At 67.2% G+C, this 113552-nt stretch carries 104 protein-coding genes and 1 pseudogene (2 of these 105 running past the window's edge); 57 read left to right on the forward strand and 48 right to left on the reverse strand.

Annotation, left to right across the window (positions count from 1 at the left end):
* The 3 genes from JL11_RS08600 to JL11_RS08610 all read right to left on the reverse strand — a co-directional run.
* A protein-coding gene (locus JL11_RS08600; protein ID WP_054765310.1) for a lytic transglycosylase domain-containing protein crosses the window boundary here: on the reverse strand, positions 1-147 show its 5' end (the start). The gene continues 468 nt to the left of window position 1, outside the view; the window shows 147 of its 615 coding nt (coding positions 1-147); the start codon lies at positions 145-147; its stop codon lies beyond the left edge, outside the window.
* 76 nt (positions 148-223) lie between these two features.
* On the reverse strand, positions 224-487 hold the full coding sequence (locus JL11_RS08605) for a helix-turn-helix domain-containing protein (RefSeq protein ID WP_054765311.1): 264 nt from the start codon (positions 485-487) through the stop codon (positions 224-226).
* An 82-nt stretch (positions 488-569) separates the two neighbouring features.
* Entirely contained in the window at positions 570-1064 is a 495-nt protein-coding gene (locus JL11_RS08610) for an XRE family transcriptional regulator (protein ID WP_197273291.1), read from the reverse strand.
* Positions 1065-1285: 221 nt separating this feature from the next.
* On the opposite strand from JL11_RS08610, the gene JL11_RS08615 reads away from it, so the two are divergent.
* The 5 genes from JL11_RS08615 (at position 1286) to JL11_RS08625 (ending at position 4743) form a co-directional block, all read left to right on the forward strand.
* Positions 1286-1864, forward strand: coding sequence for a GntR family transcriptional regulator (locus JL11_RS08615; protein ID WP_054765312.1), 579 nt, complete (start codon positions 1286-1288; stop codon positions 1862-1864).
* A gap of 69 nt (positions 1865-1933) precedes the next feature.
* A complete protein-coding gene (locus JL11_RS18080) occupies positions 1934-2059 on the forward strand; it encodes a hypothetical protein (protein ID WP_256375774.1) in 126 nt (41 codons plus the stop codon).
* Positions 2060-2151: 92 nt separating this feature from the next.
* On the forward strand, positions 2152-2277 hold the full coding sequence (locus JL11_RS18085) for a hypothetical protein (protein WP_256371839.1): 126 nt from the start codon (positions 2152-2154) through the stop codon (positions 2275-2277).
* 92 nt (positions 2278-2369) lie between these two features.
* Complete coding sequence (locus tag JL11_RS08620) at positions 2370-3026, forward strand: lasso peptide biosynthesis B2 protein (protein ID WP_054765313.1); 657 nt, start codon at positions 2370-2372, stop codon at positions 3024-3026.
* A 1-nt stretch (position 3027) separates the two neighbouring features.
* A complete protein-coding gene (locus tag JL11_RS08625) occupies positions 3028-4743 on the forward strand; it encodes an asparagine synthase-related protein (RefSeq protein WP_054765314.1) in 1716 nt (571 codons plus the stop codon).
* Here the strand turns inward: JL11_RS08625 and JL11_RS08630 are convergent.
* From JL11_RS08630 to JL11_RS08645, 4 genes are all read right to left on the reverse strand, one after another.
* The gene (locus JL11_RS08630) at positions 4676-7051 is read right to left on the reverse strand and encodes a S9 family peptidase (protein ID WP_125900825.1); all 2376 of its coding nucleotides are present in this window, start codon (positions 7049-7051) and stop codon (positions 4676-4678) included. The genes JL11_RS08625 and JL11_RS08630 overlap by 68 nt on opposite strands.
* Positions 7052-7063: 12 nt before the next feature.
* Positions 7064-10015, reverse strand: coding sequence for a TonB-dependent receptor (locus JL11_RS08635; RefSeq protein WP_082382648.1), 2952 nt, complete (start codon positions 10013-10015; stop codon positions 7064-7066).
* 91 nt (positions 10016-10106) lie between these two features.
* Positions 10107-11090 carry a FecR family protein gene (locus JL11_RS08640; protein WP_224761368.1) on the reverse strand — a complete coding sequence of 328 codons (984 nt, stop codon included), beginning with the start codon at positions 11088-11090 and terminating at the stop codon, positions 10107-10109.
* Between the two features lie 10 nt (positions 11091-11100).
* Positions 11101-11589 carry an RNA polymerase sigma factor gene (locus JL11_RS08645; protein ID WP_054765318.1) on the reverse strand — a complete coding sequence of 163 codons (489 nt, stop codon included), beginning with the start codon at positions 11587-11589 and terminating at the stop codon, positions 11101-11103.
* 483 nt (positions 11590-12072) lie between these two features.
* Here JL11_RS08645 and JL11_RS08650 point away from each other — a divergent pair, with 483 nt between their 5' ends.
* Positions 12073-12315, forward strand: coding sequence for a helix-turn-helix domain-containing protein (locus JL11_RS08650; RefSeq protein WP_082382649.1), 243 nt, complete (start codon positions 12073-12075; stop codon positions 12313-12315).
* 532 nt (positions 12316-12847) lie between these two features.
* Here the strand turns inward: JL11_RS08650 and JL11_RS08655 are convergent.
* Positions 12848-13078: a hypothetical protein gene (locus tag JL11_RS08655; protein WP_054765319.1), complete on the reverse strand. Its 231-nt coding sequence runs from the start codon at positions 13076-13078 to the stop codon at positions 12848-12850.
* 437 nt (positions 13079-13515) lie between these two features.
* On the opposite strand from JL11_RS08655, the gene copC reads away from it, so the two are divergent.
* Together copC and copD are read left to right on the forward strand one after the other, a co-directional pair.
* Positions 13516-13878, forward strand: coding sequence for a copper homeostasis periplasmic binding protein CopC (gene copC / locus JL11_RS08665; RefSeq protein ID WP_054765321.1), 363 nt, complete (start codon positions 13516-13518; stop codon positions 13876-13878).
* Between the two features lie 4 nt (positions 13879-13882).
* Positions 13883-14803 (forward strand): copper homeostasis membrane protein CopD, encoded by a 921-nt coding sequence (copD, locus tag JL11_RS08670; protein WP_054765322.1) that lies wholly within the window; start codon positions 13883-13885, stop codon positions 14801-14803.
* Between the two features lie 29 nt (positions 14804-14832).
* Here copD and JL11_RS08675 read toward each other — a convergent pair whose 3' ends face one another.
* The 3 genes from JL11_RS08675 to JL11_RS08685 form a co-directional block, all read right to left on the reverse strand.
* Complete coding sequence (locus tag JL11_RS08675; RefSeq protein WP_054765323.1) at positions 14833-15969, reverse strand: acyltransferase family protein; 1137 nt, start codon at positions 15967-15969, stop codon at positions 14833-14835.
* Between the two features lie 149 nt (positions 15970-16118).
* Positions 16119-17198: a PepSY-associated TM helix domain-containing protein gene (locus JL11_RS08680; protein ID WP_054765324.1), complete on the reverse strand. Its 1080-nt coding sequence runs from the start codon at positions 17196-17198 to the stop codon at positions 16119-16121.
* Between the two features lie 7 nt (positions 17199-17205).
* Positions 17206-19338: a TonB-dependent receptor gene (locus JL11_RS08685; protein ID WP_054765325.1), complete on the reverse strand. Its 2133-nt coding sequence runs from the start codon at positions 19336-19338 to the stop codon at positions 17206-17208.
* A 159-nt stretch (positions 19339-19497) separates the two neighbouring features.
* Between JL11_RS08685 and JL11_RS17690 the strand changes: the two genes are divergently transcribed.
* The gene (locus tag JL11_RS17690) at positions 19498-19887 is read left to right on the forward strand and encodes a toxin-antitoxin system, antitoxin component (RefSeq protein ID WP_191555437.1); all 390 of its coding nucleotides are present in this window, start codon (positions 19498-19500) and stop codon (positions 19885-19887) included.
* On the opposite strand, the gene JL11_RS08695 is transcribed toward JL11_RS17690, so the two are convergent.
* Positions 19850-21010 carry an acyltransferase family protein gene (locus JL11_RS08695; protein WP_054765326.1) on the reverse strand — a complete coding sequence of 387 codons (1161 nt, stop codon included), beginning with the start codon at positions 21008-21010 and terminating at the stop codon, positions 19850-19852. The genes JL11_RS17690 and JL11_RS08695 overlap by 38 nt on opposite strands.
* A gap of 283 nt (positions 21011-21293) precedes the next feature.
* Positions 21294-21569: a metal-sensitive transcriptional regulator gene (locus tag JL11_RS08700; RefSeq protein ID WP_054765327.1), complete on the reverse strand. Its 276-nt coding sequence runs from the start codon at positions 21567-21569 to the stop codon at positions 21294-21296.
* A gap of 108 nt (positions 21570-21677) precedes the next feature.
* Between JL11_RS08700 and JL11_RS08705 the strand changes: the two genes are divergently transcribed.
* From JL11_RS08705 to JL11_RS08730, 6 genes are all read left to right on the forward strand, one after another.
* The gene (locus tag JL11_RS08705) at positions 21678-24026 is read left to right on the forward strand and encodes a heavy metal translocating P-type ATPase (RefSeq protein WP_054766888.1); all 2349 of its coding nucleotides are present in this window, start codon (positions 21678-21680) and stop codon (positions 24024-24026) included.
* Positions 24027-24303: 277 nt separating this feature from the next.
* Positions 24304-24984 (forward strand): DUF305 domain-containing protein, encoded by a 681-nt coding sequence (locus JL11_RS08710; RefSeq protein WP_054765328.1) that lies wholly within the window; start codon positions 24304-24306, stop codon positions 24982-24984.
* A gap of 49 nt (positions 24985-25033) precedes the next feature.
* Positions 25034-25525 (forward strand): DUF305 domain-containing protein, encoded by a 492-nt coding sequence (locus JL11_RS08715; RefSeq protein ID WP_224761373.1) that lies wholly within the window; start codon positions 25034-25036, stop codon positions 25523-25525.
* Between the two features lie 137 nt (positions 25526-25662).
* Positions 25663-27465 (forward strand): copper resistance system multicopper oxidase, encoded by a 1803-nt coding sequence (locus tag JL11_RS08720; protein ID WP_054765329.1) that lies wholly within the window; start codon positions 25663-25665, stop codon positions 27463-27465.
* Positions 27462-28985, forward strand: a complete 1524-nt coding sequence (locus JL11_RS17200) for a copper resistance protein B (RefSeq protein ID WP_224761375.1) — start codon at positions 27462-27464, stop codon at positions 28983-28985. The genes JL11_RS08720 and JL11_RS17200 overlap by 4 nt, the downstream gene beginning before the upstream one ends.
* Before the next feature lie 139 nt (positions 28986-29124).
* Entirely contained in the window at positions 29125-29862 is a 738-nt protein-coding gene (locus JL11_RS08730; protein WP_174086266.1) for an HAD family hydrolase, read from the forward strand.
* A 160-nt stretch (positions 29863-30022) separates the two neighbouring features.
* Here JL11_RS08730 and JL11_RS08735 read toward each other — a convergent pair whose 3' ends face one another.
* The 5 genes from JL11_RS08735 to JL11_RS08755 form a co-directional block, all read right to left on the reverse strand.
* On the reverse strand, positions 30023-30433 hold the full coding sequence (locus tag JL11_RS08735) for a copper resistance CopC family protein (protein ID WP_054765331.1): 411 nt from the start codon (positions 30431-30433) through the stop codon (positions 30023-30025).
* Positions 30434-30458: 25 nt separating this feature from the next.
* Positions 30459-30794 (reverse strand): hypothetical protein, encoded by a 336-nt coding sequence (locus JL11_RS08740; protein ID WP_054765332.1) that lies wholly within the window; start codon positions 30792-30794, stop codon positions 30459-30461.
* A gap of 108 nt (positions 30795-30902) precedes the next feature.
* Positions 30903-31481, reverse strand: a complete 579-nt coding sequence (locus tag JL11_RS08745; protein ID WP_054765333.1) for an RNA polymerase sigma factor — start codon at positions 31479-31481, stop codon at positions 30903-30905.
* Positions 31482-31489: 8 nt separating this feature from the next.
* The gene (locus tag JL11_RS08750) at positions 31490-31927 is read right to left on the reverse strand and encodes a Spy/CpxP family protein refolding chaperone (RefSeq protein ID WP_054765334.1); all 438 of its coding nucleotides are present in this window, start codon (positions 31925-31927) and stop codon (positions 31490-31492) included.
* Positions 31927-32208: a hypothetical protein gene (locus JL11_RS08755; RefSeq protein WP_066551049.1), complete on the reverse strand. Its 282-nt coding sequence runs from the start codon at positions 32206-32208 to the stop codon at positions 31927-31929. The genes JL11_RS08750 and JL11_RS08755 overlap by 1 nt, the downstream gene beginning before the upstream one ends.
* Positions 32209-32376: 168 nt before the next feature.
* On the opposite strand from JL11_RS08755, the gene JL11_RS17695 reads away from it, so the two are divergent.
* The 4 genes from JL11_RS17695 to JL11_RS08775 all read left to right on the forward strand — a co-directional run bounded on the left by JL11_RS17695 (position 32377) and on the right by JL11_RS08775 (position 34799).
* Positions 32377-32976: a DUF2231 domain-containing protein gene (locus JL11_RS17695; protein WP_191555438.1), complete on the forward strand. Its 600-nt coding sequence runs from the start codon at positions 32377-32379 to the stop codon at positions 32974-32976.
* A gap of 89 nt (positions 32977-33065) precedes the next feature.
* Positions 33066-33533 carry a YybH family protein gene (locus JL11_RS17700; RefSeq protein WP_054765336.1) on the forward strand — a complete coding sequence of 156 codons (468 nt, stop codon included), beginning with the start codon at positions 33066-33068 and terminating at the stop codon, positions 33531-33533.
* A gap of 50 nt (positions 33534-33583) precedes the next feature.
* Positions 33584-34057: a DUF411 domain-containing protein gene (locus JL11_RS08770; RefSeq protein ID WP_082382653.1), complete on the forward strand. Its 474-nt coding sequence runs from the start codon at positions 33584-33586 to the stop codon at positions 34055-34057.
* Between the two features lie 13 nt (positions 34058-34070).
* Positions 34071-34799 carry a PepSY domain-containing protein gene (locus tag JL11_RS08775; RefSeq protein ID WP_054765338.1) on the forward strand — a complete coding sequence of 243 codons (729 nt, stop codon included), beginning with the start codon at positions 34071-34073 and terminating at the stop codon, positions 34797-34799.
* 30 nt (positions 34800-34829) lie between these two features.
* Here the strand turns inward: JL11_RS08775 and JL11_RS08780 are convergent, their stop codons facing one another.
* The gene (locus JL11_RS08780) at positions 34830-36101 is read right to left on the reverse strand and encodes a hypothetical protein (protein WP_054765339.1); all 1272 of its coding nucleotides are present in this window, start codon (positions 36099-36101) and stop codon (positions 34830-34832) included.
* A 122-nt stretch (positions 36102-36223) separates the two neighbouring features.
* On the opposite strand from JL11_RS08780, the gene JL11_RS08785 reads away from it, so the two are divergent.
* The 5 genes from JL11_RS08785 (at position 36224) to JL11_RS08805 (ending at position 42938) form a co-directional block, all read left to right on the forward strand.
* Positions 36224-36673: a hypothetical protein gene (locus JL11_RS08785; RefSeq protein ID WP_224761380.1), complete on the forward strand. Its 450-nt coding sequence runs from the start codon at positions 36224-36226 to the stop codon at positions 36671-36673.
* Positions 36674-36914: 241 nt separating this feature from the next.
* A complete protein-coding gene (locus tag JL11_RS08790) occupies positions 36915-38117 on the forward strand; it encodes a TolC family protein (protein WP_224761382.1) in 1203 nt (400 codons plus the stop codon).
* Positions 38114-39415, forward strand: a complete 1302-nt coding sequence (locus JL11_RS08795; RefSeq protein WP_082382655.1) for an efflux RND transporter periplasmic adaptor subunit — start codon at positions 38114-38116, stop codon at positions 39413-39415. Before JL11_RS08790 ends, JL11_RS08795 begins: the two co-directional genes overlap by 4 nt.
* Positions 39412-42561: an efflux RND transporter permease subunit gene (locus JL11_RS08800; RefSeq protein WP_054765340.1), complete on the forward strand. Its 3150-nt coding sequence runs from the start codon at positions 39412-39414 to the stop codon at positions 42559-42561. The genes JL11_RS08795 and JL11_RS08800 overlap by 4 nt, the downstream gene beginning before the upstream one ends.
* Positions 42558-42938, forward strand: a complete 381-nt coding sequence (locus JL11_RS08805; RefSeq protein ID WP_054765341.1) for a copper-binding protein — start codon at positions 42558-42560, stop codon at positions 42936-42938. Before JL11_RS08800 ends, JL11_RS08805 begins: the two co-directional genes overlap by 4 nt.
* Positions 42939-43003: 65 nt before the next feature.
* Here the strand turns inward: JL11_RS08805 and JL11_RS08810 are convergent, their stop codons facing one another.
* Entirely contained in the window at positions 43004-43417 is a 414-nt protein-coding gene (locus JL11_RS08810; RefSeq protein ID WP_054765342.1) for a hypothetical protein, read from the reverse strand.
* A 145-nt stretch (positions 43418-43562) separates the two neighbouring features.
* Positions 43563-44045, reverse strand: a complete 483-nt coding sequence (locus JL11_RS18235) for an isoprenylcysteine carboxylmethyltransferase family protein (protein WP_082382656.1) — start codon at positions 44043-44045, stop codon at positions 43563-43565.
* A gap of 394 nt (positions 44046-44439) precedes the next feature.
* Between JL11_RS18235 and JL11_RS17495 the strand changes: the two are divergent.
* The 6 genes and pseudogenes from JL11_RS17495 to JL11_RS08835 all read left to right on the forward strand — a co-directional run.
* A pseudogene (locus JL11_RS17495) lies at positions 44440-44559 on the forward strand (IS5/IS1182 family transposase); the annotation flags it as partial.
* A gap of 205 nt (positions 44560-44764) precedes the next feature.
* A complete protein-coding gene (locus JL11_RS17220; protein WP_182713699.1) occupies positions 44765-45310 on the forward strand; it encodes an RNA polymerase sigma factor in 546 nt (181 codons plus the stop codon).
* Positions 45288-46232 (forward strand): FecR family protein, encoded by a 945-nt coding sequence (locus tag JL11_RS08820; protein ID WP_054765344.1) that lies wholly within the window; start codon positions 45288-45290, stop codon positions 46230-46232. The genes JL11_RS17220 and JL11_RS08820 overlap by 23 nt, the downstream gene beginning before the upstream one ends.
* A 95-nt stretch (positions 46233-46327) precedes the next feature.
* Positions 46328-49618 (forward strand): TonB-dependent receptor, encoded by a 3291-nt coding sequence (locus JL11_RS08825; RefSeq protein ID WP_054765345.1) that lies wholly within the window; start codon positions 46328-46330, stop codon positions 49616-49618.
* Between the two features lie 53 nt (positions 49619-49671).
* Positions 49672-50964, forward strand: coding sequence for a dicarboxylate/amino acid:cation symporter (locus JL11_RS08830; protein ID WP_197273293.1), 1293 nt, complete (start codon positions 49672-49674; stop codon positions 50962-50964).
* Positions 50961-51926: a dienelactone hydrolase family protein gene (locus tag JL11_RS08835; protein ID WP_054765346.1), complete on the forward strand. Its 966-nt coding sequence runs from the start codon at positions 50961-50963 to the stop codon at positions 51924-51926. The genes JL11_RS08830 and JL11_RS08835 overlap by 4 nt, the downstream gene beginning before the upstream one ends.
* Before the next feature lie 54 nt (positions 51927-51980).
* On the opposite strand, the gene JL11_RS08840 is transcribed toward JL11_RS08835, so the two are convergent.
* Together JL11_RS08840 and JL11_RS08845 are read right to left on the reverse strand one after the other, a co-directional pair.
* Positions 51981-54686 carry a M14 family metallopeptidase gene (locus JL11_RS08840; RefSeq protein WP_054765347.1) on the reverse strand — a complete coding sequence of 902 codons (2706 nt, stop codon included), beginning with the start codon at positions 54684-54686 and terminating at the stop codon, positions 51981-51983.
* A gap of 496 nt (positions 54687-55182) precedes the next feature.
* Positions 55183-56481 (reverse strand): MFS transporter, encoded by a 1299-nt coding sequence (locus JL11_RS08845; protein WP_054765348.1) that lies wholly within the window; start codon positions 56479-56481, stop codon positions 55183-55185.
* 68 nt (positions 56482-56549) lie between these two features.
* Between JL11_RS08845 and JL11_RS17225 the strand changes: the two genes are divergently transcribed.
* A complete protein-coding gene (locus JL11_RS17225) occupies positions 56550-56792 on the forward strand; it encodes a TonB-dependent receptor plug domain-containing protein (RefSeq protein WP_152949854.1) in 243 nt (80 codons plus the stop codon).
* Here the strand turns inward: JL11_RS17225 and JL11_RS08850 are convergent.
* A complete protein-coding gene (locus tag JL11_RS08850) occupies positions 56774-58348 on the reverse strand; it encodes a sodium/sugar symporter (protein WP_054765349.1) in 1575 nt (524 codons plus the stop codon). The genes JL11_RS17225 and JL11_RS08850 overlap by 19 nt on opposite strands.
* A gap of 130 nt (positions 58349-58478) precedes the next feature.
* On the opposite strand from JL11_RS08850, the gene JL11_RS08855 reads away from it, so the two are divergent.
* From JL11_RS08855 to JL11_RS17705, 5 genes are all read left to right on the forward strand, one after another.
* Positions 58479-58664 (forward strand): hypothetical protein, encoded by a 186-nt coding sequence (locus JL11_RS08855; protein ID WP_054765350.1) that lies wholly within the window; start codon positions 58479-58481, stop codon positions 58662-58664.
* A gap of 106 nt (positions 58665-58770) precedes the next feature.
* A complete protein-coding gene (locus JL11_RS08860) occupies positions 58771-61701 on the forward strand; it encodes a TonB-dependent receptor (protein WP_054765351.1) in 2931 nt (976 codons plus the stop codon).
* A gap of 64 nt (positions 61702-61765) precedes the next feature.
* The gene (locus JL11_RS08865) at positions 61766-63055 is read left to right on the forward strand and encodes a purple acid phosphatase family protein (RefSeq protein WP_054765352.1); all 1290 of its coding nucleotides are present in this window, start codon (positions 61766-61768) and stop codon (positions 63053-63055) included.
* On the forward strand, positions 63055-63930 hold the full coding sequence (locus JL11_RS08870) for a glycerophosphodiester phosphodiesterase family protein (protein ID WP_054765353.1): 876 nt from the start codon (positions 63055-63057) through the stop codon (positions 63928-63930). The genes JL11_RS08865 and JL11_RS08870 overlap by 1 nt, the downstream gene beginning before the upstream one ends.
* A 146-nt stretch (positions 63931-64076) precedes the next feature.
* Complete coding sequence (locus tag JL11_RS17705) at positions 64077-64334, forward strand: phospholipase domain-containing protein (protein ID WP_183215984.1); 258 nt, start codon at positions 64077-64079, stop codon at positions 64332-64334.
* Here the strand turns inward: JL11_RS17705 and JL11_RS08880 are convergent.
* The 3 genes from JL11_RS08880 to JL11_RS08890 all read right to left on the reverse strand — a co-directional run bounded on the left by JL11_RS08880 (position 64318) and on the right by JL11_RS08890 (position 68970).
* Positions 64318-67329, reverse strand: coding sequence for a TonB-dependent receptor (locus JL11_RS08880; RefSeq protein ID WP_054765355.1), 3012 nt, complete (start codon positions 67327-67329; stop codon positions 64318-64320). The two genes, JL11_RS17705 and JL11_RS08880, sit on opposite strands and share 17 nt — an antisense overlap.
* 157 nt (positions 67330-67486) lie before the next feature.
* A complete protein-coding gene (locus JL11_RS08885; RefSeq protein ID WP_054765356.1) occupies positions 67487-68470 on the reverse strand; it encodes a FecR family protein in 984 nt (327 codons plus the stop codon).
* A complete protein-coding gene (locus JL11_RS08890) occupies positions 68467-68970 on the reverse strand; it encodes a sigma-70 family RNA polymerase sigma factor (protein WP_054765357.1) in 504 nt (167 codons plus the stop codon). Before JL11_RS08890 ends, JL11_RS08885 begins: the two co-directional genes overlap by 4 nt.
* Before the next feature lie 245 nt (positions 68971-69215).
* On the opposite strand from JL11_RS08890, the gene JL11_RS08895 reads away from it, so the two are divergent.
* Entirely contained in the window at positions 69216-70721 is a 1506-nt protein-coding gene (locus tag JL11_RS08895) for a tryptophan halogenase family protein (RefSeq protein WP_054765358.1), read from the forward strand.
* On the opposite strand, the gene JL11_RS08900 is transcribed toward JL11_RS08895, so the two are convergent.
* From JL11_RS08900 to JL11_RS08915, 4 genes are all read right to left on the reverse strand, one after another.
* Positions 70685-72226 (reverse strand): PepSY-associated TM helix domain-containing protein, encoded by a 1542-nt coding sequence (locus JL11_RS08900; protein WP_082382661.1) that lies wholly within the window; start codon positions 72224-72226, stop codon positions 70685-70687. The genes JL11_RS08895 and JL11_RS08900 overlap by 37 nt on opposite strands.
* Positions 72227-72228: 2 nt before the next feature.
* Positions 72229-72804, reverse strand: a complete 576-nt coding sequence (locus tag JL11_RS08905; RefSeq protein WP_231681245.1) for a DUF2207 domain-containing protein — start codon at positions 72802-72804, stop codon at positions 72229-72231.
* Positions 72801-75083 carry a TonB-dependent receptor gene (locus tag JL11_RS08910; RefSeq protein ID WP_054765359.1) on the reverse strand — a complete coding sequence of 761 codons (2283 nt, stop codon included), beginning with the start codon at positions 75081-75083 and terminating at the stop codon, positions 72801-72803. Before JL11_RS08910 ends, JL11_RS08905 begins: the two co-directional genes overlap by 4 nt.
* Before the next feature lie 112 nt (positions 75084-75195).
* Entirely contained in the window at positions 75196-77811 is a 2616-nt protein-coding gene (locus JL11_RS08915) for a PAS domain-containing protein (RefSeq protein WP_231681246.1), read from the reverse strand.
* A 243-nt stretch (positions 77812-78054) separates the two neighbouring features.
* Here JL11_RS08915 and JL11_RS08920 point away from each other — a divergent pair, with 243 nt between their 5' ends.
* The 3 genes from JL11_RS08920 to JL11_RS08930 are packed head-to-tail and all read left to right on the forward strand — an operon-like array spanning position 78055 to position 79447.
* Positions 78055-78447 carry an NADH:ubiquinone oxidoreductase subunit NDUFA12 gene (locus JL11_RS08920; protein WP_054766897.1) on the forward strand — a complete coding sequence of 131 codons (393 nt, stop codon included), beginning with the start codon at positions 78055-78057 and terminating at the stop codon, positions 78445-78447.
* Positions 78444-79106: a DUF2155 domain-containing protein gene (locus JL11_RS08925; protein ID WP_054765361.1), complete on the forward strand. Its 663-nt coding sequence runs from the start codon at positions 78444-78446 to the stop codon at positions 79104-79106. The genes JL11_RS08920 and JL11_RS08925 overlap by 4 nt, the downstream gene beginning before the upstream one ends.
* 17 nt (positions 79107-79123) lie before the next feature.
* On the forward strand, positions 79124-79447 hold the full coding sequence (locus JL11_RS08930) for an EF-hand domain-containing protein (protein ID WP_054765362.1): 324 nt from the start codon (positions 79124-79126) through the stop codon (positions 79445-79447).
* Between the two features lie 55 nt (positions 79448-79502).
* Here JL11_RS08930 and lepB read toward each other — a convergent pair whose 3' ends face one another.
* From lepB to aroQ, 5 genes are all read right to left on the reverse strand, one after another.
* On the reverse strand, positions 79503-80273 hold the full coding sequence (gene lepB, locus JL11_RS08935) for a signal peptidase I (RefSeq protein WP_054765363.1): 771 nt from the start codon (positions 80271-80273) through the stop codon (positions 79503-79505).
* 84 nt (positions 80274-80357) lie between these two features.
* A complete protein-coding gene (aat, locus tag JL11_RS08940) occupies positions 80358-81044 on the reverse strand; it encodes a leucyl/phenylalanyl-tRNA--protein transferase (protein ID WP_082382787.1) in 687 nt (228 codons plus the stop codon).
* Positions 81041-82393: an acetyl-CoA carboxylase biotin carboxylase subunit gene (gene accC / locus JL11_RS08945; protein WP_054765364.1), complete on the reverse strand. Its 1353-nt coding sequence runs from the start codon at positions 82391-82393 to the stop codon at positions 81041-81043. Before accC ends, aat begins: the two co-directional genes overlap by 4 nt.
* A 9-nt stretch (positions 82394-82402) precedes the next feature.
* Positions 82403-82894 (reverse strand): acetyl-CoA carboxylase biotin carboxyl carrier protein, encoded by a 492-nt coding sequence (gene accB / locus JL11_RS08950; RefSeq protein WP_054765365.1) that lies wholly within the window; start codon positions 82892-82894, stop codon positions 82403-82405.
* A 47-nt stretch (positions 82895-82941) separates the two neighbouring features.
* Positions 82942-83388 (reverse strand): type II 3-dehydroquinate dehydratase, encoded by a 447-nt coding sequence (gene aroQ, locus JL11_RS08955; RefSeq protein WP_054765366.1) that lies wholly within the window; start codon positions 83386-83388, stop codon positions 82942-82944.
* 370 nt (positions 83389-83758) lie between these two features.
* Between aroQ and thiS the strand changes: the two genes are divergently transcribed.
* Positions 83759-83956, forward strand: coding sequence for a sulfur carrier protein ThiS (gene thiS / locus JL11_RS08960; RefSeq protein ID WP_054766899.1), 198 nt, complete (start codon positions 83759-83761; stop codon positions 83954-83956).
* Here the strand turns inward: thiS and JL11_RS08965 are convergent, their stop codons facing one another.
* The gene (locus tag JL11_RS08965) at positions 83957-84334 is read right to left on the reverse strand and encodes a type II toxin-antitoxin system VapC family toxin (protein ID WP_231681248.1); all 378 of its coding nucleotides are present in this window, start codon (positions 84332-84334) and stop codon (positions 83957-83959) included.
* Between the two features lie 5 nt (positions 84335-84339).
* Positions 84340-84609 carry a type II toxin-antitoxin system Phd/YefM family antitoxin gene (locus tag JL11_RS08970; protein ID WP_054765368.1) on the reverse strand — a complete coding sequence of 90 codons (270 nt, stop codon included), beginning with the start codon at positions 84607-84609 and terminating at the stop codon, positions 84340-84342.
* A gap of 115 nt (positions 84610-84724) precedes the next feature.
* Between JL11_RS08970 and JL11_RS08975 the strand changes: the two genes are divergently transcribed.
* Together JL11_RS08975 and queF are read left to right on the forward strand one after the other, a co-directional pair.
* The gene (locus JL11_RS08975; RefSeq protein WP_054765369.1) at positions 84725-85507 is read left to right on the forward strand and encodes a HisA/HisF-related TIM barrel protein; all 783 of its coding nucleotides are present in this window, start codon (positions 84725-84727) and stop codon (positions 85505-85507) included.
* An 8-nt stretch (positions 85508-85515) separates the two neighbouring features.
* Positions 85516-85977: a preQ(1) synthase gene (queF, locus tag JL11_RS08980; RefSeq protein WP_054765370.1), complete on the forward strand. Its 462-nt coding sequence runs from the start codon at positions 85516-85518 to the stop codon at positions 85975-85977.
* Between the two features lie 27 nt (positions 85978-86004).
* On the opposite strand, the gene JL11_RS08985 is transcribed toward queF, so the two are convergent.
* Positions 86005-87990: a TonB-dependent receptor plug domain-containing protein gene (locus tag JL11_RS08985; RefSeq protein ID WP_054765371.1), complete on the reverse strand. Its 1986-nt coding sequence runs from the start codon at positions 87988-87990 to the stop codon at positions 86005-86007.
* A gap of 249 nt (positions 87991-88239) precedes the next feature.
* Between JL11_RS08985 and JL11_RS17500 the strand changes: the two genes are divergently transcribed.
* The gene (locus tag JL11_RS17500; RefSeq protein ID WP_152949872.1) at positions 88240-88422 is read left to right on the forward strand and encodes a hypothetical protein; all 183 of its coding nucleotides are present in this window, start codon (positions 88240-88242) and stop codon (positions 88420-88422) included.
* A 91-nt stretch (positions 88423-88513) separates the two neighbouring features.
* Positions 88514-89386, forward strand: coding sequence for a DUF817 domain-containing protein (locus JL11_RS08995; protein ID WP_082382662.1), 873 nt, complete (start codon positions 88514-88516; stop codon positions 89384-89386).
* Here the strand turns inward: JL11_RS08995 and JL11_RS09000 are convergent.
* Together JL11_RS09000 and JL11_RS09005 are read right to left on the reverse strand one after the other, a co-directional pair.
* Complete coding sequence (locus JL11_RS09000) at positions 89366-90130, reverse strand: EAL domain-containing protein (RefSeq protein WP_054765373.1); 765 nt, start codon at positions 90128-90130, stop codon at positions 89366-89368. The genes JL11_RS08995 and JL11_RS09000 overlap by 21 nt on opposite strands.
* Positions 90131-90199: 69 nt before the next feature.
* Positions 90200-90808: a nitroreductase family protein gene (locus JL11_RS09005; RefSeq protein ID WP_054765374.1), complete on the reverse strand. Its 609-nt coding sequence runs from the start codon at positions 90806-90808 to the stop codon at positions 90200-90202.
* A gap of 45 nt (positions 90809-90853) precedes the next feature.
* Here JL11_RS09005 and JL11_RS09010 point away from each other — a divergent pair, with 45 nt between their 5' ends.
* From JL11_RS09010 to JL11_RS09025, 4 genes are all read left to right on the forward strand, one after another.
* Complete coding sequence (locus tag JL11_RS09010; RefSeq protein ID WP_054765375.1) at positions 90854-91480, forward strand: NUDIX domain-containing protein; 627 nt, start codon at positions 90854-90856, stop codon at positions 91478-91480.
* A 20-nt stretch (positions 91481-91500) separates the two neighbouring features.
* Positions 91501-92322, forward strand: coding sequence for a serine O-acetyltransferase (gene cysE, locus JL11_RS09015; RefSeq protein ID WP_054766901.1), 822 nt, complete (start codon positions 91501-91503; stop codon positions 92320-92322).
* A 239-nt stretch (positions 92323-92561) separates the two neighbouring features.
* Positions 92562-92771, forward strand: a complete 210-nt coding sequence (locus tag JL11_RS09020; RefSeq protein ID WP_054765376.1) for a DUF3126 family protein — start codon at positions 92562-92564, stop codon at positions 92769-92771.
* A 241-nt stretch (positions 92772-93012) separates the two neighbouring features.
* The gene (locus JL11_RS09025; protein ID WP_054765377.1) at positions 93013-95502 is read left to right on the forward strand and encodes a glycoside hydrolase family 3 protein; all 2490 of its coding nucleotides are present in this window, start codon (positions 93013-93015) and stop codon (positions 95500-95502) included.
* 29 nt (positions 95503-95531) lie between these two features.
* Here the strand turns inward: JL11_RS09025 and JL11_RS09030 are convergent, their stop codons facing one another.
* Entirely contained in the window at positions 95532-96332 is an 801-nt protein-coding gene (locus JL11_RS09030; protein ID WP_054765378.1) for a DUF4198 domain-containing protein, read from the reverse strand.
* Between the two features lie 137 nt (positions 96333-96469).
* Here JL11_RS09030 and JL11_RS09035 point away from each other — a divergent pair, with 137 nt between their 5' ends.
* Positions 96470-97276 carry a hypothetical protein gene (locus tag JL11_RS09035; protein ID WP_054765379.1) on the forward strand — a complete coding sequence of 269 codons (807 nt, stop codon included), beginning with the start codon at positions 96470-96472 and terminating at the stop codon, positions 97274-97276.
* A 30-nt stretch (positions 97277-97306) separates the two neighbouring features.
* Here JL11_RS09035 and uvrA read toward each other — a convergent pair whose 3' ends face one another.
* Both uvrA and JL11_RS09045 read right to left on the reverse strand, forming a co-directional pair.
* Positions 97307-100255: an excinuclease ABC subunit UvrA gene (gene uvrA / locus JL11_RS09040; RefSeq protein ID WP_082382663.1), complete on the reverse strand. Its 2949-nt coding sequence runs from the start codon at positions 100253-100255 to the stop codon at positions 97307-97309.
* A gap of 129 nt (positions 100256-100384) precedes the next feature.
* On the reverse strand, positions 100385-100879 hold the full coding sequence (locus JL11_RS09045) for a group III truncated hemoglobin (RefSeq protein ID WP_054765380.1): 495 nt from the start codon (positions 100877-100879) through the stop codon (positions 100385-100387).
* A 232-nt stretch (positions 100880-101111) separates the two neighbouring features.
* Between JL11_RS09045 and JL11_RS09050 the strand changes: the two genes are divergently transcribed.
* Positions 101112-102737 (forward strand): ABC-F family ATP-binding cassette domain-containing protein, encoded by a 1626-nt coding sequence (locus JL11_RS09050; RefSeq protein WP_054765381.1) that lies wholly within the window; start codon positions 101112-101114, stop codon positions 102735-102737.
* Here the strand turns inward: JL11_RS09050 and JL11_RS09055 are convergent.
* Entirely contained in the window at positions 102712-103161 is a 450-nt protein-coding gene (locus JL11_RS09055; protein WP_054765382.1) for a tRNA (cytidine(34)-2'-O)-methyltransferase, read from the reverse strand. The genes JL11_RS09050 and JL11_RS09055 overlap by 26 nt on opposite strands.
* A gap of 193 nt (positions 103162-103354) precedes the next feature.
* Between JL11_RS09055 and petA the strand changes: the two genes are divergently transcribed.
* From petA to JL11_RS09080, 5 genes are all read left to right on the forward strand, one after another.
* Entirely contained in the window at positions 103355-103891 is a 537-nt protein-coding gene (gene petA / locus JL11_RS09060; RefSeq protein ID WP_054765383.1) for a ubiquinol-cytochrome c reductase iron-sulfur subunit, read from the forward strand.
* Positions 103892-103908: 17 nt separating this feature from the next.
* Complete coding sequence (locus JL11_RS09065; RefSeq protein WP_054765384.1) at positions 103909-105237, forward strand: cytochrome b; 1329 nt, start codon at positions 103909-103911, stop codon at positions 105235-105237.
* Between the two features lie 32 nt (positions 105238-105269).
* Positions 105270-106115, forward strand: coding sequence for a cytochrome c1 (locus tag JL11_RS09070; RefSeq protein WP_054766902.1), 846 nt, complete (start codon positions 105270-105272; stop codon positions 106113-106115).
* Positions 106116-106266: 151 nt separating this feature from the next.
* The gene (locus JL11_RS09075) at positions 106267-107934 is read left to right on the forward strand and encodes a M28 family metallopeptidase (RefSeq protein ID WP_054765385.1); all 1668 of its coding nucleotides are present in this window, start codon (positions 106267-106269) and stop codon (positions 107932-107934) included.
* 40 nt (positions 107935-107974) lie between these two features.
* A complete protein-coding gene (locus tag JL11_RS09080; RefSeq protein WP_054765386.1) occupies positions 107975-109630 on the forward strand; it encodes a M28 family peptidase in 1656 nt (551 codons plus the stop codon).
* A 27-nt stretch (positions 109631-109657) separates the two neighbouring features.
* Here JL11_RS09080 and JL11_RS09085 read toward each other — a convergent pair whose 3' ends face one another.
* Entirely contained in the window at positions 109658-110644 is a 987-nt protein-coding gene (locus JL11_RS09085) for a DUF6607 family protein (protein WP_054765387.1), read from the reverse strand.
* Positions 110645-110679: 35 nt separating this feature from the next.
* Complete coding sequence (locus JL11_RS09090) at positions 110680-112887, reverse strand: TonB-dependent hemoglobin/transferrin/lactoferrin family receptor (protein WP_054765388.1); 2208 nt, start codon at positions 112885-112887, stop codon at positions 110680-110682.
* Positions 112888-112995: 108 nt separating this feature from the next.
* On the opposite strand from JL11_RS09090, the gene JL11_RS09095 reads away from it, so the two are divergent.
* Positions 112996-113538 (forward strand): hypothetical protein, encoded by a 543-nt coding sequence (locus JL11_RS09095; protein ID WP_156314184.1) that lies wholly within the window; start codon positions 112996-112998, stop codon positions 113536-113538.
* 9 nt (positions 113539-113547) lie between these two features.
* On the opposite strand, the gene ychF is transcribed toward JL11_RS09095, so the two are convergent.
* Positions 113548-113552 carry the 3' end of a redox-regulated ATPase YchF gene (gene ychF / locus JL11_RS09100; RefSeq protein WP_054765390.1) on the reverse strand. Its footprint extends 1090 nt past the window's final position, so the window shows 5 of its 1095 coding nt (coding positions 1091-1095); its start codon lies beyond the right edge, outside the window — the gene reads right to left on this strand; the stop codon is at positions 113548-113550.

The raw sequence follows: 113552 nt of genomic DNA on the forward strand, positions 1-113552 counted from the left end.
CGTCCGCGCCGGCCGGGGGCCGCGGTTGACCCCGATGGCGTTCGGATTGAAGCGGCTTTCCGCATAGGCGACGGCCGCCAGGGTTTCGGGGGCCACCTGCGGGGCGCAGGCTTGGGACAGGCTGAGGATGAGGGCGAGGTCCAGCAAGGGAGGCTCCATCGTGAGCCCCGAGCAAAGCCGATGAGTGCCGGCCGCCGCGACCCGCGACCCTCCCGCCGGGCGTTTACGGTAGGAAGGGCCGGGGTTCCGGCGGTCGCTGAACCGCAGCGAGGCGGGCGACGGCCTGGACGCGGGTGCGGACGCCTAGGACGCGACAGGCGGCCATGAGATGCTCGTCGACCGTTCGGGGCGACAGGCCGAGCCGATCGCCGATCCTGGCGGAGGTCAGACCCAGAGCCGCCAGATCCAGACATTCCCGTTGGCGATCCGAAAGACGGTCGCAAGGTGAGGCGGAGACGGCGACGGGATAGGGCGTGAGGACTTTCATCCCCGAATCCAACCGCGCAATGGGTCCCGCGCGCCATTCCGCGAGTGTCGGACCGCAAGTCTACGACCGTGGAGAGGGTCCGCTACGCGCCGTCGCCGGTCCCATCCTCACCGGCAGGGGCCATCAACCGTCCCCGACGCTGTTCAAGCCAGGCCTCGGCTTCGGCGTCGCGCCTGACGGACTGATCGGCGAGGTCCTTCAGAGTTTTGGTGAAGGCGTTAATGATGGTGCGGGCGTCCAGATCGGCGATGGCGTCTCCGGCCTCTTCGTCGAACTCCTGCAGCGCCACGGCGAGGATGGTCGCTAATTTGTTGTCGGCGCACCGCAAGGCGAAAGCGGGCGACCCGAGGGCGAGGGCGGCGAGAATCCCATGCGGATCGCTGTCGGTGACCTCGGCGAAACGATGAATGCGCTCGAGGTTGATCCGACCGGCCCCGGACTCGAAATGCTCATAGGACCGCAACGCCATGTTCATGCCCTGGGCGATGTCCACGGCCCGCATCCGCCGATGAGACCGGATCAGCCGCAGGCTAGAGGAGAGCACCGCGTTCGCCGTCTGGGTGTGTCTGGCGTCCATGTCTCCAGTTACTCCCTCGCCTCCGGCGCCCCACGACCACGAAGCGAGTGCACCCCTACTGGTTGAAAAATGCCTCAGCGACGCGTCAAATGAAAGCCTAGAAAGATCAACAGCATAAAAGCTGCGGGTACCATGCAAGTTTCTTGCGGACATCAGTATAGGAAGCGCGTGTCTCGATCGCCCCGAAGCTTGCCGGTCGTCGATCTGCGTCACGGAGCGATATGGAGGCGGCCGTGAGACAGCGCGATCCTTTTGGCATGGCGCTGGCCAGTCTGCGCGCCGCGCTCGAGGAGGGTCTGGCCCCCGGCCAGCATCTGTCCGTGGTCGATATCGCCGCCTCGCTCGGCCTGAGCACGAGCCCGGTGCGCGAGGCCCTGTCCCGTCTGTGCGGCGAAGGCCTCATCGAGGAGCGCCGCGGTCTGGGCTATTTCACCCGCGCCGCGCCTCTCGAGGATGTTTTGGGCCTGCTTGATCTCGAGGCCGCCCATGTCCGTCTCGCGGCCCTTTGCGCGCCGGTCGCCCAGCCCCGGGACGGTTCGGACGCGGCGGTCGAGGCGTGGATCGACGACTTGATCGACGCGTGTGAGAACCAGCCCTTGATCGAAAGCCTCGTTCGCGTGCGCCGTCGCCTGTCGCCGCTCAGACGCCTCAACGGCCCGACCCACGCGGCCGCGGGTCCCGCGCCGGCCAGCGAGATCGAGGCCTACTACGCGCGCTGGCGGATCGCAGCGATGGGGCTTGCCTCGCGCGTCCGACGGATCGACCCAGATCAGTCGAAGTATACGCGAAATATAGTTTGAATCGATTTGCTTTCCGGCGCTGATGGTTCGTCGTCGACGTTTTGTCGACCTTCAAAACAGGAGACGACCATGACCAAGAGCACCTCGCGCCTCGTGCGCCTCGGGTCCGCCCGCACCATGACCCGTGCGGTCTCGCGCGGCGAATTCGACGAGCTGAATCCGGTGCTGAAGTACACCATTCCGCCCAGCGAATGACCGGACGGGCCGCTTCGGCGGCCCGGACGTCCGGGCCCGGCCTCGCCCCGGACGCCGCGACCAGAGGCCATCCTGACACAGGAGAGGGATCCATGAAGATCCAGAACGAGACGCGCGTCCTGCGTCTGGGGGCCGCCCGTCGGCTGACCCGGGCGATCCTGATGGGACCGTTCACCGAACTGAACCCGGCCCGTCACTGGACGATGCCGCCGGAATGAACCCAAGGGGGCCGCCCGGTTCCGGACGGCCCCGCCGGGTCCCGCCGGCGGGCGTACCAGCCAGGTTCAGCTGTAACAGGGAGAAGTCAGGAATGGCCGAAGCGCTTCGCTCCGAGGACGGTCACTGCGGCTGGCTCGCAGAGGGCATACACGCAGTTCGCGTCGGCGACGATCTGGTGCTGCTTGATCTCGCCGCAGACGACTATCTGTGCCTGACGGAGTGCGGCGATCTCCGGATCGAGGGACGGCGGGCTCTGGGATCGATGAACGATCTTCTTCGCCTGGCCGCCGAGGAATTGCTGCATCCCACGTCAGCGCTGGACGATCGCACCCCGCCGCCGGCCCTGCCGTCGGCGCGCCTTCCGCCCGCGCCACCGATCCGGCCGACGCTTCGAGATCTCATTACCTTCGGCGTCATCTGGGTCGATGCGGTGCGGCGTCGGCCGACGCTTCTGGACCTCAGCCGGCGATACGCCCGGCGTCGTGGTCGCCGGTCTGATCCCGAGGCGCTCGCCGCGCGGGTCGAGGTGTTCCGCCAGTTGCTGCCGCTGGTGCCCTGGACCGGCGCCTGCCTGCTCCAGGCGGAACTGCTGCTGCGCTTCGTCAACGCCGCGGATTTGGACGCGGACTGGGTCTTCGGGGTTCGCACCTTCCCCTTTCTCGCCCATTGCTGGCTCCAGAGCGGCGACCGGTGCGTCAGCGAGGCCCCGGAAACCCTGACCGTCTATCGGCCGATCCTGGTGATCTGAGGTGGGGGCGGATTGTGCGATTATTCTCGTCGGCGACAACCCGGCCGCGCTCGACGGCCTGGTCGCGCCCGTTCGACAGCGTCTGAGCCGGGCCGGCTGGTCGCGCAAATCACATGACCCCTTCATTCAGGTGTTCGCCCCGACCGGCGGACGGCTCGAGGTCGCCCGCGGGCTCGACGGGCACGGCGTGATGATCGGCGAGATCTACGACCGCGAGGGCCAGGTGCTGTCGCCGCGGGCGCGGGGCGCCCTGGGATGCCGGCGGCTGGACGCGGCGCAGGCTCGCGCGGTCTGTTCGGACCACTGGGGGCGATACCTTCTGGTCCGGCGGGTCGAGGGCGACGTCGCCGTGCTCCGTGACCCGTCGGGCGCTCTGGACTGCGTCGCCTGGCGCAAGGCCGGCGTGACCCTGATCTCGACGAGCGCGGCGGCGGTCATCGATCCCTGGCTGCCCGATGGGATCGCGCTGGACTGGGACGCGGTCGCCGCCCTTGTGGGCCGGCCCGGCGAGCACAGACATCGACTGGCCCTGACCGGATTGCAAGCCGTCGCCGGCGGCGAGCTGCGGGTGATCGCGGAGGGCGTCAACCGGGCGCAGCAGATCTGGCGGCCCGCCGAGGTGTATCGGGGCCGGGCCTCGCGTCCGGCACCCGATCTACGAGAGGCGGTGGAACGGTCGGTACGGGCGCTGGCGGGCGACAGGCGCTGGATCGCCGAGGTCAGCGGCGGATTGGATTCCGCCATCGTGGCGGGCGTCCTGACCGTCGATCAGCGCCGAAGGGTCGCCGCCTGGGTCAACCACTACGTCGACCAGCCGGAGGGCGACGAGCGGGATTACGCCCGGGCGGTCGCGGGACGGCACGGCTTTACGCTGACGGAAGTCCGTCGCGACGGCATCAGGCTCGACGCCGTCCGTCTGGCCGCGTGCGCCGAGACCTTCCGGCCGGCGGCAAACGACATCGATCCCGACTACAACGACGACATCGCGGACCGGATCGAGGCGACGGGCGGCTGGGGCTCGTTCACGGGGCAGGGCGGCGACGCGGTCTTCTTCCAGATGCCCAGCCTGCTCATCGGGCTGGACGAGATCTGGGAGCGGCGAGGTCGCGCGCGGTTGACGGTCCTGCATCGGCTCTCGCGCTGGCTGCGGCGCCCCCTGTGGCCGACGGCGCTGGCCCGGGACTGGCGCGAGGAGGTCCGCCAGCGCGCCGGCTGGGACCACCCTTGGCTCTACGATCTGAAGGGCGTCCCGCCGGCCAAGGCCTTGCAGATGTCCGCCCTGGCCTTCTGCCAGACCTTTCAGGGACCGGCGGTGCGCAGCCGCCTCGGTCCCTGCGTCAATCCACTGCTCAGCCAGCCGGTGGTGGAGGCGGGGCTGGCCCTGTCGGCGGTCGATCTGACCTGGGGCGGACGCGACCGCGCCGCCGCGCGCGCCGCCTTCGCGGACGTCCTGCCGCCGTCGATCCTGGATCGCCGCTCCAAGGGCGAACTGGGCGCCTATTATGGCGGCGCGGTCGCCGCGCATCTGGACTTCTTGCGCGACTATCTGCTCGGCGGCGCGCTGGCGGAGGCGGGGTTGATCGATCCCACCCTAGAGGATCGCCTCACCCGGGACGCCCTGCTCTGGCGCGGCGGGCATTCCCAACTGCTCAGTCTGGCGCTGACGGAGGCCTGGGTGCGTCGCTGGCGGGAACGGCTGGACCGCCGGATCCCCTGAGATGCCGGTCGAACCAGTCGCGCACTTGATCGTAGTAGAGCCGGATATTCCCCGGGCTTTGAACGCCGTGGTCCTCGCCGATCAGGAGGGTGATGGCGACGGGGCGGTTTAGACGGTGCAGGGCGCCGTAGAGCTGTTCCGACTGGCCGAGCATCAGGTCGTACTCTCCCACCACCAGAAGGGTCGGCGCGGTGATGCGGTCCGCCTGTTCGAACGGACTGTTGCGCCGATACCGGTCGGGGGCGCGCCAGTAGGCGTCGCGCATCTCGGCCTGGCCGGATTCCAGCCAGCGGGCCCCGGCCGTCGCGGCGAGCGCATGCCCGCCCTCCAGCCGCAGGGTCGAACCAACGTCCCCGATGACCGTCGAAAAATTCATCGGCCCGTTCAGCGCCACCACGGCGTCGAAGCGGGGCGACTGGGCTGCGCTCATCACGGCGGACCATGCGCCGAAGCTCCAGCCCCACAGGCCGATGCGGTCCGCATCGACCAGCCCTTCCGCCGCCGCGGCGTCGACGACCGACAGGATGCGCTGGGCGAGGCCGTCAGCCGGTTCCGGGGTCGCGGGAAGGTCCGGGATGAGGATGGCGTAGCCCGCGGCGACCATCAGCTGCGGCGCCAGCGACAGGCTGGTGGACTCCCGCCGCATCCACCACGGTGGGGCGGGGTAGGCCTCGCCCTGGTAGGGCACCACAATCACGGGCGGCGCCGCTGTCGGGTTCGACGGCGGATAGAGCCAACCGCCGGCGCCGCCGACGCCGGTGATCCGTCTGGGCGCCGCGACCGAGATCTCGTCGAGTTCGGGGTTCAGCCGCCAGACCACCTCCCGGCGAGGACCGCGCTGCAGGCGCAGCATATCGGGTTCCGCCTCAGAGACGCTCCGGTCGAGGCTGATCTCCCGGCTCCAGCTGATCGCACCCCCGGGGGTAGCCGCGACGCATCGAGACTCGGGCTCGGGATCGGCCCAGACCTGGCACAGTCGCCCATCGGGACGCGCGGCCACGGCGAAGGCCGCCTTCATTGGACCGCTCTGCGCCCGCAGTCCGAACGGACCTCGTGGGTTCACCGCCGACATGGCGGCCCCGAGATCGGCGCGCTCGCCGTCTGCACCCAGGCGGATGATGCGACCGCCGCTGGTGAACAGAACCGAGGACCGACCCTCGGCGACGAGCCGGGCGTCCGGAGACAGACTAACGAGCGGCGGGGCGTCGGCTCTGGCGACGAACCAGCCCTCGCGGGCTCCGGAGCGGCCCTTGAAGATCGGGGTCTCGCCCAGCCAGCCGCCCTCGGCCGTCGCCATGCCTTGGAAGTCGATCGGCGTGGTCGGGTGCGCCCCGGCCGGGGTGACGTCCCGCGCCGCGCCATCCGGAGCGACGGTCAGGATCCGGGCCGGTGCTTCGCCAATGGCCGCCACGAGAAGCGCGTGGGAGGCTGGCGACCAGGCGAGCAGGCTCGTCGAGATGTTGCCGGCCTCGGGCGGCCGGACGGCGGCCCCGGTGATCAGATCGACGATCCCCAGCCCCCGGGCGCGGCGCACCTCGCTCGCGGTGTCGGCGGAGGGCGGCGGCAGGAGGGGACCATCCAGGAGCAGCGCGGCGTATCGTCCGTCCGGGGAGGCCTCGAGGTCGAGGAAGGGGCCGTCGGCGATCGCGGCGGCCTCTCCAGTGACGGCGTCGATCCGCCAGAGGCGTCGCGCTGGCAAGGCTTCCGGTGGGCCGTCCCCTCCCACCGTGATCGCGGCCGGCGACCCGGCCGTCGCCGCCGCCCTCAGCGCCAGCAGGCGCGCTTGCTCGGCGCGGGGCCCGGCGAGTCTTGGAGGAAGGGCCCCGTCCGGCATGCCCAGCACGACGAGGGCGTCGTCGGAGAGCCATTCCAGGGACCGGCCCCAAAGGCCGAGCTCCGGCGCCACCTCGGTCCAGACCACATGTCCGGTCGCCATCTCGACGATCCCGAGCCGCCATTCGTCGTTCCGAAGCCGGGACACGGCCAGACGCCGACCGCTGGGTGAGAAGGCGCCGACAGAATAGCCGGCGCTTTCTTCCATCACCAGGAGCGGGCGCGGACGGTCGGGGGCGTCGAGGTCGATGCGGTAGAGCCGGGCGTACCGGTTGGCGCCTTCGGCCTCCAGATCATGGCGGGGGAGGTCGCCTCGGGCGCGCCGTTCCTCGAAGACGGCGACCGCGCCGGACGGATCGATCGCGACCCGTCCGAAGCTCTCCAGCCCCAGAATGACATCCACCGTGAGCGGCTCTTGCCGGGCCAACGCCGGGCACGCCGTCGCGAGCAGGCCCGCGAGGACGAGAACGACCATGCGCATGGTCGATCACCAGCGCTTGACGAGCTGAAGTGAGACCTGCCGGCCCAGCACATTGGTGTTGGCGGCGTCGTAGCCGATTCCCGCCGGTGCATCGTAGAAGGGCGGCTCCTCATTGGTCAGGTTGAGCACATTGAGAGTGAGCGAAAGACCTTCGCCCCATCCGCCCTGAAGGTCGTAGCGGACCTGGCCGTCCAGAGTGATCCACTCGTCGATCCCGCGTCCGTTGACCCGATCGCGTCCTCCGCTGACGTGGTTGAGGGCGCCGCCAAGGGTGAGCGGACCCCGCAGCCACTGGGCCCCGAAGCGCCCCCGCCACCGCGCCGGAAAGTTCGGGGCGCCGAGCAGGTCCTCGGTCGGGGACGCAGCGGTGACCGCCCGATCGTTGGTCAGCAGATGGGTCACGCTCGCGTCGAGCGAGATGTCGTCCGACCCCAGGGCGAAGTGATAGCGGGTCGAAAGATCGAGCCCCTCGACCTCCACGGCCGAGGCGTTGACGTAGCGGTTGTCGATGACGGCGCCGTAGGCGGTCGCCGGGAAGACGTTCGGATTGAAATTGCCCGGGTGGCTGAGCAGGGACTGGACATAGGCCCGGTCGTCCGCGTTGGAGCCGGGGCTCACATAACGGATGAACGGCGCCAGGGTCGGGTCGTTGAGGGCGTTGATCAGGTTCTCCGCGACCGGGGTCGCTATCCGGTCCTCGAAAGTCGTCCGGAACCAGCCGGCCTCGATCCGCAGCCCTTCGACGGCGGCGGGCGTCCAGACGAAGCCCGCGGTCCACGACTCCGCGGTTTCCGGGATGAGATCCGGGTTGCCTCCGTATTGGACGATGCTGATGACATTGGCGCCGGCGCGGTCCAGGAACACCGGGCCGATCCGGTAGGCGCTGTTCAACTCCCTCAGCGACGGGGCGCGGAACGAGGTGCCGTAGCTGGCGCGCAGGAGCAGATCGGGCTTCGGGTTGTAGAGGATGCCGACCTTGGGATTGCTGGTCTGGCCGATCCCCTCATGGTCTTCGATACGACCGGCGAGTGACAGCTCCAGCCGTTCGAGACCGGGCCGGGCGTTGTCGGGACCCACGAGCGGGGCGCGCAGTTCGACGAAGGCGGCCGAGACGTCGCGGTCGAACGCCGTCGGGGGGGCGACGCGCGGCGCCGCGCCGGAGATGAAATTCTCGCCGGAGGTTTCGAAGCGCTCCTGGCGATAATCGACACCGACGGCCATGCGCAGGTCGCCGCCCGGCAGGGCGAAGAGGACTCCGTCGGCCTTGAGATTGAAGGAGCCGACCGTGCTGATGTTCTCGGACCGGAGGTAGCCGGACCCGATAAAGGTCAACAGGGCCGGGCTATGGGCGGCGGGATCGCCATAGGGATTGAAATAGCCGTCGACCGCCGGGTTGAAGGGTGTCGACGGATTGTTCGGCGTGGCGCCGAGCGCCTCGTCGAGCCGGGTCGTCTGCACTCGGTTCGAGGCCGTGAGCCCGGTGGTCTCGCGACCGCCGCTCAGATAGGCCGCGAGGTTCCATCCGGCGAGTTCGCCCGTGATCCCGACGGCGCCGCCGACGCTGCGTGAGAAGCCTTCGTCACGGCCTGGCCCCAGGTCGTTGGTGAAGGAATAGGCGATCTCCTGGTAAGGCTCGCCCGCCACCGGCACGAAGAAGGGATTGTCCGGCGTCACGAACAGGATTCCAATGTCGGCCACCGAGTCCTGGCTGTAAGACCGGTCGGTGTAGCGAAGGTCGCCGTCCAGACTGAAGCCGCCCGGAAGGTCCTGCCGACCCGCCACGAACAGGCTGTGCCGGCGCTGGTGCGGCAGGCTCCAAAGACCCTCCATCTGATTGGTCAGGTTGACTTCGCCAGGGCGAAAGTCTCCGGGCGTTAGGCCCACGCCGTTCTGGTTGCGAGGGACGGCGTAGACCGGTTCATAGGATCCGCTGACCGGATCGAACGCCATCAGGTTGCCCGGGGCCGCATAGGTGAAGCGCCAGTCCGAGCCGCCCAGCGGGCGCAGGTCCGCATTCGCGGTTGCGCGACGGTCGGCGGCGCGCAACTCGCCGCGGTCGTGGAATTCGTAAGCGGCGATGAGGCCGCCGCTGGACCAGTTGAAACCGCCGCTATGGGACAGGAGCGTCTCCTCGGCCCCGCCGTCGCTGGTGCCGCCGACGCGCAGCCGGGTTTCCGCGCCGTCGAAGCGGGACTTCAGGATGATGTTGACGACGCCGCCGACCGCGTCAGCCCCATAGAGGGCGGACGCGCCGTCGAGCAGCACGTCCGCCCGGGCGATGGCGCTGCTGGGAAGATTGGAGATGTCCGAGAAGTCGCCGGCGCTGCCCGTGCCCGCGATCCGCCGACCGTTGACCAGCACCAGCGTTGCATCCGCCCCGAGACCCCGCAGGTTCACCCCGGTCGCATAGGCCGAGTTGCGGCTCGTGCGATCCGCACCCGTCCCGGCCGACCCCTCATAGGCCGCCCCGGTGAAGTTCTGCGGCAGGGCGGCGAGAGTTTCCGCGACTGTTGCGCGGCCTTGCCGGGCGATGTCGTCCTGGGTGATCACGGTGACCGGCGACGGACTGTCCGCGCCCCGAAGATAGGTCCCCGTGACCACGACTTCCTCAAGCTGGGTGGCCTGCGGTTCGGCTTCGGCGCGGGCCGAGGGATCAACGAGCACAAAGACCGTCGGACGGCTCTGGCGATAGGTCAGGCCCGTCCCGCGCAGGAGCTCCGCGAGCGCGGCCTCAGGGGTGTATTCGCCGGTGAGGGCGCGGGCCTGTCGGCCGGCCACCAGCGCGCTGGGATAGAGGATCTGAAGTCCGCTCTGCTGGGCGAACACAGGCAGGCTGCGCTCGAGCGGACCGGCGCCGATGCTGAAAGTCCGGACGGCCTCGGTCGATTGCGCGATGACCGGCGTCGCGACACCCAGCATGAGCGCGGCGAGCGCGGTTGAAGTGAACCTGTAACCCATGATTTCCCCCTCGTTTCTACCCCCGGCTTTGCGGGGCGTGGAGGAGACGTTGGGTCGCGGGGCGTCCCCTAAGTCCGGGCGCAGATTATTTTCATGCCGGCCCGGAGAGGACCAGATGGCCGTCGGCCGCCGTGGCGGCTTCCAGATGATAGAGGTCGCGCAGGGCGGCGACGAAGCCGTCGACGTCCCCGGCGTTGAAAACGCCGCTGACCCGGATCGACGAGATGCGTTCGTCGCGAAGCTCGATCGGTTTGGCGGTGTAGCGGTTCACCTCCGTCACCGCCGCGGCGATCGGCGTGTTCTCGAAGGTGAGCCGGCCGACGGTCCAACTGGTTTCGGCCGGGACATTGACCGCGATGACCCGGGGCGTCGGACCCGAGGTCGTGACCTGCTGGCCGGGAGCCAGGGTCCATTGGGCCGTCGGCGAAGACGGCTTGTGAACGTCGACGCGCCCTTCGACCAGGACGACACGCGCCCCGGAGCCGGATCGCCGAACGTCAAACCGCGTGCCGACGGCGGTGACCTCCGTGTCGCCCGCCTGGACAAGGAAAGGCCGCTCGGTGTCGCCCTCGACCTCGAACATGGCGCGTCCTGCAGCGAGCGTGACCACGCGACGGTCGTCGGTGAAGCGAACGGTGACCCGGGAGTCCGTGTCGAGGACGATGCGGGAGCCGTCTTCCAGCCGCACGGTGCGTTGCTCGCCGATGGCCGTAGCATAGGCGTCTGGCCGCTGCAGGGACCACCAGGTCAGGCTTCCGGCTCCAATCACAAGCGCCAGGGCGCCCGCGACGCCGAGCGGGATCAGACGGCCGGCGTCGCGCATCCGACGCCGCGGGCGCGCCCTTTCAATCCGACCCAGGGCCTCGTCGGCGAGCCCCGCGATCGCCGGGCTTTGCGCCAGCGTTCCTGCCGCGTCCCACATGGCTTCGAGACGGCTGAAAGCGCGGGCGTTCTCCGGGTCTCGCCGCCATTCGCTGAAAGCCCTGATGTCGGCGGTCGTGACCTTGCGCTGGTTCAACTTGCTGAACCAGTCGGCGGTTTCCTTACGCCTGATGTCGGCTTCAGCCTCGATCATCATCCGTTGCCTACAGGTCCAGCCGAGACGCGCAGTACTCGAGCGCCCTCGACATTCGCCATTCCACCGTTTTCACGCTGATCTCGAGCGACACGGCAATCTCGGGATAAGTCATACCGCCAAAGCGGTTCAAGACGAAGACGTCGCGGTAGAGTTGCGGCATGGACCTGATAACCTGCTCGAGAAGGACTTGGTCGAACTGCGGCGCGGCCTCGGCCTCGGCAGGTCTTTGGAGCGCTTGGCTCTGGCGGCGGCGGCCCTCTCGTCGGCTTTCATCGCGGACCAGGTTGAGGGCGATCCGAAGCAGGAACGCCTTTGGATGTCGGATGTCCGACAGGGCGTAAGGCGCCGCTCGGAGATAGGTCTCCTGAACGACATCCGCCGCAGCGTCGGCCCCGATGTGAGAGCGCAACCGGCGATCTAGCCAGACGGCGTAGCGCCGGTAGAGACGGTTGATCCCGTCCTGCGCCTCCGCCACTAGCGGCTTCGTATCGGTCACCACGGATCTCCGACCCCTCGACGAGAGGGACGGGAATCCCGGCGTGGCCGCGCGATTCTGGGCAGGCGCGCGGACGCGCGCCCTCAGAAGGCGGCAACCGGCTCACGCGCAGAGCGGAAGCCGTCGATGATTGATATCGCACAGGGGATTCCAGGCCCCTGCCGACGCGAAGGTCGGCTTGGTCAGCATGAATCAAACGGAATCCCGAAGCAAGCGGGAGGGGTCGGGCGTTGGAATCCTCTGCGATCGAGGCCCGTTAATTCAGCGGACAGCGCCGCCTCCGTCAGCGACGAACCCCGGCTCCTGCTGCGCGCCTATTTCGCGGCGCCCGACGCCTCCGTCGTAGGCCCAGCCTGTCTGCGGTTCAACCGGCGGGAGGGCCGCCAGACCGCAAGAAACCTGCGGGCGACCCGCAATTCATCGACGTTGCCCGCGTCCGAACTAGCCGTGTACGGAAGAAGTCGGACAACCGGTGGTGTAGTAATGGAAGCTGTCTCCGAAGATCCGGACCGTGGATCGCCCGCTGTCACCCTGAGCCCGCGCGAACAGGAATGCCTGCAATGGGTCTGTCGCGGAAAGAGCTCGTCCGACATCGGGGTCATTCTGTCCCTGTCGCCCCGCACCGTGGACAGTTATCTCGAGAAGGTCTGTTCGAAACTCCGGGTCCGCACCCGGATCGAGGCGGTCGCGTCAGGGGTGCGGCGCGGTCTGATCGACCCCGGATGAGGGAGGGGGCGGGCCAGGAACTTCTGTGATGAAGCCCGGCGTTTCACCGTCGATCGCCGCCGACACTCTCGCGTCCCCTGGCTCTCGATCGGCGGCTATCGATCCCGGAACCCGCCGCGCTTGATCCTATACCGCTTCCACGCACTTCGCGAGCAGCCTTGACCGGATGACCTTGAGGGGAAAAACACCCAGATGCCCAAGTACGCGCCCCTCGCCACATTCCTTCGCCGGCAAAAGCAGACGACTGTGACGCTGACGTTTCGGGACATCGAACGGATCGTCGGCGCCCTTCTCCGAAAGCCGCAACCGCCGACGGCTGGTGGCGCGAGGGCCCGTCGGGGCCGTCGGCGCCTCAGCACATTGCCTTGGCAGAGGCAGGGTTCGTCGCTGAGCCGCAGGTACGCGGCGAAGTCGTGCGTTTCGTGGGGTCGCCTCAAAGTCGCGTCGTGCTGACGGATGTCGAGCCGAATCCGAAAGTGCTCGGTGATCGTACGGCTCCGGGTGACTCAGGAGACGACCGGCGCCGCTTGCGTCAATGAGGGTCGGCGGGGCCCTGAAGCGCCGGCGCGTCTGACGGAGCTGCCGTCGGCGCCGGCTGGACCGGTTCCGCCGGAGCTTGATCGGACTTCATCTTGTCGCAACAACTCATGGCGGCATTGGCCGCCATCTCCGTGCAGCACTCATCAGCTTGAGCGGCCAGGGCCGCTCCCGCGCTCAGAGCCAGGATCGCGCCGGCTGCGGCCAGCAGGTTGGAAACTCTCATTCGTTCCTTCCTAATCAACCATAAACCTGACCGAGCCAGTAGTCGTATGACCATTCAGACGCTCTGCGGCCCAAACCGCGGTATAGGTTCCTGAGGCGAGGCGCGGAAGCGCGGTGCTGGCTGTGGCTGCGGGCGGAACCAAACGACCGTTGACGACCACCGGGCCTGGCCTTGAGCGGTGAGGGTCACCGTCTTCAGCATCATGGGATGGACCATCGGGGCGTCGTTCACCCGGGTGACTTCCACCCGCTCGTAGTGTCCGAAGCGGATCGGCTCGAAACTGTATCTGAGCGGCACTAAACACTCGGACGTCTCGGACAGGAGGTGTCTCAGGTCGGGATGAAGCAGCTGCGGCTTTGTGTGATCTTGAATAATCGAGGGGAAGATTTCCAAGGCGCGTAAGTGACAGTAGGGGCGTCCCTTCCAAGGAGTTTGAGTTGACCCGTTTCAAGATCGCATCACTCGCCGCGACCGTCGCGGCGCTTTCCCTGGTCGCCGGTCAGGCGGACGCGCACGCGCGTCTCGTGAGCGCCACGCCGGCCGCCGGCGCCGCGGTCGCGGCGCCGCGCACCATCAGTCTGACCTTCAGCGAGCGCGTGGCTCCGGCCTTCTCGGGGTTCGACCTCGTCAACGCCGCGGGCGCGACCATTCGTGTCCAGACGCGGGTGTCCGAGGACGGCAAGACGATCTCGGGCGCTCCGGCGAGGCCGTTGGCGACCGGGGCCTATGTGGTCAACTGGCGGGTGGCGTCTCCGGACGGGCACCGGATGACGGGGTCCACCAACTTCTCGGTCCGCTGATCAGATGGAGACAACGGTCGTCCTGCTGAGGCTGGGGCAGTACATCGGCGCCGTCCTGCTGTTTGGCGTCCCCCTGTTCTTCGCGTTCAGGATGCCCATGTCGGACGCGGCCGCCGAGAGGTGGCCGCGAACGACGCTACTGGTCGCCGCCGTGGCGACCGTCTTGGCTGCTCTCGCCAACCTAGTGGTCCAGACCGCCGTGATGGCGGGATCGCTGACCGATGCGCTGAAGCCGGAGTCGCTGTCCTACGTGGCCTTCGGCACGGGCTTGGGCGTCGGCTTCCTGGTTCGCGCGGCGATGGCTCTTCTGGCCGCCGTGCTGCTGCTCAGCCCGAAACCGGGACGCGGCGGCTGGATCGCGCTGACTGTCGTCGGCGCCGTGTTGAGCGCCAGCCTGGCCTGGACCGGTCACGGCGCGGCGACGGAAGGGGCGGGCCGCTGGCCGCATCTGATCGCCGATGTCGTTCACGCGCTCGCCGCCGGACTCTGGCTCGGCAGTCTGGTCGCGCTGTTCCTGATGCTGCGTACCCGCCACGGGCACGCGGCGGGCGCGTCGGTGACGCACGCCGCCCTGGAGGGGTTCTCCGGTCTGGGAACGCTCGCCGTCGTCCTGCTGACGATCACGGGTCTGGTGAACAGCGCCTATCTCATCGGACTCAGCCGGCTCGGGAGCCTGTTGACGACGCCCTACGGCGTTCTTCTGGTCCTGAAACTCGTCCTGTTCGCCGGCATGCTGGCCCTCGCGGCGTCGAACCGCTTCGTCCTGACCCCGCATCTCGGATCGGCGCTTGAGGATGAGCAGGCCCGTCCGCTCGCCTTGCGCCGCCTGCGGCGCAGCCTGGCTTTAGAGACCGTGCTGGCCGCCATGTTGCTTCTGATCGTGGCGATCATGGGCACCCAGGCGCCCCCCGCCGCCATGATGTGAACCTCGCCGAGGTTGTGCGAAGGACCGGCCTATAGCGCGGGAACGGGCGACTTGGCCGCGGCGGAGGTCGATCGCGTCTCCGAGTTCGGACGATTGAACCAGACCTGCGTCGGCCGGTCGAAGCCGTAGCGGAAGACGGCGGCGCCGCCGAAAGCCGCGGCCAGGCCGACCGCCCAGGCGGTCCATTGCACTAACGGACTCCAACTCCGCCAATCGACGGCCTCGAGCCCGCCGAACCACACGATCCGGGCCACTTCGTTGGTCAGGAAGATCGCGAACGCCATCAGGGCGAGGTGCTCGACCAGCCTGGACGGGCGCCGGACCGGCAAGGCCCCGGTGGCGAAGATGATGACGGTCAGGAGGCCGAGGGTCGCCAGATTATTGGGTCCCAGAGCCTGCAGACCCGCCACAGCCACCAGGGCGAAACCACCTAGACCGGCCGCCAGTCGGGGCGGACAGTAGACGTGCCGCGCAAACAGAGCCACGGCGACGCCGAGGGCGAACAGCGGAAAGGCCCGCAGGAAGCCGAGCCGCAATGGCATCTCGTAGATCGGCAAACCGAAGGCGGCGTGGGCGGCCAGGTTGGCGGCGAGCAGCCCGCCGACCCCGAAAGCGAGGATCAGCCATGGGGACAGGCCGCGCGCCGCGCGAGCGAGGAAGGGCAGGCTGACGTAACAGCCCAGAAGCGCCGAGAGCGTCCAGGTCGGCGCGTTCCATCCCTCTCCGCCGGGCACCCCATAGGCCTGCACCAGGAAGAGCTGGGCGGGAAACCGGGACCAGTCGAACCATTCCGGGTGGCTGGGTGTCTGGCCCAGGATCGCCGCCGCCAGTACCAGCCCCGCCAGGGCGAGGCTGACGGTCATGTGGGCCGGAACCACCCTGAGAAAGCGCTGACGGTAGAAGACGGAAAGCGGAATTCGCCTGTCCGCGAGCCGCTCGCCGTAGACGCGGGCGAGAACGTAGCCGGAGTCGATGATGAAGAAGTCGGTCAGCAGATATCCGCGGTCGAAGACCGGATGGAACAGCGGCAAGGGGACCGGAGCGGCCTCGCGGAAGTGATAGAGGACGATCATCGCCCCTACGACGAAACGCAGAAGATCGAGCCAGCCGCCGCGCGCGATCGGCGGCGGGCATCGGCGCTCAGGGTGTGCTGGATCTTCCGTCATCCAGCCATCATCCCCTACAGGCGCCAAGGAAGGCTTGCCCGACACGGTGAACGAGGCCTTGCCGCCGGTGGTCCCGCATAGGGGTTCGCGCGGGGCCGTGTGAGTGCATCAGGCCTGGAGTGGCGACCGGCGGAGGGTAGGGCCGTGGATCAGGCAGACCCTTCCGCTCCCTCGCGCGCTTGTCCTCGGCGGGTCGGTTTCGACCGAGGCGAGCGCCGTCGGGGTTTTCCCAGGAATGCCCAGGCGCCGACCAGCCCCAACGCCGCCATGGCGACGCCGCTGAGCGCCGTCACCGCGTCATAGAGCCAGCCGCCGACCGAACTGGCGTGCAGGGGGTAGAAGGCATTGTAGGCCCGCACGCCGCTCGGCAGGGCGTTGGCGTCGGAGGTCGCCACCGCCCGGCTGGTGGCCGGATCGATGGTCACGGTCGTGCGGCCGTTGGGGTGCCACTCGCCGGGCTGCTTCAGACGGATCGTGGCGGGCCTGCCCGGCGCGGCGGGGCGGACGGCCATGCGCGGGGTCGCTTCAGGGAAGCGGGCCTGGGCTTCCGTCAGCGCGCGAGCCCAGTCGACGTCTCCCGTCCCGACCACCGGCGCCGGCGGCGCCGGGACGGCCCCCAGCAGGGCTTGGGTCGTGCCGTGAAAGACGATGGCCCCTCCGGTGAGGCTGAAGACGACCAGCGGGATGGCGAAGATCAGGCCGAGATTACGATGGCTGCCGATCAGTTCGCGCCGGGCCCCCGAGCGGGGCCAGACCCGCCAGCCGGTGGCGCGCCAGGCGGGAATCCAGACGATCAGGCCGGTCAGGATCATCAGCGCGAGGGCCAGGCCGGCGCCGCCGGCGACCAGCTTGCCGGTGTGACCGGCCAGCAGCTCGTGGTGCAGGTCGAAGATCCAGGTCTCGGCTCGCGCCGCGCCGCGCCAGCTGTCCACCACCTTGCCGTCGGCGTCGGCGTAGCCGAAATCGTCGTCGGCCAGGTAGAGCCGGTGAACGCCGACCGCCCCGCCCGGCAGGACCACCGAGGTGAGGCGGGGCTCGGCCGCCTCGAGCCGGTTGAGCGCCGCACCCAGACGGGCGGCATCGAGATCGATCTCGGCGCGCGCGGCGGGGACGGTGGCGCGGATCCAGTCGTCCTCGAACACCAGCAACGATCCCGTAAGGCCGAACAACACGGCCAGGATCGAGAGGGCGGTCCCGGCCCAGGCGTGGAACGTGCGGATCGCGCCCATCACCGGCTCAGAAACTCTGGGTCAGGGTCAGGGTGGCCGTGCGCCCGCGACCGGCGAAATAGCGAAGGTTGTCGGTCGGGCCCTGAGTGTCGGAGAAATAGGAAATGTACTGCTCGTCTAGCAGATTCTGAACCCCCAGCGACACCGCGCCGAAACCGGTCTCGTAGAGGGCCACGGCGTCGAACACGGCATAACCCTCGAAGCCGTTCGCCGCGGGCTCGCCGTCGAAGTCGCGCGCGAGGAAGGTCTGGGCCTGAAGGCGCAGGGCGATCGGGCCTGTCTCGTACTCGCCCCACAGCAGCAGGCGGTCCGGCGAGATGTTGGCCCCGTTCAGGTCGCGGTCCAGGTCGCCGTCGCCGTCGCTGTCGCTCTGGCCGTCGAGCGCGGCGTAGCTGCCGCCAAGGGTCAGGGCGTCCGTGGCGCGCCTTAGACCCTTCAGCTCCAGTCCATCAATCCGCGTGGGCTGCCGCTGCACCTCGAAGATGCCCGAGGGCAGGCGGTTCAGCAGCGAGCCGCGTTCGGCCTCGGACCGGAACACGGCGGCGGACAGCTCGACGCGCGCACCGCGGTATTCCACCCCGACCTCGGTGTTGTCCGACACGACCGGTTCGACGTTGAGGAAGGTGTCGACGTCCTGGTTTGGACGGTTGATGCCGCGCAGCACCCGACCGACGTCCGGCATGGTGAAACCCTGGGCGAAGGAGCCGTGGACGAGGAGAGCCGGCGTCACCTCGAAGGCGGCGCCGACGTTGAACAGGGTCTCCTCGAAGCCCGGCTCGCCGCCCGCCACCGTCTGAGGGCCGTAGGCGTACAGGGTCTGGAAGTCGTCGACCTTAAGCTTCGCCGATTCGTGCCGCACGCCCGCCGACAGGCTGAGGCGGTCGGCCAGGACCGACTGATTCAGCTGCAGGAAGGGCGACAGGCTCTCGTAGGCCGTCTCGGGCACCCAGTTGCGCCCGGTCAGGATCAGTTCCTGATAGGTCCGGTCGCGCAGGCCGTCGAGGCCGACCAGTGCCTTCAGGCCCGTCAGGCCGGGAACCTGGCCCTGCCAGTCGATCTTGAAGCCCAGTTTTTCCGAATTGTTGGCCGACTGGTCGAACAGGGTCCCGACCGGGGCGATGCGGGGATCCTGGAAGTCGGGGAAGCTGCCGCCGCCGAATACGCCCTGGTAATCGTGGGCGAAGACCTGGGCCCGCAGGACGCCGCCGAACAGGTCGCGGTCGGTGTAGCTCAGAGCCGCCGATGTCACGGCATTTGACGGCTGCCTACCCGGTGCCGCGCCGCGCACGGCCGTGGTCGGGACGCCCGTCGCCCGGTCGCCCGCCACGGTCACATAGTCGCCGTCGCCTTCCAGATCGAACCGGTTGACCCAACCCTCCAGCCGGCGATCGCCGTCTAGATCCCAGCCGCCGCGCGCGAACAGCGAGAGGACCTGCGAGTCCTGCACCTCGCCCTGGGCGCCGTCGAAGCCGATGCGGCGGCCGTCGGCGTCGTAATAGGCCCCGCGGGTTTCGAAGACGGCGCCCAGGGTCAGGTCCAAGGCGCCGAAGTCACGTCCGCCGATGGCGGCGATCTTGGCGCCGACGCCGTCGCCCTGCAGCTCATCGTCGGTTGTGATCTGGGCCATCATCCGGCCCGTCAGGCCTTCGCCCTCGGCCGGCGTGCGGGCGGTGACGTAGTTGACCACGCCGCCGGTGGCCCCGACGCCCTGGATGGCGTTGGAGCCGAAGATGACCTCGACCCGGTCGATGAAGAAGGGATCGATGGTGTAGCCGTCGCGGCTGTCGTCGCGCAGCGGCGTCGACTGCGGCACGCCGTCGACCAGATAGAGCGGCGAACGCCCGCGCAGCGTCTCGCCGAAGCCCGACAGCTTCTGCCGCGTCGGCGAGAAGGAGGGCACCAGGGCCGCCACCGTGTCGACGGCCGAGGCGGCCAGCGCCGTCTGCTGGGCGATGGCCTCGGCGTCGATGAGCTCGACCGTGGCGGCGATCGCGGAACGGGGGGCTTCGATCCGGGAGGCGGTGACTACCACCTGATCCAGAAGCGTCGTGTCCGGGGTGGGGTCCTCCTGAGCCGCCGCGGGAAGCGCGGCCAGCAGCAGCGGCAGAAGGGCGCCGGTGGCGAGGAGACGAGGGGACATGGAGCACTTCAGTGGGAACGACATAGAGGGCGTCTGACCACAGGCCTTCTTGCGAGTCAATCGCACTCGCATCTAGCCAGCCTGGCGTTGGCTTCTTCGTGGCTATCACAGGGGCCGAGCAGCGCTTGACCTGCGGGGCGGCGAGAGGAAAAGAGGTTGATGGCCAAATACGCGCCTCTCGCAACCTATCTGCGGCGTCAAAGGCGGACCGAAGTGGTGCTGACGTTCCGCGATATCGAACGCATCATCAGCGGCCTTTTTCCGAAGGCTGCGGCGACGGAGGGCTGGTGGAAACCTGAGCGCGGCGCGCCCGCGACGCCACAGCATCTCGCCCTGGCGGACGCCGGCTTCGTGGCCGAGCCGCATCTCCGAACGGAGACGGTGCGGTTTATCCGCGACGGAGGTCCTCGCGACGGGTCGATCGGAGGTCGGGATCGGCCGGTTCTCGACGACGGCGGTGTCATCGCCAACGAGCGGACGGCCGTCGCGAAGAGCGAAGAGACCGGTCGGCTCAGCGGTCGCCAGGCTCACGGAGCGCCGGCGGGCTGAGCGCGGCCGGGGCGAGCTCGTCGCGACGCCTGTCGAACCGGCGCCTTATCCAGGTTCGGCCGGGCTTTTCGACGAGCAGATGCAGCGCCGCCGCGATCAGGGCCGTGGCGATGAACAATCCGATCAGTTCGACCGGCGTGATGCGGAAGGTGCTGTCGACGCCGCGCAGTTCGGCCACGACGCCCTTCCAGGCCACGATCACCGGCATGTGCACCAGATAGAGGGCGAAGGACGCTTCTCCGGCGAAGACAAGGCCCGGGGCGGCGAGGGGGCCCTCGCAATCCGCCCGCGCGAGCAGGGACCAAGTCAGAATCACGGGGGCGGCGAGGGCGACGATGATGCGATCGTCCAGTGATAGCTGCATCGCGCCCAGCAGCAGGACGGTCGTGGACAGGGCGGCCGCGGCGGCCACGGGCGGGCTCCAGCGCCAGCGATGGCCCAGCCCGTAAAGCGCCATGCCGACCAGGAATTCCGGGGCGATCCGGAGAATGCCGAGCGAGTCCTCGGCTCGCGGAAGAACCTTGCCGAACGCCTGGACGTAGAAGGCGTCGAGGACGACGAACGCCGCGGCCCCGATCCCCAGCAGCACCCAGGGCCGCGTCCGCAGACGCAGGGCCAGCCAGGCGTAGGCGGGGAACAGCAGATAGGCGAACCATTCCGCCGACAGCGACCAGCTCGGCCCGCTCCAGTTCAATTCCGCATCGGTCGGAAACCAGGCCTGGATGAGAAACAGCGTCTGGAAGAAGGCCAGCAGCCCATAGCCCTCGCCGTCGAAGCGAACGCCCGCGGCGGTCGCGCCCAGCACCATGATCAAGGCGCCCGTCAGAACCGCGACGTGCAAGGGGTAAAGCCGCGCCAGCCGGGCGACGATGAAACGCCGGTAGCTGAAACCGCCGCTTGCGAAGGCCGGGCCGTAGACGTGGGCCAGGATGAAGCCCGACAGCATGAAGAAGGCGTCCACCGCCAGCCGGCTGCGCTCGATAATCGGGCTGAAGCCCAAGGCCGGATCCCATTGGAGCTGATAGTGAAACAGCACCACCCCCACGGCGAGGAAGGCGCGCAGACTGGTCAGAGCCCTGAGATCGGCGGGGTAGCCGTCTCGGGTCGGCGGTACGGATGTCATTCGCGATGGCCCCCCAAGGGCGGCGGATCAGCACCGCCGCCATATTGAGATACGCATCGGGCGGAAACATCCCTCATGCGCGACGCCAGACGGGGCCGGCCGGTCATACGGGACGTCCAAGTCTGGCTCGGGGCTCGGAATGCCCTCGGCCGGTTTGCCAGCCTGGACCGCTGCGCTCTAGGTGAGGCCGCCCCCCAAGACATGTCATGTCCCTCAGCCGGACGAGAGGATGTCCAGGCCGACCGCCTGGCCTGGCGACCGAACGCCGGAAGTCCGTCCCTGACTAGCGGGAAGCGCGGCCGAGAAGTTCGATCAGTTCGGTCGCCTTGGCCTTGCGGTCGGCGACATCGTCACCCGCGATCGCGCCCATGACGCAGTGATCCATGTGGTCCTTCAAGACCTCGCTCTCGACGCGCGCCAGCGCCGCCCGCACGGCCTGGAGCTGGGTCAGGATGTCGATGCAGTAGCGGTCCTCCTCGACCATTCTGGAAAGGCCACGCACCTGCCCCTCGATCCGGTTCAGGCGGTTCAACACCTTCGGCTTGACCTCGATCTGCATCCTATTCCTCGTTCCGATCGTTCGATCCTAGCTCACCGCCACGCCTTGCGCGATACCCATGCGGGGTATATCTTTAGCGGTGAAGTCGTCCGAGGAGCCGCCATGGCCATGTCTTCCCCCTCCCAGCCGGCCGGCCGCGGCTGCTGTTCGAACATGGCGCCTCAGGCCGAAGGGCGGGCAGTCGATCCGGTGTGCGGCATGACCGTCGATCCGGCGACCGCGGCGCATCGGACCGCCCACGAGGGGCAGGCGTATTTCTTCTGTTCGGCGGGCTGCCGGACCAAATTCATGGCCGACCCGGCTCGTTACCTCGGCGAGCGGCCTGAACCGGCTCCCGTCACGCCCGGTGCGATCTACACCTGTCCGATGCATCCGGAGGTGCGCCAGGAGGGACCCGGCTCCTGTCCGATCTGCGGCATGGCGCTGGAGCCGGAGACGGTCACCGCGGAGGCGCCGGTCAATCACGAACTGATCGACTTCACCCGCCGCCTTTGGATCGGCGCGGTTCTGACGCTGCCGGTCTTCGCGCTCGAAATGGGCGGCCATCTGACCGGGCTGGCGATGCGGATTCCGGGCCAGACCTCCAACTGGATCCAGTTCGCCCTGGCGACGCCGGTCGTCCTGTGGGCCGGCTGGCCGTTCTTTCAGCGGGGCTGGGCGTCCCTCCGCAAACGCAGCCTCAACATGTTCACCCTGATCGCCATCGGCGTCGGCGCGGCCTGGATCTACAGCGTGGTCGCGGTGCTGGCGCCGCATCTGTTCCCGGCGGCGGTCCGGCGGATGGACGGCAGCGCGCCGGTCTATTTCGAGGCGGCGGCCATCATCACCGTCCTGGTGCTGGTCGGCCAGATCCTGGAGCTTCGGGCGCGCGAGCAGACGTCAGGGGCCATCCGCGCGCTGCTCGACCTCGCCCCTAAGACCGCCCGGCGGGTTCGCGACGACGGCGGGGACGAGGACGTCACCCTCGACCTGGTCGCGGTCGGAGACCGGCTGCGCGTCCGTCCCGGCGAGAAGGTGGCGGTCGACGGCGAGATTCTGGATGGGCGGGTGACCCTCGACGAGTCCCTCGTGACGGGGGAGTCGATGCCGGTGACCCGGGACATCGGCGACAGGGTCGTCGCCGGATCGCTCAACAAGACGGGATCGTTCGTGATGCGGGCCGACAAGGTCGGCGCCGACACCCTGCTGGCCCAGATCGTCCAGATGGTCGCCCAGGCCCAGCGCAGCCGCGCCCCGATCCAGCGGTTAGCCGACAAAGTCTCGGGCTGGTTCGTCCCTACGGTGATCGGCATCGCGGTTCTGGCCGCGGTCGTGTGGGGGCTCGCCGGCCCCGAACCGCGGCTTTCCTACGCGCTCGTCGCGGCGGTTTCGGTCCTGATCATCGCCTGTCCCTGCGCCCTGGGGCTCGCCACGCCCATCTCCATCATGGTCGGGGTGGGGCGCGGAGCCCACGCCGGAGTGCTGATCAAGAACGCCGAGGCGCTGGAGCGCTTCGAAAAGGTCGACACCCTAGTGCTCGACAAGACCGGCACCCTGACGGAGGGGCGCCCCTCGGTGACGGCCGTCCGGCCAGCCGATGGGTTCGACGAGGCCGAGCTTCTGAGACTTTCCGCCAGTCTTGAGCGGAGCAGCGAGCATCCGCTGGCGGACGCCGTCGTTCGGGCGGCGAGCGACCAAAATCTGGTTCTGTCCGAGGCGTCGGACTTCGACAGCCCCGTCGGGCGCGGCGTCACCGGGGTCGTCGACGGCCGCCGCGTGGCGCTCGGCAACAGCCGTTATCTGGCCGAGATCGGCGTCGACGTGGGGACGCTGGAGGTCGAGGCCGAAGCGCTTCGCCAGGAGGGCGCCACCGCCATCTTCGTGGCCGTGGACGGGGCTGCGGCCGGCGTGCTGGGCATCGCCGATCCGGTCAAGGCGACCACCGCCGAGGCCATCCGCGATCTGAAGGCGTCGGGGCTGCGTCTGGTGATGATGACCGGCGACAACCGCACGACGGCCGAGGCGGTGGCGCGCCGGCTCGGCATAGACGACGTCCAGGCCGAGGTCCTGCCTCAGGACAAGGCGGCGGTCGTCGAGCGGCTGAGAGCGGAGGGTCGGATCGTCGCCATGGCCGGCGACGGTGTGAACGACGCCCCGGCCCTGGCCGCCGCCGACGTGGGGGTGGCCATGGGGGCCGGGTCGGACGTGGCGATCGAAAGCGCCGGCGTCACCCTGCTGGGAGGCGATCTCCAGGGCCTCGTCCGGGCGCGCAAACTGTCCCGGGCGGTGATGAGCAACATCCGTCAGAACCTGGTCTTCGCCTTCGGTTACAACACCCTCGGCATTCCGATCGCGGCGGGACTGCTCTACCCGGTCTTCGGCCTTCTGTTGTCGCCGGCCCTGGCGGCGTTGGCGATGGCCCTGTCCTCCGTCAGTGTTATCGCCAACGCGCTGCGGCTCCGGGCCGTCCGACTCTGATGGATGTCCCCTGGCCAGAAAGCCGTCGCAGACGAGAGCCGCGGGGGGGGGGTGCCAATACGCATTCCGGCGACCGATCCCTCGCCTGATCCAACGGCGTTCGGGAATATTTAATCACGGCGGAACCGTGGCGCCGGGGCTGGATTACGCTGGACGATGTCCGGCGTGGGCAGTCGGGGCAAGGGACCAAACTCGCACCCGCCGCAGCGTTGTCGGACGCATCGTTCGTCTGGCCGTCCGGCGATCCGCCGGCGACCCCCTCAAGCGGAGACGCCCTATGCTCATCCCGACTTTCACCCGCACGTCTCTCCTGGTCGCCGGCTGTTCCGCTCTCGTTCTGGCGGCCTGCAGCCCGTCGGCGGAACCGCCGGCGAACACGGAGGCCGAAGCCTCGGCTCAGACGCAGGAGCCGATGGCCATGGCGCAGACTCCGTTCTCCGCCGCCGAGGCCAAGATGCACGAGGCCATGATGTCCGCCATGGGCGCGGATGCGGGCGAGACATGGGCCCGCAAGATGATCCCTCACCACCAGGGCGCGCTGGACATGTCCGAGATCGTGCTGAGGGACACACAGGACGCGGATATCCGTCGCATGGCCCAGAAGACCATCGAGATGCAGCCCGGCGACATCGCCGAGCTGCGGCGCTGGCTTGAAACGAACGTGGGCGCCGCCGCCGGCGCGGCGGCTCCAGGCGGAAGCGCGGAAAATCCATACGCGACGGCCGAGGCCGAGATGAAGGACGCCATGATGGCCGCGACCGGGGCCGACACGGACCAGACCTGGGCTCGCAAGATGATCGCGCATCACCAGGGCGCCCTCGACATGGCCCAGGTGGTGTTGCGCGAAAGTCAGGACGCCGACATCCGGCGCATGGCGCAGAAAACGATCGAGATGCAGACCGCCGACATCGCCGAGTTGCGCGCCTGGCTGGACTCCCATCCGGCCGGCGCTGCCTGATTGGCGATCGGAATGTGATTGAAGAGCGTTGTCGCGAAAGGACCGATCCATGGAAAAGATGAAGACGATGGACTCAAAGATGAAGACGATGGACTCGATGAAGGGGAGCTACCGTTCCTTCGGCGTCGAGCTCATCGTGGATTTCATCATCATGTACCTGGTGATGTACACGATGATCGCGTCCCTCAATCACTTCTATTTCAACCTCAACAACGTCTACATGACGCTGATGATGGTGTCGCCGATGGCCATCCTCATGCTGATCTTTATGCGATCGATGTATCCGTCGAAACGGACCAACCTTCTGATCGGCGGAGCCGCCGCCCTGGTGTTCGCGGTGAGCTTTTACGGCATGCGGACCCAGGCGGCGGTGGGCGACACCGAGTTCTTGAAATCGATGATCCCGCACCATTCCGGCGCCATCCTGATGTGTCAGCAGGCCTCGCTGACGGATCCGGAAGTGCTGGGTCTGTGCGAGGAGATCGTCAGCTCCCAGGAGAGGGAGATCGCCCAGATGAAAGCCATCCTGGCGAGGCGCTGATCCAGCGCTAGGCGACGGGAGTTTCCGGCCCGGTCGGCTCTGCGGCAGCGTGTCGCGAGGGCCGACCGGGTCGCCTGCGTAAAACCATATAGATCGTCGCCTCGCCGAGGCGCGGTTCTGACTTTGAGGAGTATCTTATGAAGCTGGATCGTCGACTGCTGCTGCGCGGCGCCGTCGCGGGCGGCGGTCTCGCCGCCTTGCAGGGCCTGATGCCCGCCTGGGCGCAGACGGGCTCGCCGGGGCTGCGGTCGGACCTGCCTACCCTGACTGGGCCGAATATCGATCTGACCATCGGTCAGACGCCCTTCACCGTGAACGGGCGCACCGCGACGGCCACGACCATCAACGGCGTGCTGCCGGCGCCGGTGTTGCGGCTGCGCGAAGGCCAGAACGTCCGTCTGGCGGTGACGAACACCCTGGACGAAGACACCTCGATCCACTGGCATGGGATTCTTCTACCCTTCCAGATGGACGGGGTGCCCGGGATCAGCTTCCCAGGCATCAAGCCGCGCGAGACCTTCGTCTACGAGTTTCCGATCAGGCAGTCCGGCACCTTCTGGTATCACAGCCACTCCGGCCTGCAGGAGGCGCTCGGCCACTACGGGCCGATCGTCATCGATCCGGCCGGCGCCGATCCGGTCGCCTACGACCGCGAGCATGTGCTGGTCCTGTCGGACTGGAGTTTCATGCATCCGCACGAAATCCTCGACAAGCTGAAGAAGAGCCCCGGCTACTTCAACCGGCAGCGCACGACCCTGGCGGGCCTCTTCTCCGGCGAGGACCGCATGAGCCTGGAGGAACGGCGCATGTGGGGCCAGATGCGGATGGACCCGCGCGACATCCTCGACGTCAGCGGATCGACCTACACCTATCTGATCAACGGCCATGGGCCGCAGGAGAACTGGACCGGCCTGTTCCGGCCCGGCGAGCGGGTGCGGCTGCGCATCATCAACGCCTCGGCCATGTCCATCTTCAACGTTCGCATCCCGGGCTTGCCGATGACCGTGGTGCAGGCCGACGGCGAGAACGTGCGCCCGGTCGAGACGGACGAGTTCCAGATTTCAGTCGCCGAGACCTACGACGTCATCGTCCAGCCGACCGAGGACCGGGCCTACACCATCGTGTCGGAAGCCATTGACCGTTCCGGCATGGGGCGGGCGACCCTTGCTCCGCGCCTGGGCATGACCGCCGAGGTCCCTCCCCTGCGCGAGGTCCCGAACCTCACCATGCGCGACATGGGCATGGGCGGAATGGATCACGGTTCGATGGACGGCATGTCCGGAATGGATCATGGCGCGATGACCGGCATGGATCATGGAGCCTCGACGCAAGGCGGGGCTCCGATGGGAGACATGGGCGGCATGTCCATGAGCGGAATGAACATGCGCGACCCTGAAAACGCTCCGCCAGACATGGCGGTTGGCGTCGGCGTAGACGCCATCGCCATGGATCCGGCCAATCGCCTGGGTGAACGGCCGATGGGGCTGGAAGACGTCCCGCACCGGGTGCTGGTCTATACCGACTTGGTGTCGCTAGTCCCCAACAGGGACCAGCGCCCCCCGTCGCGCACGATGGAAATCCACCTGACCGGTAATATGGAGCGGTTCATGTGGGGCTTCGACGGCCGCAAGTTCAGTGAGTTGGTCGAGCCCATCCGTTTCGAGCGCAATGAGCGAGTGCGGGTGACCCTCGTCAACGACACCATGATGGCTCACCCAATCCACCTGCATGGCCACTTCTTTGAGTTGGTCACGGGCGGACCGGCCGGGCATCAGCCGCTCAAGCATACCGTCAACGTCGCCCCCGGCGGCAAGGTGACCTTCGATCTAACCGCCGACGCACCGGGCGACTGGGCCTTCCACTGCCACATGCTGATGCACATGCACGCGGGCATGTTCAACGTCGTCACCGTCCGCCCGATGTCAGGAGCCTCGTCATGATCCGTCGGTCCGTGGGTCTCGTCCCTCTGCTCCTCGCGGCCTCGGCCGGCCCGGTGTTCGCCCAGAGCCACGCCGGGCACGGCGCGGCGGCTAACGCCGTCCAGACCGCCGTCCAGCTGCCCGCCGGTTGCGTCCGGCGCGGCGCGCCGACGGCGGATCCGTCCCGCGTCGGAACGCCCGGGGCGCCGGTCTGCCCGACCGGCGCCGTGCCCGAGCGCGCGCCGGCGTCGGCGGATCCCCACGCCGGGCACGACATGTCGACGATGGGCCAGACCGCGCCCGCGCCGGCCATGCCGGCGGGACATGACATGTCGACCATGCAGAGCGGCCAACAGCCGGCCGCCGCCGGTCAGCCGGATCCCCACGCCGGGCACGACATGTCGACGATGCGGCAGACCGCGCCCGCGCCGGCCACGCCGGCGGGCCACGACATGTCGACCATGCAGAGCGGCCAGCGGCCGGCCGCCGCCGGTCAGCCGGATCCCCACGCCGGACATGACATGTCGACGATGGGCCAGACCGCGCCGGCGCCGGCCATGCCGGCGGGACATGACATGTCGACCATGCAGAGCGGCCAACAGCCGGCCACCGCCGCTCAGCCGGATCCCCACGCCGGGCACGACATGTCGACGATGCGGCAGACCGCGCCCGCGTCGGCCATGCCGGCGGGACATGACATGTCGACCATGGGGCAGATGCCCCCGGGTCATGACATGTCGGCCATGGCGATGCCGCCCGACGTGCCGACCAGCGCGGACAACCCGGGACGCCCTCCGGAAATGCCCCTTCCGCCCGGGGCGACCAGCGGCCCCGCTCACGCCGCCGATACCCTGTTCGATCCCGCGGAGATGGCGGCGGCCCGCGAACAGCTTCGCGTCGAGAATGGCGACGTGCGGACCACCGCGGTGATCATTGACCAGCTCGAAGCGAGTTTCGGAGACGGCGAAGAAGGCTACGCGCTGGACGCGCAGGGCTGGACCGGCGGCGACATCAACCGCTTCTGGTGGAAGTCGGAAGTCGAGGGCGACTTCGACGGCGAGGTCGAGGAAGCCGAGATCCAGGCCCTTTACAGCCGGGCGTTCCGGCCCTTCTTCGACTTCCAGACGGGTCTGCGACAGACCTACCGTCCGGAGGGCGATCGAACCGATCTGGTCGTGGGCGTTCAGGGCCTCGCGCCCTACTGGTTCGAGGTCGATGCGGCGGCCTTCCTCTCCAACAAGGGTGAACTCACGGCGAGGGCGGAGGCCGAATACGATCAGCGGATCACCAACCGCTGGATCGTGCAGCCTCGCGCTGAAGTCGTGCTGTCGGCCGAGGACATCCCCGAGCTCCGGATTGGATCCGGCCTGACGTCGCTCCAGATCGGGGCTCGGCTGCGGTACGAATTCCACAAGGAGTTCGCCCCCTATGTCGGCCTGGAATGGACCAAGAGCTTCGGGAATACGGCGGACTTCCTCGAAGCCGATGGGCGAAGCTCGGAAGACACGCGCCTCGTCGTCGGCATCCGGACGTGGTTCTAGCGAAGGTCGGCGGCGGCGGGCCTCGTCTGATCCTTGGCCCCGATAGGCGGTCGCGGATCGTCGCCGAGGCGCGGCGTCCCCGGTCTCGGCGGCTGGAAAGGACGGGGAGGTCTCGGTGAGGCCGCGGCCCCTCTCGGCCGTGGTCATCGACCTCGACGACACCCTACTCTCGGCCTACCGCCGGCCGGATCTGGCCTGGCGGAGCGTCTGCTTGACGATGCAAGCCGAGTTGGGCGGCCTCGCCCCGGATGTCGCGGCGCAGGCGCTGACGCGGGCCGGGCAGGCGTTCTGGCGCGACCCGCGGTGTCATGAGTTGGGTCGCGCCGACCCACAACACGCGCGGCGCCTCATCGCGACAGTGGCCTTCGAGACCCTGCTTCGGGAAGGCCATCCCGCACCGGCTTCCGAAACGGTCTCGAGCCTCGCCGACGCCTTCAGCCGGCGGCGGGACGAAGAGATGCGGCTCGAGGCGGGGGCTGAGGCCCTGCTGCTCGACTTGCGCGACGCGGGCTATCGCCTCGCGCTTCTCACCAACGGCGCCGGACCGTTGCAGCGCGCCAAGATCGAACGGTTCGGTCTCGAACCGTATTTCGATCACATTCAGATCGAGGGCGAAGTCGGCGTGGGAAAGCCCTTTCCCGACGCGTTCAGGCGTGCGTTCGCCGCCCTGGCCGTCGAGGCCCCCGAGGTCTGCGTGATCGGCGACAGCCTCGAATGGGACATCCGTCCGGCCAAGGCTCTGGGCTGTCGGACCGTGCTGTATGATCCGGAACGGGCCCTTGAGGCCGAACCCCGTCACGGGGACGCCGACGTGGTGGTCGGGACCTTGACGGGCCTGGCGCGTTGTCTGCCTGCGCTTCACACTCAGCGTGAATGAAGGGTTCGGCGTGCGGGATACCGCCGCGTCGCTTTTAAGCCGCCCGCGATCGAGGTGCGCCAGATCGACGATCCGATCGCGCAAGAAAAGCGCCGCGCGGCGAGCCGCGCGGCGTTCCCCACCTCGGTTTCGGCCCCTCAGGAGGCGGGAGGCCGCCTCCTCAGTGAACCATGAAACGGACAACGCCGTTCATCTGATGGCCGTCGGCGCCCTTCGCGGTCCAGGCGGCGGCGTAGGAGCCGGGCGCGAGGGCCGGAAGCGGCGCGCTGACCGTGACCGCGGGGGCGGTCTCCGCTGACACGGCCACATCGACCGCCTGGTTCGACGGTCCGCCGGTCAGACGAAGGGACGTCAGGACCATGGCGTGCGGGAAAGTCGCCGAGAAGGTGGTTGGGGCGGAGGACAGCATGGCGTTGTCCGCCGGAGTGGTCGCCACGCCATTGGCCGGCGCCTGCATGGCGGCGTGGTCCTGCGCCGACATGCCGGCATGCGACTGGCTCTGGGCCTGGGCGGCCGACAGAGGAGCCAGGGCCGCGAGGGCGGCGAGAGGGGCGAGTATTGAACGGTTCATCGAAAACTCCTGGACTTCAAGCGAACTACTGTTTGGGCGGCATGGTCATGCCGTCCATCTTCGACATGTCATGGCCGGCCATCGGATCGGCAGGCGGCGGTGTCGGCTCTGGCGCGGGCGCGGGCCGGGGGGCCGGGCGGGGCGCCGATGCCTTGGGAGGCGCGGCCGGGGTTGATGCGGCAGGGGCGGGCGTGGCGGCCTGCGGCGGCGTCGACTCGGGGGTTGCGGCCGGCACGGCTTCCATCGGAGCCATCGCTGAAGCGTCCGGCGTCGGCTCGGCGTCCACCGGTTGAGGCTCGGCGGCGGGCTGGCAGGCGCCCAGGGTGACCGCCGCGGCCGCGGCGAGGATCGGCAATCTCATGTGGCAAGCTCCTGATAAGAGGGCGACGGTCAGGTATTTCCATCGACGCCTTCATACTGGTTTACGCGGGCGAGCGCCGCAGCCCTCGCCGTCCGGCCTTCATCCGCGTCATTTCGGAGCCGGCGGGACGTCGCCCGCGCCGCCCAGGACATCGAACAGCTTGCGACGGGCGCGCGCCACGCGCGTCTCCACCGTCTTGACGGTCACGCCGAGAATTTCGGCCGCTTCCGCCTGGCTGCGCCCCTCGATCGCGGTGAGCAGCAGCGGGGCCTTGAGATGCGGCGGCAAAAGGCTGATCGCCTCGTTCAGACGGGCGAGTCGGTCGCCGGCCTCCATCCGTTCATCCGCCGGCTCGTCGCCGTTCGCCACGGCCAAGGCTTCCGGCGATGCCAGATCGACGTCGCCCCGGATCAGGCGTCGGACGAACCGGCGGCGGCTCCAGTCCCGGCATTTGTTGAGCGCTATGGTCCGGATCCAGGCTTCGAAGGGCCGGGTCGGGTCATAGCGGCGGATGTTGATCCACGCCGCCGCATAGGTCTCCTGCAACAGATCCCACGCATCCTGTTCGTCGCCGACATAGCGCCGGACGAAGCGGAACAGGGCCGTCTTGGTCTGCTGCATCAGCGCGCCGAAGGCCGCCCGATCGCCGCCGGCGGCGCGCGCTGACAGGTTCGCTGGACTCTCCACCCGGAACGCTAGCCTTCGTCGGGCGCGAGAGCCGCCACGATGCGGTCGTCGAAGACCTCGGCCTGGGCAGGGGTCAGCACCGACCGCATCTCGAAGACGTGGGCTATCGTCTCCTTCTGAAGGGCGCCCATGGCGACGTGGAAATGGTCGACCGCGGCCTGAACCGGGGGACCGTCGCCGTCGCTCTGTTCGATCGCGCGCGCCAGCTCGAGGTTGGCCGCGCGGACATCGGCTTCGAGCGCGGGCCGACGCGCTGCGAACCGGGCCTCGACCGCCTCGATGCGCGTCAACTGGTCAGGCGACAGCTTGAGATCGTGGTGCACGATGTCGTGCAGGGACGGCGGCTCGCGCCGGCTCAGCACCCAGCTGGCGCTGATCCAGGTGCCCGCGCCGCTGGCGACGGCCGCCAGCACGGCCGTCAGGACGATCGCGCGCCAGCCGCGCATCACCGCCCGGTTTCCAGTCTCACCAGAGGCGACAGGCCCGCATCGACCGTGAAGATGGCCATCTCTCCCGGCGGGCTCGGCGCGGCGGCCGCGCCGACGCCGCCCGCCGTCAGACCGGTGGCGAGGGCCACGGCGACCGCGCCGAGACGGACCTGCGTGGCCAGTCTTTCGCCGCGAAGCGTCTCGACCCGGCTCCAGACCAGCGGTTCGAGCCCGTCGAGCGACCGGCCGATGGGCGTCATCGCGGACTCGGCCAGAATGTCATCCAGTTTAAGCGACATCGAACACTCTCCTTGCGCCCCTACATCCTACTACGGCCAAGACCGTGACATCCCTCGGGCGAGGGGGCGGACCTCGCGCTGCGTAGATAGCAGAAGGGACAGGAGTGGAGAGGGTTTATGACATCACGCGGATTTTTCCCGGCATTGGGACTCGCGCTCGCCTTGTCGGTGAGCGCGCCCGCGATCGCGCACGAGGATCATGACGCCCCGGCGGTTCGCGGCCAGAGCGCCGCATCGACCGCCGAGGGGCCGCAATCGGACATGACGGCCATGCCCGGCATGGCGGCCGACATGGACCACGGGGCCATGATGGCGGACGAGGGTCCGAAACCCATGCCGCAGCGCCTGTACCGCTGGCTCGGCGCCATGCACCCGGCCGCGGTGCATTTTCCGATCGCCCTGTTCCTCGTCGCCGCCCTCCTCGAGATCGCCGCCCTGACCCTCCGGCGTCCGGTCCTGACCCAGGGCACGCGCGTCATCATCGCCTTGGCGGCCATCTCCGCGGTCGGCGCAGTGGCATTGGGCTGGTTCGCCATGGGGATGCCGGGACGGGACGACGCGACCCACGCCTCTCACAGATGGCTCGGCACTTCGATCGCCGCGCTGGGCCTCCTCAGCTGGTGGGCGAAGGAGCACTGGGTCCGCCGGCCGGGGCCCGGGCGCGAGAGAGTCTACATCGGCCTGTTGACGCTCACCGCCGTCGCCGTCGTGATCAACGGCCTCTTGGGCGGCATGCTGACCCACGGCGTGAGACATCTGATGTTCTGAAGGCCGCGCCGTCGTTCAACCTTCTCGTTTTTTCACCCACGCCCGTCCGACACACCTTTCGCGGCCGGCAAACAGGAGCCTCGCCCACGATGTTTCGTTCAACCTTCGCCGGACTGGCGGTCGCCGCTCTCCTCGCCACCGCCTCGCAGGCCCAGACCGCGGACGAACAACAGGTCCGCGCCGTGGTCACCGCCTACAAGACCGCCATCGAGCGGATGGATGTGTCGCAGACGCCGGCCCTGTTCTGGTCCGACTCCGAAATCTTCGAGAACGGCGGCGTGGAGGGATCGTTCGCCTACTATCTGGAGCACCATCTGGGTCCTGAGTTCGCCGATCTCGCTGGGTTCGACTTCCGCGACCACGACATGAAGATCGAGGTCGATGGCGATACGGCCTTCGTAAGCGAGACCTACACCTACCACATCACCTTCAAGGACGGCGCGCGAGCTCCCATAGAACGCCGCGGCGCCGCGACCAGCGTCCTGCGCAAGCGAGGTGACGAGTGGAGGTTCGACATCTATCATTCCTCGGCGCGGCCTTTCCGTCCGGCGGCCTGAGCGCGACCGCGACGGTCAGCGCCGTTTGCACATCGTTTTCTTGAGGTCTCATGGGGTCCCAGTCCATTCCACTCTCACGCCGCAGTCTCATCGCCATGGGAACGGGCGCCCTGGCGGTCGCGGCCTGCGCCCCGGTCGGTCGCGCGTCGAACGAGCTCGCCGTCTACAAGACGCCGACCTGCGCCTGTTGCACGGCCTGGGTGGATCACATGCGCGCCGCGGGCTTCGAGGCGCGGATCAGCGAGCTTCCCAGTCTCCGCTCGATCCGCAGCACCCAAGGCGTGCCCGAAGCCCTCGCGTCCTGTCACACCGCCCTGATCGGGGGCTATGTTCTGGAGGGCCATGTGCCGGCCGAGGACGTGAGACGGCTTCTGGCCGAGCGTCCCAAGGCCGTGGGCCTGGCGGTTCCGGCGATGCCCCTGGGGTCGCCGGGCATGGAGACGCCGGACGGCCAGCGCGAGCCCTATGAGACCCTGCTGATCCTCGAGGGCGGCGGCACACGCGTCTTCGCGCGTCACGGCTAGTCGGGTTCGTTCCATGAAGGTTCTCAGGCTGTCGACCCAGCTTCACAAATGGGTCGCCCTCGTGGTGGGGCTGCAGGTTCTGTTCTGGGTCGGCGGCGGTCTGGTCATGACCGTCATTCCGATCGAGACGGTGCGTAGCGAACATCGCGCGGCCGAACTCAAGCCGGCTCTGCTTGAGGTTGGAGCTCTTCCGACCCTCGCCGTCGTGGCCCGTCGCGCGGGCGTGGCCCCTGTCGAGGCGGAGCTGCGCACGACGCCGCGCGGACCCGCCTGGACTTTGAAACCGGCGGACGGAGAGCCCGTCGTCGTGTCCGCCGTCACGGGCCTTCCGTTCGGGCCGATGTCCGCTGGCGAGGCCTCGGCGTTCGCCCGGACGGGCTACAAGGGCGAGGCGAAGGTGTCCGACGCCGTGCTGCTGGCCATGGCGCCTCAGGAAACCGGCCGGACAGGACCGCTCTGGAGGGTCGATTTCGCCGACCGCGAACGGACGACCTTCTATCTGTCGCCGGCCACCGGAGAGGTCGTGACGCGCCGCTCGGGCGTCTGGCGGTTCTATGACTTCTTCTGGCGGCTCCACATCATGGACTGGAAGACCGGCGAGAACTTCAACCATCCGCTGATCATCATCACGACCTTCCTCACCCTGAGCATCGTGATCACCGGGATCATCCTGCTATGGATCCGCCTGGCGCGTGATCTGAAGGCTTTCCGGGCGTCTCGGCGGACGGGCGGTTCGAGTTGATGCGGGTTGCGCCCGGGCGCGGGCGGGTGGTCAGGTCAGGCGGTGAGAGATTTCGGTCAGGCCTCGCAGGTCGGAGCCGAAGCGCGCGATCGATCCCCGGTGCCGGTCCAACTCCCCATAGGGCAGATATCGGACGTCCAGGTCCGAGATCCGGCTGAAAGCCGGCCGCTGGAGCTGGGCCCGGACATCGCCTTCCCGGCTGTCCGGCGCCACCAGAAAGAGACCGGCGGACGTGTGGAGTTCACCCGAGAGCGCCAGATCCAGCATGCGCACCACGCCGGAATAGATGGTGGTGGAGTGCTCGACTTCGAAGGCCGCCGCTACGCGATCCGGCGAGGCATCGAGCCAGAGGACGTCGATCAGACGGATCGACTCGGCGCCAGCGCCGTTCGCCAGCGCCGTCGGAAGTTGATCGAGACAGCCCTCGCCGAGACGCGCGCCGTCATGGAGCCGGCTCCGGTCGTTGGCGGCGATCCAGACCCGATAGCCGAGCGCGCGTCCCAGATCACGAAGCCAGGCCTGGATTTCCGTGTGCGTGCGATCCGTCTCGCGTTGCTGCGCCGTCGCCTTCTCGAACTTCAGGGCTTCCGCGCGGGCTTGGGCGAGCCGTTCTTCCCACCCCTGGCGCGAGAGCGCGTCACCGGCGGGGGGCGGCGCCGGATACCGCCCTGACCCGACATCGAACAGGAATCCCGCGAGGGCGCCCAGATCGTTCGACAGAAGGTCACGATATCGGGCGTTCAGCGCCAGGAGGCCCTCCCGCATGGCCAGATAATGTTCCCAGCTGCCGAGCTTCACCTTCGAGCCGGTGATCGCGTTGTAACCGTTGACGATGGCGGTGTTGAACGGGGGCGCATGCGTGGGGTGCAGGAAATAGATCAGGTTGGCGACGGCCGGCCCGAGGCCCTTGATCTTGAGTTGATCGATCGTGCGGATGCCGGAGAGAATCTCGTCGGCTGTGGAACAGCCGCTGCAATGATGCAGCAGGCGGCCGAAGGCGCGCTGGTTCGCCGGGTTCTCGTAGATGTCGGGGATCCTCAACTTGGGCTTCCACAGAAAGGCGTGGTCGGCGCCCTTGAAGATCTGTCGCTGCTCGGCGACGGAATGGACGATGGTCTCCAGGGACGAGCCGCGATAGGCGACACCGAAGCGGCCCGTCTCGATCTCCTCGACTACCTGGCCGATGCCCCGGCGGATCGACCGGAAATTCTTCAGCCGTTCATCCCACAGGAACCAGGTCTGGTAGGTCGCCGAGGGATCGTTACGCCATTGCGCGATGAGGTCTCGAAGTCTGTCCGGCACGCCATCCTCTCAGATCCTGAATCTTCCCTCCCAGCGTAAGCGGGTCTGCGCTGAAGCGCCACTGGAGCGGCTCTTCTGCGGTCGATCATGCTCCCGACGGACGGCGATGAAGGGCGTTCGTCATGGTCGCGACTGAAGCGGACGGCGCGCGCCGTCCGGCGCGGTCGCGTCTTGACTCGAAGGGCCTCGAAGCGCCTATCTCGGCCGCCATGTGGAATATTGTCCGCGTCCTTCTGTTCGCCCTCGCGGTGGCCGGGTTCATCGGCCAGTCGTCGGCGCACGCCACTCCGGTTCAGGTGTTCGAGGCGACGGCGGCAATGCCGGAGGCGGACTGCGCCGAGATGATGGACATGGCGGACGAAGCCGTCGACGACGCCGAAGGCCCGTGCAGCAAGATGACGCCGGATTGCATCGCCAAGATGGGCTGCGCCGCCGTCGCCTCGCCGATGCCGCCCGCGCCGGCGATCGAGCATCCGCTCGGGTCGGGGGCGAAATCGTTCGCCGAGGTCGATGTCGCGCTGGAAGGCGCGGGTCCGCTTCCACTGAAGAGTCCGCCCAAACCGCTGTCGTAGACTGCTTTCGCTGATCGGAAAGCCGCGCACCGCTTCGCGGCGTCCGCCGATCGACTGAGGTCTGCGCCTGCGTCACGCCGCGAGGTGGACGCGGCGGTTATCGAGAATTCTCATGATCATTCGCTTCGGCACGGCGGCCTCTGTCGTGCGCCGTCTTTCGGCCGTTCCCTTGCCGCGACGCGTGCGGCGGCCTTGCTGGTTGGGCGCCGTTCACCGGCCGTGGCCACTGTCGGCAGTCCTCGTGGTGGCACTCTGGACCGCGCCGGCCCGCGCCGATCCTCAGACCTTCGACGAGGCTCTGGCCCGCGCCGCCAGCGATGCGCCGCGCCTGAGAGCCAGCGCTCTGGGCGTCGACGCGGCTCGGGCCGCCGCGCCCGCCGCCGGGCGTCTGCCGGATCCGCGTCTCAAATTCGGCCTCGACGGTTTTCCGGTGACTGGGCCGTTGGCGGGCCAGTTCGGCGAGGACGATTTCACCGCCCTGCGGATCGGGGTCGAGCAGGATCTGCCGAGCCGGGCGCGCCGCCGGGCGGAGCGGGACCTGGCCGAGGCCGCCGTCGGCGTCGCCGTGGCGGATGAGGCCACCGCCCTGCGGGAGGTTCGGATCGCGGCCGGCGTGGCCTGGATCGACCTCTACTACGCGGACCGCAAGCTGGCGGTCGTCGATCAGATTCTGGCGACCCTGCAACCCCTCTGGGAGGCGGCCCCGTCCGGCGTGGCCTCGGGCTCCGAACGGCCGGCCGCCGCCCTGATCCCGATCCAGCTGAAGGCGGCCCTGGACGACCGCCGGAGCCGGCTCCTCGCGGATCGGGACGCGGCCCGGGCCGAGCTGACCCGCTGGACCGGCGATCCGGCGGCGAGCACGCAGGGAGAGCCGCCCCGGGCGGGACTCGATCCCACGCGTCTGCGAGCGGGACTCGAGGATTTGCCGGCGCTCCGGGCCTACGCCGCCGAGCGACGTCGCGCCGACGCCGAACTGGATCTGGCGCGCGCCGGCCGCCGGCCGGACTGGTCGGTGGAGGCCAGCTATCAACGTCGCGATCCCCGGTTCGGAGACATGGTGTCCGTGGGCGCCAGCGTCAGTCTGCCGCTTTTTCAGAGAGAACGTCAGGAATCCTTGATCGCCGCCCGGGCGGCCGACGCGCTGAGAGTGAGCTCGGAGCGCGATGCGACGCGGCGACGCCTGGAAGCCGATCTGCGGCGCGCCCTGGCCCGGCAGGCGACCGATCAGGACCTGTGGATCCGGGCGCGGGACGTGGTGCTGCCCGCTGTGGTGCAGCAATCAGACCTGGAGACGGCGGCCTATGCCGCCGGCCGCATCGGGATCGGCGACATCATCCGTGCTTTCACCGCCGTGGCGGAGGCCCGGCTCGACGTGCTGGACAAGGAAGCGGCGGCGGTTCGGGGCGCCGTCGAGATCAGCCTGACCTATGGGGGTGACAGATGACCGGATTTGGCGACAAGCGTCTGGCGATGGCGGCCGCGGCGCTCCTGCTGGTCGCCATCGGGGCCGGCGCGGGCGTCCTGATCTCCCAGCGGACGGGAAGCGGGGCGAATGACGCCGCTACGGAGCGGAAGGTGCTCTACTGGTACGATCCAATGGTCCCGAACGAACGGTATCCGGGGCCAGGCAAGTCGTCCATGAACATGGACACCATCCCGAAATACGCGGACGAGGTGGGTTCGGGGGCTGGCGTCCGCATCGATCCGTCGCTGACCCAGAACCTGGGCGCCCGGTTCGCCTTCGTGCGTCGCGGCGTGCTGGAGGCCGATGCCGAGGCCACCGCCGTCATCGACTTCAACCAGCGCGACATCGCCGTGGTCCAGGCGCGCGCGGACGGATTCGTGCGAAGGGTCTACGATCGGGCGCCGGGCGATGTGATCGCCGCCGGCGCGCCCCTGGTGGACCTGCTCATCCCGTCCTGGGGCGGCGCCCAGGCCGAATATCTGGCGGTGCGACGCACCGGCGATACGTCCCTGATCCGCGCGGCGCGGCAGCGACTGGTCCTGTTGGGCATGTCCGAGGCGTTGATCGCCGCGATCGAGCGCAGCGGGCGGGCGCGAAACACCATCACGATCACGGCGCCCGCCGGCGGCGTGGTCAAGACCTTGGGCGTGCGTTCGGGCATGAGCGTGGCTCAGGGCGCGACCTTGGCCGAAATCAACGGCCTGACGACCGTCTGGCTCAACGCCGCCATTCCGGAGGCGTTGGCGGGCCAGCTGCGGGTCGGGCAATCCGTCGCGGTCACCCTGGCCGCATTCCCGGGCGAGCGCTTCACCGGCCGCCTGACCGCCCTGTTGCCGGAGCTCGTCGGCGATAGCCGTACGGTCACCGCGCGAATAGAAATGGACAGTCGGGGAGGGCGTCTCAGGCCCGGCATGTTCGGCCGCATCACCTTCGGCGGCGGTTCGACCTCGGCTCTGCTCGTGCCGACCGAGGCGGTGATCCGGACCGGCGAGCGTGACCTCGTCATGCTCGCCCTCCCGGAAGGCCGCTTTCAGGCGGCGGAGGTCCGCATCGGACGGGAAGCCGGCGGCCGGACCGAGGTTCTCGCCGGCCTCAGGGAGGGCGAACGGATCGTCGCGTCGGGCCAGTTCCTGATCGACTCCGAAGCCAATATGTCGGGGGTCGCGGCCCGGCCGATCGGGGAGGTCGAACGGGCCGCCGCCGCGCCGTTGGCCGAAGGCCGGTCGGTCGCCGGCGGGCCGGCGGCGTCCGCTGCGCGCGCGAGGCCCGCGCAATGATCACTGCCGTCATTCGCGCCTCGGTCAAGGGGCGTTTCCTCGTCCTGATGGCCGCCTTCGCCCTGCTCGCGGCCGGCCTGTGGGCGGTGCGAAGCACGCCGGTCGACGCCCTGCCGGACCTGTCGGATGTGCAGGTCATCATCCGCACCAACTTCCCGGGCCAGGCGCCCCAGATCGTCGAGAACCAGGTCACCTATCCGCTGGCGACGACCATGCTGTCGGTGCCCGGCGCGCGGACGGTGCGGGGCTACTCCTTTTTCGGGGACAGCTTCGTCTATGTGCTTTTCGAGGACGGGACCGATCTCTACTGGGCCCGGTCCCGGGTGCTGGAATATCTGAACCAGGTTCAAGCGCGGCTTCCGGCCACGGTCCAACCGGCGCTGGGTCCCGACGCCACCGGCGTGGGATGGGTCTATGAGTACGCCCTGGTCGATCGGACCGGCCGCCACGATCTGGCGCAGTTGCGCAGCCTGCAGGACTGGTTTCTCCGCTACGAGCTGAAGACCGTGCCGGGCGTGGCGGAGGTCGCCAGCCTGGGCGGCATGGTGCGGCAGTATCAGGTGGTGCTCGACCCCGTCCGGCTCGCCGCGTACGGCGTGACCCATCAGGCCGCGGTGGAGGCCATCCAGCGCGCCAACGGCGAAACGGGCGGGTCCGTGCTGGAGCTTGCCGAGGCCGAGTATATGGTGCGCGCCAACGGCTATCTGACCGAGCTGGAGGACTTCCGGGCCATACCGCTCCGCACCGCGGCCGGCGGGGTTCCGATCCGGCTCGGCGATGTCGCCACGGTTCAGATCGGTCCGGAGATGCGGCGCGGGATCGCCGAATTGAACGGGCAGGGCGAGGTCGCCGGCGGCGTCGTCATCCTCCGGTCCGGCGGGAACGCGCGGTCAACGATCGCCGCCGTCGCCGAGAAGCTCGAGACGCTCAAGGCCGGACTGCCCCCGGGCGTCGAGGTCGTGACCACCTACGACAGGTCCCGGCTCATCGATCGGGCGATCGAGAACCTGAGCGGCAAGCTGATCGAGGAATTCCTCATCGTCGCCCTGGTCTGCGGCCTGTTCCTCTGGCACGCGCGATCCGCGCTTGTCGCCATCCTGACACTGCCGCTCGGCGTGCTGGCGGCCTTCCTGGTCATGAATGTGCAGGGGGTGAACGCCAACATCATGTCGCTGGGCGGGATCGCCATCGCCATCGGGGCCATGGTCGATGCGGCGGTGGTCATGATCGAGAACGCCCATAAGCACATCGAGCGATGGGAGCACGATCATCCTGACGACAGGCTGGACGGCGAAACCCGCTGGGCCGTGATCACCGAGGCCGCCGTCGAGGTCGGGCCTGCGCTGTTCCTCAGCCTGGTGATCATCACCCTGTCGTTCATCCCCGTGTTCAGCCTGCAGGCGCAGGAAGGCCGGTTGTTCGCGCCTCTGGCCTTCACCAAGAGCTATGCGATGGCGGCGGCCGCGATCCTGTCGATCACCCTCGTCCCCGTGCTGATGGGCTATCTGATCCGCGGGCGGATACCGGCGGAGCGGAGCAATCCGATCAATCGCTGGCTGACACATGCCTATTGCGGACCTTTGGACTGGGTGCTCAGATATCCGAAGCGGACCCTGCTGATCGCCCTCGCGGCCTTCACGACCACGGCCTGGCCGTTGAGTCAGCTGGGCGGCGAGTTCATGCCGGCGATGGATGAAGGCGACCTGCTCTACATGCCGTCCGCACAGCCCGGCCTGTCCGCCGCCGAGGCCGCGGAACTGCTGCAGCAGACGGACCGCATGATCCGCACGGTGCCGGAAGTGGCGACCGTGTTCGGCAAGGCGGGCCGGGCGGAAACCGCGACGGATCCGGCTCCGCTGGAAATGTTTGAGACCACCATTCAGTTCAAACCGCGCGATGAATGGCGCCACGGCATGACTCCGGAGAAGCTGGTCGAGGAGCTCGACCGCGCGGTTCAGGTGCCGGGATTGTCCAACGTCTGGGTTCCGCCCATCCGCAATCGCATCGACATGCTGGCGACGGGCATCAAGAGCCCGGTCGGCGTCAAGGTGTCCGGCGCTGACCTCGGTCAGATCGACCGCATCGCCGCCGAGGTCGAAGAGATCGCCCGATCCGTGCCAGGCGTGAGCTCGGCGCTGGCCGAGCGGCTGACGGGCGGCCGTTACATCGATATCGACATCGACCGCGACGCGGCGGGCCGGTACGGGCTCAACATCGCCGATGTGCAGTCGATCGTCTCCGGCGCGATCGGCGGCGAGACCATCGGCCAGACCGTGGAGGGCGTGGCGCGCTATCCCATCAGCGTGCGCTATCCGCGCGAGTTGAGGGACAGCGTGGAGCAGCTGCGAGCCCTGCCGATCCTGACGCCTTCAGGCCAGCAGATCACCCTGGGCACCGTCGCCGATCTGCGGGTCGCCGACGGGCCGCCGATGCTGAAGTCCGAGAACGGCCGGCCGACCACCTGGGTCTATGTCGACGTGCGGGGACGCGACCTGGCCTCGGTCGTCGCGGATCTGCGTCGAGCGGTGGCCAGCGATGTCACCCTCACGCCTGGCGTGAGCATCGCCTACTCGGGCCAGTTCGAATATCTCGAACGGGCGACCGCGCGGCTCAGGATCGTTGTCCCGGCCACGCTGGCGATCATCTTCATCCTGCTCTACCTGACCTTCGGGCGCTTCGACGAAGCCCTGCTGATCATGGCCACCCTGCCGTTCGCCCTGACCGGGGGGATCTGGCTGCTCTATCTACTCGGCTTTCACCAGTCCGTCGCCACCGGCGTCGGCTTCATCGCCCTGGCCGGCCTCTCGGCCGAGTTCGGCGTGGTGATGCTGATCTATCTGAAGCACGCATTGAAGGATCGCGGAGCCGACCCCGATCGCGGACAGGTCGAAGACGCCGTTCGCGAAGGCGCCCTGCTGCGGGTCCGGCCCAAGGCCATGACGGTCGCCGTTGTCCTCGCGGGCCTGTTTCCGATTCTGATCGGCCACGGCGCGGGCTCGGAAGTAATGAGCCGGATCGCCGCGCCGGTGATCGGAGGCATGATCACCGCGCCTTTGCTCTCGATGCTCGTTATCCCGGCGGGCTATCTTCTCCTCAGGCGCCGCAAGGCCCGTTCGACCCTCTCAACCCAAGGAGCGACTCCATGACTCGAACCTTTATCGCACTCGCCGGCGCGGTCATGATGCTATCGGCCTGCGGCCAACCCGCAGACCCGGCCGCCGAACCGGACGCTGCCGCTCCCGTCGACACGGCTTCCGCGGCCGGCGCGACGGACACGGCGACATCCCCTGCTGCGGGCTCCAGATCCGGCAGCGGCGCGGGCGTGGTCACCGCCGTGGATGCGGCGGCCGGCACCGTGACGATCAATCACGAGGCTATTCCGGCGGTCGGCTGGCCAGCGATGACGATGAGCTTCACGGCAGACCCCGCCGTGGTACAGCAAGCCGCTGTCGGGGATCGCGTCGAGTTCGACCTGACCGTTCAGGGCAACGCGGGTGAAGTCACCGCCATTCGCCCGGAATAGCCGGACTCGCCTTCACCGTTCGTGCGGGGCGTTGTCAGCGCACGCACGGTGAAGGCGGTGCTCCATCAACGGCTCGACGGAGTGATCGTGCCAGCCGCCTCCCGGCACGCCTCTTCGCAGCGGCGGCAGGCCTCGGCGCAGATGCGGCAATGTTCATGCATGTCCGCGTGCTTGTCGCACTCCGCGGCGCAGGCCGCGCAGATGTCGGCGCAAACCTCGAGCTGGCCCTTGATGACCGCCTCGTTGCTCCCCGTGCGGCGCGCGCCGACCGCGCCGGCGGCCGCGCAGACGTCGGCGCAGTCGAGGTTGAGCCGAATGCATTGTACGAGATCGGCGACCATGGCTTCGCCGAGACAGGCGTCGGCGCAGATGCGGCAGGTCGCGGCGCACGCGTAGGCCGCCTCGACGGCGCGGATCAGCGCGTCGTTGGTCGAGCCTTTGACGTGAGGATGGGCGCTGATCATGGACTGGATATGCATGGGATTCTCCGATGGCGGACTCGGTCAACCCGCCGGAACGGCCGCCGTTCCCCGGTGATCGCGTGCGCCGTGAAACGTGAACAGCGTGCCTCCCCGGACGCACAGCTAGGCTGGGATCACGCTGTCCGGTCATGCTCCTGAGGGCCTATCTGCGGTCGGCAAGCGCCCCATCCTCCACCCGAATACGCCACGCCAGAAGCATGGCGTTAGCGATGGTCCATGCGAGGGCGATCCAGATTTGGCCGAACGCGAGCGGCAGGACGAGGATTTCGAGGGACGCGATCACATATTTTGGGTGACGAGTGAACCGGTAGGGGCCGCGTCTTGGAACTGCAGCGCGATCACGATGGTCACGGCGAGGCCGGCGCAGAATTGGCGGAGCAGTCGCGTCAATACAGGTTTCCTGACCTTCGACCCATACTGGGTGACCCGGACTCGCGCAACGACTCGATCGTCGCACGGGTTTGAAGGCCGTCAGGCTTCCTTGAGCCGACGGGTCACGCCAGCCGCTGCGACCGCCTCCGGAGCGGGTTGTAGATCCAGCCTGTTCGTCAGATCGTTCGGTTGTGGTATCCCGTGTCAGCGAGGTATATCGGCTCGCTTCTCTCGCAAACCAAGCTTTCGGCATTGTCAATACATCTCGAAAGATGTCGTGATCACGCGCTTTTTACATCAGACTATTTCTTCATTGTTTTCAACATTCCTCGATCTATTCGGACTGCGACACGGCGCTGTTGACGCCCATTGGCATAAAGCCCATATGGATCAAATCATTACCAGCGTTCGTGTAATCGAGTGGGAGTGAGAGGCGGCGGGCATGCGGGTGCGACCTCTGGCGAAGGTGGGGGTTGCTGACAGGGCGACATTAGCGCTCTGGCTCGGCCAATGCGATCCTGTAGGACTACGGCGGTAGATTTGCAGGACGTATGCTCAGCCTATGCTCTTGAGTTGCGCCAGTTGTTGGCGCTCGATCCGCACTTGCCCACCCGTGCCCCGGTCGAAATCGCTGCGATCGGGACATCCGCCTCAAGCACTTCCGCCGCGTCGCAACCCGCTTCGACAAGCTGGCAAGAGACATCCTCGCCGCCGTCCTGCTGACCTCGACCCGCCTCTGGCTCAGGGCTTATGAGTCCAGAACCTAGGCGAACGGAGCGTCGACGGTCGTTTTTATCGACCGTCGACGCCGGCTTTGTAACAACTGCGCGACAGCGCCCGAAAAAAGGAGGGCATCCTCCCGGTGCGGGTGATTTCAGAGATCGCGGGCTTGCTGCCTTGTGAAGGCGCGTGCCAGTCTCTGTGGCCATGGGGGTTTCAGAAGACACAGCGCGTTGGCTTGCGCGAAGCGTGATGCCGCATGAGCCTGCGCTGCGCGCATGGTTGCGCCGGGCGGCATCGCCAGCCGACGTTGATGATATCGTGCAGGAAACCTACGCGAAACTGATCGGTGTCGCGGATGTCGGATCCATCCTTAACGTGCGCGCTTATCTTTTTCGCACGGCCCGGTCTGCTGCAGTCGATCGCTTAAGACGGAAGAGCGTGGTGCCGCTCGACGCCGTCGCAGATATTGACAGACTTCAGGTGGCGGCAGATGCGGTGACGCCAGAAGACGAAGTCGCGGGCCGAAACGAACTTCGGCTTCTCGCGAAAATGATTGACCGCCTTCCCGATAAGACACGCCGCATCTTCATTCTCAGTCGGGTCCAAGGACGCTCTCAAAAAGAGATTGCGCGGGAGACGGGATTCCCGGAAAGCACCGTCGAAAAGCACATAGCCAAGGCCTTTGTCCTCTTGATGGCCGCATACGCCGATGGAGGATATGATGCTCCAGATGCGTCTAGGTTGCGAAACGTGCGGATCGGACGAAGGGCGGATGGCAGAGACGGAAACGGCTGAAGAGATCGATCGCCGCGCCGCCCTGTGGGCCGCGCGGCTTGATCGTGGGCCGTTTTCACCGGCGCATCAGCGGGAATTCGACGCCTGGGCGGGAGAGGACCCACGTCGCCTGGGCGCGTTCGCCCGCGCCCGCGCCATAGCGGTTCATACCAGACAAGCGGCGGCCTTGGCAGGCGGACCCGTCGTCGAACAACCGATGGTCGCGCGACGCTCTCTGCTGGCGGCGGGCGTCGCTGTGGCGATGTTGAGCGGAACGGGTCTGGCCGCCGCCTACTGGCGGCGGTCTCAACGTCTCGACACGCAGCGCGGCGAGATTCGCTCGGTAACGCTGGATGACGGCAGCGTCGTCACGCTCAACACCCTGTCGCAGGTCAGCGTCCGCTATACGCGATCTGTGCGGGAAGTCGTCCTCATGTACGGCGAAGCCCTGTTCGAGGTGGCCGTCGATCCCGTGCGGCCGTTCGTCATGCGGGCTGCGGGCGCGGTGCTGACCACCTATGACGGCGCATTCCTGCTGAAGCGGCTGAATCAGGCGCCGCTCGAGATCGTCGCCTTGGCGGGATCGGTCCATATGCGGGTCGGGCGGGACAGGGCGCACATCCTGACCGCCAACCAGCTGATCAGCCTGGCCGGCGGCGAAGCGACCAGCCCTCGTTTCGTCGATGCGCCCCAAACCGGGCGGCTTCTCGCCTGGCGTGACGGAAAGATCGAGTTCCACAACGACAGCCTCGAACAGGCGGCCGCCGAGTTCGCGCGTTTCAGCGACGTTCCGATCCTGCTGGCGGATCGGGACGTGGCCGAAATGAAGATCACCGGCCTGTTCGAAGCGAACGATCCTGCGGCCTTCGCCCGGGCGGCGGCGCGCAGTCTGAACCTCCGCGCGGAAATCAGCTCGACCCGGATTCAGCTTCTTCACGGTTAAATATTTTCCGGACGCTGGAGGATTTCTGATCCCTGAACCGTCTTGTCTATGTCCGGTGCGCCGGGGGAACATAGACAGACGGATCGGGGGATCTCATGGTGTCGTGGAAGAGTTGGCTGGCGGCGGGCGTCGCCGGCGGGGTGCTTGTCATGGCCGCCCATGGGGCAGCTGCTCAGGTGAGGCAGTTCAATGTGGCGGCCCAGCCGCTCGCTCAAGCCATTCCTGACTTGGCGCGTCAGGCGGGCGTGACGATTTCAGCGCCCACAGGCCACCTCACGGGCCGCGTCGGACCCGCCGTCTCGGGGCAGATGGACGTCGAAGACGCGCTCAGCCGCCTGCTTGAAGGCACCGACCTCTACGTCGCCTCGCATGAGGGATCGACCATCATCCTGCAAAAGCGAACGCACGGCGACGGACGCGCAGCCGAGGTCGAAGAGGTCGTGGTCGTCGGTAGCCGGATCAGGGGGACACGCATAAACGAAGCCCTGCCGGTCACCGTCGTCGATCAGTCTGATCTGGATGCGATCGGCGCCGCAGACGGCGACGATCTTTACCGCTCCATCGCACAGATGGGCGACGTCGGTTTCAATGAGGCGGACAGCGACAACGGCGGGATCAACAATGCGCGGGGCGATGTGGCTTCGATCGATCTGCGTTCGATCGGCACGGGCAATACGCTGGTACTGCTGAACGGCCGGCGATTGGTGCCTCACCCCGGTACGCAGATTGAAGGCTATGTGCCGGTTCAGACGGTCAACACCAACGCCATCCCGACATTCGGCCTGCGTCGGGTCGAGGTTCTCGCGGACGGCGCTGCGGCGCTTTACGGCACCGACGCGGTGGCCGGCGTCGTCAACAACGTCCTGCGCGACAACTTCGAAGGCTTCACGGTCCAGGCCGCCATGGGGCACGACGAAGGGGGAATGGAGGAATATTCCTTCGATTTTCAGGCTGGCAAGGACTTCAACAACGGCAAGACCAACGTCTCAATCATGGGCGGCTACCTGACCCGGGATCCGCTCTACATCTGGGAACGCGACTATGCGACGGTCGCGGGACGGGTGGCCGCCTTCAACGGCCGCGCCTCTGGCCTCGACTATGGGACCTACAGCACGATCACGGCCTGGGCTGAGGGCATCAAGCTGGATCCGACGACCTACAAGAACGCGGGAACCACCACGCGCGTCAACGGAACGACCCTGACATCTACCGCCGGCACCTTCCACGTTCAGCCCAGCACCAACGCCGGCTGCATCGCCGGCGCCTATACGACGGGGACCTGTTTCGACAACTCAACCCTGTCGACGACGAGCGAGGACAACAATCTCCGATATGATCTGGACTCTATGCGGACCATCAGTTCGGCGGTGGACCGCGCCAATCTGTTCACCTTCATCAACCACGAGTTCGATAACGGCGTCGAGTTCTTCGGAGAGCTGAGCTACTACTGGGGCGAGACTTGGTCGCAGCGCCAGCAGGACACGCCGCTGGACACGCAGCGCGTCCTCATGTCGCCGACCGCCTACTGGAATCCTTTCGGCGCCACGGGCGTGACGGCTCGGCTGAGCGGATTGTCCGGGGTGCCGACAACGGGTTCAGCGATCCAGATTCAGGACTACCGTTTCGCCGATCTCGGCTATCGGGAGGTCGAGGTCGAAAACGTCACCACCCGATATCTGGGCGGTCTGCGCGGCGAACGCTTCGGCTTCGATTGGGAAAGCGCCTTGCTCTACAGCAAGGCCGAAACGACCGACGAAATGGACGGGGTCAGCATGACCTTGCTCCAGGACGCGATCAATAGGACGACGCCTGACGCCTATAATCCCTTTGTGGGCGGCGATCTGAACAGTCCCCGGAACGGCGCGACGGGTTTGAATAACCAGGAGACGATCGACAGTTTCATGGTCAAGGTCTACCGCTATGCCGAGACCGAGCTCATGCAGTGGGACTTCAAGGTCTCCAAGGGCGACTTCTATCCGGTGCCGGCTGGACATGTGGGCCTGGCGGCGGGGGTAGAAGCGCGTCGCGAAACCTTCGCTGAAGATCGCGACCCGCGTCTGGACGGAACGATCACCTTTACGGACCTGGCAGGCGTCGTATCCCAGAGCGACGTGATGGGCGTGTCCTACACCCCGGACAGCTCGGGCGCCCGCAACGTCTACTCGGCCTTCCTCGAACTGGCCGTACCGGTCGTTTCGCCCGAGATGAACATCCCGCTGGTGCAGTCGATCGACCTCCAGATTGCGGGTCGCGTGGAGAACTACACCCTGTTCGGAACGGTCGGGGCCCCGAAGATCGCGCTGGCCTATCGCCCGACGCCTTGGCTGATGTTCCGCAGCGCCTGGTCGGAAGGCTTCCGGGCGCCCAACCTGCTGCAACTCCACCAGCCGGATTTCGAACGCTCCAACAGCCGGCGTGATTACGCCGCCTGTGCGGTGCAACTCGCTATCGGCGCAATCCCGACGCTGACGACCAGCAACGACTACTGCACCAGCGAAGATCGGATCGAAAAACGGTCGGGGAACACGGACCTCAAGGCGGAGACCTCCGAGAACCTCAGCCTGGGCCTGGTGTTCGAACCCGAACTCTGGTCCGACCGGTTCGGCGACCTGACGCTGACCGTCGATTACTGGAAGATCCGGCAGGAGGATCTGGTCGGAATTTTCGGCGGTACGAACCAACTGATCAGGGACTACTACCTGCGTCAGATCGGTAGTTCGAACCCCAATGTGGTTCGCGATACGCCCAACGCCCAGCAGATCGCCGATGCGGCCGCAGCGGGCCTCGCGCCCGTCGGCGACCTCTTGTACATCACCGACGAGTACATGAACCTGCAGCCGCGCGAGTCTGAAGGCCTCGATTTCCGCCTCTTCTACACGCTGCGCGACACCCCGGTCGGCGACTGGCGGCTCAGCCTCAACGCCAGCCAGAAGCTGAAACTGTATCAGGAGGCCAGCGAACAGCATCAGATCCTGCTGGACGCCCTGGCCGACGGCACGATCGCGGGCGTGACGGTCGGCGGCGTGGAAGACCTGATCGGACAGAACGGCCGGCCGGAATGGAAGTTCACCGCGTCCCTGACGTGGGACCTGGGGCAGTGGACCTCAGGCTGGTACACCAGCTACGTCTCCGACTTCGTCGACACCAGCGCCACCTATGTGGATACCGACGACTATTGGGTGGTGGACGAGTGGCTGACCCACAACCTCTATGTCCAATACGAATTCGACAAGGGCGGCCCGCTGGACGGCGCCCGGGTCCGGATCGGCGCGCGCAATCTGTTCGACGAGGACCCGCCGCTGGCCGACGACCGGTTCGGCTACAACGGCAGCGTCCATTCCAACCGCGGCCGCTGGTGGTACGCCAGCATCCGCAAGTCCTTCTAATGGCGACGCCCGGGCGAGGCTGAGGCCTCGTCCGGGCCTCTCTGGAAATCGACATGTCCTCCCTTGCGCCTTCGGCGGGCTTGGCCCGACCGGTGCGGATCGTCACGCGCCTATGGTTCGCCACGCCGCTGTGGCGACGGATCCTGCTGGGTCTGGGGCTGGGCGTGCTCGCGGGCCTGGTGCTCGGAGAACGCGCCCAGGATCTGAAATGGATCGGCGACCTCTTCGTTCGGCTGATCCGCATGTTGGTGACCCCGCTGGTGTTCGTGACCGTCGCCGCCGGCGTGTCGGCCATGTCCGACCCGGCGCGTCTCGGAGCGGTCGGTCTCAAGACCATGGTTCTCTACTTCGGCTTGATGCTGGTGGGCGCCGCCGTCGGTCTGGGCCTGGGCGCGCTGATCCAGCCGGGCGCCGACGTCGATCTAGCGGGCGTCGCGCCCGCGCCTCTGGCCGACGCACAGGATCTCGCCGCCGTCCTCGCCGACATTGTGCCTTTGAACCCTATCGCGGCCATGGCCGAGGGCGACATTCTCGCCGTCATCTTCTTCGCCTTGTTGATCGGCGCCGCTCTGTTGGTGACGGGCGAGGACGGACGCCCCTTGCAGAAAGTTCTGGAGTCCGGATCGGCCGTGCTTCTGCGCGTCGTCCTGTTCGTAATGGAGCTGGCGCCGTTCGGCGTCTTCGCCCTCATCGCCTGGGTGATGGGAACCAGCGGGCCGTCGGCCTTCGTCAGCGTCCTGCGGCTGTCTTGCTGTGTTGTTGTCGGCGCGGCGTTTCAGACCTTCATCGTTCACGGCGCCGTACTGCGTCTTCTGGCGCGAACGCCGGTTCTGCCCTTCTATCGCGACATCGTAGACGCGGTGGCGGTGGCCTTTTCGACCTCGTCCAGCGCCGCGACCCTGCCTGTGGCGCTGCGGGTGGCCCAGAGAAATCTCGGCGTCAGCCCGGCGATCGCCTCGACGGTCTTGCCGCTCGGAGTGACCCTGAGCATGGACGGCACCGCCCTCTACGTCGGCCTCTTGGCCGCCTTTTCCGCCCAGGTTTTCGGCGTGGCCCTGGGGCCAGCCGACTATCTCGCCATAATGGCGGTCACCGCCATGGTGGCCCTGGGCGCCGCGCCCGTGCCTTCGGCCTCCCTGTTTCTGCTGGCGGCAGTGCTTTCAGTCATCGGTCTGGGGCCGGAGCAGACGGCCTTGATCGTCGGCTTCATCCTGCCCTTCGATCGGCCCCTGGACATGATCCGCACCGTGCCGAACTGCACCAGCGACCTGGCCGTCGCCGTCGCCGTCGCGCGGATGGAGGGCGAACTGGATTTCACAGCCTACAAGGAGAGACCGCTCGAATGACCCGTCCTCAACGCCATCTCTCGGCGCTCCTCGCCGCCCTTCTGGCCGCGGCGCCGGCCGTCCAGGCGCAGGAGCAGCCGCAAGCCCCGCTGAAATCTGATGCAGTTCACCACACGGTGATATCGAACACCGCCGTCCGGCAGGACTCGGCCACGGCTGAACAGCGGCTCGGCGAGCGGGTCGTGTTTCGCAGCATGGACGAGCCGCGAACCGAACTGGTCGGCTATCTGTTCCGGCCCGAGGGACCAACGCCCGAATCCGGCGCGCCGGCGGTCGTCCTGCTGCACGGCAGGGGCGGGGTCTATTCGTCCCTGGCCGACGGGGTCTATGAGGCGCGGAACCTGACGCTGCGACTCAAATTCTGGGCCGCGTACTGGACCGACCGGGGGTACTACGCCCTTGTCGTCGACAGTTTCGGGCCGCGAGGCTATCCGACCGGTTTCGCGGCCGGGACCTACAGTTCGCGACCGCCAGAGATCAACGAAGTGACGATCCGCCCCCTGGACGCCTATGGCGCGCTGCGGTTCCTGCGCAGCCTGGAGGGGGTGGCGGATGACCGGATCGGCCTGATGGGCTTCTCCAACGGCGCCAGCACTGTCCTTTCGGCCTTGGCTGACGACAAGCCCGGCGACATGCGGCGGATCGGCTTCCGGGCGGGTCTCGCCCTCTATCCGGGCTGCGGCCTCCAGGGACGGTTCCGGCGGGAGTACAAGACCTATGCGCCGGTCGAGGTCTTCATGGGAACGGCCGACCAGGAGGTGTCGCCCGAAAGCTGCCGGACCCTGGTTGATCGCGCTCAAGCGGCGGGCGCTTCAGTGAACCTGACCCTCTATCCGGATGCGGCCCACGGATTCGACGATCCCAGCCGCAGCCGCCAGGCGGTCGCCGCCAACGCAGCCGCGACTGAGGATCTTCGCGGCCGCGTCGACCGCTTCTTCGAAGTTCAGCTGGCGCCCCGCTGACTCCGGGGCCAGGCGAGAGGGGCGTCGGCGTCAGGCCGACGCCCCTTTTCCGATTCAGGAGCCCGCCGCTGTCGCCGGGCCGTAGAACAGGGCGTTGAACAACAGCCGCACCGAGGCCCGGGCCTGCGCGCGATTGATCACGTCCGGCCCCAGGATGATCAGCCGACCCTGCCCCATAGGCGCATCGACCACGGCGGCGGCGCCGGCCAGTTTCTCGGGCCCTATGGCCCAGCCGCTCGACACCACAGGGGTCGCTGGGTAACGGGCGGCGATCCGGGCGCCGTCGCGCACGGTGAAGGCCGCGTTTTCGTCGAAGAAGACATCCAGTCGCGCCGGCAGGCCGTAGGCCAGGGGCTCGGCCGGATCGACGTCCATCGCCAGCAAGGCGCCGGGGATGAAGAAGTCGGTGGAGGGCAGGGGCCTGTCCGCGTTCGAGAGCACGTCCTCGATCGGCGCCCCCAGGGCCAGGGCCAGTTTATGGGCCGATCCTGCGGTCACGATCGTGCCCCCGGCCTCAGCGAAGCGGGTCAGTTGCGGCAGGGTCTTCTCTCGCGTCACGGCGCCCAGCCAGGACCGATAGGCTTCGGGAATCGTCTCGGGATCCGGCTGTCCGCGCCCGCTCCCGTTGGGGAAGTCGCCGGGCAGCAGATCAGGCGCGAACACCAGGACGTCGAAATCCCTGTTCAGGTCACCTGCGTCGAGACGCTGGGGGTAAACGACCTCTAAGGGGAACTCGAACTGCTCCAGCAGCCAACGGGTCCAGCCTGCGGACATGGAGCCGCCGTAGCGATCCACCAGACCGATCCGCACCGGCTTCAGCGCCATGGCGTCGCCCGCCGGCGCGCGCGACACCGCCTCGGCGTTCAGGCCCAGCTCGGCGACCGCCTGTTCGACCAGGACGCGCGACGTCTCGCTTTCCGGAATCCACAGGGCGCCGGGCGCCAGGGTGCGCGCGCCGAGACGAACCTCGGTCTTCTGCCAGAACACCGGCTGCCCCGCCTTCAGCAGACGGTTGCTCAGGATGAAGCTGTTGATCGCTGCATGATCGACGACGAAGCCCGCGTCTCCCCGTCCGCGAATCTTACCGGCGGGCACGGCGATCAGGTCCGGCACGCGCTCCAGCGGCGCCTCGAACGGATCGAGAATCCGGTCGAACCTCACCCCCATCTGCAGCGCCAGCGTATAGCCGGTCGCGTCATAGGGCAGGACGGGGGGACCGTCGGGATATCGCAGGTCGTGCGGATGATCCTGCGGTTCGAACATGTCCAGCACATGCGGCCGATAGGCCTGGTTCGTCCGCACGATGAAGGATCCCGCCGGATAGGAGGTTCCGGCGATGGAGAAGGCGCGGGTCGCGCAATCCACGTCCACGCCGGTCTTGATCAGGCTGTTGAGGAAGGCGATCGCCGTCGGCAGATCGGCCTGGTCTGCCGGGATGACATAGGCGCGCGGATCGCGCAGCGCCGGATCACGCAGCACCTTGTCGTAAAGGGCGGGATCGGCGGTGCGGCCGGTCTGGCCCGCAGCCGCCTTCAGGGCGTCGATCCGCGACGGCGTGACGCGCCAGGTGTCGGTCTCGCCCCGCGCGATGGCGTTCGCCCCCATACGCCAGATGTTGAACAACAGCCGGTCGCGATTGCGCGAGGCATAGTCCAGCACCGCCCGATTGATCGACAGCGAATAGTCGATCGACTGCCGGAACCGCCAGGTCTGCGGCGCGATCGGGGCCGGCAGATCGTTCCGCGGCAACTGGTTGTCCGGAACCAGGGCGATGCGGCTCGGCGTCGGGTGCCCGGTGATCTCCGTCAACAGGCCGATGGCGTTATGAAAATAGGTGATCGACCGCTCCATCCCGTTGTTCCAGGTCGAATAGGGGGCGCCGCTGCGCATGGTCGCGCCGGGCTTTCCCTCGGCGACCAGCCGGTTGTGCATGGCGGCGGCGACTTCCGACAGGGTGGTCATCGCCAAGGGGTCGTAGTTGTAGTTGAAGGGATCCCGGAACGGCGGCATGAACACGACCGTCCCGGCCGGCGCCGGCTGATGGTGGTTGTAGACGATCTGAGGGAACCACTCCCGGAACAGCATCCGGTTGACGTTGGTCGTCTCCGTCATCGCCGACAGATAATAGTCGCGATTGTTGTCGTGGCCGACGTAGGCCTGATAGAGGCGCGGCAGGCTGGCGAACTCCCGCTTCTCCGGGTCCTCCTCCCGCATGTACCAGTCCGCCACCAGATCCCAGCCGTCCGGATTCAGTGGCGCGAACAGGATGATGACGTCGTCCAGCACCCGCAGGGCCTCGGGATCCTGAGCCGTCACCCATTCATGGATGCCGGCGATCAGGGCCTGGGGCGGCACGGTCTCGGTCGCATGCAGGCCGCCGTCGATCCAGACCACGGCCTTGCCCTCGGCCGCCAGGGCGCGCGCCTCGGCTTCGTCCACGCCTTCGGCCTTGGCCAGACGGCGGGCGATGTCGCGATAATGATCCAGGCGGGCGATGTTCGCCGGAGACGAGACGGCGGCCACATACTGCGTCCGCCCCTCGGTCGTCTTGCCGACCTCCATCAGCTTCATGCGGTCGGACTGGGCCGCAAGCGTGTGGAGATAGGCTTCGAACTGCCGATAGTTGATCAGCTGATAATCGTCGCCGACGTCATGTCCAAACGCCGCATTCGGGGAGGTGATATGGTCCGTGTGAGCGGCTGCCGGTCCCCCAAGCAGCGCGCTCGCGATTACAATCGCCGCCAGAATTCGGTTTAACATCTTCTATCTCCGTTCCCGTCCATTGATTTGGACGCACGGCGACCCGGGTTTCCTCCAACATGGCAACGCAGGCGCTCTAGGAAACGCATCGCACAAACGGGACCATGTCGGAGCTTGTCTCCTGGCAGGGCCGTCGGGTTTTCTAGATCCAGGGTCGGCAATCGCACTCCTTTAGCTGGGACCCGCAGACGCTAGCTCGCTTGGGTGATCGACGCCATCGGTGGTGTTCACGACGCCGCCATAAGAGTGGCCCACCAGAATAACGTCGCCCTATTCCGGTCCTGCGCGAGGTCGATGGAACCTCCTTGGTCGCTACGCCCGACCACGAGCCGGCCGCCATTATCGCCTATGTGGAGTGACTTGGGCGCCGACCGGCCGTCAAGCCGACGGCGCCCGACTGAGCCTTTGATCTGTGTCAGGCCGGCTGTCGGATCCGCGCCCTCGCTTTCCCATATGATCGGCCAGATCGCGACATCAGATGGGATGTCGACGCTGTTCAGGATGTGCGAGGTGGTGATGCGCCCATGGTTTCGGAAGCCAGCGTGTCGCCCGTTTCGCGAGGCGCAGCCCGTCGCGCCAGAATGATCATTCCTATCGACGTCAGGACGGGGCCGGCGGCCATGAACCCGCGCAAACCCTCCGGGGTCACGCCCGGATGAATTGCGGCGGCGACGATCAGCACGCCCAGCGCCAGGGTGATTTTCGCCAGGGCGCTGAAGATGGCGAAGGCGAGGCCCTGACGGTGGGCCGGAAGGCGGGACGCCCAGTCGCTGAAGCTGGCCCATTTCGCCATGCCCAGACCGCCGTTGCCCAGGCCGAACAGCCAGGCGCCGATGACGAAGGCGATTGGCGCGTCGAACGGCGCCAGGAGGAAGATCACGGCCCCGGCGGCCTGGAGCAGAGCCGAAACCGTGAAAAGGGCGATGCGGCGCGACGGTGGAAAGACCATGAGCCAGAGCGGTTGGCCGCAGCAGACGCCTGCGGCGGCGGCGATGATGAGGGCGCCGCCCGTCGTCGAGGAAGCGAAGGCGCGGGCCGCGAAGTAAGGCTCCAACTTCTGAAACAGAGAAGGGCCCAACATCATCAGGACCATCATGGCGAACAGGGGCCATAGGGCCGCCAAGCCGAGGCTCGGTCCTTTCAACGGAGACTGCACGTCAAGGTCGGCTGGATCCGAGCCCCTCAGGCGCCGGTTCAACAGAACCGCCGTCGTGATGGCGACCAGGGCCGCGATCAGCGCCAGGACGATGAGCATGACGCCGCCGCCGCCGCGCCGCTCAGCGGCGATCAGGGGCCCGACCACGGCGGCCACGCTCAGATTGCCCAGGCCGCTGGCGAAGATGCGCGTGACCGCAACACGCGATCGCGCCTCAACCTCTGCGGTCGCATTGGCCATCAGGGAGTTCTGAGAGACGTCATAGACGGCGAAGGCGAGGCGAAACAAGACGCCCGTCGTCAGGGCCCAGCCCACGCGCATCGGATAGGGAAGCAGGGCGGTTGCGACCACCCCCACCAAGGCGACGCCGCTAAAGATCGCGCCGAGGGATTGCAGCCCGGCTGCGCGCCTCATGCCCGCCGACCGGCGAAACAGGATGCGCCCAGCCTGAAGATCGAAGATCGCACTGATAAGAAAACCGATCGCCAAGACGCCGGCCATATGGGCGGGCGTCAGACCTGCAACCTCGGTCAGAAAGAAGGCGAACAGAACCTCTCCGCCGTACCAGAACAGACTCTTTCCGTAGTGAGCTGCACCATAGACGGCGGTTGTGGACCACCGGTCACGCCTGCCCAGCACCGAAACGCCCCCTGTCTCCCGGAAGCTTTTCTGACGCGTCCTAGAGGCTTTCACCTTAGCAGCCGCTTGTGACGGTCTCGCAACTGGGGCGCTGGGCGTCGCCGCAGCCAATCTGGGCGGTTTGGGCAGGCAATACCTTAGTCCTGGTCAATGGACGAGGCATCGCCGGCGCGGCCGGGATCAAAGACGGTTTCGCAAACCTGAGCGGTATTCCGCTGAGCGCCGCGGAGCGCGCGGATATCACCCAGGCGGGTTCCTCGGCCGTTTACGGATCAGACGCCCGTCGCTCACCTCACCACCAGATCGAATAGACCAGGATCAGGAAGGCGATGACGCCGACCCCGGCCAGGTTGAAGCCGAGCGAGGTCTTGTAGCTGATCTTGTCCAGCTTGATCTTCATGGCGTCGGGCTTGGCCGGCACCAGCAGCGATACGACCACCGCCGCGATCAGCGAGACGATGAAGACGACGCCGACGCGGTTCATGAAGGGGAAGATGAACTGACCCGTCTCCTGCAGCCACCAGAAGACGGCCGACAGAACCACCGAGCCGATGGCGGCGGTCAGGGCGCCGGCTTCGGACGCGCGCTTCCAGAACAGGCCCAGCATGAAGATGACGACGATGCCCGGCGTGAAGAAGCCCGTGAACTCCTGGATGAACTGGAAGGCCTGGTCGAAGCCGCCCAGCAGGGGACGGGCGGTCAGGATGCCGATGATCACGGCGGCGACGGCGGCGATGCGGCCGACCGTGACCAGTTGATGCTCGGGCACGTCCTTCTTGATCTTGGCGTAGAGGTCCAGGGTGAAGATGGTCGAGATCGAATTCACCTTGGACGCCAGCGAGGCGATGATGGCGGCGATCAGGGCGGCGAAGACCAGACCCTTCAGACCGACCGGCAGCAGGTTCATCATTGACGGATAGGCCTGGTCCGGCGCCGACAGGTTCGGGGCCAGCACCAGGGCGGCCATGCCGGGCAGGACCACGATCACCGGCATAAGCAGCTTCAGATAGGCGGCGAAGGCGATGCCCTTCTGGGCTTCGGGCAGGGACTTGGCGGCCAGGGCGCGCTGGATGATGTACTGGTTGAAGCCCCAGTAGCTGATGTTCATGATCCACAGCCCGCCCAGCAGGACGGCGATCCCCGGCAACTCCTGATAGTGAGGATTATCCGGCGACAGGATCATGTCGAACTTGTCGGGGAACTCGGTCAGCAGGGTGTTGAAGCCGGCCAGCGCGCCGCCCGCGCCGCCGATGGTCGACAGGGCGATGAAGCCGATGATCAGGCCGCCGCAGACCAGCAGGGCCACCTGGACGATGTCGGTCAGGGCCACGGCCTTCAGACCGCCCCACAGCTGATAGGCCAGGGCGAAGACGCCGATGGCGACGATGGCGTAGTCCTGGTTGAAGCCCGTGACCGTGTGAACGGCGATGGCGCCCAGCCACAGGATCGAGGTCACGTTCACGAAGACGTAGAGCAGCAGCCAGAAGACAGCCATCACGTTTCGGATCGTCGGCCCGTACCGCTGCTGCAGGAACTGCGGCATGGTGACGATTTCGTTGCGCAGGAAGATCGGCAGGAAGAATTTCCCGACGATCAGCAGGGTGAGCGCCGCCATCCATTCATAGGAGGCGATGCCCAGGCCGATCACATAGCCGGACCCGCTCATGCCGATGATCTGTTCGGCCGAGATGTTGGCCGCAATCAGCGAGGCGCCGATAGCCCACCACGGCAGGCTCTTGGAGGCCATGAAATAGTCGGTGGAGGTCTTCTGCTCGCCGCCCTTGCTGCGAGAAACCCACTGGGCCAGGCCGAAGATGAAGACCGCGTAGATCGCCAGGATCGCCAGATCGACGCTTGCGAGCGACATAGTGTATCCCCCCGTTCGGCCCATTCATTCGAGCTCGAACCGGAGCCTAGGTTAGGCCCCTGAACGCCGCAACGATTTTAATAGATGCGGCTGGACGTGCTGGAGCCGCTGTCCTTGGGGGGAGGCGGCGATGACCCGCTCGCAGATGTCGGCCGCCCGCGTCCTGCACGCGGCCTCTGGCCTGATGTTCTACGCTCCCTTGGAAGAGATTCCCGAGGACGAGCGTGATGCGACGCAGCGGTGGTCCGGCTCCGCTCAGGCGGTCGCCAAGTCGATAAGGCGTGGGCGGCGCCATCCAGGATTGCCCGTTCGGTAAGGATCGGCGACGCAGAGATGAAATGTTGATGACGCCTGTCAGCTTGGTCTGATCGCTCCGTCTCTCTGTCGTCTGCGCCTTCGGCAGACCTCGGGGGATCACACCAATGAACATCAAATCGCGCTATCTGGCGGCGGCGGGAAGCCTGGCCCTGGTCGCGGCCTTCCCGCAATGGGCGGCCGCCCAATCGCAGTCGCAGTCGCAGTCACGGTCCGCCACGACCGAGGCGGAAGAGGTCGCACAGCCCAATCCCGCCGTCCTGGATGACGTCGTCGTCACCGGCTATCTGCAAGGTCTGCGTCGGTCGATCGACGAGAAACGCAAGAACGACATGATCTCGGACAGCGTCAGCGCCGACGACATGGGCAAGCTGCCGTCGTCGAACCTGACCGAAGCCGCATCGCGCATTCCCGGCGTCTCGGCCGTTCGCAACCACTTCACCGGCGAAGGCGACCGGGTCGTGATCCGGGGCATGGCGACCGAGTACAACGCCTATGCCGTCAACGGCGTCCGCATGGGCGGCACGGGGTCGCCGAACGACAACTTCTTCCGCGGGGTCCGGCTCAGCTTCCTGCCGACCTCGGGCGTGGACGCCATCACCGTCTATAAGAGTCTGCTCCCCTATATGGACGGCGACGCCATCGGCGGGACGATCGACATCAAGACGCCGACGGCCTTCGATTACGCCCCGACCTATGCGGCCGGTTCGATCGAGGGAACCCTGCTGCAACAGCGCGATGACCGAACCTCATGGGCGGCGGACGTCGCCTTGGGCAAGCAGTTTTCGGACCGGTTGGGTCTCTACGTCACCGGCAACTATTCCGAGCGCGGGTCTCAGTTCGAGCAGATCGGCAACTCCGGGGACAACATGCCCCGCACCTGGTACAGCACGACCCACAGTCTTGATTTCGATCCCAAAACCTTCGTCGCGCGGGGTCTGGAGATGTCCACCGGCGACACGGATGTGACCCGCTGGGGTTTCAACGGCTCGTTGGACTACCGCGGCGACAACCACAGCTTCCACCTGCGTGGTCAGTACAATGAATATGAGGAAACGCAGTTCAGGAACCGTCTGAACTTCCGCAACGAAGGCGGAGGCAAGGTCTCGGCCCGTCTGGAGCAGAAGGACCAGACGCGAGGCGACCTGGTTCAGCCCGCTGACGCCGTCGTCGGCTACGACCCCAAGCTGGGGGCGATCTACAACTACACCCCCGCCCAGATCGTGGACCGCGACAATGACGGGAAGATCACCGACGCCGACAAGGGCGCCGCCGGCTTCTACAGCCTGAACGGCGCCTCGGGCGTCTGGGACCCCAAGGGCTTCCGTCTGCGCCGCTATTGGGAAGGCGGCACGACCGAGGGCGTGCTGCAACTGATCAACCTGGGTGGCGAAAGCCGGTTCGGCGCCTTCACCCTGGACTATGACGCTTCCCACTCGGAGTCCGAGGACAACATCATCGACAGCTACGACATGTATTTCGGCCGCAACGCCTATCTGTGGAAAGGCAATGAGGGGGTCGAGATCGTCAGTCAGGATGATCCGCAGTATTTGAAGTGGGTGCTGAACCCCGCCGGCATGGCCGCCGTTCAGGATCTGAAGGAATACACCGCCTCCGGTCTGAGCGGCGAATACGGCGGCGCCAAGGAGATCTTGAATCAGGCCCAGTTCAACCTGCGCTACGAACCCGCCGGCTCCTGGCTGCAAGAGGTGCGGGTCGGCGCCAAATACTACAAGTCCGAGCGTGAACGCCGTAAGGGCACGCTGATCGACCTGGCGCCCAAGGGAACCATGGCCGACTATTCCGCCCTCTTCGGCGAACCGGTCACGGACATGTTCGACGGCCGCTATACCGGCCTCTACCAACTCGGCGCCGTCATCGACACGGGCAAGATGATGGCCGAGATCGATCGCGCCAAGGCAGGGAACTCCACCCTGCTGACCTTGAAAAACGAGGAGTCGCTCGATTACGACTCCACCTGGTTCTACGACGAACAGGTGGTGTCGGCCTATGTGATGGGTACGGCCCGTTTCGGCGCCGCCGAGATCATCGCCGGTGTTCGGATGGAGGACACCGACAACGAAATCCGCGCCTGGACGAAAGATCCGGTGCGGGGCGAAGACTACGCCCTGGACAACACCGGCTTCACCAACTGGCTGCCGTCGGTGCATCTGAACTATGATCTGACGTCCAACGCCAAGCTGCGCGCGGCGATCTGGACCAGCGTGTCGCGTCCGGACATCAACCGGATGACCTCGGTCAAGGAGTACAGCTACGACCGAGATCCCGACGGCGACGGCAAGGACAATCCGACCAAGGAGTGGGTCCTGACCGGCATCGTGCAGGGCAATCCCGGACTGAAGCCGATGACCTCGATCAACTATGATCTGTCGGCGGAGTATTACAACGGCCGGACAGGCGCCTATTCGCTGGCCCTGTTCTACAAGGACCTGGACAAGTTCCTGTTTCGCTCGTCGTCCTCGGTGATCCGCGACGGCACCTTGGGCGAGTTCGACGATCCATCCGGCATACCGGTCTCCATGCCGATGAACGGTCGCAAGGCCGAGATCCACGGCGTGGAGATCAACGCCCGTCAGCAACTGCAATGGCTGCCCGCGCCGTTCGACGGCCTGGGCGTGGCCCTGAACGCCACCATCCAGCGGTCGTCGGCCGAGACCGGCCTGTTCTGGCACCCGCAAGGCTACACCCTGCCGTTCATGGAGACCCCAGACCACATCGTGAACCTGGAAGTGTTCTGGGAACGCAACGGCTGGGAGGCCTATGTCGCCTATAACTATCAGGACAAGTCGCTCGAAGACATCGAGGACTTCGGCAACGACCCCTATGAGCAGGACTACCACTTTGTGGACCTGATGATGCGGCGTCAGATCACGCCGAACCTGACGGCGACCTTCAAGGTGCAGAACCTGATGGACAGCTATACCTACTACTACACCTTCGGCTCCGGGAAGGGCGGCGTTCGCGACTATATCGAGAACGGCCGCTATCTGAGCCTGAACCTGAACTGGCGTCTCTGACGGCGCCCGGCCGCTCGCGGAAGACACCGCGAGCGGCCTCTTCTTCTCCAACCGAGGTATTCCCATGCGCCTGTCCTTGCGTCTCGCCGCAGCCCTGTCTTGCAGCCTCCTGGCCTTCGCCGTCGTCCCGGTCGCCCAGGCTGAGAGCCTGCCCGAACGGGTCATTGTCAACCTGACCGAAACGCCGGCCACCAGCCTGGCCTTCAACTGGCGCGCCGAAGCCGGGGGCGGGGAGGGGTTTATCGAATATGCGCCCCTGACGCCCGGACCGGCCTATCCTCAGACTGCGGTGCGGATCGCGGCGAAACGCACCGCCGCCGCCTTCACGACCCGCGATCAGGAGCAGGTTTCCGCCGACTACTACAGCGTCCAGCTGACCGGCCTGACGCCGGACACCCAATATGTCTATCGCGTCGGCCGCGAGGGCGCTTGGTCGGCGTGGCGTCAGGTCAGAACCGCCGCCGCCGAGGCCCGCCCCTTCACCTTCCTCTATGTGGGCGACGTCCAGAACGACATCCGCTCGATGGGCGGCCTGGCCGTGCGTCGCGCCCTGCGTCAGACGCCGGACGCGGCCTTCATGCTGTTCGCCGGCGACCTGATCAATCGGGCTGACAATGACGGGGAATGGGGCCAGTGGTTCGACATGGACCCGCATCGGCTGGCGGAGACCCCGTCGCTGATGACGCCTGGCAATCATGAATATATGAAGCCCGAAGGCGCGGAGGCGCAGCAGCTGGCGCCCCAGTGGCGGCTTCAGTTCAACCTGCCGGACAACGGCCCCTCCGAATGGCTCAGCGAAACCGTCTATCGCGTCGATTATCAGGGGGTGCGCGTCATCTCGCTGGACGCCGACATGATGGATGAAGACCCTCAGTCGGCACGTGATCAACTGGCCTGGCTCGAGGGTCAGTTGACGGACAATCCGGCGCGCTGGACCGTCATCCTGATGCACTATCCGCTCTATTCGACGGCTAGGGGCCGAGACGGCGCCGAGTTGCGGGCGGTGCTTCAACCCGTGCTGGATCGCCATCACGTCGATCTGGTCCTGGCCGGTCACGACCACACCTATGGACGCGGGCGGCCGCACGATCAGGGCCCGGTCTATATGGTCTCCAACATCGGGCCCAAACAGTATCCGCTGGGCGACATCGACTGGCCAGTCCGCAAGGGCAGCGGGATTCAGGTGTTCCAGCAGATCGAGGCGACGCCGGATCGGCTGACGGTGCGGGCCTTCACTATGGACGGTCTGCTGTACGACGCCTTCCAGCTCGACAAGACCGGCCAGGGCGCGGCGCGCCTGACCGACCTTAAGCCTGCGACCCCGGAGCTGATCCTGCGACGGGAGGACCGGTGATGCGCCGGCGCGTCGGTCTGGTCGGGCTGATCGCGATCGCGGGGCTGGCGGCGGCGCCGGCCCTGGCCGATCCGGTCTGTGGAGAGACTGCGGCCATGTCGCGTCTTCAGACCGACCTGGCCCAGCCGCGCGGCGTCTTGCTGATCGCGGCTCACCGGGCGGGGCATCTGGATGCGCCGGAGAACTCTTTGGCCGCCGTCGATGAAGCGGTGCGCGAGGGCGCCGACATCGTCGAACTGGACGTCAAGGTCTCGGCCGACGGCGTGCCCTTTCTCATGCATGATCGGACGGTGACGCGGACCACCGGCGGCGTCGGCGAGGCGGAAAGCCTCACCCATGGCCAACTGCGGGATCTGCGATTGGCGAACAGCGCCGAACCGCCGCCGACCCTGGTTGAGGCTCTCCGCAGGACGTGCGGTCGGGTGCTGGTCGATCTGGATATGAAGACGGATCGCGTCGCGGCCGTGGTGGCGGTGGTGGAAGGACTGGGGATGACCGACCAGGTCGTCTTCTTTGACTCGGACGGAGAGGTGCTGCGGGCGGTGCGACGGCTCCTACCCCGCGCGCACGTCATGCCGCGCGTCAGCCGTCCAGACGGTCTAGGGGCCGCGCTCGTGGGACTTCCGGATGTGCCAATCGTGCATGGCGATCCCGACTCCCTGACCCCGGACCTTCGGCGCGGCGTGCGCGGCCTGCCGGCGCGGATCTGGGTCAACAGCCTGGGCGAGGTGGATCACGCCGTGGCGAGCGGCGCGCCGGATATCTGCGCTCGTCTGGAGGGGCTGCTGGGGCTGGACGCCAACGTCATCCAGACCGACCGACCGCGCGCACTGCGGCGCGCCGTGACCGACTGCGGGCTTTCGGCGCGTCCGTGATGGAGGTCCCGCCGTCATGGGGGGACTGGAGGCGCGACGCCCCGGATTCGTCCCGCGTGCGGTCAGGCGGCTTTGCCCGGTCCAGCACAGGCCCCACCCCCGATCCGGCCGGTCGACGGTTCAAGGCGGCGTCGGCGTCGGTGCGCGTGAGGACGCCCCGCCGGGGGCGGGGACTGATACTCGAGATCGTGCTGGGCGAGGACGCCTGGTTCTGTGTCAGCGACGAGGCGGGCCTTTATCCCACGCGCCGCCACAGGGTCAGCGCCGGCGCGCCCTTGCGCCTTCGCCTTCCGGTTCGGGCGGACGGCGGCTACGACCTGACCGTCTCGCGCCTGGGCGGCGACTTCAGGCGGCGATTTTCGGGGCGGCTGGCGTCGAAAGACCAGGTCAGAAGCTGCGGCTGATCGCCAAGGTCACCGTGGGCCCAGTACGGATGTATTCGCGCAGATCCTCCGATCCCGAACCGAAGGTGTACCAATAGGTATGACTGTTCAGCAGATTGCGGACCTGGATCGAAGCGAAGCCGTCTGCGCCCCACCGCCGTCGAAGACTGACGTCCACAAAGCTGTAGGGCTGTTCGTACGGGTCGTTGGCGAAACTATCCATGCCTTCCAGGAAGCCCGACTGGCGGTTCCAGCCGGCCGCCGCCTCCCATCCGCCGCCTTGCCAGAACAGTTCGACGCTCGCCAGGGTCTCGGGCGTCTCGGTGAAGGGGAGACGATCGCCGCGGCGCCAGCTGATGTTGGCGTCGGCGCGGCTGACCTGCCAGGTCAGATTGGCCGAGGCGCCCAGGCCGTCCAGCGGCGCGGGCGCCCAGTCCAGATTGTGACGGATCGCCAGTTCCATTCCGCTGATCCGCGCCTTGCGCCCGTTGGCGTAGGCCCGCACGGGCGCGCCATCCTCCTCCCCCCGCTCGATCAGCCCGCCGTCGCGAATCGAGCTGGTGGAGGCCCGATAGAGGAAGTTGCGGATATCCTTGTGAAACAGGGCGGCTGACCAGGCCGTTGATCGACCATAGCGTTCCAGCGACAGATCATAGCCGACCGCCTCCATGGGTTTCAGATCCGGATTGCCCTGGCGGATTTCCTGAAGGGTCCAGTCGGTCTTGGGATTGGTCTTGCCGTCGTGGTCGGGGTCCTGGTCATAGACATACTGCCGCGCCGTCGTCATTCGGGCGATGTCGGGCCGGGCGAAACTGGTCCAGACCGCAGCCCGCAACACCCTGTCGCCGTGAAAGGAGCGGCGTAGGTGCAGAGACGGCAGCACATTGGTGAAACTGTTGCGGCGATGGTCTCGGCCGTCGCCGCGAAGCGCGTCCAGGATGGGATAGCTGACGTCGGATCGGGTGTGTTCGATCCGGACGCCGCCCGTGATCTGGGTCTCATCCCATCGGGCGGCGGCCATGACATAGGCGGCGGCGTCCTGTTCCTTCAACCGAAAGCGTTCTGTGTCGGTCTGAGCCTTGAACTTGGGATCAATGGTGAAATAGGCGCTGTCCCCGCGATAGGCCCGGTCGATCTCGGCCGCCATCCGCCGATTGTCCAGGACGACGCCCAGGCGGTGGTCGCCGACATAGCGGCCGTCGAACAGGTCGGTGACCGGCGTACCGAACAAGCCGTCCAGGTCGGCCAGGGTTTCCGGTCCGATCAGGTCGGGCCGGGCGGCGCCCGAGTTGCGGCGGCTGGAGCGCATGTATCGCCCCCCGACTTGTATCGACTCCAGCCAGCCGCTGGGCGGCGTATAGGTCAGATCGAACTGCGCCTGGCCCAGGGTTTCGGACGTGCGCTCCCACTCCTCGCCCAGATGTCTGAAATCAAAGGCGGCGGGGTCCTGAACCGCAGCCATGCCTGCGGGGTTGAGCCCCCACAGGCGAAAGCGCGGGTCGCCCGGCTCGATCACCTGCATCCCGCGATTGCCCAGCCATTCGACCGCGTCCGTCCGGAACTCCAGAAGCGCGCCGTCGTCCAAATCATCCCTGGACCGCGACAGCGACAGGTCGTAGGCGATCCGCCAGGGACCGCCCCATCGCCGTCCGCCCAGGGTCAGGGAGGACAGGAGGCCGGATTCGCGGGTCGATTCCCAGAACCGTCTCAATCGGAACCCCATCGGATCCCACACGCCCGAAGCGCCGGCCAGGCTGTAAACGGAGCGGACCTTGCGGTCGGCGTCGGTGATCCGTCCGTCTCCGTCCACATCCTTCACGTCTGCGGTCGAATAGCCGTAGATGCGCCCCAGGCTGGGATCAGACCCAACCGCCATGGCGTCCGGCTGAGCCAGACCGGTTCTCCGGCTGTCCACCTGGACCAGCCGCTCGGTCCCCGCCAGGCCGTCGTTGCGGAAGTTCAAACGGTTTCGATACTCCTCGCCCTCATAGCGGTTGTACTGAAGCCGCAGGTGAAGGTCCTGGTGTGCGCCTCGCCAGTCCAGGCTTCCGTTCAGACCCAGGCGACGCACCTGGGTCTCGCCGACCGCCAACTCCATGCCCCTCATGACGAACCGGTCGAAATCCCAGCCGGTCGAATAGACGGTGTCGAACCAGACCGGCGGCAGGTCGTCGCTGTCGCCGCCGACCATCTCGAACTGCGAGCGGGCGTCGCTCCAGTTGGCGGCGACGAACAGACCCAGCCGATCGCCGAACCGATGCGAAACCGCCAGGGCCGCCTTGCCCGATTTCGGTCGGTCGAACCGGGTCAGCCAGCCGTGCTCGACCGACAGCCGCACATGGTCGTGGTCGGCGTCGAAGGCTGTGGGGGTCTGGATGTCGATCAGCCCGCCCAGGGCGTCGCCGTCCAGATCGGGCGTCAAGGTCTTGCGCACGATCAGGTTCTGGATTCCCTCGGGCGGCAAATAGCTGAGGCGGACGCCGCGATAGAATTTGTCCGCCCGCGACCCGGCTCCGCCCAGACGCACGCCGTTGATCCGATAGGCGTTCCATTCGGTGGACATGCCCCGAACCGTCAACCGGTCGCCCTCGCCGGTCTGATGGTTGCGGACGGCGTTGACGCCAGGCAGGCGCGCAAGACTTTCCGCCAGATTGTTGGTCGGCAGCAGGCCTTCATCATCGGCGCTGACCACATCGCTGACGCCGTCATAGGCGCGTTTGATCGCCAGGGCGTCGTCGATCGCGCCCTTGCGTCCCAGGACCACCACCTCTTCGAGCTCGGCCGCAGGCTGGGGCTGGGGCTGGGGCTGAGGTTGCGGCTGGGCGCGCTCGACGATCAGGGTCCGGCCCACGATCCGGCCCCGCAGATCGGGGTGGGCGGCCAGCAGCCGGTTCAGGGCGGTCCAGGCGGTGGTTCGGGCCTGTACCCCCGGCGTGCGGCGGCCCCCCACCAGATCGGCGTCCGCCAGCACCGCCAGACCCGATTGGCGCGACAGCGCCCGAAGAGCCTCGGCCATGGGGCCGCTGGATATCTGAAATCTATGGGCTGTTCGGTCAGGTGTGGACTGAAGGTCCCGAGCTTCAGCCTGTGCCGGCAGAAGTCCCGCCGCAAGCCACAGGCTCGTCGCCGCTACGGCGCTCCACAGCCTTGCACGGCCCGCCCCCATGCCTGGCTCACCGCTCGATCAGCAGACGGCCGGAGGCATCCCTGCGAAGGGTCAGGCCCTGCATGTCCGCGATGGTGGTCAGGACGTCCTGAGGCTCAGAGGCGGCGAACCGCCCGCTGATCCGGCGGCGGCTCAAGGCGGGATCGGCCAACTCGGCCTTCAGCCCCGGCGATCGGCGCTTCAACTCGATCAGCAGGTCGGCCAGGCTCATATTGTCCGCGTCGATCCATCCCTCGGTCCAGTCCGGCGTCGTCACATCGGCGTCCAGCCGCTGGATCGGCCCGGCGGCGCCGTCGCTCAGCAATCGGCGGCCGGCGTTCAGAACCTGGCGGCGCTCGGGATGGTTCAGTGGAACCACCTCGACCCGACCTTCCAGAACCGTGACCTCCACCGCCCCGCCGCTGCGTTCATCGACGTTGAAGCGCGTGCCCAGGGCCGTGATGCGGTGGGTCGCCGTAAGGACGGAAAACGGACGTTTGGCGTCCTTGGCCACTGAGAAGAAGCCTTCGCCGCTGAGCCAGACGTCGCGCCGCTCCGGTCCGAAGGCCGTGCGGACGCGGCTGTCGCCGTTGAGCTGGATCAGGGAGCCGTCCTCGAGCGCCGCCTGAAGACTTTGCCCCGCCACGCCCTCCAGCCTTTGTTCGACGACGACGGGCGCGGACGGCCACATCAGCACGGCCAGCGCCGCGCAGGCCGCCGCCGCTAAGCCGCCAACCCAAAGCCGTGAAGACCAGCGGTGGAACAACCGAGGCGCAGGATGGAGGCCGACGCGCCCAGAACGTCCGGCTTCGGCCGCCAATCTCGCACTGACCGCGGCAAGGGCGGGATCGGTCAGTAGGCGCTCCTGGGCGTCCAACAGGCGCGCGCGGTCCGGGGCCTCCGCAAGCCAGGCGCGCAGCGCCTGGTCAGCCGCTGCGTCCATCTCGCCGCAGCGGCGCCGGTCCGCCCACAGGGCGGCCTGTTCTTCCGGGGTGGGCGCAGACGGCCTCATCGGGTGCGCTCCATGTCCACCGCGCGGCGGACCTCGACGGCCGCGCGGCTGAAGTGTTTCTGGGCCGCCTCGACTGAAATGTTCAGCCGTGTGGCGATCTCAGCGTAGCTGAGATCAGCTGACTGTCTCAGCACGAAGACTTCGCGCCTCAGCCGCGGCATGCGCTGAAGCGCACGGGTGAAAAGGTCCGCTCTCTGCTTCATGTCGAGAACCTCGAATGGAGAGGGGGCGTCCGACGCCGCCGCCTCGTCGATCGCCTCTCCGGCCGAGGGAGAGGCGAGGCGCCTGCGATCGCTCAGCAGATTCAGGGCCACCCGGAAGGCGTAGGCCACCGGATCCTTCAGCGGCGCAGCCTGAGATCGCGCCAGGACGCGGGCGTAGGCCTCCTGACTGATGTCGTCGGCGTCCGCATCATTGTGGACGCGGCTGCGGACGAAGGCGCGCAGACGCACGGCGTTTTTGGCCAGCAGTCGTCCCGCACCCAGATCCTGAACCGACATCCCACCTCCGCGGGCCCACCCGTTGGGCCGCGCTTTTACGGCTCAACGATGACGTTCCGAAAACAGTCCGGCGAATAATCGCGGCGACGCCCTTCGCCGGCCAAGACGGTCAGGTGGTCATTGACCAGAAGGGCCGACGACGGGGGTGACGTCTCTGGACGCATCGCCCGAATTGCCGCGATCGCCGCTCTTGCCGAGTCGCGTCGCTTGCTGCCAACCTGCCGGAAAAACGGGGAAATGCCAGCGTGCGCCAGTTGAAGAAGATCCTGATCGTCGGGGGCGGTTCGGCCGGCTGGATGGCGGCGGCCTTGTTCTCCCGACTGTTTCGGGGGCTTTACGACATCACCCTGATCGAATCGGAAGCGATCGGCACGGTCGGCGTGGGCGAAGCGACCATTCCGGCCATCAAGACCTTCAACGCGCTGATCGGTCTGGACGAGGTCGACTTCATGCGGCGGACCCAGGCCAGTTTCAAACTGGGCATCCAGTTCATCGACTGGGACCGGATCGGCTCCAGCTACATCCACGGCTTCGGCGTCATCGGGCGCGATCTGGAATGGCTGCGCTGCCACCAGTACTGGCTGAAGATGCGCGCTGCGGGTCGCGCGTCGGACTTCGCCGCCTATTCGATCAATACGGCGGCGGCCTTGCAGAACCGTTTCATGCGGGCCGATCCCCAGAGAAATGGTTCGCCGCTGGGCCATATCGCCCATGCCTTCCATTTTGACGCCGGTCTTTACGCCAAATATCTGCGCGGCCTGTCGGAGGCGGCGGGGGTGCGACGGCGCGAGGGCAAGATCGCCTCGGTTCAGTTGCGGCCCGACGACGGCTTCGTCCAGTCAGTGACGATGGAGGACGGGGCGGTGGAGGCGGCCGATCTCTTCATCGACTGCTCGGGCTTTCGCGGCCTGATCATCGAAGAGGCGATGAAGACCGGCTATGAGGACTGGACCCATTGGCTGCCCTGCGACAGGGCCTTGGCCGTGCCCTGCGCCCGCACCGAACCCTTCACCCCCTACACGCGCGCCACCGCCCGGCCGGCCGGATGGCAGTGGCGCATTCCGTTGCAGCACCGCACCGGCAACGGCCACGTCTATTCCAGCCGCTATATGGACGAGGCGGAGGCCGAACGGATTCTGCTGTCCAATCTGGATGGGGATCAGCTGGCCGAACCCAATCGCATCCGTTTCGTCGCGGGCAAGCGACGCCAGGTCTGGAACAAGAACTGCGTCGCGGCCGGTCTGGCCTCCGGTTTTCTGGAGCCTTTGGAATCCACCAGCCTGCATCTGATCCAGTCGGTCCTGACCCGTCTGGTGCGACTGATGCCGGACGGCGGTTTCGACCCGACCACCATCGCCGAGTTCAATCGTCAGATGGACTTTGAATATGAGCGGATCCGCGACTTCGTCATCCTGCATTACAAGGCGACCTATCGGGACGACACGCCCTTCTGGCGGGATTGCCGCGACATGGCCGTTCCCGACACCCTCCAGCGCAAGATGGACCTGTTCCGCGCCAACGGCCGGGTCTTCCGCGAGGACGACGAGCTGTTCACCGAGGAAAGCTGGATCCAGGTCTTCCTGGGCCAGGGTGTGATCCCCGCCGGCTATGATCCGCTGGTCGACGTCACGCCCGAAGCGGAGATCGAGCGGTTCCTGAACGATGTGGAGACGGTGATCGGCAAATGCGTGGCGGTCATGCCGTCCCACGCCGACTATGTGGCCCGGGTCTGTTCCGCGGTCGCCGCCTGACTCGTCCGGCGGATTGCAGGCCTTAGAACCGTCCAGGCCAGGACGGCAGCGATGGCGGCCAGGGCGCCGTTCATGGCCCAGGCGGCGGAGTCTTCGTAATGGGCGCCGTGGCGAACCAGGTGTGTCAGCACGACCAGCCCCAGGGCGACGGCGGAGACGAGCCGCAGGATGCGCGACAAGCGCGCCGGTTCGACCCAGACTGACAGTCCCAGGGTCGTCCCCGTCACCAGACCCCAGACCAGCAGGGGCGTCGAGGCGGCGGTGGAGGACAAGCCCAGGACAATAAGGGCCGAGGCGGCGAAGGCGAGGGGTTGGCTCCAGACGGCGCCGATCCAGATCCGTTCCCATCGCGGGGCGGGGCGGCCCTTGTCGCGTCGCCGCGCCAGCCAGATGGCGACGCCGCTGGCCGTCACCGCCGTCAAGGCCAGACCCAGCAGTCCATAGGCGATCTTGACGACGATGCCGCCGAACCAGCCGAAATGCAGCGGCCCCAGGGAGGCCAGGATCTTTTGCCCCAGGTTCGGCTCAGCCGTGCGGCTGATGTCGAGCAGGCGACCCCGTCCGTCGAAATAGAGGTTGGAGCCCGCCATCACCCGATTGGGTTTGGCGACATTGACCACGACCGTCTGTCCCTGTTCGGCAGGATGTTCGATGCTGATGAAGGTCGGCCGCGCATCGGGCGCCAGCCGCTGGGCCGCCTCGACGGCGGCGGCCAGATCGGGCGGGGCGACGGCCGGGCGCGGATCGTCGGGAATGACCGGAACGAACAGGGCGTAGGCCTTGGAGGTGTCGCCCTGGAACATGGCCAGGGCCAGAATTCCGACGATGAGGGTGCTGAGGCCCAACAGGGCGCCCGTCAGCGAGACGATGACGTGAAAGGGCAGGGCCCACACACCCGCCCGATTGTGCAGATCGGCTTCCTGCAGCCGCTTGGCGCCGCCCCAGCGTAGATGAAAGGCGTCCTTGAACACGCGCGGATGGGCCAGGACGCCAGAGATCAGCGAGGACAGAAGGGCGACCCCCGTCAGGCCTACGACGAAGCCACCCCAGGCGCGGGGCAGATGCAGGGCGGTGTGCAGCAGGACCATGAACTCAGTCCAGACGGCCTCGCCTTCATCCCCCAGTCGCCCGGCCGCATCCGCGGCGTAGGTATGCTCCACGCCGTCGGCGTCCGTGCTCACCGTCAAGCGAGGCAGGTCCGGGGTGGGGGGCAGGATGCGGACATGCTCCACCGTCGTCGAGGAACGAGCGATGGCCTGTTCCATGGCGGTCTGCAGGGCGGCCGGCGTCACTGCGGCGATGGGCGTCGCATTCGGCTGTTCCCAACGCTGGAACTCCCGCGCGAAGACGGCGACCGATCCTGAGAAACAGACCAGATAGATCAAGGCTGCGAAGGCCAGGCCGAGGGCGGAGTGGCCTGCCAGGACGGACCGGACGAATCCAGCCGGGACCTTGGGCCAGATGGGCTTGCCGGCCTTCTTTGGATCGAGGCGGTTGTCCTTCATCGTCAGAACCCCTTGAGCATGGCGGCGGCGAAGGTCGCCAGGCTGACGCCGACCAGGACGGCGGTGGCGCGCAGGATCTTGTCGTCGGCCAGGGTCCAGGCCATGGCGGCGCCCCACAGCAGGGGCGCCAGCAGCCCGCCCAGCACCAGCCGGGTCTCGGCCGCGCCCGGACAGAAGGCGACGAAGGCGATGGCGGTGCCCATGGCGGCGATCATGCCGATCGGTCCGGCCAGAAGAGCCCGAAGCCAGCCGCGCCAGGCCTTGGCGCCTCGGTTGGACGGTTCGGGCGCCAGGCTGCGTTCGGCCCGTCCGCGCGCGGTGCGCCGCTCCATGCCCCAGGCCACCACCAGAAGGACGCAGACCGAGATCAGCGTCACGGCGATGAAGGGACCGCGCGCCGGCCCCAGCCAGAAGGCGGATGCGAAGGTAAGTGTCGCCAGCAGCGCCCAGCCGCCGACGATCCAAAACGGGCGGCGCGCCGAGCGATCCCCCCAGGCGCGGCGCAGCAGCCGCGCCCCGCCGACCCCGCCGGCGATCAGGGGGATCGACGCGAGGAGGGTGGTCGCCTCGGGGCTCACCAGCGCGCCTGAAGCATCAGGCCGACGACCCGCGGATCACCCAGAACGGCCTGGTTCGTCTGGGCGCGGTCGTAGCTCATATAGTGTTCGTCGAAGAGGTTTTTGGCGTAGACATAGGCGCCCCAGGGGCCGGTCTCATAGCCGATCTTTCCATTGACCAGGGTGCGGCCGCTGACGCGGCTGTCGCCCTGGCTGAATCCGGTGCTGGTGAACACCTCGGATCGATAGTTGGCGTTCAGATTGGCGACGAAGCCGTCGCCCCAGCGGTAGTTGCCGCCCAGGGCCAGGGTCCAACGGGGGGCGAACGAAAACTCCGAGCCGGTCAGATCGCTGGTCTGGCCGTTCACCGTGGTCGTGAACTCGTCGAACTGGGTGCGGGTGTAACCGGCGGAGGCGTACCAGTCGAAGGTGGACGAAAGCCGGTGCGCCGTCTCGATCTCGAAGCCGTACAGATGCGACCGACCGGCGTTGACCGTGTGGCTGTCGTACAGGTTGATGCCGAAGTTCACATAGACCTGCTGGTCGGTCCAATCGACATAGTAGGCGTTGGCGTTGACGGTCAGGGCGCCGTCCAGCCAGGCGGAGCGCAGGGACGCCTCATAATTCCAAGTGTATTCGGGATCATAGGCGAACAGCTGGGATCGGGCCGTATTGCTGCTGGATCCGCCGGAACGATAGCCGCGCTGGACGACGAAACCTGCGGTCACGTCCGGCGTCAGGTCGTAGAGTACGCCCAGCTTGGGCAGAAAGGCCTCGAACTCTCGCGTGGCGGGGGGCGTGGCCGATCCCGCTTGGGCCACCATGGCGGCCACCCCGGCATTGATTCCGGTCACAGCCAGATACAGGGGCGAACCCGCCGCGCCGAAGGCCGCCGGATCGGGATAGACGCCGGCGAACCGGGCTGATTGCGTGACCTGGGTGGTGTTTTCCTCATGATCCCAGCGGAAGCCGCCCACGATCGACAGGCGGTCGGTCAGGTTCCACTCGCCGTCGCCGAACAGGGCGTAGGTCGTGACCTGGGCCGGAAAATCGCCCGTATAGTCCACGGGAATGACGGGCAGGACGGCGGCGTATTGGGCGGCGATGGCGGCTGCGGCGGAGGTCGGGAAGCCGCCGGCGCTCAGGAGGCCCGCAATGGTGTTGACCGGCGTCGGCACGTCGGTGCGGCTGGCCGAAATGCGCCTCTGATCGCGATCATAATAGAAGGCGCCGATCAGGCCGTGCAGACGGTCGCCTTGATAGTTGAAGCGCAACTCCTGGGTCAGGGTCTCGAAGTCGTCGCCGTTCTTGCCGTAGCTGACGGCCTGGGCCGTCCCGTCGCCGTCGTACTGAACACGCTGGGCCACATCGCTCCAGGAGGTCACGGCCGAGATCGACAGTCGGTCGGACAGCCTTTGGGTTAGCTCAAGGGTCGCCAGATCGGCCTCGACATGGCTCAGGTTGGCCGTGTCCGAGAAAGCCTGCCGGTTCTCGTAGAAGTCCGGCGCATTGGTGTTGGTGTAGACGAACAGGTAGCCGCCGTCGCTTTCGAACCGGGTGTAGCCCAGGCGCGCCTCGAACCCCGGCAGAGCCTTGGGCGTCCAAAGCAGCCGCCCCCGCACCGTCAGACTGTCGACCGGGTCTTCAGGCTGGTCCAGGGTCACATTGTGCGTGAAGCCGTCGCCGTCCCGCTTTTCAGCCGACAGGCGGAACGCCAGCTCGTCCGCGATAAGAGGCCCGCCTCCGGCGACCGCCAATGTGGTTTCGTCAGGCGAGGCGATGGTGGCGCGGGTGCGAAAGTCCCAGTCGAAGGTCGGGTCCACGGTCCGCATCACCACGGCGCCGGCCAGGGCGTTCAGACCTTGCAGCGTCGATTGCGGTCCGCGGAAGACCTCCACCTGACGCATGTCCCAGACGTCGGTCGGACCGTTGAACGTGATGGCGGCGGGCAGGGGCGCGCCATCGACATAGATGGTCGCCAGGGAAGAGTCGCCGCCGCCCGACACGCCGTTGTTGTTGATGCCCCGAATAGTGAAGCCGTTGTGGCCGTAGGTCTCGGACATGTTGGCGGTGCGCTGGAAGATTTCGGCCAGCGACTGGATGGCTTCTTGGTTGATCCGGCGCGCGGTGACGACGCCGACGCTGGTCGGGGTGTCCTGCAACGAGCGATCCGTCTTTTCGCCGGTGACGACGATCTCATCCAGCGTCGTCGTCTGATCGACCGTTTGCGCCCTGGCCCCAAGCGGGCTCAGAGCCAGAACGGCGATGGCCGTAGAGGCCAGAAGGTGAAGTCGCGACATGGCATCCCCCGCTCGCTGAGTTCGTGCGGAGCGCCGTAAAAGGGCCAGTAATGCGAGTCAATCGCATTCTCAAAATAATCTGAGCCGTTCCGATGTTTCGGCGGATCGGCTCTCAGTCGGCGGTGAGGATGGCCTTAACCCGCCGGGCCAGTTCGTCCATGGCGAAGGGCTTGGTCAGTATGTGCATTCCCGGGTCGAGGTGGCCGTGGCTGAGGACGGCGTTCTCGGCATAGCCGGTGACGAACAACACCTTCAGATCGGGCCGGACCGCGCGCGCAGCGTCGGCCACTTGGCGGCCGTTCATCCCGCCAGGCAAGCCGACGTCGGTGATCAGGAGATCGATGGGGCGGTCGGTGTTCAGCGTCGCGAGGCCGGCCTTTCCGTCCTCGGCCTCCATGGTCGCGTAACCCAACTGACCCAGGACTTCCGAGGCCAGCATCCGCACCGTCGGTTCGTCGTCCACGATCAGGATCGTCTGGCCCGCCGTCGCCTGGGGCGTGTCGGCGGCGCTCGGCGTCGGCTCGGGCGCTTCGGCCGCGCCCAGGTGGCGGGGCAGGTACAGGCAGACCATCGTCCCTTGGCCCGGTTCCGAATAGATTCGGACCTGTCCGCCTGACTGGCGGGCGAATCCATAGATCATCGACAGGCCCAGCCCCGTGCCCTGGCCGATCGGCTTGGTGGTGAAGAAGGGTTCGAAGGCCTTGGCCACGACGTCCGGCGTCATGCCTTCGCCCGTGTCGGACACGCACAGCGACACATATTGGCCCGGCGGCAGTTCGCATTCCGCCGCCACCCGCTCATCCAGCCAGCGATTGCCGCTTTCGATGGTCAGTTTGCCGCCCTCGGGCATGGCGTCTCGGGCGTTGATGCACAGGTTCAGCAAGGCGTTTTCCAACTGACCCGGATCCACCAGCACGGGCCACAGACCGCCCCCGTGCACGGCTTCGACGGTGATGCCCGGCCCCATGGTGCGCTGGATCAGCTCCTCCATCCCCCTCGCCAGCCGGGCCAGATCGGTGGGGCGAGGGGCCAGGGTCTGGCGACGCGAGAAGGCCAGCAGGCGGTGAGTCAGGGACGAGGCGCGGCGCGCGGCGCCCTGGGCGGCGGTGATGAAGCGATCCGCCTCATTGATCCGCCCTTCGGCCAGCCGCTTGGCCAACAGATCCAGGCTTCCGGTTATGCCCGTCAGCAGATTGTTGAAGTCATGGGCGATGCCGCCGGTGAGCTGTCCGACCGCCTCCATCTTCTGGGATTGGCGCAGAGCCTCCTCGCTCTTCATCAAGGCGGCGGTCCGCTCTTCGACTTGACGTTCCAGAGAAGCCGCCAGGTCCGCGAGGTTGCGCTCGACCCGTCGGCGTTCCGTCGCGGCGCGAGTCCGCTCGGCCACGTCGCGGATGAAGGCCATTTCGTCTTCAGGCCATGCACGGGTCGTGGCGTGGTTCAGATAGAGCAGGGCCACCAGACCGCCCTGTTCGGTCAAGGGCATGTTGACGAAGGCGCGCGCACTGATGGCCTCCAGCGCCTGGGCCGTCTGGGACGTGCGGGGGTCCAGCCGCGCGTCGGCGATCACGGCGGTCTCGCCGCGCTTCAGCTCCTCGATGTAGGAGCCGTAGTCGCGGAAGTGCAGCACGCCGGCCAGCGTCTTTATTCCAGGCGCGTTCCAGTCGCGGTCGATGGTGATCGTCTCGGCCTGTCGATCGACCAGGCCGTAACCGGCGCGGCTGACCTCCAGGGTGCGGCCCAGAACCTGGGCCGCTGCGTAGGAGATGTCGGCGGGGTCGTCCAGATCGCGCAGGGCGTCCGACAGCTCCACCAGGGCGGTCCGCATCTTCTGGGACCGCACTTCGCGGGTGATGTCCTGGGTCACGCCCGCGATACGAAGCGGCGCGCCGTCCGCATCGCTGATCAGCACGCCGCGCGCCTTCATCCAGCGGGTTTCGCCCTGGGGCGTGACGATGCGGTGGGTGATGTCGTAGTCCGCGCCGTCGTTAATCGTGGCGTCGCTCTGGGCGCGAACGGCGTCGCGATCCTCAGGGTGGATCAGCGACTGACGATCCTCATAGGTCATCGGCCGATCGCTCGGCCATCCCAGCAGGGCCTTGTAGGCCTCCGAGGCCGCCAAGGATCGGCTGGCGACATCCACGCTCCAGGCGCCCAGCCCGCCGGCGGCCATCGCCAGCTCAAGTTCGCGCTCGCGTTCCTGCGCAAGGGTCAGGCGGTTCGTCAGCTCCGCCGACAGGGCGGCGTTGCGGGATTTCAGCCCCTCGACCTTTTCCCGGTCGCGTGTGACGTCCAACTGACTGGCGAAGAAATAGGCCAGGTCGCCGTAGCCGTCATAGACCGGCGCAAGCAACAGGCGGTTCCAGAAGGCGGACCCGTCCTTGCGATAGTTGCGGATGTCGATCTCGATCGGCGCGGCGTCTTTCACAGCCCTGTGGATGCGCTTGACCGTCTCCGGCTCAGTCTCCGGCCCTTGCAGGAACCGGCAGTTTCGACCGAGAATTTCGGACCGCTCATAGCCGGTCAACCGGCAGAAGGCGTCGTTGGCGAAGACGACCGGATTATCCGGCAGACGAGGGTTGGTCACGATCATCGGCATGCGGGTCGCCCGCACGGCGGCGACGAAGGGATCGGTCCCGCGGTCGATTCCAGCGACCTCATCGGCGATTCGCTCGGCGTCCAGGGCCTCCACCTGACCGTCGTTGGCGTTCCGCCTGTCCTTGTCCAAATCTCGCATCCTCAAGTGATCCGCCGAAGGGCGACGCTTAGAACACCCCCGAGGGCAGTTCGGTTCTAAACAGATTCACAGGTTTAGGTTTGATCCTTTCCCCTCGCGTCGCGCGGAAAGGATCGAAAGCGGCCGGCCGCCGTGGACGCGCCTCAATGCTGGACGAACGGGGCTGGGGTTTCTATGATCGCGCCCGACCGTCGGGGTTTCGCCCGCGGCGTCTTTTCGCGTGGGTTTGACGACGTGCTGAACAAAATTTTCGCCTGGTGGAATGGGGCCACGATCGGCACCCTGTTTACGATCGCCAAGCGCGGCCGCTTCGTCGGGACCGATGAGTTCGGCAACAAATATTACGAGGCCAAGGACCACTCCAGCTATGACGGCCGCAAGCGTCGCTGGGTCGTCTATGAAGGCTATGCAGACGCCACGAAGGTGTCGCCGGACTGGCACGGCTGGCTGCGTTACACCTTTGACCTGCCGCCGACCGAGGCGCCCCTGTTGCGCCGCCCGTGGGAAAAGGACCATCTGCCCAATCTGACGGGCACGCCCATGGCTTGGCGTCCGCAGGGCTCGTTGGCCGCAGAGGCCAAGCGCCCGGCGGCCACGGGCGATTATCAGGCCTGGACGCCCGAGTGAGACGGAATCGGCTGCTGACGGCTGGGGCGAGCCTCGTGCTGGCGCTCAGCGCCGGGGCGGTCACCGCCAGCGTCCTTCAGGATGCGCCCCGCGACGCGCGTCCGGTTCAACAGGATCCGATCGGCGAAATCCTGAGAAACACGCCGGCGACGCCGGCCGTCCCGACCGAGACGGCCCCCTCTGGCACGCCTGCGCCTCGCGCGCCGATCGCCGTCTCTCCTCCACCGTCGGTTCAAATCGCCGAGGACGCGGCCGTGGCCGAAAAAGCCGAGGAAGAGGTCGAGGCGGAAGCGCCGGTGGCCGAAAAGCCGATCGAACAGCCCGAGACTCCAGCCCGCCGTCAGCGGCGCAAGTTCGCCGTCATCCAGGCCCTGGACAAGACCACGGCCGAGACGATGAAGTTCGAGGTCGAGGTCGGCGGTCGGCCGGTCCGGTTCAACAAGAATCTGATCTTCACCGCCCGCGCCTGCGAAGTCTCCACGCCCGACGAACTGACCGAAGACGCCATCGCCTATCTTCAGGTCGCGGTTCAGAGCCGAGGCGCCGCCTCGGCCGAGCCGCGCCAAGTCTTCCGCGGTTGGATGTTCGCCTCGTCTCCGGCCGTCAGCGGGCTTCAGCACCCGAACTACGACGCCTGGGTCGTAGGCTGTAAGAACTGAGCGGGGCGGGCGGCGACATGGCGCCTCGGCCGCTGAAGAAGACGGAGACCATCGAAATCCGTCTGCCGCACGACACCAAGACGGCCTTCATGGCGCGTTGCCGCGCCGAGGGCCGCACCGCCAGCGACGTGCTTCGCCGTTTCATCGACGCCGAACTGGCCGCGCGTCCACGCCGGTTCGACGGCCGCCTGCTCCTGGCGGCGGTTCTGGCCGCCCTGGCCCTGGGGGGCGTCGCCGCGCCGTCCCTGGCTGAGAGCGTGACGCCGACCCGAACCGCCTTTGATCGCCTGGACCGCGACCATGACGGCCGTCTTAGCTTCGAAGAGTTCCGCGCCCGCTAGAGCATGATCGTTTCGGACGGAACCGCTTCGCGGTTCCTCCTCAACGGATCAGGCTCTAACGGATCGGGACGAAGAACCGGCCTCCGCGCAACTGGGTCCAGGTCCAGGGCTTGACCAGGGCCGCGCCCGGCTTCCAGGACCAGGCGATGAACTCCGCTCTCCCTATGATGTTCTGGGCGGGCAACAGACCGACCCCGACCGAGGCGGGCCAGCGCCCGTCCAGCGAGTTGTCGCGATTGTCGCCCATCATCAGATAACGGCCGGCCGGCACCCGATAGATTTCGGTGTCGTCGCCGGGCAGCTCGGGACCGCCGTCATAGGTGACATAGTGTTTGCCGTTGGGCAGGGTCTCCGCCACCAACCGCACCGTGCGGGCCGGATCGTCATGGTCTTGGGTGATGCCCAGCCGGGTCTGGGGGATAGGTCGGTCATTGACGAAGACGGTTCCGCCCCGCACCTGAACCGCGTCGCCCGGCAGTCCGATCACCCGTTTGATCCAAACCTGATCCGGATCGCGCGGCAGGCGGAAGACGACGACGTCGCCCCGCCGGGGCTGACGCTGACCCAGCCGACCCTCGCCTTCTGGACGGCCTGCGGGCAGGGAGGCCCTGCTCCAGCCATAGGCGAATTTGGAGACGACGATGTAGTCGCCGACCACCAGTCCCGGCTCCATCGAGGAGCTGGGAATGGTGAAGGGCTGATAGGCGATGGTGCGAAAGGCCGTGGCCAACACGAGGGCGACGATCACTGTCACAGCAATCTCAAACGCGTCGCGCCAGAGGGCGCGTGCGGGGAGGGGCGGGGTGTTTGAAGCGGCTTGGGTCATGCGCCTGAAGAGGCCGCATCCCTTACGCCGTCGCCAGCGCGAACCTGTCCGGACGCCGGAATAGCGTGTCCGGACAGCCGGAAATCAGCCGCCCGCGGTCGCCAGCGCGACGGCCTCGGCGCCGCTCATCGGCCCCCACAGGGCGGTCTCGTCGACGACAGTCCTGAGCGCCGGCTTCAGGCGACGCAGATAGGCCGCCTGGGGCGTCTCGACCGCCCCGAACTGGCTGAGGTGTTCGGTCAGGAACTGGGCGTCCAGCAGGCTCCAGCCACCCTTTCTCAACCGTGCGACCAGATGGACCAAGGCGACTTTTGAGGCGTCCCGCTCGCGGCTGAACATGCTTTCGCCGAAGAAGGCGCCGCCCAGGGATACGCCGTACAGGCCCCCCACCAGCCGTTCGTCCTTCCAGCATTCGATCGAATGGACATGGCCCTGGGCGAACAGGGCGGCGTACAGGCGGCGGATCGGGGCGTTGATCCAGGTGTCCTGGCGCTCGGGGCCCTGCGCCGCGGCACAGCCCTCCAGCACAGCCTCGAAGGCCGTATCGACCCGTACCTCGAAGGGTTCGCTTCGGACGGTGCGGCGCAGGCGGGTGGGGATATGGAAGCCATCCAGCGGGATGACGCCGCGCTGCTCGGGCTCGATGATGAAGACACGCGGATCGTCGCGCGAATCGGCCATGGGAAACACGCCCCGGGCGTAACAGGCCAGCAGGTCCTCGGGGCCGAAGCCGCCGAACGGCCCGCTGGCGCTGTAGTCGGGGTCGGTCAGGCGTCGCCCTTCTGACGGGCGGCCCACTTCTCCAGCCAGTGGATGTCATAGTCGCCGGACAGGATGTCGGGCTCGGCCAACAGGCGCTGGAACAGGGGGATGGTGGTGTCCACGCCGCCGACCACGACCTCATTCAGCGACCGCTTCAGGCGGGCGATGGCCTCCTCGCGGTCGCGGCCGTGGACGATCAGCTTGCCGATCAGGCTGTCGTAATAGGGCGGGATCGAATAGCCGGCGTAGATGGCGCTATCCAGCCGCACGCCCAGGCCGCCCGGCGCGTGGAAGTCGGTGACCTTGCCCGGCGAGGGCGTGAAGGTCTCCGGGTTTTCAGCGTTGATCCGCACCTCGATGGCGTGGCCCTGGAACTTGATGTCCTCCTGGGTGAAGGACAGCGGCAGACCGGCCGCGATCCGCACCTGTTCGCGGACCAGATCGACGCCGGTGATCATTTCCGTAACCGGATGCTCGACTTGCAGGCGGGTGTTCATCTCGATGAAGAAGAACTCGCCGTCCTCCCAGAGGAATTCGATCGTGCCGACGCCCAGATAGCCGATGGCGGCGATGGCCTTGTTGACCGTCTCGCCGATCTTCTTTCTGCCTTCAGCAGAGAGTGCGGGCGAGGGGGCCTCTTCCAGCACCTTTTGGTGACGGCGCTGCAGCGAGCAGTCGCGTTCGCCCAGGTGGACGACATTGCCGTGGCTGTCGGCGATGACCTGAATCTCGATGTGGCGTGGCTTCTGGAGGTAGCGCTCCATATAGACGGCGCCGTTGCCGAAGGCCGCCTTGGCCTCGGATTGGGCGGTCTGAACCGCCTCGACCAGATCGTCAGGCGTCAGGGCCACCTTCATGCCGCGTCCGCCGCCGCCGGCCGCCGCCTTGACGATCAGGGGGAAGCCGATCGATTTGGACGCCTCGATGGCGGCTTCGACCGTTTCCACCTCGCCGTCCGAACCGGGGACGACGGGAATGCCCGCATCCTTGACGGTCTGCTTGGCGGTGATCTTGTCGCCCATCACCCGGATATGCTCGGGCTTGGGGCCGATGAAGGTCAGGCCGTGGGCGCCGACGATCTCGGCGAACCGCGCGTTCTCCGACAGAAAGCCGTAGCCGGGGTGGATCGCCTGGGCCCCGGTGATCTCGGCCGCCGCGATGATCGACGGGATGTTCAGATAGGATTTGGCCGCCGAGGCGGGACCGATGCAGACGCTCTCATCGGCCAGCCGCACCCACATGGCGCCGCGGTCGGCTTCGGAGTGCACGGCGACGGTGGAGATGCCCATCTCCTTGCACGCCCGATGAATGCGAAGCGCGATCTCGCCGCGATTGGCGATCAGGACTTTGGTGAACATCAGGGCGCCTTAGGCTTCCAGCAGGACGAGGGCTTCGCCGTACTCGACCGGCTGGGCGTCGCCGACCAGAATCTCAGCCACCACGCCGTCGCGCGGCGCCTGGATCGGGTTCATGGTCTTCATGGCTTCGACGATCAGCAGGGTCTGACCCTTCTTCACCTTGTCGCCCGGCTGAACGAATGGCGCGGCCTCCGGCGAGGGTTGCAGATAGGCGGTGCCGACCATCGGCGACTTCACCTCTTCGCCGGCGCGGGCGACGATGGTGGCGGGGTCGGACGGCATAGCGGCCGGCGCGGCGACGGCGGCCGCAGGCGCAGCGGCCGGAGCCGGGGCTGCGGCGTACTGCACCGGAGCGGCGTTGACGGTGACTTCGCGCGCCACGCGGATGCGCAGCTCGCCGCGCTCGACCTCGACCTCGGTCAGGTCGGTCTCGTTCAGGATCTCGGCCAGCTGGCGAACCAGGGACGCGTCGATCTCGGCGTGTTTCTTGTCATCGGCCATTGGATTGCGCCTTTGTCTTTCGTCTTGGATTGCGAACGGGTCGGCCCTCAGGCGCGTTCCCGGATCTGGGTCAGGGCCGCCTGGACGGCCAATTCATAGCCTGCCGCGCCGAAGCCGGCGATGACGCCGGTCGCCGCGGACGACACATAGGAGTGATGGCGGAACGCCTCGCGCGCCGCCGGATTGGACAGATGAAGCTCAATGACCGGTATGGTCAGGGTCTTCAGCGCGTCGTGCAGGGCGACCGAGGTGTGGCCATAGGCCGCTGGGTTGAGGATCAGGGCCTGCGCCTTCTCACGCGCCTCCTGGATCCAGTCCACCAGCACGCCTTCATGGTTGGTCTGGCGGAACACGATCTGCGCCTCGCCCGCCGCCGTCACGCAGCGCTGTTCGATGTCCGCCAGGGTGTCGCGGCCATAGATCTCCGGCTCCCGCACCCCGAGAAGGTTCAGGTTAGGGCCGTTCAGCACATGGATGACGGACGTGTCGGACATCGGTTCTCGAAACGAGGCTCCGGAATCGGGCGACCTCTGACGGTTCAGGGCCGGCCTTGTAGCTCAGGCGCGGCGCGGGTCAAAGCGCAGCGTGGAAACGGCTTGACCTAACGTCATCCGCGCGGGCGTCAACGGATTTCCCGTCGGAGGGGCGAGAAGGCGGGGAAAAGGGGGAGAACGGATGGGTTTGGTGGGCGCTAGCCTTCCGTCTCCCCATCACCCACCGCCGTCGTCCTCGGGTCAAGCCCGAGGACGACGAATAGGGGTAGGCGACGAATAGGGGTAGGCCATGTGAATGCGGCGGCGCCTCATGCCCTCCGCGCCGAAACGCGCTATGACACGCCGACACACGGGCATCGAGGCAGACGGTTTGCGTATTCAAGTCAACGGCGATCCACGCGAGGTCTATGCGACGACGGTGACGGAGCTGGTCGAGGAACTGGCGCTGGACCCCCGCAAGGTGGCGGTCGAGCGTAATCTGGAGATCGTGCCCCGGTCGCTGCACGCCGTCACCGCCCTGGCCGAGGGGGACCGGATCGAACTGGTCCAGTTCGTCGGCGGCGGTTGATCAGACCTTGAGGATGGGGCCGGGGTAGAAGGCGACCTGCCGGTCGGCCGTCAGCAGTCGCATTCCCTCGGCCATGGCCTGGGCGATAAGCAGCCGGTCGAACGGGTCGCGGTGGATCAGCGGTAATCCTGCCAGTTCCAGCGCGTGCAGGCTGGTCACCGGAATTTCCTCATAACCCGCGTCCAGCAACTGGCGGCGGAACACCAGGGCGTCCACGTCGAAGTCAGGTCGCTTCAGGCCGTGCTTGACGACGACCTCCCAGATATTGACCGCGCTGAACACCAGTTGATTGTCGGGATCGGCCATCAAGGCTTGCGCCTTGGCGGGAAGCCGTGCGCGATCCTCCGACGCCCAGAGCAGCAGGTGAGTGTCGATCAACAGCCTCATTGGCCCTCGTCGCCCTCGTGAAGGCCTTCACCATAGATCATCGCCTCGATTTCGGCCTGACCCATGGTGTCGAAGTCGTCAGGAACTTTAATCTGACCCCGCATGAAGCCGAACCGACGCGAGGTGTCGATCGGCGTCTCCTCGATGGGAACCAGTTTGGCGATCGGCTTGCCTGCCTTGGCGATGGTGATGGTTTCACCCTTGGCGGCCCGGTCCAGCAGGCGCGACAGGTGGGTCTTGGCCTCGTGGACGTTGACCGTTTCCATGCGTCGCTCCCGGTGAACTTAGTCCACTTAGTCTAGTTCATCTGGCCCGGTCTCGCAACGCGGCGTGATCGATCCGCCCTTTCGCATCGGGCGCGACAGGACTAGGTCACCACCCATGACCGATACAGCCCCCGAAACCTGGTCCGTCGCCGGCCGCACCTTTACCTCACGCCTGATCGTGGGCACCGGCAAATACGCCGATTACGCCCAGAACGCCGCCGCCGCCGAGGCGGCGGGGGCCGAGATCGTGACCGTGGCCGTGCGCCGGGTGAATCTGACCGATCCGAACCAGCCGATGCTGGTCGACTATGTGAAGCCCGACCGTTTCACCTTCCTGCCCAACACCGCCGGCTGTTTCACCGGCGAGGACGCGGTGCGCACCCTGCGCCTGGCGCGCGAGGCGGGGGGGTGGAGTCTGGTCAAGCTGGAGGTCCTGTCCAACACCGCCCACCTGTATCCCGACATGGTCGAGACCCTGCGGGCCCTGGACATGCTGATCAAGGACGGGTTCGACGTCATGGTCTATTGCACCGACGACGTGGTCATGGCCAAGCGGCTGGAAGACGCCGGCGCCGCCGCCATCATGCCGGCCGCCGCCCCGATCGGCTCTGGGCTCGGCATCCAGAACGAGGTCAATGTCCGGCTTATCGTCGAACAGGCCAAGGTGCCGGTTCTGGTGGACGCCGGAGTGGGCACGGCCTCGGACGCCACCCGGGCGATGGAGCTGGGCTGCGACGCCGTCTTGATGAACACCGCCATTGCCGGGGCCAAGGATCCGATCCGCATGGCGCGCGCGATGAAGCACGCCGTGATCGCCGGTCGCGACGCCTATCTGGCGGGGCGGATGCCCAAGCGGATGTACGCCGACCCGTCGTCGCCCCTGGCCGGCCTGATCTGAGGCGCGCCATGACCCACTACACCGACAACCTCAGCCAGCTGGGCGCCCAGACCGCCGCCCCGACCAGTCCCGAGACGGCCGTGCTGGAACGGGTGCCGAACCCGCATGCGGATACGCTGTATCTGGCCCGGTTCACAGCGCCCGAGTTCACCAGCCTGTGCCCGGTGACGGGCCAGCCGGACTTCGCCCATATCGTCATCGACTATGCGCCGGGCGACTGGCTGGTCGAGTCCAAGAGCCTGAAACTGTACCTGACCAGTTTCCGCAACCACGGCGCGTTCCACGAGGACTGCACCGTCGCCATCGGCCGGCGGCTGGCGGATCTGCTGGAGCCGAAATGGCTGAGGATCGGGGGGTATTGGTATCCGCGCGGGGGGATACCGATCGACGTCTTCTGGCAGACGGGCCCGGCGCCCGAGGGCCTGTGGCTGCCGGACCAGGGCGTGCCGACCTATCGCGGGCGGGGGTGAGATCGCACCCCGCCCGCGACGTCTGGATCAACCGCCGAAACGGATACGGACCCCGGCGTTGGCGACGAACCCCTCCAACGGGGCCCAGGCGTCGGTTGTCCAGCGGCCGTCCGCCGTGCGGGTCGGCCTGAGCAAGGAATCGCTCCGGGTCTGGCGTTCGTCCAGAAGGTTTTCCAGGTTCAGGAACAGGCGGTAGCGACCCAGAACCACCTCGCCCAACAGCCCCAGCTCCCAGTAGGCCTCGCCGCGATCGCGGTAGGGATCGTCGTCCAGCGGCTGGGCGCCTGTGTAATAGGCCTCGAAGCCGAGGCGGCCGCGATCGTGTTCCTCCCACATGGCCACGAAGCCGGCCGAATGACGCGGCGTCATCGGCGTGTCGCGCCGCGCAGATCCTGCTTCCTCCGGCTCGTCGGCGTCCAGATACATGTAGTTGGCGGTGAGCACGAAAGGCGCCCGGCGCCAGCGGCCCAGCAGCTCGACCCCACGGGTGCGGGTGACGCCGTCCACGTTGATCAGCCGCGCTCGGTCGGCGGAGACAGGCTGAAGCCGCACTGCGTCGTCTATGTCCGACCCGAACAGCGTCAGGCTGGTCTCCCAAGATCCTCTGGCCCAGCCCAGGTCCAGCGAAGCGGTCGAGGCCGTTTCCACCTCCAGATTGGCGATGGGCTCCAGCCGCGACAGGCCCGCAGCCTCGGTCTCCTCCACGAAGGGCGTAGGGGCGAAAAAGCCGCGTCCCCACGAACCCCGCACGGTCCACGGACCCGGTCGCCAAAGCAGGGACAATCGCGGGCTGAACTGACCGCCGTAGCGGCTGTGGTCGTCATAGCGGGCGCTGGCCGAAACCGTCAGATCCTCGGTCCAGTCGCGTTCGACCTGGGCGAAAACGGCCGGGGCCGTGTAGCGATAGTCGAAGGCCGGGAAGGCGTCCGAGGCGTAGTCATCCGCCTGCCATACCAGGCCGCCCATCCAGTCGGCGCCCATAGCCTCGGCCGAGACGGAGGACTCCACCAGGAAGGTCTGGTGGCGGTCTTCTTCGATCAGATCGCCGTACCGGTGGCGGTGGCTCTGTTCGACGGCGGACGCGCGGGCCTGGAGCCAGGCGCTGTCGCCCAGAGGCCGTTCATAGACGGCGCCGGCGTCCAGGCGGTCAGTCTCCTGATCCAGTCGGAAGGGCTGACCGTCGGGGGCCAGGGCGCCGTCGCGCGTGCCGCCCCGCCGCCGCTCGGTCATGCCGCCTGCCGTCAGGAACAGGGTCGCGCCGTCGTCGCCGTTCCAAAACAGCCGCGGCCGGGCCGACCAGCGCGTGTAGCCGGCCATGTCGATCCAGCCGTCGTCGTCCAGGTCCTGGATCGCCTGATGATTGTAGGTCGCCAGGACGGAGCCGCTCCAGTCTGAAGACAGGGGAGCAGCGGCGTAGGCCGAGACGTCCTGACCGTCGCGCGAAGTGGCGTTCAGGATCAACTCGCCTTCGCGGGTTTCGCCCGGTCGGCGGGAGATCAGATTGACCACGCCGCCCAAAGCCTGTCCGCCGTATAGAGCTGAGGCGGCGCCCTTGATCACCTCGACCTGCCCCAGATCGCTGGGCGGGATCTGCAGCAGGCCCAGGGACGAGGATTGGCCGCCGTAAAGGGGCAGGCCATCGGCCAGCAACTGAGTGTAGCGACCCCTCATGCCTTGAACGCGGACGTTGGCGGATCCCAGTCCGGGGGAGGTGACCTGGACGCGCACCCCGCCGGTTTCGGCCAGGATCATCGAGATGTTGCCTGGACGCATGATGAGCTTTTCGGCGATCTCCTCTTCGTTCAGCACCTCGATCCGGACGGGCTCGTCCTGAACGCGGCGGCGGGAGCGGGTCGAGACGACGAAGATCTCCTCCAGCTCCGCGACTTCTTCGGCGGGCGGTGTTTGGGGCGGGTATGGCGAGGTCTGGCTCTGGTCTTGGGCGAGGGCGGCGGCGGCGGGCAGCAGAGTCGCGAAGGCGACTCCGGCCAGGAGATGATAGGCGATGGTCATGATCTGATCCTCGGCCGGCGCACGGGCCGGCCCTGACGACGATAGGCGCGCTCCACCCAGCAGCGGAACGACGCGGACGAGGCGAAGTGGGCCTGTGCGGCCCTGGCGGGATCAGACGCGCGGGGGGCGGTCGGGGCCGGCGGTATCGACCGGCGTAGGTTCCGGCGACTGACGCCAGGCGTGACGCGCGGCTGTGTGAGCCGGCGTCTGGATCAGGATCGGGGCTGATCTATATGCGGGGTGAGGCGCGTGGCAGCAGCCGTTGGCGCAGGCAGGCCCGCAATCGATGCAGCCCTGGTCCTGATCCGAAACGGCTTCGCCGACGACAGCGACTGCCGCGCAGTTCGCTTCGGCGCAGGCGTGGGCCGACGCCGCCGGCGCAAAGGCGACAAGCGCCAGCACCAGCTGCAAAACCAGCTTCAGACCGGCTGACAGGGAGGGCCCAGGGCGTCGCATCGCGGGCCGAGGCTTAAGTTGATCGACAGCGGATGGCAAGTCCGCTGGCTTGGGCTAAGCCTTGGGCATGTCGCGAAGTTCCTCCTTGCCTCTGGAAGCCTGGGGGCGCCGTCTCCTCACGCGCGCCCAGACCTGGGCCGACCGGTCTCGTCCGCGTCGTTACGCCTACGAGTTCCTTTGGTTCGGGTTGAAACAGGGGTGGGCGTGTCTGTTCGGGGGGCTGATGCTGGGGCTGATCGTCGGCACCTTCCTGTGGTGGCCGGACACGACGCCGATCTCGCGCTATGATTTTCTGGCGATCGGGGCGGTGGTGATCCAGATCGCCATGCTGGCCTTCCGGCTGGAGAGCTGGGAGGAGGCGCGGGTGATCTTCCTCTTCCATGTGGCGGGGACGATCATGGAGCTGTTCAAGACCGCGCACGGGTCGTGGATCTATCCGGAGGACAGTCTGCTGCGCATCGGCGCCGTGCCCCTGTTCTCGGGCTTCATGTATGCGGCGGTGGGCAGCTATATCGCGCGGGTGCAGCGGATATTCCATATCCGGGTGCGCGGCTATCCGCCGCTGTGGACGACCTGGCTGTTGGCGGCAGCCGTCTATGTGAATTTCTTCGCCCATCACTGGCTGCCGGACGTGCGGATCGTTCTGTTTCTGGCGACAGTCCTGCTGTTCGGGCGGGGGCGGTTTTATTTCACGGCGGACCGGCGTCGGCGGTCGATGCCGCTGCTGCTGGGCTATGGGCTGGTGGCCCTGTTCATCTGGGTCGCCGAGAACCTGGGCACCTTCGCGCGGGCCTGGACCTATCCGGGGCAGGACGGGGGCTGGGAGCCGGTGTCCCTGCACAAGCTGGGGGCCTGGTTCCTGCTGATGATCATCTCGGTGGTGCTGGTGTCTCTGGTGCACCGGCCGGAGAAAGAACCGTCAGGCGGTGCGGGCCAGTGACGCGGCGCGGGGCCAGGCGACCAGCCCCAGGGCCTCAAGCGCCGGTCTTGCCAACAGATAGCCCTGCATCAGATCGACGCCCAAGTCGCGCAGGACGTCGTGTTCGGCCGGGGTCTCTATACCTTCGCAGACCGGTTCAACGCCCAGATCGCGCAGCATGTTCAGGGTGTTGCGCACGATGGTGCGCTTAACCGGATCGGTGTCGATGTCGCGGATCAGGGCCATGTCCAGCTTGACGATGTCCGGCTGGAACAGGGTCAGCAGACCCAGGCCCGCGTAACCGGCGCCGAAGTCGTCGATGGCCGTCTTGAACCCCATGGCGCGATAGGAGCGCAGGATGTTCAGGATGTGGTCGGCGTCCATCGCCTCGCTCTCGGTGAACTCAAAGATGATCTTGTTCACGGGGAAGCCTGTTCGCATCGCCGCCGCCAGGGTGGCGCGGATGCAGGCGCGCGGCTCATAGACCGCATTGGGCAGAAAATTGATCGACAGGTTGGCGCCCGTCGCCGCCATGTCGAGCCCGGCCGCCAGTTCGATCGCGGTGGTGCGACAGACCTGATCGAAGGCGTAGCGGTTGTGGTCAGCTATCTGAGCCAGCACCTGACCGGCGCCGGCGCCGTCCTTGCCCCGCACAAGCGCCTCGTAGGCGAAGACTGTCTGTGTTGAGACGTTGACGATGGGCTGGAAAGCCATGGTGATGGGCAGGTCGAACCCCGCCCCATCTTTGCAACCCACACAGGACATCGGACCACTCGCTACAGCTAAGGGTCTGACGCCTAGAGGGAAAAGATTAACGACAAGGCCTGTCCAGATCTAGGGCAGGCGGGTGACCTTGGCCGCCATGTCGGGGCGGGGGCGTTCCAGGGCCGGTTCGTTCAGGGTTCCGATATGGATGAAGCCGGCGACCGCCTCGCCGTCGGTCAGGCCGAACAGGGCTGTGGCCTGGGCGTCATAGCTGTACCAGTCCGTGATCCAGCTGGAAGCATAGCCGAAGGCGCCGGCCGCATGCTCCAGATTCATACAGACCGCGCCGGCCGACATCTGCTGCTCCCAGAGCGGCTTGGCGTCGGGCACGGGCGCCGAGATGACCAGGACGGTGACGGGGGCGGCGGTCAGCTTGGCCAGGACCGCCTGCTCCTTGGCGGGACGGCCCTGGGTCTGCGCAAGGCCGGACAGTTTTTCGGCGATTTCCCCGCGGCTCTGCGGCCCCAGGACCACGAACCGCCAGGGAAACAGCTTGCCGTGATCGGGCGTGCGGGCGCCCAGGGTCAGGATCTGATCCAGTTCGGCCTCGGTCGGGCCGGGGCTGGTCAGGGCCTGGGCCGGGGCGGAGCGGCGTGAGGCCAGCCGATCGCGCAACTCCTGCGACGGGACCGGGGCGGGCAGGGGGGCGTTCAACGGAAAGAGAGGCGAAGGGGTCATGCGGTCTAGCTAGGCTTTCCCCCCGCCGTCCGCCATAGCTGAGGTATGAGCGATTTCGACGAACCGAAATGGGCCGCCGGCCTGGCCAAGCCGCCGGCCTGGCGCAGCAAGACCGAGGAGACGGTGTTCGAAAATCCGTGGATGCGGTTGACGCGGCACCGGGTGATCGCCCCGACGGGCCAGCTGGCGGACTATGCGGTGATGCGGCCCAAGAATGTCGCGACCGGGGTGCTGCCGGTGCATGACGACGGCACGGTGGTTCTGGTCGGGCAGCAGAGGTTCGCCTTCGCCAACTATTCCTGGGAGATGCCCGAGGGCGGGGCGTCCCTCGACGAGGATCCGTTCGACGGCGTCCGGCGGGAGCTGGCCGAGGAGGCGGGGCTGGAGGCCGCCCACTGGACGCCGGCCCTGACGATGGAGCTGTCGAACTCTGTCACGACCGAGATGGCGCATACCTGGATCGCCTGGGGCCTGAGGCCTGTGCCGGTGGCGCCGGACCCGACCGAGGTGATCGCCGTCGTGCGCGTGCCGTTCCTGGATCTGCTCGACGAAGTCGGGCGCGGGACGGTGCGGGACAGCCTGACGGTGGCGACGGCGTACAAGGCCTATCATATGGCCTTGAATGGAGCCCTGCCTCCGGCGCTGGCTAAGGCCATGCTGGGGCGGGTATGATGTCGCCGAAGGAGTCCGGCATGCCCAAGCTTGAAGTCGTCGCGGAAACTGACAGCGTGTGGCGCCAGCTGCGCGCCTCCGCCGAGGCCGCCTCGCGCGAGGAGCCCCAGCTGGGTTCGCAGATGAACGCCGTCATCCTGTCGCACGATGATCTGGCCGGCGCCCTCAGCTTCCAGATCGCGCGTAAACTGGCCGATCCGGAAATGAGCGCCATGTCGGTGCGCGAGGTCTGCTTGTCGGCCTTCGCCGCCGATCCGGCCATGGTCGCGGCGGCCGAGGCGGATCTGCGCGCCGTGGCCGAACGCGATCCGGCCATCCGCAATCTGTTGCAGCCCTTCCTCTATTTCAAAGGCTTCCAGGCCTTGCAGGGCTGGCGCGTGGCCCATTGGCTGTGGGGCCAGGGCCGTGAGACCCTGGCCTTCCACTTCCAGAGCCGGATCTCCGAACTGTTCCAGCTGGACATCCATCCGGCCGCGCGGCTGGGCCAGGGGCTGTTCCTGGACCACGGCACCGGCATCGTCATCGGCGAGACGGCGGTGGTCGGCGACGACGTCTCCATGCTGCACAGCGTCACCTTGGGCGGCACGGGGGCCGAGCGCGGCGACCGCCACCCCAAGATCGGCAAGGGCGTCCTGCTGGGCGCCGGCGCCAAGGTGCTGGGCAATATCCATATCGGCGACTACGCCAAGGTGGCCTCGGGCTCGGTGGTGCTGAAGCCTGTGCCGTCCGGCTGCACCGTGGCCGGGGTGCCGGCGCGCCTGGTCAACTGCCCCACCGGCGCCGAACCGGCCCGGACCATGGACCATACGCTGGCTGAGGTGGTGTACGACTTCGTGATCTGAGGGATCGACCTTCCCCCGCCGGCGGGGGAAGTGTCAGGTCGTGGCGCGCAGCGACACGCCTGACGATGGGGGAAGTCTTCCTTTGGGCGAGACTTCCCTCTCCGTCGCTGGATTGGCTTCGCCGATCGACGCGACACCTCTCCCGCAAGCGGGAGAGGGTTGAAAAAGCGCATCTAGCGGTTCCCCTGAAGCCCCGACTTCTCTAGGGTCCGCGGCCAACCCAAGACCATGAGGCCCCCGTGAAAGACACTGACCTGAAGCGCATCGAGGCTCACCTCAAGCGCACCTTCAACACCGGCGGCATCATCGTGAAGGCCCGTCCCAAGCAGAATGACTCGGCCGAAGTCTATGTCGGAGACGAGTTCATCGGCGTCGTCTTCGAGGACGAGGACGAGGAAGGCTCCTTCATGTTCGAGATGGCGATCCTGGCCGAGGACCTGCCGGACTAAGTCTCGCGCGCCGACCGCCCTGCGACATCGTGCGCAGGGCGGTTGTGAGAACGTTCTCAAAAATGGCTTGACGGGTTGCGCCGGCCCGGCCCTAATCGCGCCGAAGGGCGGCGGATCGATCGCTCGGGAGCAGACGCGCTGAGGGGCAAGGATCGGGACGTCGCCGTTCCGTCGCGCCCATCCGCCTGTTTTCCGATCCGTCAGACGCACGTCCTCCTGGTTCATCCCGAGAGGAAATCCAATGCGCGCGACTGTGTCCCTGATGGTGCTGGCCCTGGCCGTGAGCGGGGGCGCGCCGGCCCTGGCGCAGACGGCGACGGTTCCCGAAGCGTCGCGAGCTCATCCCGAGCGCTGGCCCCATGCCGCGACCCCGGCGGCCATCAGCGACGCCCGCACCGAGGCATTCGTCTCCGAACTGATGGCCAGGATGACGCTGGAGGAGAAGGTGGGCCAGCTGATCCAGGCCGACATCTCCTCAATCACCCCCGACGATCTGAAGACCTATCCGCTGGGCTCGATCCTGGCTGGCGGCAGCTCCGGTCCCTGGGGCGACGACAAGGCGCCCCCGCAGAAATGGCTGGACCTGGCCCGCGCCTTCCGCGCCGCCAACGAGAGCCGGGGCGGGACGGTGATCCCGCTGATCTACGGCATCGACGCCGTGCACGGGCACAACAACGTCCCCGGCGCGACCATCTTTCCCCACAACATCGGCCTGGGCGCCGCGCGCGATCCGGACCTGATCCGGCGCATCGGCGAGGCGACGGCCCTGGAGGTGGCGGTGACGGGGGCGGAGTGGACCTTCGGCCCAACCCTGGCCGTGCCGCGCGACGATCGTTGGGGCCGGTCCTATGAGGGCTATGCCGAGGATCCGGAGGTTCAGCGGTCCTACGCCGGGCCGATGACCCTGGGCCTCCAGGGCGAGCTGCAGCCGGGGCGGCCGCTGGCGCCCGGCCATATCGCCGGATCGGCCAAACATTTCCTGGCCGACGGGGGCACCTTCGAGGGCGAGGATCAGGGCGATTTCCGGGGCACGGAGCAGGAGCTGATCGACGTCCACCTGGGCGGATACGTCCAGGCCATCGACGCGGGCGTGCTGTCGATCATGGCCAGTTTCTCGGGCTGGAACGGTTACAAGCACTCAGGCAATCCGACCCTGCTGACCGATGTCCTGCGCGGGCCGCTGGGGTTCAAGGGATTCGTCGTCTCCGACTGGAACGCGCACGGCCAACTGCCGGGCTGCACCAATGAGAGCTGCGCCCTGGCGGTCAACGCGGGCATCGACATGCTGATGGCGCCCGACAGCTGGAAGCCGCTGTACGCCTCGACCCTGGCCCAGGCCCGGTCGGGCGAGATCCCTATGGCGCGGGTGGACGAGGCGGTGCGTCGCATTCTGGTGGCCAAGGTCAAGACCGGCCTGTTCGAACCGGCGCGGCCGATGGAAGGCCGGTTCGAGGAGCTGGCTTCACCCGCGCACCGCGCCCTGGCGCGCGAGGCGGTGCGCAAGTCGCTGGTGCTGTTGAAGAATGACGGCGTCCTGCCGGTTCGGGCCAATGCGCGGGTGCTTGTGGCGGGGACGGCGGCTGACGACATCGGCCAGGCCTCGGGCGGCTGGACCCTGAGCTGGCAGGGGACGGGCAATACGAATGCCGACTTCCCCCAGGGCCAGTCGATCTGGAGCGGGATCGAAGAGGCGGTGAAGGCCGGCGGCGGGACCGCAACCTTGAGCGCGGACGGGTCCTTCACCCAAAAACCGGATGTGGCGATCGTCGTCTTCGGCGAGACCCCCTATGCCGAGTTCCAAGGCGACGTGGACAATCTAGACTATGTCCCGACCGCGCCGCTGGAGACGCTGAAGCGGCTGAAGGCGGCGGGGATTCCGACCGTGTCGGTCTTCCTGTCCGGGCGGCCGATGTGGACCAATCCGGAGATCAACGCCTCGGACGCCTTTGTGGCCGCCTGGCTGCCGGGGACCGAAGGCGGGGGGATCGCCGACGTCCTGGTGGGCCGAGCCGACGGCAAACCGCGCCACGACTTCCACGGCAAACTGTCCTTCAGCTGGCCCAAGGATGCGACGGGAACGCCGCTGAACCACGGCCAGCCCGGCTATGATCCGCAGTTCGCCTATGGCTACGGCCTGACCTACGCCGCGCCGGCGCGAGTCGGAATGCTGTCGGAGGAGAGCGGGGTCTCGGCGCAGGCGACCAATCTGGATCGCTATTTCGTCGACGGCCGGTTCGTCTCGCCCTGGAGCTTGTTGCTGAACGACGCAGGAGGTCAGACCCGACCCGGCACGGCGAAGACGGCGACCAGCCCGCGCGCCGGCGTCGCCTCACGCCCGGTAGACGACCTGGCCCAGGAAAGCGGCCAGCAGTTCGCCTTTGCGGGAACCGGGCCGGCCAGCGTTGAGATCTGGGGCACGGCCGTCGATCTGACGCGCCAAGCCAACGGCGCCGTCGCCCTGGGCTTCCGCTATCGTGTTGACGTCGCGCCGTCCGCTCCGGTGGCGTTCAAACTGGGCGGCGGGGCGGTGGACCTGACCGGCCTGTTGCGCTCTGCCCCCGTCGGCCAGTGGCGCGAAGCCCGCATTCCCCTGACCTGTTTCCGCACCGACGGCGGGGACCTGTCGCGCGTCGAGGTTCCGTTCCACATGGCGACCAGCGGTGCGATGACCGTCTCGGTCTCCGAGATCAAGCTGGATGCCAGCCAGACCGAAACGCGCTGCCCGGCCTAAAGGGCGCGACATGACGGTCCCCTCCGCCTTCACCCCGCGTCGGCGGTGAAGGTCAGGGTGTGGGTGTAGCTGCGGTAGGGGGTGGGGCTGCCTGCCGGGGCGGCGGTGCGGTAGCGGACCTGGGTCATATAGGCGCCGGGCGCCGAGACCCGCAGGGTCAGGACGCCGGAGGCGTCGGTGGCGGTTTCGGTCTCGATCGTCTTGCCGTCGTACTGGCCGGCTTCCCGAAAGACGGTGACAGGCGCGTCGGCCAGGTGCTGGCCGTCGAACAGCAGGCGGAAGGTCGCGTCCTCGCCGGCGACGATCTGGTTCGGCTGGATCAGAGGCTGAAGCTCCAGCCCTTGGCCGGTGGGCTTCAGCGCCGCCTCGTCGGGGACGCCCCGCATAACATAGGCCTCGGCGACGGTGATGCTCTGGACATCGACCAGTTCGGCGCCGGGCGGGGGCGGCGCATCCTCTTCGCCGACCATCTTCCAGCCGGAGGGGGTGTGGTACATCTTGGTCGTGCGGCCGGCGCGTGGGCCGGATGACAGACGATAGAGGCCGTCCACCGGCGTCGGCGCCTCGAACACCGCCAGATCGCGCAGATAGGTGACGGCGCTGATCGGCGTGTCGCCGTTTGGCCCGACTACATGGAAGCCGTCGGACCGCATGGCGACCTCGGCGTTGAACACCTCCTCGGTAAAGGCCGCCTCGACGGTCACATGATCGCGCCGCCCCGCGTCGAACAGATTGGGCCGAAGATAGGGGGAGTGGGCCTGGGCCACGCCCGCGCCCCAGACGGACAGAAGGGAGGCCAAAAGGCCGGCGTGGAGGGGATGTCGGGTCATGGTCGTCCTCATAGGCCGAGGCAGAGTATGCAAGTGAGAACGAATTGCAACAAAGGGTTCGGGATAGGGGCGTCTGGGACCGGACGCCGACGACGGGATGGGCTAGAGTCGCGCCGAATCTGATCTGGAGTTCGATCATGAGTTTTTCCGCCACCGACGCCGCATTCGAGGGGTTTCGCGTGACGCGCCAGAACCCGGCGGCGGTTCTCCTCTGGTCGATGGTCTGGCTGATCGGGCTCATATTGAGCAGTCTGCTCGCGGCGCCCGCAATCATGCCCCATATGGCCGAGTTGCAGGCCGCCAACGGCGATATCAACGCCTTGTCGCCAGAAGCGCTACAAGCCTTCGGCTTGGCCATGGCTGGATTCATGCCGCCGTTGCTGTTGGCCCAGGCCCTCGTCGCGCCGGCCGTCTACCGCGCAGTGCTTGAGCCTGAGAAACGACGGTTCGGCTTCCTGCGACTGGGCAAGACCGAGGCTCGGATGTTGGGGGTTCTGATTATTCTGGTCGTCGTTCAGCTCGTATTGAACGTTGGAGCGGACCTCGCCACTCGGGGCGCCGGCGCGGCGATCGGCCTGGCGGGAGGCGTCATCGTGAATCTCATCGCCTTTGCACTGGGTCTCTGGGTAGCGGCTCGACTCAGCTTGGTCGCGCCTCTCACGGTACTGCGGAGCGGCCTTCCTCTCGTGGAAGGATGGAAGCGCAGCGGACCCATCGTCTGGCCTCTGATCGGCGTGAATGTGCTCGCCGTCGCCATGGCCTTGTTGGTGGGTCTGCTGCTGGCCCTCGTCGCCTGGCCTATGACGGCGGCCATGTCCGGCTCCGGCGCAGGCGCGGGTTTGGCGGCCCTGCTGCTGATGACGCTGATGGCGCTCGGTTTCGCACTGATCACCGTCCTGCTTTGGAGTCCGTTCGCGGCGATCTTGAAGCAGCTGGAGGGCTGACGGAGACGTTTCAGCGTCTGGAGTAAAACCTCAGGCCGAGGCCTTGACCCGCTTCCGCTTCGCCGGCGGGGGCGTCGCCGCCTGCCCCAGGGCCGCGACCCGCGCCTTGCGCCGGGTCTCGTGACGATCCAGCACCTCCTTGAGGTATTTTCCGGTCCAGCTGGCCTTGTTCTCCGCCACCTGTTCCGGTGTGCCGACCGCGACGATCTCGCCGCCGCCCTCGCCGCCTTCCGGCCCGAAGTCGAGCAGATAGTCCGCCACTTTGATGACGTCGAGATTGTGCTCGATCACCACGATGGTGTTGCCAGCCTCGACCAGTTCCTGAAGCACTTCCAGAAGTTTGCGCGTATCTTCGAAATGCAGGCCGGTGGTCGGCTCGTCGAGGATGTAGAGGGTCCGGCCGGTCGCGCGTTTCGACAGTTCCTTGGACAGCTTGACCCGCTGGGCCTCGCCGCCGGACAGGGTGGTCGCGGGCTGGCCGACCTTGACGTAGCCGAGGCCCACCCGCTCCAGCGTCAGCATCTTGTCGCGGATCGGCGGCACGGCCTTGAAGAACTGGGCGGCCTCCTCGACCGTCATGTCCAGGACGTCCGAGATCGACTTGCCCTTGAACACAATCTCCAGCGTCTCGCGGTTGTAGCGCTTGCCCTTGCAGACGTCGCAGGTGACGTAGACGTCGGGCAGGAAGTGCATCTCGATCTTGATGACGCCGTCGCCCTGGCAGGCCTCGCAGCGGCCGCCCTTGACGTTGAAGCTGAACCGGCCGGGGCCGTAGCCGCGCGCCTTGGATTCCGGCAGGCCGGCGTACCAGTCGCGGATGGGGCCGAAGGCACCGGTGTAGGTGGCGGGATTGGAGCGCGGGGTGCGGCCGATCGGCGACTGGTCGATGTCGATGACCTTGTCGAAATGCTCCAGCCCCTCGATGCGGTCGAAGGGGGCGGGGGCGTCCGACGCATTGTTCAGACGGCGCGCGGCGGCCTTATACAGGGTCTCGATGGTGAAGGTGGACTTGCCGCCGCCGGACACGCCGGTGATGCAGGTGAAGACGCCGACGGGGATTTCGCCGGTGACGCTCTTCAGATTGTTGCCGCTGGCGCCGCTGATCTTCAGCATCCGCTTGCGGTCGATGGGGCGGCGGCCGTCGGCGGGGATTTCGATCTCCCGCTCGCCGGTCAGATATTTGCCGGTCAGGGAGTTCGGGTTGGCCATAACCTGTTGCGGCGTGCCCTCGGCGCAGACCGTACCGCCATGCACCCCCGCAGCGGGGCCCATGTCGATGACATAGTCGGCGGTCAGAATGGCTTCCTCGTCGTGCTCGACCACAAGGACCGAATTGCCGAGGTCGCGCAGCCCTTTCAGGCTTTCCAGCAGGCGGGTGTTGTCGCGCTGGTGCAGACCGATGGAGGGTTCGTCCAGCACATAGAGGACGCCGGTCAGGCCCGAACCGATCTGTGACGCCAGACGGATGCGCTGGCTCTCCCCGCCCGACAAGGTGCCCGAGGATCGCGACAGGTTCAGATAGTCCAGGCCGACGTTGTTCAGGAACCGCAGCCGGTCGCAGATCTCCTTCAGGATTCGCCGGGCGATCTCCATCTGCTTCTCTGTCAGGCTCTCCTCCAGGGTCGAGAACCAGAGGTAGGCCTTGGAGATCGACAGCATGGAGATGTCGGCGATGTCCTCGCCGCCGACCTTGACCGCCAGGGCCTCGGGCTTCAGCCGCTTGCCGCCGCAGGCCTCGCAGGGGGTCTCGGACTGGTAGCGGGCCAGTTCCTCGCGCACCCAGGCGCTGTCGGTCTCGCGCCAGCGCCGCTCCAGGTTCGGCAGGACGCCCTCGAACGGCTTAGAGACCTCGTATTTGCGGGCGTTGTCGTCATAGGTGAATTTGATCTTCTCAGCGCCCGTGCCGTGCAGGATCGCCTTATGCGCCTGGGCCGGCAGATCGCGCCAAGCGATGTCCATCGAGAAGCCGTAGTGGCGGCTCAGCGACTGAAGCGTCTGGGTGTAGAGAGGGGAGGGGCCGCGCGCCCACGGCGCCACCGCCCCCTTGTGCAGGCTCTTGTCGCGATCGGGAATCACCAGGTCGGCGTCGAAGGCGAGCTTGACCCCCAGGCCGTCGCACACCGGACAAGCGCCGAAGGGATTGTTGAACGAGAACAGCCGCGGCTCGATCTCAGAGATGGTGAAACCCGAGACCGGGCAGGCGAAGCGTTCGGAGAAGACGAGGGTGCGCGGCGCTGTCTCGCCCTCGGCGACGCTGGCCCATTCCGCCGTAGCGATGCCGTCGGCGAGGCCGAGCGCGGTCTGGAGACTGTCAGCGTAGCGGCCTTCCTGATCCGGTTTGGTGACGATCCGGTCCACGACGATGTCGATGTCGTGCTTGAACTTCTTGTCCAGGGTCGGGGCTTCGTCGATGGGGTAGAATTGGCCGTCGATCTTCAGCCGCTGGAAGCCCTGGCGCTGCCACTCCGCGATTTCCTTCCTGTACTCGCCCTTGCGGCCGCGCACGACCGGGGCCAGCAGCAGGATGCGTTCGCCGTCTGGCAGGGCCGTCAGCTTGTCGACCATCTGGCTGATGGTCTGGCTCTCGATCGGCAGGCCGGTGGCCGGCGAATAGGGCACCCCGACCCGCGCCCACAGCAGGCGCATATAGTCGTGGATCTCCGTGACCGTGCCGACGGTGGATCGCGGGTTCTTGGAGGTGGTCTTCTGTTCGATGGAAATGGCCGGCGACAGGCCCTCGATCAGGTCCACGTCCGGCTTGCCCATCAGCTCAAGGAACTGGCGCGCATAGGCCGACAGGCTTTCGACATAGCGACGCTGGCCCTCGGCGTAGATGGTGTCAAAGGCCAGGGACGACTTGCCCGAGCCCGACAGGCCGGTCATCACCACCAGCTGTTCGCGCGGAATGTCGAGGTCCACGCCCTTGAGATTGTGCTCGCGGGCGCCGCGAACGCGGATGAAGTTGTGCTTTTCGGTCATGCGGTCCGGGAAACGCGGAGAGGAGCCGGAGGGCTCCGGCGCGACATTGCTATATGGGGATGATTTGCCCGATTTAAGCAAGAACAATGTGTGAACATTGCGGCGCTGGGCGCGTCCAGCCCGGTTGACCTACTCCGGCGTCCAGGCCTGTGTCGGGCGCAAGAAACGCTCGCCCTTGGCCAGCATCACTCCGTTTGCGGTCGCGACGCCGAGCTCCAGGCTCTCGGCGATGCGGCGGGCGCGTTCGATGAAATGGGCCGCGGCGACGGGCGGGCAGAGGTCGCGGGCGGTCTCGGCGAACAACTCAAGCCAGCGGTCGAAGTGGCGCGCGTCGATCGGCAGGGGCAGATGTTTCGGCATAGGCCGACCCTGGTAGACGCCAGACGAAAGGGCCACCGACGACCAGAACAGCTTCATCTGCGCCAGATGCGGGCCCCAGTCGGCGATCCGATCCGCGAAGATCGGCCCGATCAGCCGGTCGTCGCGGACGCGGGCGTAGAAGCCCTCGACCAGGGCGTCGATCATCGCCTCGTCGATGCCGGTTTCGTCGCGCAGCCGCTGAACAGCCGCGTCGCGGCGCGCGGCGGCTCCGGCAGGGTCTTCTATGCGGAAGCGGCTCTCCATTCCGACGTCCTAGCGGCTTGGTGGGCGGGGCGCCATCGGACCATCGGTCCACCCCGGAGCCACCCCCTCTTCACGCGGCCGTGTTCATATCAGGGGCTCCCCGGAGTTGCGGATTGCACAAATACGACCCATCCTCCTGTCTCTGACGAGTTTTGAGCAGGAGGCTCGAAGATCATGATCATCGCACTGGCAACCGGTTCCGCCCTGTCCGCCATGCTGCTCGTGATCCTCCATGCCAACCAGCCCAAGCCGAAGCGCGTCCCCGTCCGCGCTCGCGACCCTCGACAAGGTCGCCGCTAGAACGCCTGACGGCGTTACGCTTTTCGACAATCTGAGCCTGACCTTCGGGTCTGAGCGCACCGGCGTTGTCGGTCGCAACGGCGCGGGCAAGAGCACGCTGCTGCGTCTGATCGCCGGCGACCTTTCGCCCAGCGAGGGAAGTGTGACGCGCGCCGCCTCCGTCGGCGTGCTGGATCAACGGTCCGATCCGTCGCCGGACGAGACGACGGGGCAAACCCTGGGCGTCGCGCCCGCTCTGGCGGCGATAGACCGGCTGCTGGCTGGCGAGGGCGACGCCCAGGACATGGCCGACGCCGACTGGACGCTGGAGCCCAGGATCGCCTCGGCCTTGGCCGAGGTCGGGCTGGAGGGCTTGCCGATGGACCGGGCGACGAGGAGCCTCAGCGGCGGAGAACAGACCCGGCTGCGGTTGGCGGGTCTGATCCTCGCGGCGCCGGATCTGATCCTGCTGGACGAACCGACCAATCATCTGGATGTCCAGGCGCGGCGCTGGGTGGCCGAGGTGCTGGGTCGCTGGAAGGGCGGGGCGGTGGTGGTCAGCCATGACCGGGATCTGCTGCGTCGCATGGATCGCATCGTCGAGGTGTCCGGCCTGGGGGTCGCCGTCCACGGCGGGAACTACGACCTCTACGCCGCACGCAAGGCGATTGAGCGCGAAACAGCCGAACGCGACCTGGTCGAGGCTGAACGGACGCTGGCCCGCGTGGCGGCGGACGCCCAGCGTCGCACGGAGATGAAGGCGCGGCGGGACGCGGCCGGACGCCGCAAGGCGGCCAAGGGCGACATGCCCAGGATTCTGATCGACGCCCGGGCCGAGCGGGCCGAAAACAGCGGCGGCGGCGACCGGCTCCTCGCCGTGCGCCAGGCGGCGGAGGCGGAAACCGCCTTGGCCGCCGCGCGCCAAGGGGTGGAGCGGGTGCGAACCCTAACCATCCCCATGCGCGCCACAGGCCTTGCGGCGGGACGGACGGTGGCCACCTTGAGCGGGGCGGTCTGGACGACACAGGACGGGCGGCGGATCGTCGGTCCTGTGGATCTGACCTTGACCGGACCGGAGCGGGTCGCCGTCACCGGCCCGAACGGCGCGGGCAAGACCACCCTGCTGCGGCTCATCACCGGCGATCTTGCACCGACTTCGGGTCAAGTGCAGCGACCTGTTCCCGCAGCCTTGCTGGATCAGGAGGCGGCTTTGCTGCGCCCCCAGGAAACCTTGGTCGAGGCCTGGATGCGGCTGAATCCGGACGGTTCGGTCCAAGAAGCCCAGGCGGCCCTGGCACGCTTCCTGTTTCGAAATACGGCCGCGCATCGGCGGGTCGGCGACCTGTCCGGCGGTGAACGGCTGCGGGCCGCCCTGGCCTGCGTCATGACGGGAACGCGCCCGCCGCAGCTTCTGGTGCTGGATGAGCCGACCAACCACCTGGACCTCGATTCGGTGGCGGCGGTGGAGGCGGCGTTGAGCGCCTATGACGGCGCCCTTGTTGTCGTCAGCCACGATGCGGACTTCCTGGCGGCGGTCGGGATAGATCGGACGATCAGCCTAGCCCGCCCGTCTGCCTGAGGCCCTCCCAAAGGGCGATGCCCGCCGTGACCGACAGATTCAGCGACCGGGCCTCGGGTCTGAGCGGAATCACCACGCGCGCGTCCGCGGCGGCGTGCACATAGTCCGGGGCGCCGGCGGTCTCCTTGCCGAACAGGAGCGTGTCGGTGGGTTCGAAGACGAAGTCGGGCAGGGGCGTCGCCCCCTTGGTGGTGAAGAGCACCAGCCGTCCGGCGGGTCGCTCGCGCTGGAAGGCGTCCCAATCCGCATGGCGGGTCATGTGCGATAGGGGGCCGTAATCCAGGGCCGCGCGCTTCATGGCGCGGTCGTCAAAACGGAAGCCTGTGGGCTCAATGACGTGCAGGGCGACGCCGAAACAGGCCGACAGCCGGATACAGGCGCCGACGTTCTGAGGAATGTCCGGTTGAAAAAGGGCGAGACGCATTCTAAGCCCTAGGTATACGCGACCTGGGGGTTTGTCGCGGTCTGTTTGCGAGCGTTTCGCAAGAAACGTCAGCAGCTTGCGGCGAACGCCGCAAATACAGGCCGAGGGGACCACAGGGCAGCGCTTTTAGGGTTCGTGCCGTAGCAGAGGAGCGCCAACACAGGCGGTCCCGGCGGTCTTCGAGAGGTGAAACGTGGCCGAAACGGGTGTGATTCCGGAAGGCGAGGGCGATCCGAATCGCCGCGACTTCATCCATATCGCGGCGGGCGCCGCTGCGGTGGGCGCCGGGGCGATGATCGCCTGGCCTCTGATCAATCAGATGAACCCTGCGGCCGACACCCTGGCCCTGGCCTCGATCGAGTTCGACCTGACCAAGGTTCAGGAGGGCCAGCAGGTCGTGATCAAATGGCAGGGCAAGCCGGTCTTCGTGCGCTATCGCACCCCGGCCGAGCTGCAGAAGGTCATTACCGAGGGCGCCGTCGGCAGCCCGCCCCAGACGGATGCGGAACGCACCAAGTCCGGGCATGAGAAATATCTGGTCGTGGTCGGCTCCTGCACCCATCTGGGCTGCGTCCCGACCTTCGGCGCCGGCGATTACGGCGGCTGGTTCTGCCCGTGCCACGGCTCGCACTACGATGCGTCCGGTCGGATCAGAAAGGGGCCGGCGCCCCTGAACCTGGTCGTGCCCGACTACGAATACACGTCCGACACCCGCGTTAAGATCGGTTGAGGGCGAAGGGGGAGGAAATGAGCGAACACGAATCCACCTACGTCCCGAAGACGGGCGTCGAAAAATGGCTGGACACCCGGCTGCCCATCATCCGCTTCGGCGCCGACTATATGTCGCTGCCGACGCCCAGGAACCTGAACTACTGGTGGACCTTCGGCGGCATCCTGGCCCTGTGCCTGATGACGCAGATCGTCACCGGCATCGTTCTGGCCATGCACTATACGCCGAACGTCGACCTGGCCTTCGCCTCGGTCGAGCGGATCATGCGTGACGTCAACGGCGGCTGGCTGATCCGCTATGTCCACGCCAACGGCGCCTCGATGTTCTTCATCGCCGTCTATCTGCACATGCTGCGGGGGCTGTACTACGGCTCCTACAAGGCGCCGCGCGAGATGATCTGGATCATCGGCTGCGTGATCTTCTTCCTGATGATCGCCACCGCCTTCCTGGGCTATGTCCTGCCCTGGGGTCAGATGTCCTTCTGGGGCGCAGAGGTCATCACCAATCTGATCGGCGCCGTGCCCCTCGTCGGCGAACCGATCCTGATCTGGCTGCGCGGCGGCCCGGCGATCGACAATGCGACGCTGAACCGCTTCTTCTCCCTGCACTATCTGCTGCCCTTCGCCATCCTGGGCTGCGTGGTCCTGCACCTTTGGGCCCTGCATTCGGCCGGTCAGAACAATCCGGTGGGCATCCTCATTCCGAAGGATCGCGCCAAGAAGGACACTCTGCCCTTCCACCCCTATTTCACGGTCAAGGACGGCTTTGCGATCATCCTGTTCCTGATCCTGTTCGCCGTCTTCGTCTTCTATCAGCCGAACGCCCTGGGCCACGCCGACAACTACATCCCGGCCAATCCGCTGCAGACGCCCGCCCACATCGTGCCCGAATGGTACATGCTGCCCTTCTACGCCATCCTGCGCGCGGTGCCGGACAAGTTCGGCGGGGTGGTCGCCATGTTCAGCGCCATCGGCGTCCTGTTCGTCCTGCCCTGGCTGGATACGTCCAAGGTGCGGTCGATGCGCTATCGCCCGACCATGCGGACCTTCTTCTTCATCTTCCTGGTGGTCGGCGTCGGCCTGGGCTGGTGCGGCGGTCAGCTGCCGGACGCCCCGGTCATTCCGGGCATGGCCAGCTTCGTCCTGTTCGACGGAGAGGTGAACTCCTACCTGTGGCTGACGCGGCTGTTCACCCTCTACTATTTCGTCTTCTTCCTGGTGATCCTGCCCTTCGTGGGGCTGAAGGAGACGCCGCTGCCGATCCCCGCGACGATCTCGGAACCGGTCCTGACGGGGGGCGACGCCGTCCCGGCCGCCGCGCCCGCCTCGCCCGAGAAGAAGGGCTGAGCGTCATGAGCTTTGGAAAAATGAGCGTGTCGATGTCCAGACTGGTCGCTTCGGCGGTCGCCGCCCTCGGCCTGATGACGGCGGCGCCCGCCCTGGCGGAGGGCGGGGCGGCCCACCCCCGCTCCGGCGGCTTCAGCTTCGACGGCCCCTTCGGCGTCTATGACCAGGGCCAGCTGCAGCGCGGCTACAAGGTCTATCACGAGGTCTGCGCCGCCTGTCACAGCATGAACCTGATGCACTACCGGAACCTGGGCGATCGCCACGGGCCGTTCTGGAATCCGAAATATCCGAATCCGAACGACAATCCGGTGGTGAAGGCCCTGGCCAAGGAGATCCAGGTTCCCGACATCGATAGCGAGACGGGCGAGCCGATCCAGCGCGACGCCACCCCAGCCGACAAGTTCCGCGCCCCCTATCCCAACGCCACCGCTGCTGCGGCCGGCAACGGGGGGGCGGCGCCGCCGGACCTGTCGGTCATGGCCAAGGCGCGTCACGGCGGCGCCGACTACATCTACTCCCTGCTGTCGGGCTATCGCACCCCGCCCGCGGGCCTGCAGATCCGTCCGGGTCAGCACTACAACCCCTATATGCAGGGCGACCTGACCCCCTTCTGGACCGGCGACCCGGACCATGTGCCCGAGGGCGGCTTCATCGCCATGCCGCCGCCGCTCCAGAACGGCCAGGTCACCTATGACGACGGCTCGCCCCAGACGGTGGATCAGTACGCCAAGGACGTCGCGGCCTTCATCGCCTGGACGTCCGAGCCGAAGATGGTCGAGCGCAAACAGGCCGGTTTCGGCGTGATCATCTTCCTGCTGATCTTTGCGGGCCTGACCTACGCCAGCTATCGCCGCATCTGGAAGGGCGTGGCCCACTAGGCGCGCCCGAACGAAAACCGAAACTCAGCCCGCCGAAGCCCACTTCGGCGGGCATTGTTTTGCGACATCCTGGCCGCTGACACGGAATCGACATGATGGCTTTCCCCGCCTAGGGTTCGGCCTTCTTCTGCGGCTGTGGGGCCCTCTGTTCATGCGTATCCCTTCTTCCTTCGTCGCCGTGCTGATGGCCGGCGCCGCGCTCTCCGCCTGCGCTGCGCCGGCGGCTCTCGAGGGCTCAGGGCCGGTCGCGGCCTTCGACGCCGCACGTATCGCCGAGGACATCCGTGTCCTGTCCGATGACAGTTTCGAGGGGCGCGGCATCGCCACCCCGGCCGAGCAGAAGGTGATCGACTATCTGAGTCGCCAATACGCCGCCGCCGGCTTCCAGCCGGGCGGTCCGAACGGTCAATGGACCCAGGACGTGATCCTGAACCGCTTCACCCAGTCCAACGTCCAGGCGGCGCTGAAGCTGGGCGACTGGACCCTGCCGATGACCCAGGGGCGCGAGGTCGCTCTCTCCACCCGCCGCCCAGCCGAGCACGTCAGCCTGAAGGACGCCCCCCTGGTCTTCGTCGGCTATGGGATCACCGCGCCCGAGCGGAACTGGGACGACTTCAAGGGCCAGGATCTTCGGGGGAAGGTGCTGGTCGTCCTGGTCAATGACGCCGATTTCGAAGAACCGGCCCTGAACACCTTCGGCGGCAAGGCCATGACCTACTACGGCCGCTGGACCTATAAATACGAGGAGGCGGCGCGTCAGGGCGCGGCCGGGGTGCTGATCGTCCATGAGACGGCGCCGGCGTCCTATGGCTGGCAGACGGTCGCCAACTCCTGGGGCGTGCCCCAGTTCGACATCCTGCGCCAGAATGCGGCGGCCGAGCGGGTTCCGGTCGAGGGCTGGATTCAGCGCGACGTCGCCGTCGATCTGTTCCGCCGCGCCGGTCTGGATTTCGAGACGCTGAAGGCCCAGGCTCGCCGCCGCGACTTCCAGCCCGTGCCCCTGACCGGCGCCGGCTTCTCGACCGAGTTCGATGTGGCGACCAGTCAGGTCACCACCCATAACGCCATCGCCCGCCTGCCGGGAACCACCCATCCGGACGAGACGGTCCTCTACACCGCCCACTGGGACCACATCGGCATGGGCGAGCCGGACGAGACGGGCGACCGCATCTTCAACGGCGCCGTGGACAACGCCTCGGGCACGGCGGGCCTGTTGGAGCTGGCGCGGATGTACGGTCGGGCTCCTCGGACCGAACGGTCGATCGTGATGATCAGCTTCACCGCCGAGGAGAGCGGCCTGCTGGGCGCCGAATACTACGCTTCCAACCCCGTCTATCCCCTGGCCAGGACGGTGGGGGGCTTCAACATGGATTCGATGAACGTCTATGGCCGTGTCACCGGCCTGGGCGTGACCGGCTACGGCCAGTCGGACTTCGACGAGCGTCTGGCCGCCGCGATTGAGCCCCAGGGCCGCACCCTGATGCCGGATTACGAGAACTCCGCCGGCACCTACTACCGGTCCGACCACTTCCCCCTGGCCAAGCGCGGCGTGCCGATGGCCTATGCCGGCAGCCGGGGCGACTTCCGCGACGAGCCGGTCGCCGAACGCCAGGCGGCGCGCAGCGAATACGGCGCCAAACGCTATCACCAGGCCGCCGACGAATGGTCTGCGGACTGGGACTACAGCGGCATGATCGAGGATCTGACCGTCTTCTATGACGTCGGCCGCGCCCTGGCGAACAGTCGCGACTGGCCCGAGTGGAAGTCGGGCTCCGAATTCGGTCCCGTCCGCGCCGTCACCGCCGCCGAACGCCGCTAAGCCCGCTGCGCCTCCCGCTTTTTCTTATTTGAGACCCTTCATGATCCTGCGTCGTTCTTCCTTCATCGCCGCTGCGGCCCTGCTCCTGGCCGCCTGCGCCACGGCGCCCGTGGCGCCGCCTGTCGTTACGCCGGCGACTGACGCCTTCGCCGTGGCCTCGGCCGCCACGCCCCAGTTCAGCGCCCAGCGCCTGTCCGACCACATCAAATATCTGGCCGACGATCGGCTGGAGGGGCGTTTCCCCGGCCTGGTCGGCGAGCGGCTGACGCTGGAGTATCTGCAGGCCCAGTATGAGGCCATGGGTCTGGAGCCGGGCGGGCGCGACGGCTCCTGGCTCCAGCCGGTCGATCTGGTGCGGTTCACGCCCGAACGGCCCCCCGTCGCGACCTGGACCGGAGCCGACGGCGTCAGCCATGATCTGACGTCGGGCGCGGACATCACCCTGCGGGCCGGCCCGGCCGATCCGGTGGTCAAGGTCTCCGACGCCCCCCTGGTCTTCGCCGGCTACGGCATTGTGGCGCCCGAGCGGGGCTGGGACGACTATGGCTCGACAGACCTCACCGGGAAGGTCGTGGTCATTCTGCGCGGTCAACCAGAGTCCATGGGCGCCGACCCCAACTTCTACGGCTCGGGCGAACACAAGACCCAGGAGGCGCTGAAGCGCGGGGCCGTCGGCGTCATCAGCCTACAGGACGTCGAGGGCCGTTGGCGCCGCGCCGTCGGCGGCGCGAACCGGCCGGTGATGACGGTCAAGGGCGCGCGCGACGCCCGTTTCACCGGTTCGATCAATATGGCGACCGGAGCGGCCATCGGCGGCGACGTCCTGGCCCAGGCCTTGGCGCGTGCCAAGACGGCTGGCCTGGGCGGCGGCGTCGATCTGGGCGCCCGGCTCAGCGTGGACATCGCCGAAAAGACCGAGGTCATCCACTCCAACAATCTGCTGGCCAAGATCACCGGCACGACCCGGCCCGATGAATATGTCTTCTACTCCGCCCACTGGGACCACGTCGGCAAGGCGCGGGAGAAGAACGAGGCGGGGGACGACGTCTTCAACGGCGCCTGGGACAACGCCTCCGGCACGGCCGGCCTGATCGAAATGGCCCGCGCCTTCAAGAACGGCCCGGCGCCGGAGCGGACCGTGGTCTTCCTGCACGTCACGGCCGAGGAACAGGGGCTGCTGGGCTCTGAAGCCTATGCCGCCGACCCGGTCTATCCGCTGGCCAAGACGGCGGCCGACATCAATATCGACATGCTGCCCTTCACCCCGGCGACGCGCGACGTGGCGGTCTTCGGCGTCGGCAAGTCGGAGCTGGAGGATATTCTGGGACGGTTCGCCGCCGTCCAGGGGCGCACCGTCACTGGCGACGGTTATCCGGAAGAGGGCTTCTACTACCGTTCCGACCACTTCAACTTCGCCGCAGGCGGGGTGCCGGCTCTGATGCCGTGGAGCGGCCGTGATTTCGTGGAGGGCGGAATCGAAGCGGGCAAACCCTATTACGAGGCCCAGATGGCTCGCTACTATCACAAGCTGACGGACGAATGGCGGGCGGACTACGACTTCACCGCCGCACTTCAGAACCTGGATCTATTGTACCGGCTGGGTCTGACGGTGGCCGACAGCACCACCTGGCCGGCCTGGAAGCCGACAGCCGAGTTCAACGCCATCCGCGACGCCTCGGCCGCCGAACGGCGCTGAGGCCGTCGGCGGCGGGCGATCCGGACCTCAACGGGCGGCGGCGGGCTGGCTTGATGTGGCCTGGGCAATCAACTCGCGAGCCCGGGCGACGGCCTCGGCCTCAGCGACTTCGCCGTCGGCCAGCGACTGGGCCAGATCCATCAGCGGCGCTCCAGTGACCGCGCCGGTCTCGGCCTCCTGCTGCAGATGGACTCCGTTTCCGGCGACGATGGCTGCATCCCAGGCGTCGCGCACGGCGGCCCAGAAGCCTTGGGTCTTGGCCCAATAGTCGTCCCCCGGCTTGGGGGAATAGCTGTCGTTCCGGTCGTAGGTGTTGATCACATCTTCCTGGACCACGGCGATCGGCGCACCGTCCGGCTGGCCGGCCATCTTCATGTTGTCTTGAATATGCACCCAGCCGGCGGGTGTCAGGATGTGCCGATTGGTCCCCAGATAGCGGTCGTAGATCGGATGCCGCACCGCGTCCCGCCGCGCCAGCGGCCGCCAGGTCGGGTCGGACGTCCAGGCCGTCAGCCCATTGTCATAGGTCCAGCGGCCGACTCCGCCGTAACGAGGTGAATCGTCAGTCTGCCACACGGTCTGAGACCAAGCGCCCTGGCGCTGGGCTTCCGGGACGGGGGTCAGCACCCATCGGTTCGGCCCGGCGTAGGTCAGGACCGTCTGCGGCTGATAGGTCCAGTCCTGGCGCCAGTGTTTGATCACCATGGTCTGACCGTCGTGCTCCATCACCAATATGTGCTGTAGGCTGATCCGATCGCCCTTGTCGTAGACGACACGCACGATCTCGCTGCCGCCGGACAGCTTCTCCTCCAGCGGATCATAGTCGGCGCGGAAGCTGACGTTCTCGCGCATGTCGAAATGGACGCGGTATTGGCCCGCCTGGGCCAGAATGGCTTGGCGGTCCCGCTCGAAGGCGTCGGTCGCCGCGGCGACGGGCGGCTGAGCGGCGGTCGCCAGCGCCTGGGAGGCGGGGGCGACGGCTAACAGGGCGGCGGCGATCAGAATGGCGCGCATGGGGCGTGTCCTTGAAGTACGTGCGGTCATGGCGGTTACAGGCGCAAGGTCAGGGAAAGGCCGAAGTTGCGGCCAGGCTGGGTGTAGGCGTCCTTGACGGTCGATGCGGCGGACAGGCCCCGCACGTCGCTCCACCAGCCGTAGGTCTCGTCAAAGACGTTGAAGGCGCCCGCGCGCAGGGTGGCGCGTTCGGTCACGTTCCAATAGGCGGTCAGGTCTAGCAGGGTGAAGCTGTCGCCCAGATAGCAGGCCGCGCCGCAAGACAGATTGTATGTGGCCCTATCCTTATTGCCGGACCAGGTAACGGTGGCCGATCCGCCCCAAACGCCAGAAGGCGCCGCGTAGTGAACGCCGGCCACCACCTTGACCGGATCGATGCTGCTGAGTTCGGTGCGGCGGCCGTCGGTCGTCTGCTCTCCTTCGGCATAGGCGGCCGACCCGATCAGGCTGAAGCCGTTGTCCCAATAGAGGTTCGCACGGGCTTCCAAGCCGCGAATGTCCACCTCGGTCAGGTTGACGTATTGATAGACAAGAGGATCAACGCCCGGTACGCCCGTGCCGCTGACCGCCACCTGGTCGATGAAGTCGTCATAATGTGTGGCGAAGGCCGTGGTGTTCAGACGCATCACGCCCCCGGCCACGTCGATGCCGCGCAGTCGGAAGCCGGCCTCGAAGCTTTCGCTGGTTTCCGGCGACAGGTTCGGATTGGGGATCGAGCGATAGCCGAAGACCGGGTTCTCGAAATAGTTGTTCACCTGCATCGGCGACGGCGCACGGAAGCCCAGGCCGTAGCTGGCGAAGACGCCCAGATGCGCGCCGGTCCAATAGACGACGCCCAGCTTGGGCGAGATATGGTCGTCGCTCTGTCCCGAGGCTGCGGCGGGGAACTCGGCGTCCACCTTGGGCGACAGGTCGTACCAGTCGTAGCGCACGGCGGGGATGATGCTGAGGGCGCCCCCAAGCGCCTCGATCTCGTCCTGGACGAACAGGCCAGCCAACTGGAAATCGGTCGTCGGGAAGGCGCGGACAGGGAAGGTCTCGCCGACCGGCGGCGTGATCCCGTCGCGCAGACCCTCCTGGGTCGTCTTGGACCAGTCGCCGCCGAAGGTGACGCGGTGCCGGACCGCGCTCGTCTCGCCGAACACCCGCGCCCCTTGGGCGGCCAGGCCATAGACCCTGTTGTCGAAGGTGACGTCCCGCGCCCGGTCCACGGCCGGCGTGCGATCCTCAAAGGTGTACTGCCGCGTCTCGGCGTCCTGCCAGTAAAGGCCGATCGAGCCGTCGCTCAGGCCGGCGAAATCATTGAAGCGCCAATCACCGCTTATGCGGTCGCGCCGGGTCTCGTCATGGGCGGTGACGGACAGGACGGTCGCGGACCGGCTGCTCAGGGCGTCGCCGGTCATGTCGGAATCCAGATGGTCGTAGGTCAGACGCAGCACATGGTTCGGCGCGGCCTGCCACACCAGCTTGCCCAGATAGGCGTTGGAGGCGAAGTCCTGGGGGTTGGGCTCGGTGCGGGCGGCGCCGACCCCGCCGGTTTGGCCCTTATTCTCCGTCTCCTGATGGTCGCGGCGGGTGTAGGCGATCAGCCCTGACAAGGCGCCCGATCGGCCGGCGAAGGCCAGTCCCTCGGTCCAGCCCTCGTCGGCCGAGCCGTAGCCGACTCGCGCCCGTGCGCCGAAGGCCTGACCGGCGGTCAGAAAATCGACCGGATCCTTGGTCTTGAACGCCACCGCACCCGCCACGCCGTCCGAGCCGTAAAGGGCCGAAGCCGGGCCGCGCAGGATCTCCACCGACTTGGTCAGGTCCAGGTCGTTATAGCCGCCGCGCCCTACCGCCTGGGCCCCGAAGCTGAAGCCCGCCGGCAGACGAACGCCGTCGTTGATGATCAGCACCCGGTCGCCGCCCATGCCCCGGATGGTGAAGCCCGAATCGCCGTCGCGGCCCGCGCCGGACAGGGCCAGGCTGAAGCGGGCGGGGGAGGTGGGCACGCTGACCCCTGGCTCATACCGGATCAGATCCTTGATGTCGGTCGCCAGCATGGCTTCGATCTCGGCGTCAGTGATGACGCTGATCGTGCCGGGCGTCCGCGACGCCTGCCGCTCCGACCGCGTGCCGATCACGACGATCGGATCAACCTGGGTCGCTGCGACCACGGGCGTTTCGGCCCGCGCGGAGGCGGTGGAAAGGGCGGTGGCGGCCGCGGTGACGGCGACGGTGCAGAGGAGAAGGTGATTGCGCATAATAGCCCCGGCTGATGAAGGCGGCTTCATTAATGCGAACGATTATCAGAATCAACCGCATTTGTCGCGCGGGTTTGAACCGGCGTTGGGTCTCGACGTTGCGGTGTCATGAGACTCGCCTTGTTTCCGCTGCTCGCCCTGGGTTCCATGCTGGGCGCTTGCGGCGAGAATGACGTCAATCCTCCCGACCAGCCCGCCGCGCCGCTCAGGACCGCCGAAGCCATGCAGGCGGTTGAACCGCCCGGCCCCTCGTCCCTGGTGTCGCGGGGGCCGCGCAGCTTCGTCGGGGTCTGGGCCGGCGACCTCGCCTGGTGCGCCCGCCCGCAGGGCGACCGATGGCCCCTGACCATCACCCCTCAACGGTTCGAGGGGTATGAGAACCGTTGCGACATCGCCCATATTGACGAGACGCCCCACGGCTATGTGGCGACGTTAAACTGCACGGCGGAGGGGCAGGTCGCGACCGAGCGCGTCCACATGGCGGCGGCCGGCGACGTCATGAACCTGACCTATATTGACCGGGACATGACCACGGTGAAGCTGCTGCGCTGTCCCGGCTCGCCACGGGCGCCCGACCCCGCCAATCCGCTGGAGAAGATGCTGAAGCCCGACAAGGACCAGGACCAGGCGGCAGCGCGGCAGTCCCCCTGATCTGACGCCTCAGT

Origin of the sequence: Brevundimonas sp. DS20, from assembly GCF_001310255.1 — a bacterium.
Taxonomy (GTDB): Bacteria; Pseudomonadota; Alphaproteobacteria; order Caulobacterales; family Caulobacteraceae; genus Brevundimonas; species Brevundimonas aurantiaca.

Coding starts and splice junctions, on each gene's coding strand:
- JL11_RS08605 (WP_054765311.1), bottom strand. CDS start 487: ATGAAAGTCCTCACGCCCTATCCCGTCGCCGTCTCCGCCTCACCTTGC.
- JL11_RS08610 (WP_197273291.1), bottom strand. CDS start 1,064: ATGGACGCCAGACACACCCAGACGGCGAACGCGGTGCTCTCCTCTAGC.
- JL11_RS08615 (WP_054765312.1), top strand. CDS start 1,286: ATGGAGGCGGCCGTGAGACAGCGCGATCCTTTTGGCATGGCGCTGGCC.
- JL11_RS18080 (WP_256375774.1), top strand. CDS start 1,934: ATGACCAAGAGCACCTCGCGCCTCGTGCGCCTCGGGTCCGCCCGCACC.
- JL11_RS18085 (WP_256371839.1), top strand. CDS start 2,152: ATGAAGATCCAGAACGAGACGCGCGTCCTGCGTCTGGGGGCCGCCCGT.
- JL11_RS08620 (WP_054765313.1), top strand. CDS start 2,370: ATGGCCGAAGCGCTTCGCTCCGAGGACGGTCACTGCGGCTGGCTCGCA.
- JL11_RS08630 (WP_125900825.1), bottom strand. CDS start 7,051: ATGGTCGTTCTCGTCCTCGCGGGCCTGCTCGCGACGGCGTGCCCGGCG.
- JL11_RS08635 (WP_082382648.1), bottom strand. CDS start 10,015: ATGGGTTACAGGTTCACTTCAACCGCGCTCGCCGCGCTCATGCTGGGT.
- JL11_RS08640 (WP_224761368.1), bottom strand. CDS start 11,090: ATGATCGAGGCTGAAGCCGACATCAGGCGTAAGGAAACCGCCGACTGG.
- JL11_RS08650 (WP_082382649.1), top strand. CDS start 12,073: ATGGAAGCTGTCTCCGAAGATCCGGACCGTGGATCGCCCGCTGTCACC.
- JL11_RS08655 (WP_054765319.1), bottom strand. CDS start 13,078: ATGAGAGTTTCCAACCTGCTGGCCGCAGCCGGCGCGATCCTGGCTCTG.
- copD (WP_054765322.1), top strand. CDS start 13,883: ATGGAGACAACGGTCGTCCTGCTGAGGCTGGGGCAGTACATCGGCGCC.
- JL11_RS08675 (WP_054765323.1), bottom strand. CDS start 15,969: ATGACGGAAGATCCAGCACACCCTGAGCGCCGATGCCCGCCGCCGATC.
- JL11_RS08680 (WP_054765324.1), bottom strand. CDS start 17,198: ATGGGCGCGATCCGCACGTTCCACGCCTGGGCCGGGACCGCCCTCTCG.
- JL11_RS08685 (WP_054765325.1), bottom strand. CDS start 19,338: ATGTCCCCTCGTCTCCTCGCCACCGGCGCCCTTCTGCCGCTGCTGCTG.
- JL11_RS17690 (WP_191555437.1), top strand. CDS start 19,498: ATGGCCAAATACGCGCCTCTCGCAACCTATCTGCGGCGTCAAAGGCGG.
- JL11_RS08695 (WP_054765326.1), bottom strand. CDS start 21,010: ATGACATCCGTACCGCCGACCCGAGACGGCTACCCCGCCGATCTCAGG.
- JL11_RS08700 (WP_054765327.1), bottom strand. CDS start 21,569: ATGCAGATCGAGGTCAAGCCGAAGGTGTTGAACCGCCTGAACCGGATC.
- JL11_RS08705 (WP_054766888.1), top strand. CDS start 21,678: ATGTCTTCCCCCTCCCAGCCGGCCGGCCGCGGCTGCTGTTCGAACATG.
- JL11_RS08710 (WP_054765328.1), top strand. CDS start 24,304: ATGCTCATCCCGACTTTCACCCGCACGTCTCTCCTGGTCGCCGGCTGT.
- JL11_RS08715 (WP_224761373.1), top strand. CDS start 25,034: ATGGAAAAGATGAAGACGATGGACTCAAAGATGAAGACGATGGACTCG.
- JL11_RS08720 (WP_054765329.1), top strand. CDS start 25,663: ATGAAGCTGGATCGTCGACTGCTGCTGCGCGGCGCCGTCGCGGGCGGC.
- JL11_RS17200 (WP_224761375.1), top strand. CDS start 27,462: ATGATCCGTCGGTCCGTGGGTCTCGTCCCTCTGCTCCTCGCGGCCTCG.
- JL11_RS08735 (WP_054765331.1), bottom strand. CDS start 30,433: ATGAACCGTTCAATACTCGCCCCTCTCGCCGCCCTCGCGGCCCTGGCT.
- JL11_RS08740 (WP_054765332.1), bottom strand. CDS start 30,794: ATGAGATTGCCGATCCTCGCCGCGGCCGCGGCGGTCACCCTGGGCGCC.
- JL11_RS08750 (WP_054765334.1), bottom strand. CDS start 31,927: ATGCGCGGCTGGCGCGCGATCGTCCTGACGGCCGTGCTGGCGGCCGTC.
- JL11_RS08755 (WP_066551049.1), bottom strand. CDS start 32,208: ATGTCGCTTAAACTGGATGACATTCTGGCCGAGTCCGCGATGACGCCC.
- JL11_RS17700 (WP_054765336.1), top strand. CDS start 33,066: ATGTTTCGTTCAACCTTCGCCGGACTGGCGGTCGCCGCTCTCCTCGCC.
- JL11_RS08770 (WP_082382653.1), top strand. CDS start 33,584: ATGGGGTCCCAGTCCATTCCACTCTCACGCCGCAGTCTCATCGCCATG.
- JL11_RS08775 (WP_054765338.1), top strand. CDS start 34,071: ATGAAGGTTCTCAGGCTGTCGACCCAGCTTCACAAATGGGTCGCCCTC.
- JL11_RS08785 (WP_224761380.1), top strand. CDS start 36,224: ATGGTCGCGACTGAAGCGGACGGCGCGCGCCGTCCGGCGCGGTCGCGT.
- JL11_RS08795 (WP_082382655.1), top strand. CDS start 38,114: ATGACCGGATTTGGCGACAAGCGTCTGGCGATGGCGGCCGCGGCGCTC.
- JL11_RS08800 (WP_054765340.1), top strand. CDS start 39,412: ATGATCACTGCCGTCATTCGCGCCTCGGTCAAGGGGCGTTTCCTCGTC.
- JL11_RS08805 (WP_054765341.1), top strand. CDS start 42,558: ATGACTCGAACCTTTATCGCACTCGCCGGCGCGGTCATGATGCTATCG.
- JL11_RS08810 (WP_054765342.1), bottom strand. CDS start 43,417: ATGCATATCCAGTCCATGATCAGCGCCCATCCTCACGTCAAAGGCTCG.
- JL11_RS18235 (WP_082382656.1), bottom strand. CDS start 44,045: ATGCCGAAAGCTTGGTTTGCGAGAGAAGCGAGCCGATATACCTCGCTG.
- JL11_RS17220 (WP_182713699.1), top strand. CDS start 44,765: ATGCCGCATGAGCCTGCGCTGCGCGCATGGTTGCGCCGGGCGGCATCG.
- JL11_RS08820 (WP_054765344.1), top strand. CDS start 45,288: ATGGCAGAGACGGAAACGGCTGAAGAGATCGATCGCCGCGCCGCCCTG.
- JL11_RS08825 (WP_054765345.1), top strand. CDS start 46,328: ATGGTGTCGTGGAAGAGTTGGCTGGCGGCGGGCGTCGCCGGCGGGGTG.
- JL11_RS08830 (WP_197273293.1), top strand. CDS start 49,672: ATGTCCTCCCTTGCGCCTTCGGCGGGCTTGGCCCGACCGGTGCGGATC.
- JL11_RS08835 (WP_054765346.1), top strand. CDS start 50,961: ATGACCCGTCCTCAACGCCATCTCTCGGCGCTCCTCGCCGCCCTTCTG.
- JL11_RS08840 (WP_054765347.1), bottom strand. CDS start 54,686: ATGTTAAACCGAATTCTGGCGGCGATTGTAATCGCGAGCGCGCTGCTT.
- JL11_RS08850 (WP_054765349.1), bottom strand. CDS start 58,348: ATGTCGCTCGCAAGCGTCGATCTGGCGATCCTGGCGATCTACGCGGTC.
- JL11_RS08855 (WP_054765350.1), top strand. CDS start 58,479: ATGACCCGCTCGCAGATGTCGGCCGCCCGCGTCCTGCACGCGGCCTCT.
- JL11_RS08860 (WP_054765351.1), top strand. CDS start 58,771: ATGAACATCAAATCGCGCTATCTGGCGGCGGCGGGAAGCCTGGCCCTG.
- JL11_RS08865 (WP_054765352.1), top strand. CDS start 61,766: ATGCGCCTGTCCTTGCGTCTCGCCGCAGCCCTGTCTTGCAGCCTCCTG.
- JL11_RS08870 (WP_054765353.1), top strand. CDS start 63,055: ATGCGCCGGCGCGTCGGTCTGGTCGGGCTGATCGCGATCGCGGGGCTG.
- JL11_RS08880 (WP_054765355.1), bottom strand. CDS start 67,329: ATGGCCGAGGCTCTTCGGGCGCTGTCGCGCCAATCGGGTCTGGCGGTG.
- JL11_RS08885 (WP_054765356.1), bottom strand. CDS start 68,470: ATGAGGCCGTCTGCGCCCACCCCGGAAGAACAGGCCGCCCTGTGGGCG.
- JL11_RS08890 (WP_054765357.1), bottom strand. CDS start 68,970: ATGTCGGTTCAGGATCTGGGTGCGGGACGACTGCTGGCCAAAAACGCC.
- JL11_RS08900 (WP_082382661.1), bottom strand. CDS start 72,226: ATGAAGGACAACCGCCTCGATCCAAAGAAGGCCGGCAAGCCCATCTGG.
- JL11_RS08910 (WP_054765359.1), bottom strand. CDS start 75,083: ATGTCGCGACTTCACCTTCTGGCCTCTACGGCCATCGCCGTTCTGGCT.
- JL11_RS08930 (WP_054765362.1), top strand. CDS start 79,124: ATGGCGCCTCGGCCGCTGAAGAAGACGGAGACCATCGAAATCCGTCTG.
- lepB (WP_054765363.1), bottom strand. CDS start 80,273: ATGACCCAAGCCGCTTCAAACACCCCGCCCCTCCCCGCACGCGCCCTC.
- accC (WP_054765364.1), bottom strand. CDS start 82,393: ATGTTCACCAAAGTCCTGATCGCCAATCGCGGCGAGATCGCGCTTCGC.
- accB (WP_054765365.1), bottom strand. CDS start 82,894: ATGGCCGATGACAAGAAACACGCCGAGATCGACGCGTCCCTGGTTCGC.
- aroQ (WP_054765366.1), bottom strand. CDS start 83,388: ATGTCCGACACGTCCGTCATCCATGTGCTGAACGGCCCTAACCTGAAC.
- JL11_RS08970 (WP_054765368.1), bottom strand. CDS start 84,609: ATGGAAACGGTCAACGTCCACGAGGCCAAGACCCACCTGTCGCGCCTG.
- JL11_RS08975 (WP_054765369.1), top strand. CDS start 84,725: ATGACCGATACAGCCCCCGAAACCTGGTCCGTCGCCGGCCGCACCTTT.
- queF (WP_054765370.1), top strand. CDS start 85,516: ATGACCCACTACACCGACAACCTCAGCCAGCTGGGCGCCCAGACCGCC.
- JL11_RS08985 (WP_054765371.1), bottom strand. CDS start 87,990: ATGACCATCGCCTATCATCTCCTGGCCGGAGTCGCCTTCGCGACTCTG.
- JL11_RS08995 (WP_082382662.1), top strand. CDS start 88,514: ATGTCGCGAAGTTCCTCCTTGCCTCTGGAAGCCTGGGGGCGCCGTCTC.
- JL11_RS09000 (WP_054765373.1), bottom strand. CDS start 90,130: ATGTCCTGTGTGGGTTGCAAAGATGGGGCGGGGTTCGACCTGCCCATC.
- JL11_RS09005 (WP_054765374.1), bottom strand. CDS start 90,808: ATGACCCCTTCGCCTCTCTTTCCGTTGAACGCCCCCCTGCCCGCCCCG.
- JL11_RS09010 (WP_054765375.1), top strand. CDS start 90,854: ATGAGCGATTTCGACGAACCGAAATGGGCCGCCGGCCTGGCCAAGCCG.
- cysE (WP_054766901.1), top strand. CDS start 91,501: ATGCCCAAGCTTGAAGTCGTCGCGGAAACTGACAGCGTGTGGCGCCAG.
- JL11_RS09025 (WP_054765377.1), top strand. CDS start 93,013: ATGCGCGCGACTGTGTCCCTGATGGTGCTGGCCCTGGCCGTGAGCGGG.
- JL11_RS09030 (WP_054765378.1), bottom strand. CDS start 96,332: ATGACCCGACATCCCCTCCACGCCGGCCTTTTGGCCTCCCTTCTGTCC.
- JL11_RS09035 (WP_054765379.1), top strand. CDS start 96,470: ATGAGTTTTTCCGCCACCGACGCCGCATTCGAGGGGTTTCGCGTGACG.
- uvrA (WP_082382663.1), bottom strand. CDS start 100,255: ATGACCGAAAAGCACAACTTCATCCGCGTTCGCGGCGCCCGCGAGCAC.
- JL11_RS09045 (WP_054765380.1), bottom strand. CDS start 100,879: ATGGAGAGCCGCTTCCGCATAGAAGACCCTGCCGGAGCCGCCGCGCGC.
- JL11_RS09050 (WP_054765381.1), top strand. CDS start 101,112: ATGCCAACCAGCCCAAGCCGAAGCGCGTCCCCGTCCGCGCTCGCGACC.
- JL11_RS09055 (WP_054765382.1), bottom strand. CDS start 103,161: ATGCGTCTCGCCCTTTTTCAACCGGACATTCCTCAGAACGTCGGCGCC.
- JL11_RS09065 (WP_054765384.1), top strand. CDS start 103,909: ATGAGCGAACACGAATCCACCTACGTCCCGAAGACGGGCGTCGAAAAA.
- JL11_RS09070 (WP_054766902.1), top strand. CDS start 105,270: ATGTCCAGACTGGTCGCTTCGGCGGTCGCCGCCCTCGGCCTGATGACG.
- JL11_RS09075 (WP_054765385.1), top strand. CDS start 106,267: ATGCGTATCCCTTCTTCCTTCGTCGCCGTGCTGATGGCCGGCGCCGCG.
- JL11_RS09080 (WP_054765386.1), top strand. CDS start 107,975: ATGATCCTGCGTCGTTCTTCCTTCATCGCCGCTGCGGCCCTGCTCCTG.
- JL11_RS09085 (WP_054765387.1), bottom strand. CDS start 110,644: ATGCGCGCCATTCTGATCGCCGCCGCCCTGTTAGCCGTCGCCCCCGCC.
- JL11_RS09090 (WP_054765388.1), bottom strand. CDS start 112,887: ATGCGCAATCACCTTCTCCTCTGCACCGTCGCCGTCACCGCGGCCGCC.
- JL11_RS09095 (WP_156314184.1), top strand. CDS start 112,996: ATGAGACTCGCCTTGTTTCCGCTGCTCGCCCTGGGTTCCATGCTGGGC.